The organism is Tabrizicola sp. (assembly GCF_016793705.1).
Taxonomy (GTDB): Bacteria; Pseudomonadota; Alphaproteobacteria; order Rhodobacterales; family Rhodobacteraceae; genus Tabrizicola.
In genome coordinates this window covers 1-96,880 of sequence record NZ_JAEULO010000045.1, presented here as the reverse complement: position 1 = coordinate 96,880, position 96,880 = coordinate 1, and the positions used below count along the sequence as shown (strand labels likewise).

Genomic DNA, 96,880 nt, shown 5'->3' with positions numbered 1-96,880 from the left:
GCCCGATCTCCCGCTGGCTTGTGCCCCGGCGATGCTCGGCAAAGATCACCGCCCGCTCACCCCCATCCAGATGCAGCCCCCGCCTCTTCATCGCAACCCCCCTCCAAACCTCACGTGTTGCGGTTCATTCTAGAGGAGAAGTGGGGTTAACTTTTTGGATCAGCCTTGTTTCGCCGGGCTTTCGGCCTTCTTCTCCCAGCGGCCAGACTCCTCGGACCAGTATTGCGCGGCATGGCCGGCCGAGGTCATCGCCTTCCACTGCGCGCGGGCGGCTTGCAGGCGCGCAGTGTCGTTGCCGTCGAAAAGGACCCAGACCCGCTCCATCGCCGCGATCTCGGCATCCGTCGCCTCGGCGCCGTCGACCAAGGCCAGCACCTTCGCGGCATTGGCGGGCGGGCCGAGGCCAAGCAGGACGGGCTGGTCGGCATCCTGCGGGCCGCCTTCCTGGCCATGCGGCAGGAAACTGTCGTCGCCACCCTTCAGCCAGAGCGCGGCGTCAAGCTGGTCCAAAGCGGCAGGATCGGTGCCGCGCACCATCACGCGCCAGCCCTGCCCCAAGGCGCGCGGAGCATTGACCGCCAGCGTATCGGCGGGGGCCGATTGCATCAGGTGGAAGAACATCACCGTGCCCATTGCGGCCCGCTCATCGCTTGTCTTCGACCGCTCTTCGCATTGCGTCGGCCCGCGAGGAGCGAAGCGGAACGCGAGCGAGGAGCCTCACTTTTCGAACCTGTCGCGGATCAGCCGGTCCAGCGCCATCACGCCCCAGCCAGTCGCGCCCTTGGGGGCCAAAGCGGTGTCGGCCTTCACAAGCGCGGTCCCGGCGATGTCGAGGTGGCACCAGGGCACATCCGGCTTGACGAAGCGTTGCAGGAACTGCGCCGCCGTGATCGCCCCGCCGTCGCGGCCGCCGACGTTCATCATGTCGGCGATGCGGGATTTCAGCTTGGCGTCATAGGCATCGCCCATCGGCATCCGCCAGGCGCCCTCGCCTTCGGCCTTGGCCGCCGAAAGGAAGGCATTGCACAGCGTATCGTTGTTGGAAAAGACCCCGGTGTTTTCATGTCCGAGGGCGATGATGATCGCGCCGGTCAGGGTCGCAAGGTCGATCATGCCGGTCGGCTTGAACCGCTCCTGCGCATACCAGAGCACGTCGGCCAGCACGAGGCGGCCCTCGGCGTCGGTGTTGATCACCTCGATGGTGTCGCCCTTCATCGACTTCACCACGTCGCCGGGACGCTGCGCGCGGCCATCGGGCATGTTTTCGACAAGGCCAACAAGGCCGACGACATTGGCCTTGGCCTTGCGCAGCGCCAGCGTCCGCATCACCCCGGCGACGACGCCCGCGCCGCCCATGTCCATCGTCATGTCTTCCATGCCTGCGGCGGGCTTGATCGAGATGCCGCCGGTGTCGAAGACCACGCCCTTGCCGATCAGCGCGAAGGGGGCGTCGCCCTTGCTGCCGCCGTGCCATTGCATGACCACGACCTTGGACGGGCTTTCCGACCCCTGCCCCACGCCCAGGAGCGCGCCCATGCCAAGCCTGGTCAGATCCTCCTCCTCAAGGATTTCCACGTCGAGGCCAAGCTCCTGCATCGCGGCAAGGCGGGCGGCGAAATCATGGGTGGTCAGCACGTTGGCGGGTTCGTTCACCAGATCGCGGGTGAAGAAGACCCCTTCGGCCACGGCGGCCATCGGGGCGGCGGCTTTCGCCACGGCCTCGGGGTTCGCTGCCATCAGGGTGACGGGGCCGGGAGCGGTCTTTTCGCCGGATTTGTGGGTGTCGAAGTCATAGGCGCGCATGGCCAGACCGAAGGCGATGTCGGCGGCGCGGGCATGGCCCTCGGCCAGCACCAGCGAGCCGCCTGCCCCGTGCGTCTTGCCGACGGCCGCCCCCGCCTTGCGGGCCTGGGTCTGGTCGGCCTTCTTCGGCAGGCGGATCAGCTGGACGGCATCGGCGGCAAGGCCCGGCGGGAAGGCCAGATCCATCGCCTCGCCGGGCTTCAGCTTGCCGAAGGCCTCGGACCCTGCCGCGCGGGCGAGCGCGCCCTTCGTCAGCCGATCGAGCCGCCGGAAGCCAGCGCTTCCCGGCTGACCTGCGTCGGCGAGGACGGCGATGCGGCCCTTCACCTTGGCAAGGGCTTCAAGGTCGGTGGCCTGAAACTGGATCGGCAGGGGCTTGGGCATCGCTTGTCTCTCTGGTCGGATTTTCGCGCCCGCCCCGCGGCAGGGTTGGGGCGGCTTGGCCCGGACGCTACAACCGGGCCCGCCGATTGGCCAGATAGCAGTTTTCGGCGCCGGTGAATTCCGCTAGGGTCCGCCCCAGATGTTGTAGGGGCCGGGTCGGGCGTGTCTAGATTCGACAGATATCTCTTGTCGCAGCTGCTCGCGCTGTTCGGCTTCTTCGCGCTGGTGCTGGTGGCGGTCTACTGGGTGAACCGGGCGGTGGGCCTGTTCGACCAGTTGATCGGCGACGGGCAATCGGCGCTGGTTTTCCTGGAGTTTTCCATCCTGACCCTGCCGAACGCCATCCGGCTGGTCCTGCCCATCGCAGCCTTCGCGGCGACGGCCTATGTCACCAACCGCCTGATGCAGGAAAGCGAGCTGGTCGTCATGCAGGCGACCGGCTTTTCCATGTTCCGGCTGGCGCGACCGGTGGTCTATTTCGGATTCTGCGTGCTGGTGATGCACGCCGTCCTGTCGAATGTGCTGGTCCCCGCCAGCCAGCGCATCCTGAGCGAGCGGTCGGCGGAGATTTCCGAGAACGTGACCGCACGGTTCCTGAACGCGGGGCAGTTCATGCATCCCGCGAAGGGGATCACGCTCTACATCCGCGAGATCACGCCGACGGGCGAGCTTCTGGACCTGTTCCTGTCGGATGAGCGCGCGTCGGGCAGCCGGGCGATCCATTCGGCGCGCAAGGCCTTTCTGGTCCGGGGCGAGGTGGCGCCGAAGCTTGTCATGGTCGACGGATCGACCCAGACGCTGGATCGGGCCGACGGGCGGATGGCGGTGACACGGTTTTCCGACTTCACGCTGGACCTTGCGGGTCTGGTGCAGGGGAGCGAGACCGGGCAGGTCGCGCTGAACGCCCTGCCGACGCGGGTGCTTCTGGAGGCCGCGCCCGAGGCGCTGGCGGCAACCGGGGCGACGCTGGCAGAGTTCCGCGAGGAGGGGCACAGTCGGCTGGCGGGGCCCTTGATGTCGGTGGCGGCGCCGCTGATCGGCTTTGCGGCGCTGATGCTGGGAAGTTTCTCGCGCTTCGGGCTCTGGCGGCAGATGGCGCTGGCGGTGGGGTTGCTGATCGGGATCCAGACAGCCTGGACCTGGGGCGGCAGCGCGGCGCTGGAGCGGGCTTCGGCCTGGCCTGCGGTCTATCTCGGGCCGGTGCTGGGGGTGCTGGTCGCGCTGGGTCTGCTCTGGGAGGCGCAGCGGCCCCGGCGGCGGAGAGCGGCGGCATGACGCTGAGCCTCTACATCGCGCGGCGATTCCTGGGCAGCGTGGGGAAGGTGTTCCTGGCCTTCCTCGCCATCCTGTTCCTGATCGACATGATCGAGCAGCTGCGCCGGTTTTCCGACGCCGATATCGGGCTGGCGGGGGCGGCGCATCTGGCGCTCTTGTCGGTGCCCGAGACGATGTACCGCATCCTGCCCCTGATCATCGTGATGGGGGCGATCGCCAATTTCCTGGGGCTGGCGCGGTCGTCGGAACTGGTTGTGGTCCGCGCGGCGGGACGGTCGGGGCTGCGGTTCCTGGTGACTCCCTTGCTGGTCTCGGTGGCGCTGGGGCTGCTGGCGGTGGCGCTTTTCAACCCCTTGGTCGCTGCGACGTCGAAGGCCTATGACGACAGGCGGTCCGAGCTGACGCAGGGCGGTCGGTCGGTGCTGTCGGTCGCCGATACCGGGCTCTGGCTGCGGCAGGGGTCGGGCGAGGGGCAGACGGTGATCCAGGCGGCGCGGTCGAACCTGGACGGGACCGAGCTGTTCGGCGTCACCTTCCTGGGTTTCGACCAGGACGGCCAGCCGACGCGGCGGATCGAGGCGGAGGCGGCGAAGCTGGTTGCAGGCGCCTGGCAGCTGACCGGGACCAAGACCTGGGACCTGACGGCGGCGAACCCGGAGCAGACGGCGGTGAAGGCCGAGGGGCCGGTGGCGCTGGCCTCGGACCTGACGCCGGAGCGCATCCGCGACAGTTTCGGCACGCCCTCGGCCATCGCCTTCTGGAACCTGCCGGGATACATCGCCGATCTGGAGCGCGCGGGCTTCTCGGCGCAGGCCTACAGGCTGTGGTATCAGATGGAACTGGCCCTGCCGATGCTGATGGCGGCGATGGTGCTGGTGGCGGCGGGGTTCACCATGCGGCATGTCCGCTTCGGCGGCACGGGGAAGATGGTGCTTTACGCGCTCTTGGCGGGGTTCGGCTTCTTCTTCCTGCGGAATTTCGCGCAGGCTTTGGGCGACAGCGGGCAGATCCCGGTCCTTCTCGCCGCCTGGAGCCCGCCGGTCGCCGCGGTGATGCTGTCGCTTGGCCTGCTTCTGCACCTGGAGGACGGCTGAGATGGTGGCCCGCCTCCTGACGTTGCTCGTGGTCCTCGTGACCCTCGCCCTGCCCGCCCTTGCACAGGAGCAGGCGACGCTGGTCTCGGACAGCCTGGAGATCACCGGCGACACGCGGCTGATCGCCGACGGGCATGTCGAGGTCTTCTTCAAGGGCCGCCGGTTGACCGCCAGCCGCATCGTCTTCGACCAGGCCACCAACCGGCTGGAGATCACCGGACCCATCGTGCTGACCGATGACGCGGGCGAGACGCTGATCCTGGCAAGCCAGGCCGACCTTGCCGCCGATATGTCGGAAGGCATCCTGACCAGCGCGCGGCTGGTCTTGAACCAGCAGCTGCAACTGGCTGCGGCCGAGATGCGCAGGGTATCCGGGCGCTATACGGAGCTGCAGTCGGTCGCCGCCTCGTCCTGCAAGGTCTGCGCGGGCGACCCGACGCCCCTTTGGGAGATCCGCGCCCGCCGGGTAGTGCATGACGAGGTTGCGCGGCAGATCTACTTCGACCGGGCCCAGTTCCGGCTGGCGGGGGTGCCGCTCCTTTACATCCCGCGGCTTCGGATGCCCGACCCGACGCTGAAGCGCAGCTCGGGTTTCCTCATGCCGACGATCCGCACCACCTCGGACCTCGGGACCGGGATCAAGCTGCCCTATTTCATCGTTCTGGGACGGTCCGCCGATCTGACCCTGACGCCCTATCTGACCACCAAGCAGTCCCGCACGGTGGAACTGCGCTATCGCCAGGCCTTTGCGACCGGCGACATCGAGCTGACCGGCTCGGTCAGCCGCGACGATCTGATCCCCGGCAAGACCCGCGGCTACCTGCGGCTGAAGGGTGGCTTCACCCTGCCCGCGCGCTACAAGCTGAGCTTCGACGGCCAGACGGTGACCGACCCGGCCTATATGCTGGACTACGGCATCGACAACACGGACCGGCTGGACAGCCGTATCGAGATCACCCGCACAAGGCGCAACGAATTCATCTCGGCCCGGATCATCAGCTTCCAGACCCTGCGCGACGACGAGGACAACACGACCATTCCCAGCGTGGTCGCGGACCTGACCTTCCACCGCCGGTTTTCGCTCGGACCCCTGGGTGGCGAGGGCGGGCTTCGGTTGCAGACGCACAACCATTATCGCAGCTCGACCAGCCCCATCGACGGGCCGGACAGCGACGCCATCGCCGATGGCCGCGACCTCGGGCGCATCTCGGCGCGGATCGACTGGCGGAGAAGCTTCATCCTGCCTTTGGGGATCGAGGGCACGGTCCTGGGCGAGATGACGGCGGATGGCTACCGGATCAGCGAGGACCTGGCCTTTGCCGGGTCCACGACGCGCACCCACGGCAGCGCGGGCATCGAGCTGCGCTGGCCCTGGGTCAAGGCCGAGGCCGGGGGCGGAAGCCAGGTGATCGAGCCGGTGGTGCAGCTTCTGTATTCGTCGTCCGATGTGGAAACCCTGCCGAACGAGGATTCGGCGCTGGTCGAATTCGACGAGGGCAACCTCTTCGCGCTGGACCGATTTCCGGGGTCCGACGCGGTGGAACGCGGCCCGCGCGCCAATGTCGGCATCAGCTGGACCCGCTTTGATCCGCAAGGCTGGTCGATGGGTGTGACGCTGGGCCGCGTCTTCCGCGAGGCGGACCTCGGCCAGTTCGGCCCGGGCTCGGGGCTGGCGGGGGTGCAGTCCGACTGGCTGGCGGCGGCGAATTTCACACTGGCCGACGGGCTGGCGATCACCGGGCGGCTGGTGATGGACGACGGTCTCAGCCTCACCAAGGGCGAGGCGCGGGTGACGCTGAACGGTCCGAAGACCTCGGTCGCGACCTCGATGATCTGGGCGGTGGCAGATCCGCTGGAGAACCGGCCCGATCCGACGCGGGAGCTGTCGGTCGATGCGCGGCGCAAGCTGAACCCCAACTGGGCCGCCACCTTCTCGGGCCGCTATGATTTCGTCACCGATCAGGGCACGCTGGCGGGTCTGGGTCTGGAGTTCCTGAACGAATGCGTGCGGTTTGATGTTTACCTCTCGCGTCGGTTCACGTCATCCACTAGTGTGAGCCCGACGACGGATTTCGGCCTGTCGCTGGATCTGGTGGGTTTCGGCAGCGGCGGGGCGGCGGGTCCGGCACGGGCCTGTCGGCAATAGGGCTGGCGACGGAAACGGCGGGCAAAGACCCGCGGGTTGAGGAAGAGCGGCGGAAACGATGCGATTTTCGGTTCTGAAACGGCAGGCGGCGGCGGTTCTGGTCAGCTTGGCGCTTGCGGCGCCGGTTCTGGCGCAGGATATGTTCGCGCCCCGGATCTATGTGAACGACAGGGCGATCACCAACTACGAGATCGCACAGCGGGCGCTGTTCCTGCGCGTGCTGCGTGCACCCGGCAACCCCGAGGAAGAGGCGCTGAAGGCCCTGACCGAGGATCGGCTCCGCCAGACCGAGGCCGAGCGCCTGGGTATCAAGCTTGCCGAGGCGGACCTGAACGCCGGCATGAGCGAATTCGCCAGCCGGGCGAACCTGACGGTCGATGAATTCGCGGCCGAGCTGGGCAAAGCCGGGATCGCACCGGAAACCTTCCGCGATTTCGTCGCGGCGGGGGTGTTGTGGCGGCAGGTGGTGCGCGCGCGCTTCCTGGGCCAGGTGCCGATCAGCGAGGCCGATATCGACGAGGCGCTGGAGGCGGCGACGCGGCCGAGGGCCTTGCAGGTGCTGGTCAGCGAGCTGGTGATCCCTGCGCCCGAGGGCAAGGAAGAGGCGGCATTGGCGCAGGCGCAGGAACTGTCTGATACGCTGTCCGGCGAGGGCGCCTTCGCGGCGGCGGCGCGGCGCTATTCGGCCTCGGCGACGGCGGGGGCGGGCGGGCGGCTGGACTGGCTGCCGCTCGCGAACCTGCCCGCTGCCATCGGCCAGCAAATCCTGGCGCTGGACGCAGGCGAGGTTTCGGACCCGGTCTCGGTGCCGGGCGCCGTGGTGCTGTTCCTTTTGCGCGACGTGGCGGTGGACAAGACCGCCGAGCCGATCTCGGTCTCGATCGACTGGGTGGAATTCCTGGTGCCGGACGATGCGGCGGAAATCGCCCGGCTGCGCGCCAAGGCCGATAATTGCGACATGCTGATGGGCGAGGCCAAGGGCCTGCCGGAAGACCGGATGACCCGCCAGACCACCGGGACGGGCGAGATACCGGGCGACGTGGGGCTGGAGCTGGCCAAGCTCGATCCGGGCGAGACCTCGGTCGCGCTGACCCGGGGCGGCTACCGCCGGATGCTGATGCTGTGCGGGCGCACGCCGGTGCTGGAGCCGATGCCGACCCGCGACCAGGTGCGCGAGCAGGTGATCAACCAGAAGCTCGAAGGCATGGCCGAGGGCTACATGGAAGAGCTGCGCGCCGCCGCGATCATCCGCGAGCCGTGAGCGCGCCGGTCCTTCTGACCTGTGGCGACCCGGCAGGGATCGGTCCCGAGATCGCGGCGAAGGCCTGGGCAGCAGGCGAGCGTTTTGTCTGGATCGGCGATCCCCGGCATCTGCCTGCGGGCACGGATTGGCGCGAGGTGGCCGAGGGTGAGGCTCCGGGCGACGGAGCGCTGGCCGTCCTGCGGCAGGCGTTCGCGGCCCCTGCCCCGCCGGGCCAGCCGGTCGCGGCCAATGCGGCGGGCGTGGTGGCGGCGATCATCCGCGCGGTCAGGCTGGTGCAGGCGGGTCTCGGCGGGGCGGTCTGCACGGCGCCGATCAACAAGAAGGCGCTGAAGGACGGGGCGGGGTTCGCCTTTCCGGGGCATACCGAGTTCCTGGCGCATCTGGCGGGGGTAGACCGCGTGGTGATGATGCTGGCCTGCCCCGGCCTGCGGGTGGTCCCCGCGACGATCCATATCCCGCTCTCCGAGGTGCCGGGGGCGCTGACCGAGGCGCTGCTGGAAGAGACGATCCGCATCACGCGCGCCGGGCTGGTGCGGGATTTCGGCATCGCCGCCCCCCGGATCGCGGTCGCCGGGCTGAACCCCCATGCGGGCGAAGGCGGGGCGATGGGATGGGAGGAAGAGCGGATGATCAGGCCGCTCATCGCCCGGCTGAAGGCCGAGGGGCTGGCCGTGACCGGGCCTTGGCCTGCGGATACGATGTTCCATGCCCGGGCGCGGGCGGGCTATGACGCGGCGGTCTGCGCCTATCACGACCAGGCGCTGATCCCGATCAAGACCATCGACTTCGCGGGCGGGGTGAACGTGACGCTGGGCCTCCCGTTCGTGCGCAGCTCGCCCGACCACGGCACCGCCTATGACATTGCGGGCCGGGGCGTGGCGGACCCGTCGAGCCTGATCGCGGCGCTGCGGATGGCGCGGGAGATGGCGGCGGCGCGCGGGGTTTGAGGTCGGAGCCTCCGGCGGGGATATTTTTGCCAGTATGAAAGCTGGAGGGTGTTCTTGGGAACGATAGACGGACTGCCGCCGCTGCGCGAGGTGATCCGGGCGCATGAGCTGGTGGCGAGGAAGCAGCTGGGGCAGAACTTCCTCCTGGACCTGAACCTGACCGCCAAGATCGCGCGGGCGGCGGGCGACCTTTCGGCCTGCGACGTGCTGGAGGTGGGCCCGGGTCCGGGGGGGCTGACGCGGGGGCTTCTGGCCGAGGGCGCGCGGCGGGTGGTGGCGGTGGAGAAGGATGCGCGCGCCCTGCCCGCTTTGGCCGAGATCGCGGCGGCCTGTCCGGGGCGGCTTGAGGTGCTGCACGGCGACGCGCTGGAATTGGACCTTGCCGCGCATCTGACCCCGCCGGTGAAGATCGTGGCCAACCTGCCCTACAACGTGGGCACCGAACTTCTGATCCGCTGGCTCACGCCCGAGGTCTGGCCGCCGCTCTGGTCATCCTTGACGCTGATGTTCCAGAAGGAAGTGGCCGAGCGGATTGTTGCGAAACCGCGAACAGAGCATTACGGGCGCCTCGCCCTTCTGGCGCAATACCGCTGCGAGGCGCGGATCGTGATGACCCTGCCGCCCGAGGCCTTCACCCCGGCACCGAAGGTGCATTCGGCGGTAGTGCAGCTGACCGCCCTGCCCGCCCCGCGATATCCCTGCGACTTCAAGCTGTTGCAGCGCATAACCGCGATGGCCTTCAACCAGCGCCGCAAGATGCTGCGGGCGAGCCTGAAGGGCCTGCGCCCGGATATCGAGGCGGTGCTGGAGGGCGTCGGCATCCCGCCCACCGCGCGGGCCGAGGAGATCGGGCTGGAACGCTTCTGCGCGCTGGCGCGGGCGGTTGCGGGCTGAGGCCCGGCGGGCGCGCCCTGCCCTGCATCCCGCCTGAAACTCGTCAGGCCGGGAGCGGGCGGTCCAGGCATTGCCAGAGCGCCTGCCCCAGCATCTCCATCCGGATCGGCTTGGCGACGATCGCGGTGAAGCCGCCGTCGAGATAGTCGTCGACCTGATGGGTCATCACGTTGGCGGTGACCGCCACCGCACGCGGCGGCGGCAGCCCGAGCGAGGCCGCCAGCCGGATCAAAGCGTCGAGGGTCTGCAACCCGTCCATTCCCGGCATGGCGATGTCGAGCAGCACGGCATCGAACCGCTCGGCGCGGTAGCGGCGCAGCGCCGTCTCGCCATCCGAGACGATCTCCGGCTCCACGCCGAGCGCCTGGAGCATGCTGTGCAGGATGATGCGGTTGGTCGCATTGTCCTCGGCGGCCAGAATCCGCATCGCGGGCAACCGCGCCATGACGGCCCCGCTTTCCGCATCGGACCGGCGCGCGAGGACGGGGACCATCAGCTCGGCCCGCGCGGTGACGCCCTGCCCCTGCACCGAGGTCAGCGTGACATCGCCCCGCATCAGCCGCGCCAGCCGCCGCACGATCGGCAGGCCAAGCCCGGTGCCGACATGGCTGCGCCGCGACCCGCCGGTGCCCTGGGTGAATTCGTCGAAGGCCAGCGCGATCTCGGCCTCGGACATGCCGATGCCGGTATCGCGCACGGTGATGACGATCCGGTCCGGCGCCGAGCAGTCGATCTCGACGGTGACGCTGCCTTCGTCGGTGAACTTCAGCGAATTGCCGACCAGGTTGTGCAGGATCTGGATCAGCCGCGTCTTGTCGCCATGGCGCAACTCGTTCGGGGCGGCGCCGAGGCAGCGGGTGACCAGTTGCACACCCCTGTCGCTGGCGGCAACCTGGTGCAGCGAGGCGACGCGGGCCAGAATCTCCGGCAGGCGGATCGGGCCCGGCGTCAGGACCATGTGCCCCGCCTCGATCTTGGCGAGGTCGAGGATGTCGTTGATCAGGCCGAGGAGATGTTCGCCCGAATCGCGGATGACGCGGACCATCGCCTGTTCCTTCGGATCGGACAGGCGCCCGGCCAGCACGGTGGCCATGCCGAGCACACCGTTCAGCGGCGTGCGTATTTCATGGCTCATCGCGGCGAGGAAGTCCGACTTCGCCCGGTTGGCGGTCTCGGCTGCGGTCATGGCGGCGCGCAGGCGCGCTTCGTTCTGCACCTCGTCGGTGATGTCGGTGAACGTGCAGACCACGGCAAGGTCGATGCCGGGGGCGGTCAGGCGGGCCGAGGTGACGGCGACGGCGCGGCGTTCGCCGCCAGGCCAGTAGATCTCGTGTCGCAGGGCGTGCATCCCCGGTTCGCCCGCCAGCGCGCGCGCCACCGGCAGGGCCTCGGGCGCGACGCGGTTTCCGGCAAGGTCGATGACCTCGGCGGCGCCGAAGAGCTTCAGCAGCCGATCGCCCGCCGAAACCTTGCGGCCCAGCACCCGCTCGGCGGCGGCATTGGCGAAGACCACGCCGCCGCGCTCGTCCACGACGACGATGCCGGAAACCGAGCTTTCCATCACCCGCGCCAGCGTATCGCGTTCGCGGGCAAGCGCGGATTCCAGCGCCTTCGCGGTGGAGATGTCGAGGTTGATGCCGCTGGTCTTCACCGGACGGCCCGTTTCGTCCCATTCGGCCACCTGGGCCCGCGTCAGCACCCAGACCCAGTGCCCGTCGCGGTGGCGCAGTCGGACCTCGTGCTCGACCTGCCACTGGCCGGAGCCGAAAGCCTCGCGCTCATGGGCGATGAGCGCGAGGGCGTCGTCGGGGTGCAGCATCCCGAGCCAGCCATCGAGCGGCATCGGATTCAGCTCTACCGCCCGGTAGCCGAGAATCTCGGCCCAGCGGTCGCTGACGATGGTAACGCCGCTTTGCATATCATGTTCCCAGGTGCCGACCTGTGTGCCGTCGATCACCCGGCGCAGCCGCTCTTCCGCCTCGGCCTGGACCGAGACATCGAGCGTGATCCCGGAAATCCGGCGCGGGCTGCCGTCGGCCCAGCGGAGCGCGACATGGCCTCGGGTCATCAGCCAGACCCATTTGCCCGAACCGTGGCGCATCCGGCAGCGCAGGCCGAACTCCTCGCCGCCGTGCAGGAAGAGCTTCCACTGCGCTTCCAGCACGGCCATGCGGTCCTCGGGGTGGACGAGATCGATCAACCCGTCCAGCGCGGGAGAGCCGCCGAAGCCGAGCATGGTTTCCCAGCAATCGTTGATCGTCGAGAATCCATGTTCGGAATCCCAGTCCCAGACAGCGATGCCGCCACCCTCGACCACCTGTTGCAAACGGCGGTCGGCGAGGCGGCGGGCAGTGACATCCTCGTAAAGCCCCACCGTCTCACGCGAAGGGGTGGCGCGTTCGCGGACCCAGATCAGCCGACCGTCGGCCAGCTTGTCCTCGTTGTCCCAGACCTCGGTCAGCGGGCGGTCGAGACGACGCTGGAGGTTGGCGTCGTCGCGGTCGCCGTCAGAGCCGAAGACACCCTGGGCGATGGCGGCGCGCAAAAGATCGTCATAAAGCGCGCCTTCCCGGATCTGATCGGCGATCCGAGAGAAGACGCGGACATAGGGCGCGTTCCACAGCACAAGCCGGTCTTCGGCGTCGAAGACGGCAAAGCCGTCGTCCAGCGCCTCGATGGCGGCGAGGAACCGCGCCCGGGTCGCCTCCAGCCGGTCGCTTTCGACCTTGAGCGCGGCCTCCTTGGCCCGGATGGCGGTGATGTTCTCGATCAGCGACCAGACGAGGCGCCGTCCGTTCGGATCGGTGCTGACGAAGCAGCGCACGACAGCGGGAAAATCGGTGCCGTCCTTGGCTCGGAACTGCGCCTCGACCGGCCCGTAGCTTTGAGACCGCTTCAGTGCCGCGATCGCGGCTTCCAGCATCCAGGGGCTGTCGGTGGGCAGGATCTGGCGGATCCGGATCGACACATCGACCTGGGGGTCGATCCCGAAGAGATGCTTGAAGGCACGGTTGACGTCGACGATCTCGCCGGTGGTGAAATCGTTGACCAGGATCGGATGCGGGCACATCTCGAAGAAGGCGGTGAACTGGCCCTCGCGAAACGAGGTCATCTCGCTGGAGCGGTCCGAGGCGGCGATGTCGCGGATCACGGCGATCAGGTTGGCGTTCCCACCCTCTCGTCCCGGTGCAAGCCGGGCGACCGAGACCTCGTAGCGGTGCGGCGCGACCAGGGTCGGCAGCCCGACCCGCCGGGTCAGCGCCGCATGGCCCGAGGGCGGCGCGGCCACCATCTCGTCCAGAACGCTCGCCAGCGGTTCCGGCAGGATTTCCGCTGCCGGGCGACCGAGCCCTCCGCGCACAAGGCCCGCCAGCCAGGGCAGCTTGTCGGAATGGCAGGCGATGATCCGCCCCTCGGGCGAAAGTTCGATCACCAGGTCCGGCAGCGCGTCGAGCGTGGCTTGCAGATGGCGGCGCGAGGCGGCCTCGGCCCGGGCGGCCTCGACGCGCAAAAGCACCGACGAGACCGCCCGCCCGATCGAAGTCAGCAGGAACACCGCGTCCTGCGCCCACTGCCGATCATGGCGGCCGCAGTCGAAACCGATCACGCCGAACAGGCGGTCGCCGTCGCAGAGCGGCACCATCAGCGTGGAATGGACACCGATCTCGGTCAGGAAGCGCCGCTCGGGCGAGCCGGGCGGCAGCGCCTCGCGGTCATGCACCGCGACGATGCGGCCCGTCAGGAAGGCCTGGTGCCAGTCGGGACGGACCACCGGCGCTTCGGCCTGCATCGCCGGTTTCAGCGGTGCCACGCCCGGCGCCACCCATTCATGCGTGTTGCGGTAGCCCGACTGCGGCGCATAGCGGAAAAGGAAGGTGCGGTCGAAGCCATAGGTCTGGCCCACTGTCTCCAGCACGGCCTCGATCTCGCTGTCGATGGTGCCCGGGGTGACGTCGAGCAGCCGGTTCATCAGCTCGACCACGCGGAACTCGGCCCGCACAGACTGAGCGGTCACAGTATCGGGCTGACCTGCGTGTCCCATCGTTCCTCGATTTATTGGCGCAAGTATCGGTCAGAAGCCGATATCCCGCAAGCGGGCTTGTCTCGTCCGTCCAGGCGGGGCCACAGTCGGAAAGCCCGGCAAAGCGGGCGAGGCGGGGCTGGCGGGCCCCTGCCGTCAGAATCCGGTCAGGAGGGCGACCAGGGCCAGTGCCGCCGGCAGGGCCTGGACATAGAGGATGCGCCGCGCCGCCGTCGCCGCGCCGTAAAGCCCGGCGACGATCACGCAGGCGAGGATGAACTGCGCCAGCTCTGCCCCCGGCCCGGGCAGGCCGCGGACGAGCGCCAGGATCAGCCCCGCGGCAAGGAAGCCGTTGTAGAGCCCCTGGTTGGCGGCCAGCACCCGGGTATTGGCCGCGAACTCGGGCGTGACCCCGAAGATGCGGCGGACCTGCGGGGTTTCCCACAGGACCATCTCCATGATCAGGATCGCCAGATGGATCAGCGCCACCAGCCCGACGAGCGCCGCGCCGATCATGCGGCGGGCATCCGGGTTTCCGCCATCTCGGCATACCAGCTGGAGCCGAAGGGGATTGCCGCATCGTCGAAGTTGTAGGCCGGATGGTGCACCATCGCGGTATCGCCGTTGCCCATGAAGATATAGGCGCCGGGGCGTTCGTTCAGCATGAAGCTGAAATCCTCGGCCCCCATCAGGGGCGGGGTGTCGGTGTCGACATGGCCCGAAACCTTGCGCGCCACCTCTGCGGCGAAATCGGTGTTCTCCGGCGTGTTGATGGTGACAGGATAGCCGCGCTGGTAGTGGACCTCGGCCCGCGCGCCGAGCGCCAGCGCAGTGCCCTCGACGATCTGGCCGATGCGAGCCTCGACGAAATCCTGCACCTTGGGGTCCATGGTGCGCACGGTGCCCTTCATCTTCACCACCTGGGGAATGACATTGTGCGCCGTGGAATCGGTCTCGACCGTGCAGACGCTGACGACAACCTGCTTCAGCGGGTCGACATTGCGGCTGGCGATGGTCTGCAAGGCCACGATGATATGGGCGCTGACCACGGTGGTATCGACGCAGTCATGCGGCTTGGCGGCATGGCCGCCCTTCCCCGTCACCACGATCTCGAACTGGTCGGCGGCGGCCATCATCGCGCCGGGGCGGATGGCGAAATGGCCGACCGGGATGCCGGGCATGTTGTGCATCCCGTAGACCTCCTGCACGCCCCAGCGCGACAGCATCCCGTCCTTCACCATCTCGCGGCCCCCGCCGCCGCCCTCTTCGGCGGGCTGGAAGATGCAGACGACGGTGCCGTCGAAATTGCGCGTCTCGGCCAGGTACTTCGCCGCGCCCAGAAGCATCGCGGTATGGCCGTCATGGCCGCAGGCATGCATCTTGCCGGGCGTTTGCGAGGCATAGGGCACGCCGGTCTGTTCGATGATCGGCAGCGCGTCCATGTCGGCGCGGAGGCCGATGACCCGGCCCTTGTTGTCGCTGCGCCCCTTGATCACCGCGACGACCCCGGTGCGACCGATGCCCTCCACCACCTCGTCGCAGCCGAAGCTCCGGCAGAGGTCGGCGACCTTTCCGGCCGTGCGGTGGACGTCGAACAGCAGTTCGGGGTGCTGGTGGAAATCGCGGCGCCAGGCGGTGATCTCGGGCAGAAGCTCGGCGAAACGGTTCTTGACGGGCATGGGTTGTCTCCTTTGGCAGGCAGGGTGAACCTGTTGCCGGGAAACGGCAAGCCCCCGGCTCAGGCCCTGGAGGGGGTCAGGAAAACCGGAATGTGATCAAAGACCTGTTGCCGATGTCGCACGTTTTCGCCATATCGTCGCAAAATCGTCATGAACCCGGCTTGTTGCGGCCAGAGAGCCGCGCAAGATGGGAAAAAGAGCCAGCGAACGGAGCAGTCAGATGGCCAGCAAACCCGGCAAACCGCAGCAAGGCGGCAGCTCGACCCCGAGCCCGCAGCAGCAGGGCCAGCAGGCGGGCGGACCCACCCCGCAGCAGGGCCAGCCGATCTTCAAGGACTGGGCCTCGATCTAGGGCTTTTTCCCGGCCTTCACCACTTCGGCCAGGTCGCGTGCGATGTTGAACGCGCCCTTGATCCGGTCGGCCTCGGTCTTCATCTCGCCGGTCAGCACGATCCTGTTGCCATGCACCCGCGCCGCGGGGCCCTGCGCCTTCAGGAAATCCACCAGACCTGCGGGATTGGCGAACTTGTCGTTGTGGAACTGGATCGTGGCGCCTTTCGGCCCGGCGTCCAGCCGCGAGATCCCCGCCCGCTTCGCCATCGCCTTGATCCGGACGATCAGCATCAGCGTGTTCACTTCCTTCGGCAGCGGCCCGAACCTGTCGATCAGCTCGGCGGCGAAACCCTCCAGCTCCACCTTCGTCGTCAGGCTGGAGAGCCGCCGGTAGAGTCCCAGCCGGATGTCCAGGTCGGGAATGTAGCTTTCCGGGATCATCACCGGCACGCCGAGGTTCAGCTGCGGCGACCAGTCATCGTCGATGGCCGAAAGCCCCTGCAACTCGCCGGATTTGATCTTGGCGATCGTCTCCTCCAGCATGTGCTGGTACAGTTCGTAGCCGACTTCGTTGATGTGCCCCGACTGCTCCTCGCCCAGCAGGTTCCCCGCCCCCCGCAGGTCGAGGTCGTGGCTGGCGAGATTGAACCCCGCGCCAAGGCTGTCGAGGCTGCCGAGAAGCCGCAGCCGCTTGGTCGCCTGCGGCGTCAGCGGCGCCCGGGGCTTGGTCGTCAGGTAGCAATAGGCCCGCGTCTTCGACCGGCCCACCCGGCCCCGGATCTGATACAGCTGGCTGAGGCCGAACATATCCGCCCGGTGGACAATCATGGTGTTGGCCGTGGGAATATCCAGCCCGCTTTCAACAATGGTCGTGGCCAGCAGCACGTCATACTTGCCGTCGTAGAACTGGTTCATCCGGTCATCCAGGTCGCCCGCCGCCAGCTGGCCATGCGCGATGACGTAGCTGGCTTCGGGCACATGGGTCTTCAGGAAATCCTCGATATCGGGCAGGTCGGCGATGCGGGGCACGACATAGAAGCTTTGCCCGCCTCGATAGCGTTCGCGCAGGATCGCCTCGCGGATCGTGATCGTGTCGAATTCGGAAACATAGGTGCGGATCGCCAGCCGGTCGACCGGGGGGGTGGCGATGATCGACAGGTCGCGCACGCCGGTGAGGGAGAGTTGCAGCGTCCGGGGGATCGGCGTCGCGGTCAGGGTCAGAACATGCACTTCCGAGCGCATTTCCTTCAGCCGCTCCTTGTGGGAAACGCCGAAATGCTGTTCCTCGTCGATGATGAGGAGGCCGAGTTTCTTGAACGTCACCCCTTTGGCCAGCAGGGCATGGGTCCCGACCACGATGTCCACCGACCCGTCCGCCATCGCCGCCCGCGTGGCATTGGCATCCTTGGTGGAAACAAAACGCGACAGGGGGCGGACGGAAATCGGGAAGCCCCGGAAGCGCTCGGTGAAGCTGCGGTAGTGCTGCCGGGCCAGCAGCGTGGTCGGGCAGATCACCGCCACTTGCATCCCCGACAGCGCCGCGACGAAAGCTGCCCGCATCGCCACCTCGGTCTTGCCGAAGCCGACGTCGCCGACCACCAGCCGGTCCATCGGACTGCCCTTTTCCAGATCCGCCACCACATCGGCAATCGCCGCCAGCTGGTCGTCGGTCTCCTGATAAGGGAAGCGCGCCGCGAAAGCCTCCCAGATCGAATGCGGCGCTTCCAGGATCGGCGCGTGGCGCAGCGCGCGTTCGGCCGCGACCCGCATCAGCCGGTCGGCGATCTCCTTGATCCGCTCCTTGAGCCTGGCCTTCTTCGCCTGCCAAGCCCCGCCGCCAAGGCGGTCCAAGAGCCCCTCCTCATGCCCGTAACGGCTGAGGAGTTCAATGTTCTCCACCGGCAGGTAAAGCTTTGCATTCTCGGCATATTCCAGCATCACGCAGGCATGGGGCGCGCCGAGTGCGGTGATCGTCTCGATCCCCAGATAGCGCCCGACGCCATGCTCGACATGCACCACCAGATCGCCCGGTGACAGTGTGTCGACCTCGCGCAGGAAGTTGTCGGCCTTGCGCTTGCGGCGAGGTTTCGCCGTCAGCCGCTCGCCCAGAACGTCCTGCTCGGAGATGACCGCCAGCCCCGGCGCCACGAACCCCGCCTCCAAGGGCCAGACGACAAGGAATAGCCCGCCCTTCCCCTCGGGCAGGTCGCGGAAATCGGCGATCTCGCGCGCGCCGGTCAGGCCGTTGTCGGCGAGCAGCCCCTTCAACCGTTCGCGCGCGCCTTCGGACCAGCTGGCGATGACCACCTGCCCCGCGTTCGCCAGCACTTGAACATGCTCCGCCAAGGCACCGAAAAGATTGATCTTCTCCTGCTGACGTTCCGGCGCGAAGTTGCGGCCCGCCCGCGCGCCCGCGTCCAGTACCCCCGGCCCCGGGCTTTGCGGCAGGGGAGAGAGCTGCACCACGCGATGCCCCGCCAGCGCTGTCTCCCAGGCGGTATCGTCCAGATACAGCTCCCCGGCCGGGACCGGCTTGTAGACCGTGTCGATCCGCCCCTTGGCCCCCATCGCCTCATGGCGGGCGTCGTAGCTGTCTTCTATGCCCTCCCACCGCGCCAGCCGCGCCGGGGTCACCTGATCGTCCAGCACGACCGAGGCATCGGGCAGATAGTCGAACAGGGTCTCCAGCCGTTCATGGAAGAAGGGCAGCCAATGCTCCATCCCCTGGTGCTTGCGCCCCGCGCTGACGGCTTCGTACAGGGGATCGTCCGTTCCCGCCGCGCCGAAGGCAATACGATAGTTCTGCCGGAACCGCGCGATCGCGGCCTCATCAAGGATCACCTCGGAAACCGCGGAAAAGTCGACGCTTTTCAACTTCTCGACGGTCCTTTGGGTTTCCGCATCGAAGCGCCGCGCCCCGTCCAGCACGTCGCCGAAGAAATCCAGCCGGATCGGCCCGCCCGGCCCCGGCGGGAAGATGTCGACAATCCCGCCGCGCAGGGCATAATCCCCCGGCTCGGCCACGGTGGAGACGGGGGTGAAGCCCATCCTCGCGAGGAAGCCCTTCAGCCGCGCCTCATCCACCCGCTCGCCCACAATGGCACGGAACGAGGCCGCCCGCACGACGTCGCGCGTCGGAACCTTCTGCGTCGCCGCGTTCAGCGTCGTCAGCAGGACGAAAGGTCCCGGCAGCCCGTCGGCCAGCAGCGCCAGCGTCGCCATCCGCCGCGCGGAGATCTCGGGGTTTGGACTGACGCGGTCGTAGGGCAGGCAGTCCCAGGCCGGGAAATCCAGCACCGCGACTTCGGGCGCCATCACCGCCAACGCCGCGCGCATCGCCTCGGCCCGCTTGTCGTCGCGCGCGATATGGACGACCGCCCGACCTTGACCGACCTCGCGGACGAGGATCCGGGCGTCGAAGCCTTCGGGCGCACCGCCCATCAAGATGCGTTCGGCTGTCATGTTCCCCGCGCGACCCGGTCAGTTCAGGATCGAGACGTTGATGTTCTGCCAGGTTCCGTAGAAGGCGGTGACGGTGATCGACAACATGCCGATCACCTGCACGATCCGGCGATGCACGGTCAGGCGACGGAAGAGTGCCTCGCCACTGTCGCCCTCGGCGACGATCCGGCGGCTGGCGCGGACGCTGAACCAGACGACCAGCATCATCGGCGCAAGAAGGAGGAAGACCGCCTGGGCGAATTCGATGTCATACCAGAAGCCCAGGAGGATCAGCGAGGTCAGCCAGAAGGCCGCGAGGCCGACCAGAATCCAGGCGCCGCTGTCGATGACGTGAAGGAGCCGGTTGATGTTGATCCGCACCAGGTCTTCGACATCGGTCTGCACCTGGCCGCCCTCGCGTCGGGCGCGCTGGATCATGTCATGCGGCACGCCCAGCACCCAATGGCTGACCGAGGACCAGAGTGTCGCCAGCGCGATCCAGTACCAAAGGTTGGAAAACGACCTCAGGTCGATCACTTCCAGCGCCGTATCGAGGACATCCACCTTGCGCCGTCTCCTACAGGGGCTGCTGCGGCCCGAGATGACTTGAGGCCGTGCTCTTTCCATGGCAGGCAGAAGCCGAAGCCGCAAGTCCCTGCTTTTGCGGCAAGGAAGGAGCCAGCCCATGCATCCCGTCCAAGCCCCCCATCCTGCGACGCGCTTCCGCCGTCTGCGCCGCACCGGCGCCCTGCGCGCGCTGGTGCAGGAGAATACGCTGACCACGGGCGACCTGATCTGGCCGGTCTTCCTGTGCGACGGGGTGAACCAGCGCCAGCCGGTCGCCTCGATGCCGGGGGTGGAGCGGCTTTCGCTTGACCTCATCGCCGGGGCGGCGGCCGAGGCGCGCGATCTCGGCATTCCCGCGATCTGTCTGTTTCCCTACACCGATCCGTCCCTGAAGACCGCCGACTGCCGCGAGGCCTGGAACCCGGAGAACCTGACCAACCGGGCGATCCGGGCGATCAAGACCAAGGTGCCCGACATAGCGGTGATGACCGACGTCGCGCTCGACCCCTACAATGCGCATGGCCATGACGGGCTGGTGGTGGACGGGGTGATCCTGAACGACGAGACGGTAGAAGCGCTGGTCAGGATGGCGCTGGCCCAGGCCGAGGCGGGTGCGGATATCCTCGGGCCGTCGGACATGATGGACGGCAGGATCGGCGCGATGCGGGCGGCGCTGGAAGCCGCAGGCCACAGGGATGTGGCGATCCTCAGCTATGCCGCGAAATACGCCAGCGCCTTCTACGGCCCGTTCCGCGATGCGGTGGGGGCGACGGGGGCGCTGAAGGGCGACAAGAAGACCTACCAGATGAATCCGGCGAACAGCGACGAGGCGATCCGGCTGGTGGCGCGCGATCTGGCCGAGGGCGCCGACATGGTCATGGTCAAACCGGGGATGCCCTATCTCGACATCTGCCATCGGGTGAAACAGGCGTTCGGTGCGCCCACCTTCGCCTACCAGGTCTCGGGAGAATACGCGATGATCCAGGCGGCGGCTCGGAACGGCTGGATCGACGGCGAGAAGGCGATGGTCGAAAGCCTGATGGCCTTCAAGCGCGCCGGCTGCGACGGAATCCTCACTTATTTCGCGCCGGCGGTGGCGAAGCTTTTGCGGGGATAGCACGCAACGGTTCCAGCCTGGGGCCAATTTCCTTCGAAGGAATTTGCCAAAACTTTTCGAAAAGTTTTACGCTCCCCTGTCCGCAGGTTTCAACTCAACAGACCCTGCACCGTACTGGTCAGGTCGTTCAGCGAGAAGGGTTTCGGCAGGAAGACCGAATTCGGCACCCGCGCCTGATCCTCGGCGAGGCCGTCCTCGGCATAGCCCGACATGAAGACCACCTTGACCCCCGGCCGTTCCAGATGCGCGCGGCGCACCCAGGCCGGGCCGTCCATCCCCGGCATGACCACATCGGTGACGAACAGATCGACGTGGAGCGAGCGGTCCTCCAGCTTCGCCAGCGCTTCCTCGGCGGTCGCGGCTTCAAGCACGGTATAGCCGCGCAGGGACAGCGCCCGGCTGGCGAAGGCGCGGACCGAGGCCTCGTCCTCGACCAGCAGGATCACACCCTCGCCCTGCTTCGCCGCGACCCGTTTCGGTTCCGCAACCGGCGCCTGGTCCAAACCCTCGAAGACCGGGAAGTAGAGCGAGAAGGTCGTCCCCTGCCCCACCATCGAATCGACGAAGATGAAGCCCCCAGACTGCTTGACGATGCCATAGGCCATCGACAGGCCCAGTCCGGTGCCCTCGCCCACCCGCTTGGTGGTGAAGAAAGGCTCGAAGATCTGCCGCAGCTGGTGGTCCGGGATGCCGATGCCGTGGTCCACCACCCGGATCACCGTATAGTCGCCCGCTGGCACCGTCGCCCGGTCCCGTTTCAGGTCCTCCGCCAGGGTGACCGGCTCGGTCTCGATCCTGATGTCGCCGCCTTCGGGCATCGCGTCGCGCGCGTTGACGACCAGGTTGATCAGCACCTGCTCGACCTGCCGCTTGTCGGCGCGGATATGACCCAGCCTCCGCCCGGCCTCGCGCCCCAGATGGGCAAGCACCAGGTCCACCTTGTCGACCATCAGCCGATTCAGAAGATGGGTCAGGTCGGCCAGCACATCCTCCGGGTCCAGCACCTCGGGGTTCAGTGTCTGCTTGCGCGAGAAGGCGAGGAGCTGGCCCACCAGCGAGGCCGCCCGGTTCGCGTTCTGCCGGATCTGCTCCAGATCGGCGAAATCGCTGTCCTCGCGGCCGTGGCGCAGCAGGAGAAGGTCGCAATGGCCCGAGATCGCGGTCAGGAGATTGTTGAAATCATGTGCGATCCCGCCCGCCAGCTGGCCGATCGCCTGCATCTTCTGGCTTTGCGCGAACTGCGCCTCCATCGTCTTCAGCCGCGTCGCGTCGTTCAGGATCGCCAGCGCCCCCGGACGCCCGCTCTCGACATGGCGGCGCAGCGTGATCTGGAGGAAACGCTCCTCCTCGCCGCGCACCCGCAGCACCTCGGAGCCGCCGGGATGGCGGCCCGCCACCACATCGGCCAGCCATTCCGAGACGGGACGGCCCAGCCCCTCGAACAGATCGTGGAACATCGCCGCGCGGATGTCACCGCGCCACATCAGCTCGCGCGCGGCATGGTTGGCGATCCGCATCACCCCGTCCGGGCCGAAGGTCATGATCGCGACCGGCACCTCCTCGAGGTCGGAGCCGACGGCGACCGCTGGCGGGCGGTCGACCCGGTCGGCAATGACGGGACCGTCCTTCGGCAGTGCGATCTCGTCCGCGCGCCAGAAATAGTTGTCGCGTCCGGCACGATGGACGGTCAGCCGCAGGACCTGGCCATGGCCCGGAACATCCTCGCAGGCGGCGCCTGCGGCATCGGCGGCGCCTTGCAACCGCAAGAGCAGTTCGGCCGGATGCAGCACATGGCCGCCAAGCGCGTCATGGAGCGAGCGGATCCCGGTCCCGAAACGCGATTCAGCGGCGAGATTGCGCAGGATCACATGGCCCGCCGCATCGGTCATGAAACAGGCCGCCGGGTCGTCGGCCATCAGCAGGAAGGCCTGGAGTCCCGCCCGTTCCTCGCGTTGCCGGGCAAAATGCGCGCGCGCCGCCAGCGCCAGAGCCAGCATCACCAGCACGAGCCCGACGAAGGCCAGGAGCGGCCCGCCATCGCGCCAGACCAGCGCCCAGGCTGCAATCAGGCCAAGACCGGCGACCAACAGGGTCAGAATCCCCTCCCGCCCGCCGCGATGCAGCTCCATCCGACCCGTCAAGAGCGCGTCTCCCTTCCATCTGCGACCCCGGTCGACCATGGCCGCAAGCGGTTAATCATAGATTAACGGATCAACGGGTTTGGCGGCGGGTCAAGGTTGATCGACAGAAGTCAGACTCTCCGCAGGATTGCAAGATAGAAGCCATCGCCGCCCTGGAGCGGCGTCAGGCGCAACTCGGAGCCGAGGGTCCAGCCCGGATGGCGGGCCAGGAAGGCGCGGGTCTGGTCGCCGTTTTCGCGCCTCAGAAGCGAGCAGGTGGCATAGGCCAGGACGCCGCCCTTCCCCAGCATCGGGGCGGTGCGATCCAGGATAGCGGCCTGGGTTTTCTCAATGTCGGCAAGGGTTTCCGGCGTGAGCCGCCATTTGCCGCCGGGGTCGCGGCGCCAGCTTCCCGAACCCGAACAGGGCGCGTCGACCAGCACCAGATCATAGGGCTGAGCGGCCTCGGGGGCCTCGGTCAGCGTGACCTTCACCCCCGCCCGTTTCGCCCGCGCGGGCAGGTCGGCCATCCGCCGGAGCGCCGCATCATGGGCAATAAGCCGCAGCTTCGCCCGCGCCGCCATCGCCAGCGTCTTGCCGCCCCCGCCCGCGCAATGGTCGAGCACCCGCATCCCGTCGGCCAGCGGCAGCGCCTCGACCACCGCCTGCGAGGACGCGTCCTGCATCTCGACCAGCCCCGACAGATAGGCGGCCGAGGTCTGCACCCGCCGCGCGTTCTCCACCACTTCCAGCGCGGTCGCCGCCAGCGGATGCGGCTGCACCTTGATCCCGTCCGCCGCCAGCGCCGCCACCGCATCGGCCACGCCGCCCTGGCGCAGGTTCACCCGCAGGAAGACCGGCGCCCGCAGCCGGAGCGCGGCGGCCACCGGCTCAAGATCGGCGCCCAGGCTTTCGCGCAGTTCCGGCAACAGCCAGTCTGGCAGATCCAGCCGCTCTTCCGCCAAAGGCTCGCGCCCTGCCTCATCCGGTCCCGGCGGCACGGGGGCATGGCCCTCGCCCGAAAACAGCGCCTCCTGCCCCGCCGCACGGCAGAGGCCCAGCACCAGCCCGCGACCCGTCGGGCCGCCCCCCAGCACCGCCGCCGAATGCCGCTGGCGCAGCGCGTCGAACACGATGTCGCGCACCGCCGCCCGATCGCCCGACCCGGCAAAGCGGTTGGCCCGGCCCCAGTTGGTCAATGCCTTCTCCGCCGGCTCGCCCGCCAGAATCCGGTCGAGAACCGTAATCGCCGCCGCACATCTTGCCGAAGGTGTCATCGCGTCCTCGCGCGGAAGCCGCGGTCAGCCGACGCGGTAATTCGGACTTTCCCGGGTGATCTGCACGTCATGGACATGGCTTTCCTTCAAGCCCGCCCCGGTGATCCGCACGAACTGGCAGCGCGTCCGCATCTCGGCCACCGTCGCGCAGCCGGTATAGCCCATTGCTGCCCGCAGGCCGCCGACCATCTGGTGAATGACCGCCGCCGCCGATCCCTTGTAGGGCACCTGCCCCTCGATCCCCTCCGGCACCAGCTTGTCGGACGCCGCGTCCTTCTGGAAATAGCGGTCCGCCGACCCCCGCGCCATCGCGCCGAGCGACCCCATTCCGCGATAGGCCTTGAACGACCGTCCCTGCCACAGGATCACCTCGCCCGGAGACTCGTCCGTCCCGGCAATGGCGCTGCCCACCATTGCGCAGGAGGCCCCCGCTGCGATCGCCTTGGCGAAGTCGCCCGAATACTTGATGCCCCCGTCCGCAATCACCGGCACATCCCCTGCCGCCCGCGCGGCGTCCATGATCGCCGTCAGCTGCGGCACGCCCACGCCCGCGACGATCCGCGTCGTGCAGATGCTGCCCGGCCCGATCCCCACCTTCACCGCATCCGCGCCCGCCCCGATCAGCGCCCGCGTCGCCTCGGCCGTGGCGACGTTCCCCGCCACCACCTGCACCCGGTTCGAGAGCTTCTTGATCCGCTCCACCGCCTTGGCCACACCCTCGGAATGGCCATGCGCGGTGTCGATCACCACCAGATCCACGCCCGCGTCGATCAGCGCCTGACTGCGGTCGAAGCCCGCATCCCCCACGGTCGAGGCCGCCGCCACCCGCAAGCGCCCCATCTCGTCCTTGCAGGCCTGCGGGTTCAGCACCGACTTCTCGGTGTCCTTCAGCGTCAGGAGCCCGGTCAGCTTGCCCGATCCGTCCGTCACCAGAAGCTTCTCGATCCGCCGCGCCTTCATAAGGGAAATCGCTTCGGCCCGGTCCACCGGCTCCTTCAGCACCGCCAGGTTCTCGGACGTCATCATCACCCGGACCGGCGTCTTGTCGTCGCTGGCAAAGCGCATGTCGCGGTTGGTCACGATCCCCAGCACCCGGCCGCCCGCGTCCACCACCGGGAAGCCGGTGATGGCATAGCGCTCCATCAGCGCCTTGGCATCGGCCAGCGTCTGCTCCGGCGTCAGGGTGATCGGCTGGTAGACCACGCCCGATTCAAACCGCTTCACCCGGCTGACTTCCCGCGCCTGCGCTTCCGGGTCGAGGTTGCGGTGGATCACCCCGATCCCGCCCGCCTGCGCCATGGCAATCGCCATCCGCCCTTCCGTCACCGTGTCCATCGCGCTGGAGAGCAGCGGGATGTTCATCCGGATCGCCTTCGTCACGAAGGTCGAGGTATCGGCATCCGACGGCAGCACGCTCGATGCCGCAGGCACCAGAAGCACGTCGTCAAAGGTGAGAGCCTCACGAATCTCCATGGGTTTTCCCTCCGGGAGCAAGCATCGTTTGGCGGTTCCCCATTTCACGCCCCGCGCGCGGGCGCAAGGGCAAATGAACCCCTTGCAGCGGCATCCCACGCATGCAGATTACCCCGAAAGCAGAGAGGCCCCATGCGCGTCGCCATCGTCGAGAACACCCGCATCACCCATCATGGCCAGGTCGGCGTCGCCCTGCACGAAGCTGCGGCGCTGATCGACGTCTACAAGCCCTGGTCGGGCCAGCCTCTGCCCGCCACGGTCGATGCGGATGCGCTGGTGGTGTTCGGCGGGGAACAGGCGGCGGTCGACGACCATACCCACCCCTACCTGCCCGATCTCGCCCGCCTGATGGCCGATTTCACCGCATTGGACCGGCCGGTCCTCGGCATCTGCCTCGGCTCGCAACTCCTCGCCCGCGCCTATGGCGGCGAGAACCATCTCGGCATCGCACCGGAATTCGGCTGGGTCGATGTCAGCCTGACCGACGCGGGTCGCGCCGATCCGGTCCTTTCGCAGGTGCCCGAGACCTTCCCGATCTTCCAGTGGCATTCCGACACTTTCACCCTGCCCGAAGGCGCCGTGCATCTGGCGCACAGCCCCATGGCCCGGCACCAGGCCTTCCGCCTTGGTCGCGCCACCTATGGCACCCAATTCCATTTCGAGGCCAGCCGGAGCGTCGTGCGCGACTGGTCGAATACATTCCCGGAAACCATCCAGCGCATGCTGCCCGACTGGCCAGAGCGCCATGCCGAGCTCGCCGCAACGCGGGGCGCAGCGGCCGATGCACACGGCCTCGCCCTCGCCCGCGCCTGGGTCGGGCTGATCTGAACCCACGTTCGTTCAAATATCCCACGGGGGTGCCGGGGGTGTGCCCCCCGCCGACGGCATCCGCTGCGTTGCGCCCGGTCAGGCTCACGCCTCAGCGGCGTTCGTCACCGCCGCCAGTTTGCCCCCCGGCCAGCGTTTCAGCACCCACCACAGGATCGCCGGGTTGACCGCCAGCGCGACCACCGTCAGCAGCACTCCCGGCCAGAGCCAGACCCCGCCCGTCAGCAGCAGCGCCGTCGCCAATGCCGCCAGCGGAAAGGTGAAGGCCCCCCACATCGCCGTCACACCGGCCTCCAGCAGCCAGCGGCCCGAAGCGACCAGCAGGATCGCATAGACGAGCCCCAGCCCCGCGAAGATTGCACCCGGTTCCGGCATCGCCAGCAGCCCCGCCACCGTGCCGAACAGCGCCGCCGGGGCCAGATGGATCGCGAGCAGGGGTCGCAGCGGTGCCGGGGGCACGGCGAGGGCGAACTGCCGCAGGCTCAGGGCCCAGATCGCCAGCGCCACCGGCAGGCAGGCCCAGAAGAGCGCAGCCGCCAGCCACCCCCATCCCAGCGCCAACGCCGGGGCGGCAGCCACGATGAAGCCCACGAAACTCAGGTGCAGCGTCGGGTTCACCGCCCGCGCCTCGCGTGGCAGGCCAAGAAGAAGTTGCACCAGAAGCACCACCAGTAGCGCATGCGCCGCCAGCGCCAGAATCAGCAGCACCGCCGCCGCCTGTGCGCTATAGGCGCCGGCCAACCCCGCCGCCGCCATGCCTCCCATGGTCAGCGCCGCCAGCCCCGACCGCCCCGGCAGAACCCGCAGGTCTTCCCGAACGACGCCCGGCCTCCGCGCCACCTTCACCGCATAGGCCACTGCCGCGAAGACCCAGAGCGCCACGGCAACTCCGGCCAGCAGGTCCCCCGGTCCGGCATCGAGGCCCAGCCGCCCCAACGCCAGCCGCACCGCCCCGGCAAGGCCCAGCAGGCCCAGGATCGGCGGAAAGACCGCCGGGGGCACCCTCGCGAAAAGCTTCGACCGCCGCGGCGGAAACTCCGGTGGAGGATAGCGCTTCGGTCGGGGCTCAAGGGTCATGCAGGTCTCCTGGCAGGCGTGAACAGGGGTAAGCCATGGCGAACGCCGGGACCCAAGTCCATGATCTTCCTCAAACCGCCAACCTGCCCGCGCGCGTGCGCCTCACTCTCGCAGCACCGGGAACCAGTCCTCTCTAAGCCGCTCGCCCGCCTGCATCCCATGCCCCGGAAACGGCGGCGAGGTCGGTCCCGGTCGTTCCACATAGCGCGCATCCTCGCCCACCAGCCGCAAGGAGAACGCCCGCCGCCGGGTCGTCGCGTTGTTGCCCCGCGCCCCGTGCAGGGTGCGGAAGTTGAACGCCACCGCATCGCCGGGTTCCATCTGCCATTCCCGGATGTCCATCCCCTCGGCCTCGGGGTCCGGGACCGCCATGTAGTCGTCCTCGCCCGGATAGAAGTTGGTCTCCGACATCCACCGCGTCGGCAGCACGTCCTTGGCCCAGAGATGCGACCCCGCCACGCAGCGCAGCGCCGCCTCCTTCACCGGGTCGAGCGGCGACCAGAAGCTCACCGTCTGCCGTCCCGCGACGAAGTAATACGGCCCGTCGGTATGCCAGGGGGTCGGCTTCGTCGTCCCCGGCTCCTTCACCAGCACATGATCGTGGAACATCTGCACCCGGTCCGACCGCATCAGCTTTGCGGCCACCTCCGCCACCGGGGACTGCCGGATCACTGCCGCGAATTCCGGCACTTTCTGCCAGTTGCAGTAGTCGTCGAAGAAATACCCCGGCTCCCCCGGTTTCAGCGTCGCCATCTGGTGCGTCGGGTTGGCCATGTTCCGTGCCACGCCCGCCCGCAGCATCTCCACCCAGTCGGCCCAGAGCCCCTTGACCAGCACCACCCCGTCGCGCTGGTAGGCCTCGACCATCTCTTCCGTCACCGTGACCATGGCATCCTCCCCTTTCCCGCCACCCTGACCCGGCGCGGGGCTCAGGGCAAGACCAGGCAGGTCGCCCCCAACCGCCTCAGCGTCGCCCCGGTCCCGAGCTTGAACCGCGCCAGCCCCGGTGCCCTGTCGCTGTCCAGCGAACCGAGGTCCAGCCAGTGCACGCCCTCGGTCCACAGGTCCTCCGCCGCCCGCACCAGCATCGGCTGATGCACCCCCGCCGCCCGCGCCACGTCCGAGCCCCAGCCCAGGTGATAGCTCGCCGATCCCCCATGCACGACGAAACACATCGCCGCCTGCATCACACCCGCCTGCCGCCACTCCCAGAGCCGCAGCGCGCCGGACGGCAGCGCCCGCGTGAACCCCCCTGGCAGCGCCCGGTAGCGCCGCTCCGCCCGCTGCACCGCCTCGGCCCGGATCAGCGCCTCCAGCGTCTCCGCATCGCCGCACCGGACGCGCAGCCCCGCCCGATCCGCCTGCCGCAAATGCCCCCGCCAGTTGCGCGCCATCCCCGCCCTCAGGTCCGGGCCCAGTTCCCAGACCGCATGGTGCATCGGCGTGACCAGCGGCACGAGGCCGAACCCGGCCACCTCATCCTCCGGCGTCACCAGCGTCACCCCCGGCCAAAGCGCCAGCCGCCGCAGCCCCGCGCGGTCCAGCCCCGCGATGCGCGAGATCAGCCGCAAACGCCCCCGTTCCACCGCCAGCACGCCTGCCTCCAGCCAGCGCACCCGTGCGCCGCAGGCTGCCACCGCCGCCGCATAGGGCGCGCTTTGCTGCAAGGGCAGGAAGGCCGCGGGTTCTCCGACATCGAACATGGCGGCGATTAACGCCCGCGAAAGCTTTCCATGTCCTTAATCCCGTCCATGAAACCCGTCTCGCTCAACAACTCCCCGGCCCCCAAGCCGCGCCTTACCCTCTGGGTCCCTGCCGCCCTCGCCATGGCGCTTTGCCTTCTCTGGCTCGGCCTTCTCGCCCTCCTCCCTGCGTAAGGCTTTGACGCCCTCCCGACCCCGGTCTATGGTCCCACGGTCCAAACCGCATTGAGCGCTGCCTGCCCATGAACCTCAAGGAACTCGCCCAGAAGCTTGCCCTGTCGCCGACCACGGTGTCGCGGGCGCTGAACGGCTACCCCGAGGTGAACGAGGCCACCCGCAGCCGGGTGATGGCGGCGGCCAAGGAACACAACTACCATCCGAACACCCGCGCCATCCGGCTGGCCACGGGCCGGGCGATGGCGGTGGGCCATGTCATCCCCATCGCGACAAGGCATGAGATCGTGAACCCGGTCTTCGCCGATTTCATCGCCGGCGCGGGCGAGACCTACAGCCGCAACGATTATGACATGCTCCTCTCCGTCGTGCCCGACGAGGAGGAGGAACAGACCTACCGCGCGATGAAGGTGAAAGGGAATGTCGACGGCGTCATCGTCCATTCCCCGCGCGAGAACGACCCCCGCATCCCTCTGTTGCGCGAAATCGGGCTGCCCTTCGTCGTCCATGGCCGCGCGACCGGGACCACGCTCCCCTATTCCTGGCTCGACGTGAACAACCGCCGCGCCTTCCTGCGCGCGACCGAATTCCTTCTGGACCTCGGCCACCGCCGCATCGCGCTGGTCAATGGCCTGGAATTCATGGATTTCGCCATCCGCCGCCGCCGGGGCTATGCCGAGGCGCTCGCGGCGCGCGGGCTGACCGCCGACCCCGCGCTCATGTCCTCCGACGAGATGAGCGAGGTCGCAGGCTTCCGCGCCGCCGAACGGATGCTGCGCCTGCCACGGCCCCCGACCGCCTTCCTCGCCGCCTCGATGATCTCCGGCATGGGCATCCGCCGCGCCGTCGAGGGCGCCGGGCTGGTGCTCGGCCGCGATGTCTCGCTCATCGTTTTCGACGACGATCTCAGCTACATGAAGAACGGCGAGGACAAGCCCATCTTTACCGCCATGCGTTCTTCGGTGCGCGAGGCCGGGCGGCTGGTGGCCGAACTTCTGCTCGACCGCATCGCCAATCCCGACCAGCAGCCTGCCGAACAGCTGCTCGAAGCCGAGCTGGTCGAGGGCGCCTCCACCGGCCCCGCCCCCGGGGGCTGACCCGAAGCGCTTTGATCCCTCTGGTGCGGGACGGCGTTTCCCCGTATCACCAACCGACCCCGAAGCGACGGAACCGGCCCATGACCCTTGCGATCCTTGCCGACATCGGCGGCACCAACACCCGCGTCGCCCTGGCCGAGGGCCGCCATGTCCGCATCGACTCGATCCGCCGCTTCCCGAACGCCGACTATCAGGCGCGCGGGCAGGACATCGCCCAGGTGCTGCGCGACTATCTGGACCAGACCGGGGCCTCGGTCTCGGGCGTCTGCGTCGCGGCGGCCGGGCCGGTGCAGGACGGTGTGGCGGAAATGACCAACCTCGCCTGGGTGATCGACGGCGAGAAGCTGATCCGGGCCACCGGCGCCGCGCGGGTGGCAATCCTGAACGACCTCCAGGCCCAGGGTCAGGCGCTTGGCCATATCCCGGCGGAGAATCTGCGGACGGTGCTGCCGGGGCCCGTGAAGCCCGGGGCAGCGATGCTGGTGGTCGGGCTTGGCACCGGGGTGAATGCCGCCCCCGTCCACCCGCTGCCGCAGGGACGGATCGTGCCGCCCTCGGAATGCGGCCATGTCAACATGCCGGTGCGGACCGAGGAGGATTTCCAGCTGGCCCGTTTCATCGAGGCCCGGCTGAAGGCCGAGGGCGAGGTTCCGCATGCCGGGGTCGAGGAAGTGCTGGCGGGTCGTGGACTGGCCAACCTGCACGCCTTCGCCGCCTATGCCGCAGGCCATCCGGCCAGCCTGACCTCGGCCGAGGTGCTTGCGGCGCTGGACGCGGGCGACGCGACCGCCGCCCATGCCGCGCGGCTTTATGTCCATATCCTCGGCCAGATGCTCTCCGACCTGGCGCTGATCCACCTGCCCTATGGCGGCATCTACCTGATCGGCGGCATGTCCCGGGCGATGACCCCGCATTTCGCTCGTTTCGGGCTGGAAGCTGCGTTTCGCGAGGACCGGCGCGTCGACCTCTTGCGCAAGGATTTCGCCGTCACCGTGGTCGAGGACGATTACGCCGCGCTGACCGGCTGCGCGGTCTATCTGAACAACGCCGCGTAAAGCCTTGATCAGATGGCAAGACGTCCCTTGATGAACTGAAGCGCCACGCCCAGGCCGTCGGGCGCGATGCCGTGGCCGGTGCCCTTCATCACATGGCCGAAGACCTGGAACCCCGCCGCCACCAGCGCATCGCCCGCGCTTGCCAGCTCGGCGAAGGGCACGACCGGGTCCTGGTCGCCATGCATGATCAGGATCGGCGGCTTGACCCGTGCTTCTGCGGCCAGCATCTCGGGTTGCAGAAGCCGGCCGGAGATCGCCACCACCCCGGCCACCGCAATGTCCCGACGCGGGGCGATGTGCAGGCTCATCATCGCGCCCTGGCTGAAACCGACCAGTACCAGCCGGTCGGGCGTCAGCCCCTCCTCTGCCAGTCGGGCATCCAGGAACGCGTTCAGATCCACTGTCGAAGCCTCGATCCCCGCCGCCGCCATCGCCTCGGTCGATCCGTCGAACAGCGGGATCGGGAACCATTGCCAGCCAAAGCCGCCCCCGGCGCAACGCTCCGGCGCATCCGGGGCAACGAAAGCCCCACCCGGCAGATGCGGGCCCAGCACGTCCGCAAGGCCCAGAAGATCGGCCCCGTCCGCGCCGTAGCCATGCAGGAAAACGACAAGCGCCGTGGCCTCGCCCTGCGCCGCACCCTTCCGGCCGAACTGCAACTCGCGCATCACATCACCCCTTCGCGTGCCTTCGCGACCCGGTAGTAGGCCCAAAGGATGCGCGCCGCAACCGACCGCCAGGGCGACCAGGCCTCCGCCATCTGGCGCAGCGCCTTGTCCGAGGGCCGCGCCTCCAGCCCGAAGAGCATCCGCGCCGCCTCCTGCAAGGCGAGATCCCCCGGCGCGAAGACATCCGCGCGCCCCAGTGCGAACATGGCGTAAATCTCCGCCGTCCAGACCCCGATCCCCGGAACCGCGACCAGCGCCTTCACCACATCCGCATCAGAAACACCGCGCAAGGCGTTGAAATCAATGCCAACCTGCGCCAGCGCCCGCCCGTAGCGCGCCTTCTGCCGCGACAGGCCCGCCGCACGCAGATCATCGTCCGTAGCCGCCGCCATCGTCGCGGCTTCGGTCAGCCCAGCCCCTTCCAGCCGCCCCCAGATCGCCCGCGCCGAGGCGACCGAAACCTGCTGCCCCACGATTGCGCGCAGAAGCGCCGCAAACCCGTCCTCCTCGCGCCTGAGAGGCAGGTCGCCCACCAGCGGCAAGGCCCGTGCAAAGGCAGGCTCCCGCCCGGCGAGCCAGTTCGCGCCCTCGGCCACGCAATCCAGCGATGTGATGATCCGCCCCACCATATTTTCTGTCTACAAATATCCCCGCCGGAGGCAACCGCCCTTTCCGCTTGCCGATCCCGATGGGTAGTTCTACCCATGCCGCATGACCAGCGACTCCACCGCCCGCCGCAACGTCCTCGTCCTCGTCGCCGCCCAGGCGATCCTCGGTGCGCAGCTGCCGATGATCTTCACCATCGCGGGACTTGCGGGCTCCAGCCTCGCCCCGAACATCTGCTGGGCCACACTGCCGGTGACGATGATGGTGGTCGGCTCGATGCTGACCGCCACGCCGATTTCGGCCCTCATGCAGCGCTATGGACGGCGGGCCGGATTCTTCTTCGGCGCGGCTGGCGGGGCGATAGGCGCGGTGATCGGCGCCTGGGGCCTTGCGACCAGCAGCTTCCTTCTGTTCTGCGTGGGTGCGCTTCTCTCCGGGGTCTATATGTCGGCCAACGGGTTCTACCGCTTCGCTGCCGTCGACACCGCCTCGGAAGCCTTCCGGCCCAAGGCGATCAGCTGGGTCATGGCAGGGGGGTTGCTCTCCGCCGTCGTCGGGCCCCAACTGGTGAAAGTCACCGCCGACGCCATGGCCGTGACCTTCCTCGGTTCCTACCTGACCGTCATCGTCCTGAACATTCTCGGCTCCTTCCTCTTTCTCGCCCTCGACATTCCGAAACCCAAGCCCGCCGCCGTGGGCAGCCCGCTCGGTCGCAGCCGGGGCGAGTTGATCCGCACCCCGGTGATCCTGGTCGCGATGATCTGCGCCACCGTCTCCTACGCGTTGATGAACCTCGTGATGACCTCCTCGCCGCTGGCCGTCGTCGGCTGCGGTTTCGACAAGGGCAATGCCGCCGACATCGTGACGGCGCATGTCCTGGCAATGTACGCGCCGTCGTTCTTCACCGGCCACCTGATCGCGCGCTTCGGCACCGAGCGGATCATCGCCCTCGGCCTGACCATTCTCGCCGCCGCCGGGGCGGTCGCCATGGCCGGGGTGCAGCTGGAGAATTTCTTCATCGCGCTGATGCTCCTCGGCCTCGGCTGGAACTTCGGCTTCATCGGCGCGACGACGATGCTGACCTCCGCCCAACGCCCCGAGGAACGCGGGCGGTTGCAGGGCCTGAACGACCTCGTGGTCTTCGGCGGCGTCACGCTGGCGAGCTTTTCCTCCGGCGGGCTGATGAACTGCTCCGGCGGCTCGGTTCAGGCCGGGTGGCAGATGGTGAACCTCGCCATGCTGCCCTTCCTGGTGCTGGCCGGCGGCGCGCTGATCTGGCTCTGGCTGCGGCCCGAGGCGCGCCGCGTCTGACGGGCCGCTCTTCGTCGCATTTCCGGCGCTCATCGCTGGCGACGAGAAGACGAAGTCGAACGAGGAGCCGCCGCTACCAGCGCCCCGTGACGGCCTGCCACATTAAGCCCCAGCGCTTCCGCGCCTCGGACAATTCGGGTGAGGATCGCCCGGCAACCACCTGACGCAAAAGCGCTTCCGTCTGCCACCCAGCCAGAAGCGCCGGGGCGACGTCCTTCGGCACGGACTTCCGTCCGGCCCGCGCTTCGGCCAGCTTATCCAGCCCGCGTGTCGCAAGGTCCTGTGCCGAGATGCTCGCTGGCAAAGGCTGCCGCCCTCGCGCCGCCAACTCCGGCACCGCGCGTATATACATAGCCGCCGAGCTGGCCCAGCCATAGGCGCGCACCGCAGCTTCCGCAGCATCCGGTGCGCCCAAAGCCCGGGCCGCCAACCACATCAGCCCGGCGCCGGTGTCTTCCAGATAGTCCGCCAGACCCTCCGCTCCCTCATGCGGGTCGCGGGCAATATCCCAGCGCCGGGCGGCGATCAACCGGTCCAGCACCTCCACCGGCAGGCCGAAATCCCGGATCAGCTCGTGCAGCGGCCCGGCCACTTCATGCGCCCTTGCCGCCCCCGACGCGGCGTTCTCCACCACCTCGCGCCACCATTGCAGCCGCATCTCGGCGATCAGCGGCTCCTGCGTCACCCAGGGGGCGCGGGCGACCTCCAGGTTGAAGGCATAAAGCGGGAAAAGCTGCGCCCGCGCCTCGACCGGGGCGGCCATCACCGCGCGGAACCGGTCTGGGTCGCCCCGTTCCACCAGCGCCGCGCAGGCGGCAACGCTCACTTCGGCGCTCCGATGTCGCGGATCAGCTTCCACTGGATCGCATCGAGCAGCGCCTCGAAGCTTGCGTCGACGATGTTCGCGCTGACCCCCACCGTCGACCAGCGGCGGCCCTGGCCGTCCTCGCTGTCGATGATGACCCGCGTCACCGCCTCGGTCCCGCCATTGGTGATGCGGACCTTGAAGTCCACCAGCTTCATGTCGTCGATGCAGGCCTGATAGGGCCCAAGGTCCTTGGCCAGCGCCTTCGACAATGCGTTCACCGGGCCGCGGTCGCTGCCTGCCTCGTCCATGCTGTCCGAGACAGACATCATCTTCTGCTCGCCGATCTTCACCACCACCACCGCTTCGGAAAGCGAGATCATCCGATCGTACTTGTTCTTCCGCCGCTCCACCGTGACGCGGTAGCGCTTGACCTCGAAGAATTCCGGGCAGAGGCCCAGCTCGCGCCGCGCGACCAGCTCGAACGACGCCTGCGCGCCGTCATAGGCATAGCCCTGATCCTCGCGTTCCTTGATCACCTCGATGATCCGGCCGAGGCGGGCGTCCTTCGGATCGACCGCGATCCCCGCCGCCTCGAGCCGCGCGCGCAGGTTCGACTGTCCCGCCTGGTTCGACATCGGGATGACCCGCTCGTTGCCGACGAGGGCCGGGGCGATATGCTCGTAGGTCGTCGGGTCCTTCAGGATCGCGCTGGCATGGAGCCCCGCCTTGTGGGCGAAGGCTGAGGCCCCGACATAAGGCGCGCTGCGCAGGGGGACGCGGTTCAGGATGTCGTCGAGCATCCGGCTGGTCTTCAAAAGCCCCGCCAGAGCCTCGCGGGTGACGCCGGTGTCGAAGCGGCTGGCGTAGGGCTCCTTGAGGAGGAGCGTCGGGATCAGCGTCGTCAGGTTGGCATTGCCGCAGCGCTCGCCGAGGCCGTTGAGCGTGCCCTGGATCTGCCGGGCGCCTGCCTCGACCGCCGCCAGCGAGTTCGCCACCGCATTGCCGGTGTCGTCGTGGCAGTGGATGCCAAGCCGGTCGCCGGGGATGCCGGAAGCGATCACCTCTGCGGTGACGCGGCCGACCTCGGCGGGCAGTGTGCCGCCGTTGGTGTCGCAGAGGACGACCCAGCGGGCACCGGCGTCGAGGGCGGCCTTCAGGCAGGAGAGGGCGTAGCCGGGGTTGGCGCGGTAGCCGTCGAAGAAATGCTCGGCATCGAACAGGGCTTCGCGTCCCCTCGCGACGAGGTGGCGGATGGAACTGGCGATGGCCTCGCGGTTCTCGTCGAGGGCGACGTTCAGGGCGGTGGTGACGTGGAATTCGTGGGTCTTGCCGACCAGACAGACGGCGGAGGTGCCTGCGTTCAGGACGGCGGCGAGGACGTCGTCATTCTCGGCGGATCTTCCCACCCGGCGGGTCATGCCGAAGGCGGTGAGGGTGGCTTTCGTCTCCGGGGGGGCGGCGAAGAAGTCGCTGTCGGTCGGGTTCGCGCCGGGCCAGCCGCCCTCGATGTAGTCCACGCCCAGCCGGTCGAGGGCGCGGGCGATCTGGGCCTTCTCGGCGGTGGAGAACTGGACGCCCTGGGTCTGCTGGCCGTCGCGCAGCGTGGTGTCGAAGAGGAAGAGGCGGTCGCGGGTCATGGGCGTGTCCACGGTGGACAGAAATTTCGGGTGAGCGATTTCAAGGGGTTGGTCGCGCGCGTTAGGGTGGGCTTAACCACGGTCGAAGCAAAGTCGCAAAATCCTTCGAAGGATTTTGGCAAATTTCTTCGAAGAAATTTGCGGCGCGTGAGAGGCGTCATTGCAGCGCCTCCAGCCGGGCCAGAGCCGCTACTCTCTCCTCCCTCTCGGCCAACGAGATCATATCTGGGTTTTCGTAACGGACTTCCCAATGCTGCGCTGTCTTTTGGGTCACGCGAACGCCCAAACCCAGCAGAGCATCGCGAATTTGGTCTGCGCGCTGCCAGTCTTTCTGATCACGATAATTTGCCCACGCTTGTGCGAGTCGCTTGATCAATGCCCGTACTTCTTCGCTGAAGTCGTCTTGCGTTGGCCAGTCTCCCAGTTTGTTTGTAAGTAATCCAAGCAGATGCGCAGAAGCCGCCAACGAGGGAGCATCCCCACTCTTCGCCAACTCATGCAACACGGCTATCGCGCCTGCCGTGTTGAGATCGTCTGACAGGGCCGCGATCACACGATGATCTGCTTCGCTAGGCTTCACGCCGGTGACGAACTTGCGCCACTTCATCAAAGTTTTTTGTGCTTCAGCTGCCTTCTCGGCCGTCCAGTCCATCGGGCTGCGGTAGTGCGTCATCAGCAGGACAAACCGGATCACCTCACCCGGGATGCCCTGGTCCAGCAGATCGCGCACGGTGAAGAAGTTGCCCAGGCTCTTGGACATCTTCTTCCCCTCGACCTGCAACATCTCGTTGTGCAGCCAGTAGTGCGCGAAATCGCCGTGGGGGTGGGCGCAGGCGCTCTGGGCGATCTCGTTCTCATGGTGCGGGAATTGCAGGTCCAAGCCCCCGCCATGGATGTCGAAGCTCTCGCCCAGCAACTCTTGCGCCATCGCCGAGCATTCGATGTGCCAGCCGGGGCGACCCCTGCCCCAGGGGCTGTCCCAGCCCGGCTCCTCACCCGAGGACGGCTTCCACAGCACGAAATCCATCGGGTCTTCCTTGAAGGGCGCGACCTCGACCCGCGCGCCCGCGATCATGTCGTCGACCGAGCGACCCGACAACTTGCCGTAGTCCTTGTAGGACCGGACGCGGAAGAGCACATGGCCTTCAACGGCATAGGCGTGGCCGGAGGCGATCAGCCCTTCGGTCATCGCGATCATCTGGGCGATGAATTCCGTCGCGCGCGGCTCGACAGTGGGCCGCAGCGCCCCAAGGGCGTCCATGTCGGCGTGATACCAGGCGATCGTCTCCTCGGTGCGCTCATGGATCAGCTCTTCCAGCGTCCCCGGAGCCCCGGCCTTCTGCCGCCGCAGCGCCTCGGCGTTGATCTTGTCGTCGACGTCGGTGAAGTTCCTGACATAGGTCACATGCCCCTCGCCGTAGACATGGCGCAGCAGCCGGAAGAGCATGTCGAACACCACCACCGGCCGGGCGTTGCCGAGGTGCGCGCGGTCATAGACGGTGGGGCCGCAGACATACATCCGCACGTTTTCCGGGTCGATGGGGACGAAGTCCTCCTTCTTCCGGGTCTTCGAATTGGTCAGGCGGATCGTCACCATGTCAGTCGTCCCAAGCGTGCGCTATCACCCCGCGCGGGACCGGCTTTTCATCCAAGGGGAATGACGAAGCGCCCGCGCGACCGAAGTCAGCGGGTAATGCAGCAGATGCGGAGGTTGCGCAATGTCGTCATGGGTGTAGGACATACATCAGCCCCCGACCTCCGCCAAGGGAATTCCGCCATGCAGGACCGCGCCTTCGTCAACGCCTTCTGCGGCAGCTTTCCGGGCGCCGCAGTCAGCCAGCCTTTCGGGCCGGAGCATGATTGCTGGAAGGTCGGCAGCAAGATGTTCGCGATCATCGGCCAGATGGGCGACGGGGTGTCGGTCAAGACCGACCATGTCGAGACCGCTCGGCTGTTGATCGAGACCGGCCGCGCGATCCGCGCGCCCTATCTTCATGCCTCCTGGGCAAGGATTCCCTTCGGGCGGGTGACGGATGACGAGCTGCGCGAACGCATCGCCACCTCTTATGCGCTGATCCGGGCGGGCCTGCCGAAGAAGGTGCAGGCCGCGCTGGGATGAGCCGCGCCCCGCCCTTCCCTGCCCAGGCCTTCAGTCGCCCTGGCGGGTGAAGCTGCCCCGGTTGTCCGGCCCGAGCCCCAGCCAGCCGGCCACGGTCGCCGCGACATGGTTGGTGATCATCGACTTCTGGGTGATGCCCTTGCGGCGGGCTTCCTTCATCCGGGCGCCCGACCAGGCCGGGGTTTCTGCGCGGATCGCGGTGGCGGGTAGAAGCACCTCGCCCGTGCGGGCATCCAGCACCTGCGCGGTGAAGTCGACGTTGTGGACGCCCCAGTCGCTGTTCGACAGTTCCGCCTCGAAGGTCAGGGCGTGGAAACGGGTCACGGTGATCGAAATGATCACCGGACGCGAGCCGCGCAAGCCCTGGGCGCCGCGCAGGACGGCGGCCTGGATGATCTTGCCGACCTGGGCATGGCGGTCGCCAAGCGGGTCCTCGCGCCAGACGATGTCGGCGCGGGGCAAGAGCGTCTTCGCCTCGGACACCACCAGCGTCTTCGGCACCGAAACCCGCACCTCGGCCAGGCGCCAGGATTTCGCCAGGTCGGCGGGGACCGGCGTGTAGTCGGTCTCGAACTTGCCGCCCCCCCCGACGCAGGCGGACAAGAGCAGGACCGAGAGGCCCAGAAGAGCGGAACGGCGGTGCAGTGTCATGGGACCTCTCACAGGATCGGACTTGGGTTTTGTCCAGCATAGCCTTAACGAGATCCGATGGCGGGAAAAAGGAACTTGCGTGGCGGCAAGAGGGTGGAACCTTGCCAGAGTGCACAGGACTGAAGTAATTAACACGTTAACAAAACAGGGGTGAAGGATGGACCACGAAGGCTTGCGGCACTGGTCGAAACGGGCGGCGGACTGGGCGGCGGAGTACCACGCAACCTTGCGCAACCGTCCGGTCAGGGCGCCGCTGGTGCCAGGCGCGGTGGCCCGGCAGCTGCCCCCTGCCCCGCCCGAGGCCGCCGAAGCCATGGAGGCGATCTGGGCCGATTTCGAGCGGATCGTGCCGGATGGCATGACCCATTGGCAGCACCCCCGCTTCTTCGCCTATTTCCCCGCGAATGCCGCCCCGGCCTCGATGCTGGCGGAGCAGCTGGTCAATGCGATGGCCTGCAATGCCTTGATCTGGCAGACCTCGCCCGCCGCGACCGAGGTGGAGCAGGTGATGGTCGACTGGCTGCGCCAGGCCTTGGGCCTGCCGGAAGGGTTTGTCGGCACGATCCACGATTCGGCGACCAACGCGACACTGTCCGCCGTGCTGACCATGCGCGAGCAGGCCCTGGCGTGGAAGGGACTGGACGAGGGGCTGTCTGGCATGCCGGTTCTGCGCTTCTACGCCAGTGCCGAGACGCATTCCTCGGTCGACAAGGCGATAAGGGTGGCAGGCGTAGGGCAGCAGAACCTGGTCAAGGTGGCGACGGATGCCGACAGGGCGATGACCGGCGCGGCGCTTGCGGCGGCGATCGAGGCGGACCGCTCTGCGGGGTTGCGGCCCGCGGGAGTGATCCTCTGCGCTGGTGGGACCAGCGTGGGCGCCTTCGACCGGATCGGCGAGTGCATCGCCGCGGCGAAGGCCGCGGGCCTGCCGGTCCATGTCGACGCGGCCTGGGCGGGCAGCGCGATGATCTGCCCGGAGTTCCGCGATCTGTGGGCGGGCGTCGAGGGGGCGGAGTCCATCGTCTTCAACCCACACAAATGGCTGGGCGCGCAGTTCGACTGTTCCATCCAGTTCCTGAAGGACCCGGGCGCCCAGGTGCGCACGCTGGGCCTGCGGCCGACCTACCTGGAGACGGCGGGGCGCGAGGAGATCGTCAATTTCAACGAATGGACGGTGCCGCTCGGCCGCCGGTTCCGGGCGTTGAAGCTGTGGTTCGTCCTGCGGGCCTACGGGCTGGAGGGCCTGCGGGAGCGGATTCGGAATCACGTCGCCTGGGCGCTGACCGCGCGCGACCAGCTGGCGGCACTGCCGGGGGTGCGAATCGTGACCGAGCCGCGCCTCTCGCTCTTCAGCTTCGCTTTGGAAACAGATGCGGCCACGGAACGGCTTTTGCAGCGGATCAACGACGATGGCCGGATCTACCTGACGCAGACCCGGGTGGACGGGCGCTTTGCGATAAGGGTGCAGGTCGGATCATTTGACTGTTGCGAGGAAGATGTCATGCTGATCGCAAAGACAGTTAAAGAAATGCTTGCATCATGTTCCTCAGAGTATTTGCCGTCGCGCTGACGCTTGCCGCGCCCGCGTTTTCCGAAGATCTTCCCGCCCCGCTCAGCGACACGCTGTCCGATTTCGCCGATGTGCTGGACGCCACCGAGGAGGGTCGGATCACCCGCCTTCTGACCGACACGCGCGCGGCGACCGGGGTGCAGATGGTGGTCGTCACCGTTCCCGGCCTTGCGGCAGAGGGCGGCGCGGGCATGACCATCGAGAGCTATGGCAAGGCGCTGTTCAACGCCTGGGGCGTTGGCGGGGCCGAGCGCAACGATGGTATCCTTCTCCTCCTCGACACGCAGGCGCGAGAGGCCCGGATCGCGCTGGGGTCCGGCTATGACCCCGTCTATGACGGGCGCGCGGCGCGGGTCTTGTCCACTGCCGTCCTGCTCCCCCTGCGCGACGGGCGGTTCGCCGCCGGGATCGAGGCCGGGGTCGCCTCGGCCCGCGACCGGCTGATCACGCCGTTCCTTGCCGGCCAGCCGGTGACGTTGACCGACGGCTTCGAGTCAGAAGCTGAGGACAACGGGTCGGGGGCCGGCACGGCGCTTCTGGGCTTCGGCGCCATCGCCGGACTGGCAGGTTTCGGCATCTGGCGCGGCCGTCGCGCGAACCGGACCTGCCCGAACTGCGGCGCCCAGACGCTCGAGCGCTCGCGCGAGGTGATCCAGCAGCCAACTCGGCAGGAGACCGGCCTCGGGATGCAGCACCTGACCTGCTCGGCCTGCGGGTTTTCCGACCACAAGTCCTATCCGATCAGCTTCAACAGCCGCGATGCCCGCCGGGACAAGAATTTCGGCAGCCAGAATCGCGACCGCGGCAGCCGGGGCGGCGGCTTCGGCGGGGGCCGGTCCTCGGGCGGGGGCGCGACAGGAAAGTGGTAGGAAAATCAGCTTTCCGGGCGGCAATCTTCACGGCCTGCGCGGCCACCTCCGCCGGGGCAGAAAGCCCGCAAGACCAGATGTTCCCCGGCCCCGGCAGCTGCTATGCACGCAGCTATAGCGAGGACCATCTCGCAAAACACCCGGCCCAACGGGTCACGCGCATCGCGATCAGCCCGGATTTCTCCATCGCCGACCCGTTGCTGGGCGTCCATCTGACACTTCGCCTGCGCGGTGTACCTGGCGGCGCATTCGAAGCCTTTGGCTATTGCGAGAATGAGGGCGGAGACACGCTTTATTGCGGGATGGAAGGCGATGCCGGGGGATTCGCGATCACCCCTGCGAAGAATGGCGCGATCCTGATCAAGGTCTCGAGCCTTGGCATGTCGTTCGAGAACGAAACCGGATTCGCCACGCTCGAGCGCAATTCCGGCGATGACCGCAGCTTCCTGTTGCAGCCGGTCGCCTGCCGGTAGGGATGCGGCGCGGGGGGAGCCGCGCCGCAAAAGCCCTGATCAGAACCGAAGTCCGACCTTGGCCTTGATCGTGGTCGCGTCGAAATCAACGCCCGAGGCATCGAAGTCGTCGAAGTTGTGCTGCAGAACCTCGCCGCCCACGGTCCAGCGATCATTCACGGCGTAGTCGAAGCCCAGGCCGTAGACCAGACCGTTGTCCGAAAGATCCGCCCCGCCGACGCTGGCCTTTGCCTGGGCAGCGCCGAGCGTACCGTAGACCAGGCTGTTGCCGATCTCGCGGCCGGCCATCAGTTTCAGCGCGGCAACGCTGTCAAGCTCGTCGCCAGCTGCGGCACCGAGGTCGATCTTGGCCTTGTCCCAGGACAATTCGCCGCCGGCAACCCAGTTGCCCAGATCCCAGCGGTAGCCTGCATGGACACCACCGAGCCAGCCGTTGCCATCAAGGCCCGCACCGTTCGAATCGACGTCGCCATAGCCGAGCTGGGCACCAACATAGGCACCGGTCCAGTCGAGGCCCGGAGCGACATAGGGTTCAGCGGCGGGAACGATGACCGGCTCCTCGGCGACGGCAACAGGGCCGCCCGCGAAGGCGGGGGCGGTCAGGGTGGCGGTAGCGATCAATGCTGCGATAGTTTTCATTTCTGTCTCCTTGTTCTGGCCGACGAAAACCTTCGATCAACCGGAACGGTTCCAGTCGGCTCGGCTAGGGAATGGGGAGTGTTGCGCCCCTGCACAATGGCTCCTCACGCGCGCTTGATGACCCGTGTCCGGTGCGCGCGAGGATGCGCCGAGGAACCCGGGCGCTTTGGGCAAGGCCCCGCTTGTTCCCGCCGCTCAGGCGCGGTCGGCCAAATCCAGCCATTCGGATTCGGCGGCGTCGAGCGCAGTTTGCCGCTCGGCCAGCGCCTCGGTCGCCTTGCGGAATTTCACCGGCTCGCGAGTGAAGAGGCCGGGGTCGGCAAGAAGCGCGGTCAGCTTGCCGATCTCGGCTTCCAGCCGGGCGATCAGCTCGGGCAGGTCGTCGAGGCGCTTCTTCTCGGTGAAGGAAAGACCGCCGGGTTTCGCGGCCGGTTCCGGTTTTGCGGCTGTCACCACCGGGGCCTTCGGCGCGGATTTCGCCGGGGGTTCCACCGGCGCGGGGCGTTGCGCGGCATAGTCCGACCAGCCGCCAGGATAGACCTGCGCCCTGCCCCCGCCCTCCATCGCCACCGTCGCGGTGGCGATCCGGTCGATGAAATCGCGGTCGTGGCTGACGACCAGCACCGTGCCGTCATAGTCGCCCAGAATGTCCTGCAACAGGTCCAGCGTCTCGACATCGAGGTCGTTGGTCGGTTCGTCGAGAATCAGAAGGTTCGAGGGTTGCGCCATCAGCTTGGCCAGCAAGAGCCGCGCACGTTCGCCGCCGGAAAGGCTGCGCACCGGGGCGCGGGCCTGTCTTTCGTCGAAGAGGAAATCCTTGAGATAGGCCACCACATGCTTCGGCGTGCCGCGTACCATGACCTGATCCGAACTGCCCGAGACGCGCATCAGCGGATCGACGGTCAGGTTGTCCCAGAGGCTCGCGTCGAGGTCGAGCCTCGTGCGGGTCTGGTCGAAGACCGCGATCTCCAGGTTGGTCCCCAGTGTGACGGCCCCGGAATCCGGTTGAACTTCGCCGGTCAACATCTTGAGAAGCGTGGTTTTCCCCACGCCGTTCGGCCCGACGAAGGCCACCCGGTCGCCGCGCAATACGCGCAGGTCGAAGCCCTTGACGATCTGCTTGTCGCCATAGGCCTTGGTCAGGCCCTGCGCCTCGATGACCTTCTTGCCCGAGGTCGGCCCTGCGTCCAGCGCAAAGGCCGCCGTGCCCTGCCGCCGGATCTGCGCGCTGCGCTCGGCCCGCAGCGCCTGAAGCGCGCGGACGCGGCCCATGTTGCGCTTCCTGCGCGCGCTGATGCCTTCCACCGCCCATTTCGCCTCGGCCTTGATCTTGCGGTCAAGCTTGTGGCGGGCCTCGTCCTCCTCGGCCCAGACCGTCTCGCGCCAGTCCTCGAACCCCTCGAAGCCCGCTTCCCGGCGGCGCACCTCGCCGCGGTCGATCCAGAGCGTCGCCTTCGATAAGGCCCGCAGGAAGGCGCGGTCGTGTGAGATGAGGACGAAGGCGGCGCGGGTTTCCAGCAGCTCGCGCTCCAGCCATTCGATCGCCTGGATGTCGAGATGGTTGGTCGGCTCGTCCAAGAGCATCAGCTCCGGCGCCTCGGCCAGAAGCTTGGCCAGTGCGGCGCGGCGGCGTTCCCCTCCGCTGGCGGTGGCGACGGGGGTTGTGGGGTCGAACTTCAGCCCCTCGGCCACCACGGCGAGGCGGTAGTCCTGCCCCTCCGGCAGGTTCGAGGCCGCGAAATCGCCGAGCGTGGCGAAGCGCGTCAGGTCCGGCTCCTGCTCCATATAGCCCACGGTCACGCCGGGGGGGACGGTGCGGGTCCCGTGGTCGGGCTCCACCAACCCCGCCATCACCTTCATCAGCGTCGACTTGCCCGACCCGTTGCGCCCCACCAGCGCTATGCGGTCGCCGGGCTGGACGGTGAGCGACAGGTCGTCGAAAACCGGATTGCCGCCGAAGGTCAGGGAAATGCCGGAAAGCTGGAGAAGGGGTGCGCGTGCCATGGCGGCGAGGTAGAGGGGGATTTGACCGGCGTCAACGTTCCGTCATGAAGCGCATGGCAGAAGCGGGCAAACGGAGAAGATCATGGCACCCTTGGACGGCATCCTCATCCTGGACCTCACGCACGTGCTGGCGGGACCCTTCTGCACGCAGAGCCTGCAGGAGCTGGGCGCGCGGGTGATCAAGGTTGAACGGCCGGGAACGGGCGACGACACACGCGCGTTTCCGCCCTTCGTCGCTGGGGAAAGCGCCTATTTCGCCACGTTGAACGCGGGCAAGCAGTCCATCGCGCTGGACCTGAAGGCGCCAGCCGACCGGGCGATCTTCGAGCGGCTGGTCGCGCGGGCGGATGTGCTGGTGGAGAACTACCGCCCCGGCGTGATGGCGCGGCTGGGCTACGGCTGGGAGGTGCTTCACGCGCGACACCCGCGGCTGGTCTATGCTGCGGTCTCGGGCTTCGGGCAGACCGGGCCGGATGCCCAGAAGCCCGCCTATGACATGGTGGTGCAGGCGCGCGGCGGGGTGATGTCGATCACCGGGGAGTCCGCCGGGCCGCCGGTGCGGGTGGGGGCGTCGATCGGCGACATCGTGGCGGGGATGTATCTGGCGCAGGGCGTGCTGGCGGCGCTGTACCAGCGCGAAAGGACCGGCGAGGGCGCCTTCATCGACGTGGCGATGCTGGATTCGCAGCTGGCGATTCAGGAGCACGCGCTGGCCATCGCCTCGGCGACCGGCATTGCCCCCGGCCCGACCGGCGCGCGGCATCCGACGATCACCCCCTTCGCCACCTTCCGCGCGGCGGACGGGTTCGTGGTGATCGCCGCCGGGAATGACGCGATGTTCGGCAGGTTGTGCGCCGTGCTGGGCCTGGAGATCGCTGCCGATCCGCGTTTTGCGACCAACGCCGCGCGCTGCGAGAACCATGCGCTCTTGAAGCGGATGATCGAGACGGTGACGCTGGGCCATCCCGTCGCGCATTGGCTGGCGGTGCTGGATGCTGCGGGCCTTCCGACCGCACGGGTGCAGGACATGGTCGAGGTTCTGGCCGACCCGCAGCTTCACGCCCGCAACATGGTGCTGCCGGTCGCGCCGCAGCCCGGTGGCCCCGCCTTCACCGCGCCGGGCAACCCGATCAAGATGTCCACCCTGCCCGAAAAGGCCGCCCTGCCCCCGGCCCCGCGCCTCGACGGCGACCGGGCGGCGATCCTCGACTGGCTGGACCGGAGCTGAAGCCCGGCGATTTTCCGCAGACACCGCCGCGACAGGCCTGCTATGCAGAGACCATGCCCTATCGCACCCTCGACCCCGACATGATCCTCGCCACCGCCGAGCGGCTGGAGCACCGGATCGCCGACCGCTTCCCCGGACGCGGCCTGTCGCGGGTCGCCGCCGAGATCACCGCGCTCTGCCGCAGCGTGCGGGCCGAAGTGGCGGCCCTCGCCCCGCCGATCCTGTGGCTGCGGGTGGTTCTGGTGCTGGTCATCCTTGGCGGCGGCGCCATCTTCCTCTGGGTCGGCTCCATCGTGCCCTTGAACCAGGTCGGCCGCCAGGCCTTCGCCTCGGTCGAGGGGGTGGAGGCGGCGATCAACACGGCCCTCCTCGCCACGCTGGGCCTGATGGCGCTGGTCCGGCTTGAGGCGCGGGTCAAGCGGCAGCGGGTGGCGCGGGGCCTGCACCAGCTCCGCTCGGTCATCCATGTCATCGACATGTACCAGCTGACCAAGGACCCCGCCGGTCTGGCCCCCGATCTTCCGCCCGGCGAGCCCGCGCCCCGCCGCGAGATGGATGAAGCCGAGATGTCGCGCTATCTCGACTATTGCACCGAGCTTCTCGCGATCACCGGCAAGCTGGCGGCGCTTTATTCCCAGGCGGTGCCGGACGAAGGCGTCGCCAGCGCGGTCAACGACATCGAGCTGCTGGGCGCCAGCCTGTCGCGCAAGATCTGGCAGAAGATCACGCTGATCGACCCGCAGCCCGCCCGAAGAAAGAAGCCGGTGCCGGAATAGGTGCCGCATCTGCCGCTTCCGGTCCTTGCAACCGGCCCGGCGCGGTTTACAACCGCCGAACGCAGGACGACCAGGCCCGGATCCCACCATGACCGATGATGCACTCGTGATCTTCACCCCCTCGGGCAAGCGGGGGCGTTTCGCGCTCGGGACGCCCGTCCTGACCGCCGCGCGGCAGCTGGGTGTAGACCTCGATTCGGTCTGCGGCGGGCGCGGCATCTGTTCCAAATGCCAGATCACGCCGGGCTATGGCGAATTCCCCAAGCATGGCGTCACGGTCGACGAAGACGCGCTGACCGAATGGAACGCGGTCGAGGACCGCTACAAGCGCATCCGCGGCCTGCCGCCCGGACGCCGCCTTGGCTGCCAGGCCCGGGTGATGGGTGACGTGGTCATCGACGTGCCGCCGGAGAGCCAGGTCCACAAGCAGGTCATCCGCAAGTCGGCGACCGAGCGGGTCATGGTGATGGACCCGGCCACCCGCGCCGTCTATGTCGAGGTCGAGGAACCCGACATGCACGAGCCGACTGGCGATTTCGAGCGGCTGGCCCGTGCGCTGGCGGCGCAATGGCAGGTCGAGGAGATCGCAGCCGACCTGTCGGTGCTGCGCCGCTTGCAGCCGGTCCTGCGCAAGGGCGAATGGAAGGTGACCGTGGTCCTGCACAAGGGCAACCACGACACGGTGACGCGGGTGCTGGACATCTTTCCCGGCTTCCACGAAGGCCCGCTTCTGGGCCTCGCGGTCGACCTCGGATCGACCACCATCGCGGCCCATCTCTGCGACCTGACCGATGGCAAGGTGCTGGCCTCGTCCGGCCTGATGAACCCGCAGATCCGCTTCGGCGAAGACCTGATGTCCCGCGTCAGCTATGCGATGATGAACCCCGGCGGCGATGTGGAGATGACCGGCGCGGTGCGCGAGGCGATCAATTCGCTGGCCAGTCAGATCGCCAAGGACGCCAAGGTCGACCCCGCGCTGATCTACGAGATGGTCATCGTCTGCAACCCGGTGATGCACCACCTGTTCCTTGGCGTCGATCCGGTGGAACTGGGTCAGGCGCCCTTCGCGCTGGCGACCTCGGGTTCCCTGTCGCTGGACGCGCGCGACCTGGACCTGACCAACCTCAATCGTTCCGCCCGCGTCTATGTGCTACCCTGCATCGCGGGCCATGTCGGGGCCGATTGCGCGGCGGTGGCGCTGTCGGAAGAGCCGAACAAATCCAAGGACATGGTGCTGATCGTTGATGTGGGCACCAATGCCGAGATCCTGCTTGGCAACGAAAAGCGGGTGCTGGCCTGTTCCTCGCCCACCGGCCCGGCCTTCGAGGGCGCGCAGATCTCCTCCGGCCAGCGCGCGGCGCCGGGCGCCATCGAGAGGGTGGAGATCGACCCGGTGACGAAGGAGCCGCGCTTCCGGGTGATCGGATCGGATCTCTGGTCGGACGATCCGGGCTTTGCCAAGGCGACCAAGTCCAGCGGGATCACCGGTATCTGCGGTTCCGGCATCATCGAGGCGGTGGCCGAGATGCGGCTGGCCGGGCTGGTCGATCCCGGCGGGCTGATCGGCGGGCCGGAGCAGACCGGGTCGCTGCGGTGTGAGCCGCATGGCCGGACCTTCGGCTATCTCCTCCACGATGGCAGCGCCGAGGGCGGGCCGCGCATCGCCGTGCTGCAAGGCGACATCCGGGCGATCCAGCTGGCGAAATCGGCGCTCTACGCCGGGGCGCGGCTCTTGATGGACGAGATGGGGGTCGAGACCGTGGACCGCGTGACGCTGGCCGGGGCCTTCGGCGCGCATATCAGCCCCAAACACGCGATGGTGCTGGGAATGATCCCCGATGTGCCCCTGGAGAAGGTCACAAGCGCCGGGAACGCCGCGGGGACGGGTGCGCGGATCGCGCTCTGCAACGTGGCGGCGCGGAACCAGATCGAGGCCACGGTGCACGACATCCACAAGGTCGAGACCGCGATCGAGCCGCGCTTCCAGGAGCATTTCGTCAACGCCAACGCGATCCCGCATGCGGTCGATCCGTTTCCGAACCTGCGACAGATCGTTCAGCTTCCCGAGGTCAGCTTCAACCCGAAGGCCTCGGGCGAAGAGGGCGGACGCAGGCGCCGTCGGGGCTGACCAAAGCCAACCTTGACGCGCAAGCGCTTGCACTTGCGTCGAAAATCCGTAACGTCTGGCGCATGGATGATCCTGTCGCCGATCTGATCGCGAAATGCGCGGCCCAAGACCGGGCGGCCTTCCGTGCGCTCTACCGCGACAGCTCGGCGAAACTCATGGGCGTGCTGTTGCGTATGCTCAAGGAACGCGCCGAGGCGGAGGATGCCTTGCAGGAGGTCTTTACACGGGTATGGCTGCGCGCCGGTCGCTATGATCCGGCGAAGGGCCGGGGCATGACCTGGCTGATCGCCATCGCCCGCAACCTTGCCATCGACCGGCTGCGCGCCCGGCCGGAAGCCGCTTCGGACGACGGGCTGGATACGGTGCAGGACAACGCCCCCCGTGCCGAAACCCGGCTCGTCGCGCAGGGCGAGGCGCGGCGGATGGCCGACTGCTTCGACCGGCTCGAACCTGACCGGGCCGAGGCGGTGCGGGGCGCCTATCTGAACGGGCTGTCCTATCTCGACCTCGCCGCGCGCCACGCGGTGCCCTTGAACACGATGCGGACCTGGCTGCGCAGGAGCCTCCTGAAGCTGAAGGAGTGTCTGGAGACATGACCGACGCTCCGCTCACCCCGCATGAGGCCGAAGACGCGCTCGCCGCCGAATATGTGCTGGGCGTGCTGGACCTTGCCGAACGGGCCGAGGCCGAAGCGCGGATGAAGCGCGACCCTGCCTTTGCCGCGCAGGTCGCGGAATGGGAGGTCAGGCTTGGCGGGCTGAACGAAGGTTTTGCCGAGGCTCCTGCCCCCGACCTTCTGCCGCAGATCGAGGCGCGGCTCTTTCCAAAGGTGCAACGGCGCCGGCGTGGCGGGGTCCTGGGCTGGCTTGCGGGGGCCGGTGTCGCGGCGGTGCTGGCGCTGGCCTCGATCGCCACCCTGGCCCCGCCGCGGCCCGAGCTGGTCGCGACGCTGACCACCGCCGACCACCGCCTTGCCTATGCCGTCACCCATTTCGGCGAAACCCTGCAGGTGACGCGGGTCGCCGGGGTTCCGGCCGTCGCGGGCCAGGTGCACGAGCTTTGGATCATCGCGCCCGACACCAATCCGGTCTCGCTCGGGCTTCTGGAAGACAAGCCACTGGTCGTCACCTATCCGACCCCGCCTGACGGCTTCGTCTTCGCCGTCACCGTCGAGCCCGCAGGCGGTGCCCCCGGCGGTGTCGCGACCGGCCCGATCATCCTGACCGCCACGGTCGGCGACGCCACCTGATCACAGAAGCGTGATCCCGGCCTTCGGCTGAAACTTCGCCGGAATCCCTCTCGTTCCTTCGGATGTGAGGCGGGAATGACCCCGCCCTTAACCCGAAGGGAGAATCCGATGAAAACCTTGAAACTTGCCACCGCGATCCTGGCGCTCACCACCGGCATGGCGCTGGCCGAAAACCCGATGGTCGGCGGCGCCGCGATGTATGAGGACAAGAACATCGTCGAGAACGCGGTCAACTCGGCCGATCACACCACGCTTGTCGCCGCCGTGCAGGCCGCGGGCCTGGTCGAGACGCTGCAGGGCGACGGCCCCTTCACCGTCTTCGCGCCGACGAACGAGGCCTTCGCCAAGCTGCCCGCCGGCACGGTCGAGACGCTGCTGAAGCCCGAGAACAAGGACCAGCTGGTGAAGATCCTGACCTGCCACGTCGTCGCGGCCAATGCGATGGCGGCGGATGTGAGCAAGATGGTGATGGATGACGGCGGTGCCCACACCGTCAAGACCGTCGGCGGCTGCGAGTTCACCGCGATGGAAAAGGACGGCAAGATCATGATCAAGGACGGCCAGGGCAACGTGGCCAACGTCACCATCGCCGACGTCAAGCAGAAGAACGGCGTGATCCATGTGATCGACACGGTGCTTCTGCCCGCGATGTGATCCGCCGCAGCCACTATCGGGCCTCGGGGTGGTCCCTCATCCCCTGACCCGGACCTGTTGCCGTGGGTGGTGCAAGGTCCCCTTCTTCCAGCCTTCGGCACGGGTAGGGTCTTCGGGCATGTCCCGAAGACCTTTTCCGTTGCGAAGGTTGACCGTGCGGGAGGGACTGCCCTAGGCTCGCCCGATAGTTGTTGCCTTGGAGAGCCCCGACATGCGTATTTTCAAGACGTTCTTTGCCGCCCTGCTGGCCCAGGGCCTTCTGGCTGCGCCGCTTCTGGCCGAGGGCAAGTCGATCATCGTCCTCGATGCATCGGGCTCGATGTGGGGCCAGATCGACGGCCGCCCCAAGCTGGAAATCGCGCGCGAGGCGCTGGGGTCGGTGCTATCGGGCCTCGACCCCGCGACCGAGATCGGCCTGATGGCCTATGGCCACCGCGAGAAGGGCAGCTGCGAGGATATCGAACTGGTCGTCCCGCCCGCCGCCGGCACCGCTCAGGCGATCACCGATGCCGCCAATGCGATGAAATTCCTCGGCAAGACGCCGCTGACCGAAGCCGTCCGCCGCGCCGCCGCCGAGCTGAAATCGACCGAGGAGAAGGCCACCGTCATCCTGATCACCGACGGGATCGAGACCTGCGAGGCCGACCCCTGCGCGCTCGGGGCCGAGCTGGAGGCCTCGGGCGTCGACTTCACCGCGCATGTCGTGGGCTTCGGCCTGACCGCCGAGGAAGGCGCGACGGTCGCCTGCCTGGCCGAGAACACCGGCGGGAAATACATTCAGGCCAAGGATGCGGGCAGCCTGGTCGAGGCGCTCAAGACCACGGTCGCCGTGGTGGAACCGGAACCTGTGCCGGAACCCGAACCGACCCCGATGGTGTTGGAAAAGAACTTCGATCCGGTCATCGTCCTGGCCGAGGGGCAACCCGAACCCGCCGACGAGATCGTCGACGACGCCTATGTCACCCTGCGCCTTGTCCTGCCCGACGGTGCGCTGTCCGACGAGACGATCTCCGTCTACGGCCGCCAGACCGAACTTGTCCCGCCCGGGACCTACCGCATGTTCACCGAGTTGAACGACGCCAAGGCCGAGCAGGAGGTGACGATCACCGCCGATGCACTGGCCCAGCCGGTCGCGAACCTGAACGCCGGGGTGCTGAACCTGAAGCTCTACGCCTATCAGGGCGGCGAGATCGCCTCTGAAGCCTTCTGGGAAGTGCGGGGTCCGAACGATGTCTCCGAATCCGGCTACGGCCAGGCGCTGCATGTCTTCCCGGCGGGTGAGTACAGCTTTCTCGCCAGCCTTGGTGCGGCCAAAGTCGAAGAAACGCTCACCTTCGAGGCGGGCAAGCAGATCGACAAGGACGTGATCATCGGTACCGGCCTCGCCGTGGTGGATGCCACCTATGCCGAGGGGGTGAAGGTCGAAGGCGGCGACCATTTCGTCGAAATCTTCGGGGCGGCGAAGGACATCGACGGCAACCGCAAGTCGGTGGGCTACACCTATGGCGCGGGCGCGAAGTTCGACCTTCCGGCGGGCGATTATGTTGCCGTCGTCACTCTGGGCGCGGCCAAGGTCGAGGTGCCGTTCACCGTCAAGGTGGGTGAGCGGACCGAGATCACAGCCCCTCTCAATGCCGGGGTTGCGGCCTTCACCACGCCCACCGACGAGTTCATCGAGGTGCTGGCGGCAAAGCCCGACATCAACGGCGACCGCGCGTCCTTTGGCTACAGCTACGGCCCCTCGTGGCAGACCACGCTCCCGGCGGGGGACTATGTGGTCAGGGCCAGCAAGGATGACAAGCAGTCCGAGACACCGCTGAGCGTGAAGGCAGGCGAACGCACCGAACTGGCGCTTACCCTGCCCTGACCCCGCATGAAAAAGGCCGCCCGATGGGGCGGCCCGTTTCCTGATTATTCCGCCGATTTCTTCGGCGGCTCGCCGTCCGGTTTGCCTTCGCCCTTGGGCTTTCTCGGCCCGCGCGGACGCCGGGGCGCGCGCTCTTCCTTCGGTGCGGCTTCTTCGGTTGCCACTGCCGGTTCGGGCTCGGGCCGGGCGCGAGGCGCGGATTCCGGCGTCTCGATCAGGCCGGTGTCGTCGCCCGCATCCAGTTCGATGACGTCGCTCGCCATCGGCTGCTCCTCGGCGGGGAAGCTGCGCTCCTCGCGATAGTCGCGGTTGAAGTCCTGCCGCCGCTCGCCCCGCTCCTGCCGGTCGTTCCGGTTGTCGCGACTGTCACGATTGTCGCGGTCGCGCCGCTCCTGGCCCTCGGGACGGTCGCCGCGCGGCTGGCCCTGTTGCCCACCGTTCTGGCCGCCGTTCTGGCCACCCTGGCCCTGCTGCCCGCCGTTCTGCTGGTATTGCTGCTGCCGCGCCTCCTGCTCGGCGGCCATCTCGCGCGTCGCCTCGGCCAGCATTCTTGTATAGTGCTCGGCGTGCTGGAGGAAGTTCTCGGCCGCCACGCGGTCGTTCGAGAGCTGTGCATCGCGGGCGAGCATCTGGTACTTCTCGATGATCTGCTGCGGCGTGCCGCGCACCTTGCCCTCGGGGCCCGAGGAATCGAAGACGCGGTTGATGATGTTGCCGAGGGTGCGCGGGCGGTTCTGGTTGGAACGCGAGCGTTTCTTGGAGGAGCGCATCTGGTCCTTATGATGGCTTTGGCCTGCGACCGCCGCCCCTCATGGGCAGCAAAATCAAGGTCAGCAGGGCCGGGGCAATGCGTCAGGGGCAGGTGGGAACCCGCGCCCGACAGGGGCCACTAATCACAGGCGGACCCATGTGACAAGGGAAAACTGCGGAATTCCGGGGAAATCGGCGGGGTCAGGCACAACCGCAACGATCACCGCCGGGCTTGCGCGCCACCACCACCCGGTCGCGCCCGTCCATGTCGGGCAGGATACGGATGTCCTCGAGCCCCGCCGCCCGGAACAGAGCGCCGACCGCGTCGCCCTGGCTCGGCCCGATCTCGACCAGAAGCCGCCCGCCCGGCATCAGCCGCGCCGGGGTGCCCCGCGCGATGACCCGGTAGGCCTCCAGCCCGTCGCCGCCGGGGGTGAGCGCCAGATGCGGCTCCCAGTCTCGGACCTCGGGGGCGAGGCCTGCCATTTCGTCCGCCGCGATATAGGGCGGGTTCGAGACGATCAGGTCGAAGGCGCCCGAGACGCTTGCGAACCAGTCCGACCGCAGGAACTTCGCCCGACCCTCCAGCCCCAGGTCGGATGCATTTCCGCCGGCAACCGCAAGCGCCGCCTCGGAAATATCGACGCCCACCCCCCGCGCCATCGGCATGCCCATCAGGCAGGACAGCAGGATGCACCCCGTCCCCGTGCCAAGATCCAGCAGCTTGAGGAACGGTTCCGCCAGCGCCTCGGCCACCAGCGCCTCGGTATCGGGCCGCGGGTCCAAAGTGTCGCGGGTGACGCGGAAGCTGAGGCCCCAGAACAGCCGCCGCCCGGTGATCTGCGCCACCGGCTGCCGGGCCGCGCGCGCCGCGAGTGCCGCCTCGAAGGCTTGATCCTGCACCTCGGTCATTTCCTCGGGCAGGTGCAGCGTCAGTCTTTCGGGCAGGACCCCGAGCGCATGGGCGAGCAGCACCCTTGCATCGCGCGCCGCGCCCTCCACCCCCGCCGCGTCCAGCCGGGGGATGGCCAGCCGCAGCGCGTCGGACGCCTTCACCCGTCCATCTCCGCCAGCCGTTCCGCCTGGTCATGCGCCACCAGCGCGTCGATGACCTCGCCCAGGTCGCCGGCCATGACCTGCGGCAGCGCGTAAAGCGTCAGGTTGATCCGGTGATCGGTCATCCGGCCTTGCGGGAAGTTGTAGGTGCGGATGCGCTCGCTGCGGTCCCCGCTGCCAACCTGCGACTTCCGGTCTGCCGCGCGTTCGGAATGCAGCCGCTCCCGCTCCGCCTCGTAAAGCCGCGAGCGCAGCACCTGCATCGCGATCTCGCGGTTGCGGTGTTGCGATTTCTCCGACGACGTGACCACGATCCCGCTCGGCAGATGGGTGATCCGCACGGCGGAATCCGTGGTGTTCACATGCTGCCCCCCTGCCCCCGAGGACCGCATGGTGTCGATCCGGATGTCCGAGGCCGGGATGTCGATGTCGACCTCCTCCGCCTCGGGCAGCACCGCCACCGTCGCGGCGCTGGTATGGATACGCCCCTGCGCCTCGGTCTCGGGCACCCGCTGGACGCGATGCACGCCGGATTCGTATTTCATCCGGGCATAGACCCCCTCGCCCTGGATATGGGCCGAGAATTCCTTCAAGCCCCCGACCTCGCCCGCCTGCTCGCTGATCACCTCGAAGGTCCAGCCCATGCGCTCGGCATAACGCTGGTACATCCGCGCCAGATCGCCCGCGAAAAGCGCCGCCTCGTCGCCCCCGGTGCCGGGCCGGATCTCGATGATCGCCGGGCGCGTATCGGCGGCATCCTTCGGCAGAAGCGCCAGCCGCAACGCCTGCTCCATCTCCGGGATGCGGGCCTTGAGCCGCGGCAGCTCCTCCTCGGCCAGCGCCTTCATCTCGGGATCGGCCAGCATCGCCTCGGCCTCGGCGAGGTCGTCCAGCGCCTGCCGGTAGGCGTGGATTTCCTCCACCACCGGCTTCAGCTCGGTATACTCCCGGCTGATCCGTGCGATCTCCGAGGGCGCCGCCCCCGCGTTCAGCTGCGCCTCGAGGAACTCGAAGCGTTCGGTGATCTGGGCAAGCTTGTCCAACGGAACCATGTGGCGGGTTTCGCCCGGATACCCGCAAGGGTCAAGGGGCCGCCCCCGCCCCCATATTTCACATTGGCCGAAATATCCCCGCCGGAGGCATCCCCGATCCGCAGGGCGCTACCGCTGCGTCCGCGCCCAGTGGTAAAGGCAGATCAGCTCATAGGCGACATGCGCCCCGGCAATCGCCGTCGCTCCGGTGGTGTCATAGGGCGGCGAGACCTCCACGATGTCGCCCCCCACCATGTTGATCCCGGCGAGGTCTCGCAAACAGGCCGCCGCCTGCCACGAATGCAACCCGCCCCAGACCGGCGTCCCCGTCCCCGGCGCGGCGGAAGGGTCAAGGCAGTCGATGTCGAAGGTCACATACGTGGCCCCGTCGCCCACGATGTCCTTCGCCTTCGCCACCGCTGCCGCCACCCCCTTCTCATGCACCTCGCGCGCGTCGATGACATGGACGCCCAGGTAATCCTCGGTCGTCGTCCGGATGCCGATCTGGACCGAGCGCTTCGGGTCCACCAGCCCGGTCTTCACCGCCTTGTACAGCATCGTCCCGTGGTCGATCCGCGCCAGGTCATCATCGGGCCAGAGGTCGGAATGCGCGTCGAAATGGATCACACTCAGGGGTCCGAACTTTTCCGCATAGGCCTTCAGGATCGGATAGGTGATGTAATGGTCGCCCCCCAGCGTCACCGTCCCCGCCCCTGCCGCCAGGATGGTGCGGATATGCGCCGTCAGCGTGTCGGGGAAATCCGCGACCTTCGCGTAATCGAAGGCGAGGTCGCCGTAGTCGATGATCGCCATCTCCTCCAGCGGGTTCGTCGGCCAGCCATGGGGCGGGTCGTAGGGCTGAAGCGAGGACGCCTCGCGGATCGCGCGCGGGCCGAAGCGCGTGCCCGTCCGATGCGTCACCGCCTGGTCGAAGGGCACGCCCGTAATTGCGAGGTCCACCCCGGTCAGGTCCTTCGTATAGGTCCGCCGCAGAAAGCTCGTCGCCCCGCCGAAGGCGTTTTCAAAGGCATAACCCCGGTTGCCTTTCCGGGTGAAGGCCGTATCGACCTCCGTCTTCGCGTCTTCAAGGGCCATGATGATCTCGGGTCTTCTCGGCGCAGTCGTTCAGCGGAGACGCGCGGATCCGGTGCAGGCAGGAAACCCCTGCCCCGCCCGCATGTCAAGCTTTGATCAAATCACCCGATCCGGTGGCCTTCCCGCACCAGTTCGTCCGTCACGCCGCGGATCGCACGCTCCAGCGTCTCGACCACGAAATCCACTTCGCCCTTCGTGATCGTCAACGGCGGCGACATCACGTTCAGATGCCCGATGGGCCGCACCATCAGCCCCATCGCCTCGGCGGCATCGCTGATCCGCTTCGATTCATTCACCCCGTCCGGCAGCGGGTCCTTGGTCGCTTTCGAGGCCACATTCTCCACGCAGACCATCAGCCGCCGCCCGCGCACCTGCCCCACCAGCGGCAGCGCCTCCAGCCGCTTCAGCCGATCAAGGAAATAGTCCCCCACGACCGCCGCGTTTTCCAGCAAGCCCTCGTTCTCGGTGATCTCGATCGATTTCAGCGCCGCTGCACAAGACACCGGATGGCCGGAATAGGTAAACCCGCTGGTGAACCACCGCTCCCCCTTCGCCGCCATCGCCTCCCAGATCCGGTCGCTGAAGATCAGCGCCCCCAGCGGCAGGTAGCCCGAGGTCAGCCCCTTGGCGCAGGTGATCATGTCCGGCACCACGCCGAACTCCGCCTCGCTGGCGAACCAGTGGCCGAGGCGACCGAAGGCCGTCACCACCTCGTCGGCGATGAACAGGATGTCGTGGCGCCGACAGACCTCTCCCATCCGGCGCAGATAGCCCTCAGGCGGCACGATCACCCCGCCCGAGGCCTGGATCGGCTCGGCGATGAACCCGCCGATCCGGTCGGCCCCCACCCGCCCGATCAGCGCCTCGAACTCGGCCACCAACCAGTCGCAGAACTCTGCCTCGCTCATCCCTTCCGGGCGGCGATAGGGGTTCGGCGGGGTGAGGTGGTGGATACCGTCCTCCTTGTAGCGGAACTCGGCCACCCGGTCGCCGGGCCGCTTGCCCACCGATTGCGAGAGGTAGGTGGAGCCGTGATAGGAATGGTCCCGCGCCACGATGTCGGTCTTCTCGGGCCTGCCCATGCAAGTCTGGTAGTACCAGACCATCCGCACCGCAGTATCCACCGCCGTCGACCCGCCCGTGGTCAGATGCACCCGGTTCAGATCGCCCGGCGCCAGCGCCGCGAGCTTCGCCGAAAGCCGCGCCGCAGGCTCGTTCGTCACGTCGACGAAGCTGTTGGCAAAGGCTAGCCGTTCCGCCTGATCGGCAATTGCGCGCGCCATGTCCTTGCGGCCCAAGCCGACGTTGGTGCACCACATGCCGCCGACCGCGTCCAGATAGCGCCGCCCCTCCGCGTCCCACAGATAGCACCCCTCGCCCCGCGCGATGACCAGGCTGCCCTCCTTCTCGAACGGCCCGAAATTCGTCCAGGGATGCAAGGAATGCGCCCGGTCCATCTCCCACAGATCGGCGGGGGAACGGCTGTTCGGCAGGTCGAGGGTCATGGTTTTCTCCGGTCACTGACTGCGCAGTCAATGTAGCAGTTTGATCAAAACTCGGCCAGCCCCCTGTTTGTTCCAAAGTTAGCGGTGGGGCAAGATGTAGTGTCCAAAGGTTGATGAAGCCCCATCAGGACCCCGGCTCAACCACCGACATCCGCCAAACCCGATTCGGCAGTTTCATGCTGGCCCAAATATCCCCGCCGGAGGCATCCGACACCGGCCACCGGGTGCCGCAGGTCAGAACAGCTTCTGCTTCGCCTTCGCCACGCTGAACCCGCGCCCTTCCGCATTGGTGCAGGTCATCCCCGTCTTGGACGAGACGCAGGAGATGCCACCCAGCGACACCGCCTCGCCATAGGGCAGCACCGGATTCCCTGGGTCACGCACCGTGTCGCCGACGCAGAGGAGCTCGCCCTTCCCCGCCGCGCCGACACCGAACGCCATGCCCCAGTCCTGCTCGCAGCCGGCCGGGCGCTTTGTGTATGTTGGCGTGTAGGACCGCAGGTCGCAACGCGCCTCGGTACGGCCGTCGAAGGTATACATCGCGCAGTGGATGTTCCCCGTCGGCGACTGGAACCCGAAATAATCGTCGGCAAGGGCCGGGGTTGACGCCAGCAGCGGCAGCATCGCAACTAGAAGGGCTTTCACACCGGACTCCTCTTTCTCGCAAGGATCAATGACAGCACCTTAGCTGCGAGCACTGTTTCCGCCTAGCTCCGGATTGCCTCACCCCCATGTCGCGCCTCCTGCCCGCCGCCCTCGCCTATGTGCTTCCGGTCTTTGCCGCGGCCTTCGTCCTCGGGGCGCTGCGCGTGACGGTCCTCGCGCCGAAGGTGGGCCCGCTTGCCGCGGTGGCGATCGAGGTGCCACTGGTCCTCGCGCTGTCCTGGGTTGTTGCGGCCCGCGTGCTCCACCGCTGGCCGCAGCCGTCGCCGCTGCTCTGCGTCGGACTTGGCGCCCTGGCCTTCGGTATCCTGATGCTTCTGGAACTCGCCACCGCGCTGGCCTTCGGCCAGGGCGTGACGCAATTCCTGGCCGCCATGACCACCCCGCCCGGCGCGCTCGGCCTGGCGGGTCAGATCGGCTTCGGGCTGATCCCGCTGGTCCGTCAGGCCAGCGGCTGAGCCCGTTCCACCAGCCGGGCGAAGAAACTCGCGCCGACTGGCGCCGCCTCGTCGTTGAAGTCGAAGGCCGGATGGTGCAGCCCCGCCCCCGGGCCCGTGCCAAGGAAGAGGTAAGCCCCCGGCCGCGCCTCCAGCATGTAGCTGAAATCCTCCGACCCCATCTCGCGGCCCGCCCGCGCATCCACCGCCTCGGCGCCCGAGACCTCGCGCGCCACTTCAGCGGCGAAATCCGCCTCTTCCTCGTGGTTGATCGTCGCCGGATAGCCCCAGTCATAGTCGATCTTCGCCGTCACCCCATAGGCCGCCGCATGACCCTCGACGATCTCGAAGAACCGCTTCTTCAACAACGCCCGCACATCCGGCTTGAAGCAGCGGATCGTCGCGGAAAATGTCCCGTCCTCGGGGATTATGTTGGACGCCGACCCGGTATGGATCATCGTGACCGAGATGACCGCCTCGTCCAGCGCATAGACGTTCCTCGGGATGATCGTCTGCAGCGCCTGCACCATGCCGACGATCGCCACCACCGGATCGACGCATTCATGCGGCGTCGCCCCGTGCCCCCCGCGCCCCGTGACCCTGACCACCGCCGTGTCGACCGAAGCCATCAGCGGCCCCGGCGTCGTCTGGAAATGCCCGAAGGGCACGTTCGGCGCGTTGTGGATGCCGTAGACCTGGCCGATCCCGAAGCGGTCCATCATCCCCTCCTGCACCATGACCTGGCCCCCGCCGCCATCCTCCTCCGCCGGCTGGAAGATCAGCGCCACGGTGCCCGCGAAATTCCGCGTCTCCGCCAGATACTTCGCCGCACCCAGAAGCATCGTCACATGCCCGTCATGGCCGCAGGCATGCATCTTGCCGGGTACGGTGCTGGCATGGGCCGCCCCGGTCAGCTCCTCGATCGGCAGCGCATCCATGTCGGCGCGCAGCCCGATCACCGGCCCCTCACCCCGCCCCCGGATCAGCGCCACGATCCCGGTCTTCGCGATTCCCCCGTGGATCTCGTCCACCCCGATCTCGCGCAGCCGATCCGCGATCCAGGCCGCCGTGTCGTGGCAGTCGAACGCCAGTTCCGGGTGCTGGTGCAGATACCGCCGCCACCCCTTCATTTCCTCGGCGTAAGAGGCGATACGGTTCAGAACGGGCATGTCAGACTCCTCCGGACGTTGCCTTTGATCAAATCGCAAAACCCCGGTGGCCGCAATGACCCAATCCCGCCTTGACCGCGATGCCAGCGACCGACTCATCCACAACGGCGCAGGCATCGAACGGCTCCTGGAAATCATGGCCCGCCTGCGCGACCCGGAAACCGGCTGCCCCTGGGATATCGAACAAAGCTTCGCCACCATCGCCCCCTATACCCTGGAAGAAGCCTTCGAGGTCGCCGACGCCATCGACCGCCAGGCCTGGCCGGACCTGAAGGGAGAGCTGGGCGACCTCCTGTTCCAGACCGTCTATCACGCCCGGATGGCGTCGGAGGCCGGGCATTTCACCTTCGCCGAGGTGGTCGAAACCATCTCCGACAAGATGGTCGCCCGCCACCCCCATGTCTTCGGCGATCAAAGCCGCGACAAGACCGCCGAACAGCAGACGCAGGACTGGGAGGCGCAGAAGGCCGCCGAACGCGGCGCCTCCCGCACCCTCGACGGCATCGCGCAAAGCCTGCCCGCCCTCACCCGCGCGCTGAAACTCCAGAACCGCGCCGCCCGCGTCGGCTTCGACTGGCCCTCGACCGGCGAAGTCCTCGACAAGCTCACCGAAGAAGCGCGCGAGGTGGTCGAGGCCCGCGACACGCTTTCCCACGACCATCTCACCGAGGAAATCGGCGATCTCCTCTTCGTCATGGCCAATCTCGCCCGCCACCTGAAGGTCGACCCCGAGGCCGCGCTGCGCACCGCCAACGCCAAGTTCACCCGCCGCTTCGCCCGGATCGAGGACTGGCTCGCCGAAGCAGGCCGCAAACCCGCCGACAGCGACCTCGCCGAGATGGACGCTCTCTGGAACCGCGCCAAGGCCGAAGACAAGGCGTCGCGCTGACCGCCCGCGGGGCGTCGCTCACAATTCCGACAACTTCACTCAGGCACTTGACCCATCGGCCCCGCTCCGTTTAAGCGGGGAGCGAAACCCGACAAAAGGAGTCAGTCATGTTGCGTCTTTCCACCCTCGCCCTTCTTGCCTGCTCCACTCCGGTTCTCGCCCAGGAAATCAACGTCTATTCCCACCGCCAGCCCGAGCTGATCCAGCCCCTCGTCGACGCCTTCACCGCCGAGACCGGGATCAAGGTCAACGTGGCCTTCGTCGACAAGGGCATGGCCGAGCGGCTTCAGGCCGAGGGCGACCGCTCGCCCGCCGATCTCGTTCTCACCGTCGACATCGCCCGCCTGATGCAGATCGTCGATGCGGACGTCACGCAAGCCGTGCAGTCCGACGTGCTGGAGGCCAACATCCCCGCCGAACTGCGCGACCCGAACGACCACTGGTTCGGCCTGACCTCGCGCGCCCGCGTCGTCTACGCCTCGAAGGACCGCGTCGGCCCCGGCGAGGTCACCACCTATGAAGACCTCGCCTCGGACAAGTGGAAGGGACGGCTCTGCACCCGTTCGGGCCTGCATGACTACAACGTCGCCCTCCTCGGCGCGATGATCGTGCACCATGACGAGGAAGCCGCGACCAGATGGGCCGAGGGGCTGAAGGCCAACCTCGCCAAGAAGCCCGACGGCGGCGACCGCGACCAGGTCAAGGCGATTGCGGCGGGCGAATGCGACATCGCGCTCGGCAACACCTACTACATGGGCCAGATGCTCGCCGACCCCGAGCAGAAAGCCTGGGCCGAAACCGTGAACATCGTCTTCCCGACCTTCGAGGGCGGCGGCACGCACCTGAACATCTCGGGCGTCGCCATGACCAAATCCGCCCCGAACAAGGAAAACGCGCTGAAGTTCATGGAATGGCTCTCGGGCGACCATGCCCAGAAGATCTATGCCGAGACCAACTACGAATTCCCGGTCAAACCGGGCGTCGAGCGGTCCGATCTGGTGAAAAGCTGGGGCGAGTTCACCCCCGACGCGACGCCGCTGGCCGAGATCGCGGCGGCCCGTGCCGCGGCGCTGAAGATCATGGAAACGGTCGACTTCGACGGCTGATCCCACCCGTAGGTCGGGGCGTGCCCCGACTCCCTTGCAAGAGCGCGCCCCGGCGCGCTCTTTTCAGTTGCAGGTGATCAGCCGCGTGAAGGCCTGTGCCTGTTCGGCCAGCACCTCCGGCGCCATCCCCGGCCCTGCCCCACCGATCACCGGATCGACCCCGTTCTGCGCCAGGAACAGCTTGGCGATCTCGCCGCGTATCGCGAAGTTCACGTTCTGCGGAATGTCATCGTAGGCCTTGAGCGCATAGGCGATATCCAGCTTGGCCACCACCACCCCGACAACCTGACCCGCCGCATTGATCACCGGCCCGCCCGAATTGCCCGGCTGGACCGGGGCCGAGATCTGCATGTTGATGCCGTCGCCGCCCATCCCCTTCAGGCTGGTGACCGACCCGCGGGTCACGTTTAGACCGCCGAGCAGGTCGGGCAGCGGATAGCCCGCCACCGTGACGTCCGAATTCAGCCGCGCGGGATCGGCGGCAAAGCTGGCCGGCTTGGCGTGCGACAGGGCAGGCACCCGCAACAGGGCCAAGTCGAAGACCGCATCTTCCGCCACCACGCTGGCCGGTTCGCCATCCACCGACAGGCTGGCGCAGCCCGAGACGACATGCTGGTTCGTCAGCAGATACCCGTCCTCGGACACGATGAACCCGGTCCCGAACCCCACCGCATGGGGGCCGGAGGCCGCCACCGTTTCCCCTCCCGTGTCTGGAACCCGTGCGGAAGGTGCCGGGTCCGGCGTCTCGCGCTCGTCCATGATCCGGGCCAACGTCTCGATCCCGGTGGCCAGTCGCCCGGAAGAAACTCCGATGGCCGGAGCATAGCCCGGCGCGATGCTTCCGGTGATGGCGGCAAAGGCCCCGGCATCGCTGTCGGCTGCGGCGATCATCAGTGTCGACCAGCTGCCGCCCCGGTAATCCGATCTGGTGTACAGGCTGATCCCGCCCGAGGTCCGCGCCGAGGTGATCCACAACAGCGGGCGGCGCACTGTGTAGACCTCTCCGATGGCCCTGCCTGCCGTGTATTCGTGATACCCTTGTGCGGCGCGGCCATTGTCGATGGTCATCGAATAGCCAATCGACCGGCCCCGCACGTTCAAGTTGACGAAGACATCTGACGGCGCGCCGTCGATCAGGGCGGCGGTCGGAACCAGGAACGACATGTCCAGCGCCGAGTTGTACTGCCGCTCCCAGCCTTCCGCATCAAGCGCCTCATAGGCGTCGAGCGCAGCGAACAGCGCATCCGCGTTGGTCACGATTGATGTGCCGCCATTGGCCAGCGTGTAGCGCTCCAGCGCCCGCTGGCTGGCCTGGCCCCAGGCCCCGTCGATCATGCCGTTGTAAAAGCTGGCAAAGGCCAGCCCGACCTGAAGGAAGCGCTTCTCCTGCTCGGTCAACTGGCGGGCGTCGAATTCCTGGCCCAGTTCCTCGGCAGTATAGGCCGACAGCGGCCCGATGGGCAGGACCAGAAGCAGGACAAGGATCAGCGCACGCATGTCGTTTCTCCCGGTGGCAGAGCCAGTGGCATGTCCCCGACCAGATCAGGCCAAATGGGCACGATTGTGGAAGGCTTCGGGTTTTTCCCGGCCTGCCGGGTCGGCTCACCCCCCGAACACCCCCGTCCAGACCATCCCCAGCCCGACCAGCGACCCGGCCCAGCCCAGGGTCAGAAGCCAGCCGCCAAACCGCGACACCACTGGCACGTCTTCCGCTGTCGCCTGGGTCTCCACGCCCACCCAGCGCAGCCCGTGCCGCAACCAGCCCAACCGCACCCCGGCCCGGGCCTGCGTCGCGCCAATCCCGGCCCCGATCACGAGGTTGAGCAAGACACGGGTCAACTCTGCAATCCCGCTCGCCTGCACCAGCGCCCCGCCGCCGACCATCAGCCCGACCCCGCCGAACCCCACCCAGAGCCGCCGCGCCTCGCCCAGCCAGGCCCCGACCAGCCATTCGCTGCCGAACACGGCGCCGACGAGAAGGGCAATCGACAAAAGCGCGTGCATGAAGGTCCCCTTGCAAACCTGTTTGCGCGGGACCCTAGCCCATCGACGACACGGAAACAGGTCTGAAATCCCTGCCCCAAACCTTTCCAGTTCCTTAACGTCCGCAAACAACCCTTTGATTCCAAACGCTGCGATTTTCTGTCCACCGTGGACAGCTACCCCATGAACTCCACTGACAAGACTGTCGGCAGATGCTTGGCGACCTCCTGCCACGTCTCCCCCTCATCCCGGCTGAGGTAAACCGACCCCGAGTTCGTCCCGAAGGCCACCCCGCCCTCCGTCGAGGCCATCCCCTGCCGCAGCACCGTGAAGAAGCAGTCCCGCTCCGGCAATCCCTCGCCCTTCCCCGCCCAGCTCTCGCCCCCGTCCTCGGTCTTCCAGACCATTGCCCTCGCATCCACCGGATACCGCCCCGAGGAATCCCCGTTCAGCGGGAACACCCAGAACACCCCCGGCTTCGTCGGATGCGCCGCCACCGGGAAGCCGAAGGTCGAGGGCAGCCCCTCCGTCACCTCCTCCCAGACCGCCCCACCGTCGCGCGACCGGTAGACCCCCTGGTGGTTCTGCATGTAGATCAGCCCCTCCGCCGCCCCGAACGCGAGGTTGTGGACGCAACTGAAGATCTCGTCCTCCTTCCGGAACTCCTCGCCATCCCAGTGCCGCTCCAGCGCCCCCGCCGGGCCTGCCCGGTTCCCCCGCCGGTTCCGCTGCACCCAGCTCATCCCGCCATCCCGGCTCTCGAACACCCCCGCCGCCGAGATGCCGACCCAGAGCCCCCCCTTCTGATCCGCCAGGATCGTGTGCAGCACCAGCCCCGCCGCCCCCGGCATCCACTGGTCCGCCCCCGGCTGGTCGGTCAGCGCCTCCAGCCGCCGCCAGCTTTCGCCCCCATCCAGGCTCTCGTACAGATAGGCCGGCTTCGACCCCGCCAGAACCCGGTCCCGGTCATGGCACAGCGACCAGAGCTGCTCCGCCCCCTCGAACGGCCCCTTCGACACCGACCACTCCCCCCCGCGCCGCCGCCAGACCCCGGCCCCATGCCAGCCGCTGCCCCCCGCCGCGAAAATCTCCCCGTCGCGCCCAATCGCATGGTTGATCGGCCAGCCCTCGCAGAACGGCCCCGTCACCTTCCGCCCGCCCTCCAGCACGAAGAGTCCCTTCGTCGTCCCGACCAGAATGTCCATCATGAGCCTCCCGCACCTGACCGGGAAAGCCTACACCGCCAACCCGGCCTTGCACGCAGGATTTTCCTGACCGTCTGGACAAATTTCCTGCCATACCGCTTACTCGCCGCGGCAGAAGGAGCCCGACATGCCCCGCAAGATCATCATCGACACCGACCCCGGCCAGGACGACGCCGTCGCCATCCTCCTCGCCCTCGCCTCGCCGGAACTGGAGGTCCTCGCCCTCACCACCGTCGCCGGGAACGTGCCCCTCCCCCTCACCACCCGCAACGCCCGCCAGATCGTTGAACTCTCCGGCCACCAGATCCCCGTCTACGCCGGCTGCGACGCGCCCTTGAGGCGCAAGCTCGTCACCGCCGAATACGTCCACGGCAAGACCGGCCTCGACGGCATCCCGCTGCCCGAGCCCTCACTCCCCCTCCAACCCCAACACGCCGTCGACCACATCATCGACACCCTCCGCGCCCACCCGGCAGGCACCATCACCCTCTGCCCCCTCGGCCCCCTGACAAACATCGCCACCGCCTTCCTCCGCGCCCCCGACATCATCCCCCGCGTGGCCGAGATCGTCCTGATGGGCGGCGCCTATTTCGAGGTCGGCAACGTCACCCCCGCGGCCGAGTTCAACATCTACGTCGACCCCGAAGCCGCTGACATCGTGTTCAAATCCGGCGTTCCCCTTGTGGTCATGCCCTTGGACGTCACCCACAAGGCCCTGACCTCCCGCGCCTGGGTGGAGGAGATGCGCGCCCTCGGCACCCCCGTGGGCCAGGCCGTCGCCTCCTGGACCGATTTCTTCGAACGCTTCGACACCGCCAAATACGGCTCCGAAGGCGCCCCCCTGCACGACCCCTGCGTGATCGCCTACCTGATCGAGCCCGCCCTCTTCCACGGCCGCCACATCAACGTGGAGATCGAGACGGGATCGGAGCTCACCCTCGGCATGACCGTCGCCGACTGGTGGCGCGTGACGGGGCGAGAGCCCAACGCAATGTTCATGGGCTCCGTGGACCGGGAGGGGTTCTACCGGCTGTTGACGGAGCGGTTGGGGAGGTTGTGAGGTGAGGATACAGAGGGCATACACCACCGTAGTGATGTCTTGAAGTCCGTCACTTCAGCAGTTTGTCATATCGCGATGTGTCAAAGATCTTCTCCGACTTCAGCCGACGAAGAGCTTCAAGACGCTCTCTCTCGTCAAGGGCATCGGAAAAGGCAACCACCTTACGGCCAAACACACCTGCGTCTGCCCTCGGCGAGCTCCCCTCGCCGAACGGGAGCGCATACTGTCGATCCGAATCGCGGCGGCTCATACTCCACCAACAGAGTTGTCAAGGTCCAAAAGCGAAACCATGATGAGATCCTCGTACCGTGCAGGACCATCTAATGCGATTCTAAGCCTTGGCAAAGCATTTTTTACGTCTCCCTTGAGATACGTGCCGCCTTCGGCCTTTCGGTCACGCTCAGATCTAAAGAACTTAAGATAATTTCTTGGCGCGATACCATCGAACTGTTGAAAGAACACTTTACTTTCAGAATCTGCGGGATCTTCCGTAATTGCATCATAGTGAAGCTTTGTCGCATGACTCTTTAAATACGGCTCAATGTAAACAACCTTTACGATCCCTGACGCAACAATATGTCGTGCGCAGTTATGGCACGGATATGTGTTGGTATACAGTGTCGATCCAACAAGAGAGTGCTTACCTTCCCTGGCAACTGAGAGAATTGCCTCCATCTCTGCATGAATCGAACGAGAAAACTCCGTAAGCGCATCAACAGGCGTATCAGACAGATGCGCCACAACATCAGCCAGCTTTGTCCCCTTCTTTACGAAGTCTGCGTTGAGCAGCAAAGAAGAGATAGCTCTTGTAATGCCATTGCGGGTTACTTCATTGTGACAGCAGTTGCCACCCCAATTGTAACACCGATTGTCAATCGCGGATTCAGTTTTTGTATCTTCGTCATAAAGCCCTCCGCCGAACTTTGGTACATCGTTCCAGCCCATCCCGATGAACTCACCGCGGGACGAAACTATCGTTGCTCCAACTTGGCGAGACAGACAGGCTGAGTTACCAGCAACAGCGTTTGCCTTGTACATCGCCGCCTCAGCTTTCGTAGGAGTCTGCACGCCAATATCAAATACCAGCCCCAAAAACCTACGAATCTTTCTCTTCAACTCGTCCAGAGTACTATCATTACAGACAAACCAATCCGACTGCGTGAAGACTTTCCGGGTTGCTTGTCCAAATGACCACTTTTCCCCTTTGTCTCTCTGAAACAATTGATCAACGACTTTCTGATAAACTTCTTGAAAATTTAAGCGAGCACTCCTCTGAGCATCAGGAGCAAACACGCCAACAAGGACCAAGGTTTCCTTGTAAATCTTTCGTAGGAGCCTCAGCTCATCCAGATTCTTAATCGAGTCGATAACATATGCAATTCGTTTTGGAATTATAGCGCCTTCATCGAATGCACCGAATGACTTTCTGGACCGATGAATCGACTCAACAATCCGCTTTGAGAGGTAATCCTCACCAAATCTCTTGCGAAGCGCATTCCCTGCGTCCTGCATTGAAGCAACGTACTTCTCCAAGTTGGACTTTTCGCAGCTCTCAACACCCACCAAGTGCATTGATCGCCTGATAATGGCGGAAACGGAGATGATTTCAGGAACCATGTACTTGTAGGTGTTCTCAAGCTCTTTCTTAAGCTCTGAAGCAGTGGTAGAGCAGCCTGAACCTACTGGACCGACAAGAGCAAAAACCAACTCCTGAGATAGACGATCATCAATTGTCTTTGCTAGTTTCTTGCTTTCGGCATCAGCGATCTCGGTCGATGAATGCAAGTTAACAACAGGGTTACCCATGACTGTGTCGAATCTCTCTTACTCTGCTTTCAGTTGCGATATTGCCAAACATTCTTGTTCGAACCAACATCATTCGTCACGCTTAAAGGTTCCCGCTTTTTCCAGTTAGTCAGCCTTAAGTCTACCGCATGACCAACGTCTGTTGACAAGGTCGAAATCTACACACTCGACCTTAACCCTCCCTTAACCACCCCCTTAACAAACCCCTAACGCCCACGCGCAACCCATTGCCTCCAAAGCATAATCCGAAAATGTCCACCGTGGACAGACGGAGTCCCTTGGCTAGCCCCCACCTCACCCCAGCGGCAGGATGACCGAGAACCGGCTCCCCTCGCCCACCACGCTCTCCACCCGGAGCCACCCCCGGTGCCGGCTCACGATGTGCTTCACGATGGCCAGCCCCAGCCCCGTCCCCCCCATCTCGCGGGACCGATGCGAGTCGACCCGGTAGAACCGCTCCGTCAGCCGCGGCAGGTGGACCGGATCGATCCCCTCCCCCTCGTCCGCCACCTCCACCCGCACCGCCGGACCGCGAGCCGTCTCCTCCGGGGAAAGCGTGACCCGCACCACCTGCCCCGCGCCGCCGTATTTCAGCGCGTTTTCGATCAGGTTGGTGAAGACCTGGGTCAGCTGGTCCGCATCCCCCGGCACCACCACTGGATCGCCCGACAGCTCCATCCGGTCCCCCGTCTTCGCCGCCACGCCCGCCAGCGAGGAGATCACCCCCTCCAGCAGCGCCCGCAGGTCCACCGGGTCGCGCGGGCGGACCCTCTCCTCCGCCTCGACCCGGCTGAGCTGCAACAGATCGCGGACCAGACGGTTCATCCGGCCCGCCTCGGTCGCCATGATCTCCAGGAACGCCTCGCGCGCCTTGGGGTCGTCCTTCGCGGCATGCTTCAGGGTCTCGATGAAGCCCATCAGCGCGGTGAGCGGCGTGCGCAGTTCATGGCTGACATTGGCGACGAAATCGCGCCTCATCTCGCCCGCCCGCTCCGCCTCCGTCACGTCGCGGAAGATGCAGAGCACGACGTCACCTTGGTCCGAAACCGTGACCTGGAACACCGCCTCCTGCCCCTCGCGGCGGAGCACCATCCGCGCCTCCTGCACACCGCCCTCGCGGGCGACCGCCCCGATCGCCTCCAGCACCGCGGGCGCGCGGACGGCCATCGCGGGATGGCGGCCCGCGATCCCCTCGCCCAGGAGCGCGCGGCCCGGGGCGTTCACCGCAAGAACCCGGTCGTCCTGCCGGACCAGCATCGCGGGCAGCGGCAGGCCGGAGAGCAGGCCTTGAAGCTCGACTTCGGTCATTCGGCAGACTTCTCCTCATGATTGTGGAAGCGACCCTTGTCTTGCGCGGGAATACCAGTAAATTCCCGGTTGTACATGTAACGCGGTGCGGATCCGGTTGTTGTCCGGAACAATGGTCGGCCCCGGCGTGAGTCCTTAAGACAGACGATTTGGCGGCGCCTCACTTGATGAGAGGTGGAGAGATGTCGCAAAAACTGAGGTGCCTGGTCATCGGAATTCCCGAGGCGAAAGCGGCCGAGGGCAGCCTTCGGCCCGAGGAATTCGCCTCGATCGACCTGACCGACCTTGACGGCTACCTGCCCCTGCCCGCTACGCTGGAGTTGGTGGTTGCGCCATTGTTCTGCATGACCTTTGACGCGTTGGAGATCATCGAGCGGCTGGGGGCGCAGGACTTTCGAAAGACGTTGCGGGTGGTGGCGCCGAAACTGCCGAACCGGCAGATCGTGCTGCGGGAGTTGCGCAGTCATGCGGCGCGTCAGGGCATCACCATCGAACTGATCGAGGAAGGCCCGGCCGAGTCTGGCGGGGCATAGTCAGGCCGGGCCAAGGCCGGTTTTGAAGCGCCGGGCATTGGCCTGGTAGCCGGCGGCGGAGGCGATGAGTTTCGCCCGCGTGGTCTCGTCCAGTTGCCGCACGACCTTGCCGGGCGCGCCCATGACCAGCGAGCCGTCCGGGATCTCCTTGCCTTCCGTGATCAGCGCGCAGGCCCCGATCAGGCAGCCCCTGCCGATCTTCGCGCCGTTCAGCACCGTGGCCCCCATGCCGATCAGCGTGCCATCGCCGATGGTGCAGCCGTGCAGCATGGCCTTGTGGCCGATGGTGCAGTTGGCGCCAATGGTGAGCGGATAGCCCATGTCGGTGTGCAGGACGCTGTTCTCCTGCACATTGGTTCCGGCGCCGACCCGGATCTCCTCGTTGTCGCCGCGGATCACCGCGCCGAACCAGATCGAGGCCTCGGCCTCGATCACGACCTTGCCGATCAGGGTGGCTTCCACTGCGACCCAGGCGGAGGGGGCGATGGTCGGAGCGATACCGTCGAGGGCATAGATCATCGGGCTTCGAACTCCTCGTTTAGCTCACGGACGAAGGCGGAAAGCTGCGGCTGGCGTTCCCGTTTCAGGCGCTCGGCGGTCAGGATGGTCTTGAGGCCTTGGAAGGTCTTCTCAAGATTATCGTTCACCAGCACATAGTCGTACTCGGCCCAGTGGCTGATCTCGTCACGGCTTTTCGCCATCCGACCGGCAATGATCTCATCGCTGTCCTGCGCGCGGGAACGCAGACGACGGTCAAGCTCGGCGATGGAGGGCGGCAGGATGAAGATCGACACCACATCGCCGCGCATCGCCTGTTTCACCTGCTGGCCGCCCTGCCAGTCGATGTCGAAGACAGTGTCGGTCCCGGCCAGCATCGCGGCTTCGACGGGCGCGCGGGGGGAGCCGTAGAAATTGCCGAAAACCTCGGCATGTTCCAGCATCTCGCCTTGCTCAACCATCGCCCTGAACGCCTCGCGGCTGCGGAAATAATACTCGCGACCGTCCTCTTCCCCAGGCCGGGGTTTCCGCGTGGTGGCCGAGATCGAGAAACGCATCGTCGGGTCCCAGTCCATCAACATCCGCGAGAGCGTCGACTTGCCCGCGCCCGAAGGAGAGGAAAGGATGAGAAGAAGCCCGCGCCGGGTCATGCGTCATTCCACATTCTGAACCTGCTCGCGCATCTGGTCTATCACGGTTTTCAGGTCAAGGCCGATCCGGGTCAGCGCCAGTGACTGCGCCTTGGAACACAGCGTGTTCGCCTCGCGCATGAATTCCTGCATTAGGAAGTCGAGCTTGCGGCCCACCGGAGCGGGGTCGGCGACATGGGCGCGGGCCGCAGCCACATGGGCGATCAGGCGGTCCAGCTCCTCGGTCACGTCGGTCTTCACTGCAAGCAGCGCAAGCTCCTGCGCCAGGCGGGACGGGTCGACGGCATCCGTCGCGGCGAGGACGCGCGCCAGCCCCTCGCGCAGGGTGTCGGCCTGGGTCGCGGCGCGGGTGGCGGTCTCACGCTGCGCTTCGGCGGTCAGCGCGGCGATCCGGTCCAGCTGGCCGGTCAGCACCGCGGCCAGCGCCTGCCCTTCCGCGCCGCGCATGGCGTGGAAATCGGCCAGCAGCCCCGGCAGGTCCGCCAGGAGGGCCGCGCGCAACGGGGCGGTATCCGTCTCCTGCACCGCGGCGTCGATCACCCCGCGCAGGGTCAGCACATCCGCCGCCGTCGGCTGGCGCAGGGTCACGCCGGCGTCCATCGCCGCCGCCTCGACCCGGCCAAGCGCCGCCAGCGCCGCCGCGAGCGCCGTCTCGTTCAGCCGGAAGGCGGTGTCGTCCCGCCCCTCGTCCTGCACGAGTTTCAGCGTCAGGCTGACATTGCCGCGGGTGACGGCTTTCTGCACCTCTGCCCGCAGCGCCGCTTCCAGCCCGTCGATCCAGTCGGGCACCCGAAGCCGCAGGTCCAGCCCCTTGCCGTTGACCCCTCGCAGGTCCCAGACCCAGGCATGGCCCGACCCCGCCCCGCGCCGGGCCGCGAAACCTGTCATCGAGATCATGGGCCCCTCATCCAACCGCCGCGTGCGATATTTACCATTTGATTAGATTTCCAACCGAATCCAGACCATCCGGGGTATTTTCCCTTCATGGCGCGAGGGGCGGCCCGCCCGCAAGGGCCGGATGCGGGTGGAGGAGACAAAGATGACCCTGAGCTTTTTCGACAGACTTCGCCCGCGCCGCGAGCCACCGCCGCTTCCGGTTTTCGAAGGCCTCGCCCAGGTGCGCGGCTATTGGGAGGGGCTCCGCGAGGCCGGAGCGCTGCCGCAGCGCGCCGCTCTCGATCCGCGCGGCCTGAGTGGGGTGCTGGACCGGGTCTTCCTGGCCGAACGGGTTGGGCGCGGGCTGGTCCAGCTGTGCGTCGCCGGGTCGGGGCTTGCCGATTTCGCGGGAATGGACGTGCGCGGCCTGCCTCTCTCTTGCCTCTTCACCCCGGAGTCGCGCCCGCTGCTGGCGCAAAGCGTCGAGGCGGTCTTCGACAGGCCCGCCGTGGCCGAGATCGACCTCGGGTCCGAACGGGGCGAGGCGCTGGCGGCCCGCCTGCTTCTCTTGCCGCTGGCGGAGCTGTCGGGCAAGAAGCTGCTGCTGGGCGCGGTCAGCGTCGCGCCGGGGGCAGCGCGCGGCAAGTTCCGGGTCCGGGCGCGGCGGGAGGAGGCCCTGCCGCCCGGCACGGAGGCGCCGGTCGAGCCGCCCGAACCCCAGCCGATCCGCCGCTTCGGCCATCTGGCGCTGGTTCACAGCACCGAATGAAAAAGCGGCGGGCGCCCCGCCGCTCTCCCGTTTCGACAGTTCAGACCCTTACAGCGCGACGCGCCGGGCGGCTTCGCGCTGCGAAGACAGTTCCTCGGCCACCAGGAAGGCCAGCTCCAGCGACTGCGAGGCGTTGAGGCGCGGGTCGCAGGCGGTGTGGTAGCGGTCGGCAAGATTTTCATCCGACACGGCGCGCAGGCCGCCGGTGCATTCGGTCACGTCCTGGCCCGTCATCTCGAAATGCACGCCGCCGGGGACGGTGCCCTCGGCCTTGTGGATCGCGAAGAATTCGCGGACTTCGCGCAGCACGGAATCGAAGGGCCGGGTCTTGTAGCCCGAGGCGGCCTTGATCGTGTTGCCGTGCATCGGGTCGCAGGACCAGACCACGTTGGCGCCCTCGGACTGCACCGTCTTGATCAGGCGCGGCAGGTGTTCACCCACCTTGCCCGCGCCAAAGCGGGCGATCAGGGTCAGGCGGCCCGGCTCGTTCTCCGGGTTCAGCTTCGCCATCAGGACCTTCAGGTCCTCCGCCGTGGTCGACGGCCCGCATTTCAGCCCGATCGGGTTCAGCACCCCGCGCGCGAATTCGACATGCGCGCCGTCGGGCTGCCGCGTGCGGTCGCCGATCCAGATCATGTGGCCGGACCCGGCAACGTTCTGGCCGGTGATCGAGTCGACCCGGCAGAGCGCCTCTTCGTATTCCAAGAGCAGCGCCTCGTGGCTGGTGTAGAAGTCCACGCGCGAAAGTTCGTTCGCGGTGTCGCTGTTCACCCCGGCGGCGTTCATGAAGTCGAGCGCGTCCGAGATGCGGTTCGCCATCTCGCGGTAGCGTTCGGCCTTGTCATGCTCGGCGAAGCCCAGCGTCCAGGAATGCACCCGGTGGATGTCGGCGAAGCCGCCGGTCGAGAAGGCGCGCAAGAGGTTCAGCGAAGCGGCCGCCTGGGTATAGGCCTGCAACATCCGGTTCGGGTCGGGCATCCGCGCCGCGGGCGTCGGGTCGAAGCCGTTGATGATGTCGCCCTTGTAGGACGGCAGTTCCACGCCCCCCACCATCTCGGTCGGGGCCGAGCGCGGCTTGGCGAACTGGCCGGCCATGCGGCCGACCTTGATCACCGGCACCTTGGCGGCATAGGTCAGCACCACCGCCATCTGCAGCATGACCCGGAAAGTGTCGCGGATGTTGTCGGCGGAGAATTCCGCGAAGCTTTCGGCGCAGTCGCCGCCTTGCAGCAGGAACGCCTTGCCTTCCGCCGCCAGCGCCAGCTGCTTCTTCAGCCGCCGCGCCTCACCGGCGAAGACCAGCGGAGGGTATTTGGAAAGCTGCGCCTCGACCCCGTTCAGCGCCGCCTGGTCGGGATAATCCGGCATCTGGATCCGCGGTTTCGCGCGCCATGCCGCCTTCGTCCATCCCTTGGTCATCATGCCTCTCCGGTCCGTCGATCAATCGGGCTGGGATATACGCCCCCGTTTCCGCCTTTGCAAAGGGCGATTGGGCGAAAACCGGCGCTTTCGGCCCTTGCGGACGGTTGGAATTTGCTTTTCTCTAGCCCGCGAACGACATCATCAGGTCGCAGACATGACTCTCGCCCCCCGCAAGGCCACCCAGACACAGAAGGCCACGGCCTCGCGGCGGTTCGTTTTCGTGCTGCTGGACAAGTTCACCATGATTTCTTTCGCCGGGGCCATCGAACCCTTGCGTATTGCCAACCGCGTCTCGGGTGAAACGCTTTACACGTGGCGTCTGTGCGGCGAGGGCACGGAAAAATCCTGTTCGAACGGTGCGACTTTCCGGCTGGACATGGGGCTTGAGGAAATGGACCGCGAGGACACGATCCTGGTCTGCGGCGGCCTCGACGTGCAGCGAACCACCACGAAGGGCGTCCTCAGTTGGCTTCGGCGCGAGGCGCGGCGCGGCGTGACCATCGCCGGCATCTGCACCGGCGGGCATGCGCTGGCCAAGGCGGGGCTGCTGGACGGCAAAAAGGCCACGATCCACTGGGAAAACCAGGACGGCTTCTCGGAGGAATTCGAGGATGTGAAGCTGACGAAATCGGTCTATGTGATGGACGGCAACCGCTGGACCACCGCCGGGGGGATCTCCTCGCTGGACCTGATGCTGAAGATCATCGCCGCCGATCATGGCGAGGATCTGGCGAACACGGTCGCCGACCAGCTGATCTATTCCACCATCCGCACCGACCAGGACACCCAGCGCCTGTCGATCCCGACGCGGATCGGCGTGCGGCACCCGAAGCTGTCCCAGGTCATCCAGATGATGGAGGGCAACATCGAGGACCCGATGTCCCCCGCCGACCTGGCCGAGGAGGTGGGCATGTCGACCCGCCAGCTGGAGCGGCTGTTCCGCCGCTACCTGAACCGCTCGCCGAAGCGGTACTACATGGAGTTGCGCTTGCAGAAGGCGCGGAACCTCTTGATGCAGACCGACATGAGCGTGATCAACGTGGCGCTGGCCTGCGGCTTTGCCTCCCCCTCGCATTTCTCGAAATGCTACCGCAGCCATTACAGCACCACGCCTTACCGCGAGCGCGGCACACAAGGGATGCCGGGCGCCGTGCCGGTGCGGCTGTCGATCTAGGTTCGCTGCCCAGGCGACGAATGTTCCGCTGATCCACTCAGAAGCCAAGGGTTTGTCGACGCGATTAGGCGGGGTCGATAAAGTGTTCCCAAATCCCCGGAACAGCGGTCAATACCAGCCCCAAGGCACCGAGAATTCCTTTTGGATGGCGCGAGAAAAACCCGAGTACATAATGGAGTAGGCGAAATAGGAGCAAGACCGCGACGAAGTAAACGGGTGCTGCGAGGACAAGCAAGACCATCAGGCGCAACGGATCTGTCGGCCCGTCGCTGCTCAGCGCGGCCTTGGCAGCAGGGTCCGAATTGAGATAGAGCCGGAAAGCTCCGCCACCAAGAAGATAAAGTCCCAGCATGCGTTTCCAAGGAAAGCGACGTGCCACACGGCCCATCCAATCCGCCGCGCGCCGAAGTCGCGCCTCGACCGCATCGGTTTTGTCGAATAGGTCGATCGACGCAAGAAGGTAGCCGAGGGCTTCCAAGAACATCACGATACCAAGAGCCAGATCAACGCTGGCAGGCTATTTACTGAAGTGTTGATGTCAACGAGTATCCCAGTGGCCTCGGTCTTCCCAGAATTTATCCTCCTGTCGGCGCCATCCGGTAGACCGCCCCCTCCGTGACCGAAAGGAACCAGATCGACCCGTCCGGCGCCTCGACGACATCCCGGACGCGGCCGGTTTCCGGCGCGGTGATCCGCTCCTCGGCGAAGCCGGTCCCTGCCGAAGTGTCCGGGTCGAGCCGCCCCAGGAAGTCGCTGTTCAGGGACCCGAAGAAGAAATCTCCTTTCCATTCCGGCACGAGCTTGCCCGAATAGACCAGCAGTCCCGACGGCGCGATCGATGGGTCCCAGTAGTGCAAGGGTTGTTCCATTCCCTCCTTCGCCTGCCCCTCGCCGATCGGGTCGCCCGAGTAGTCGATCCCGTAGGTGATGACCGGCCAGCCATAGTTCCGCCCCGCCTCGGGTGCGTTCAACTCGTCCCCGCCCTGCGCCCCGTGCTCGACGGTGAGGAGGCGGCCAGACAGATCCAGCGCCGCCCCCTGCACATTCCGATGCCCGCGCGACAGGGCACCCGGCAACCACCCCTCCTGTGCGATCGCAGGCGAGCCATCGCGATTCACGAGGACCACCTTGCCCAGCGAGGAGCCCGTGTCCTGCGCCTGCATCCCCGCCGGTCCGGTGCCCCTGTCGCCTGTCGTCAGCGCGACGGTTCCGTCCGGCATCTCGACCAGTCGTGCCCCGAAATGCCGCCCGCCGGGAGCGCTGTCGCCGGTGAAGACGGTGCGGAAGCCTTCCAGCCGTGCGCCGTCCTCCGACAACCGTCCCACTCCCGCCGCTGTAGCACCGCCCGCCCCGACCGGAGCGGCAAAGCTGAGCCAGACCTCTCGGCTGGTGGCGAAATCGGCCGGTATCATCACATCGAGCAGCCCCCCCTGCCCCTCGACGAAGACCTCCGGCACCCCTTCGACCCGGTGCAACTCCTCCCCTCGCGCCAGCCAGAGCCCTCCGGCACGTTCCGTCACGAGGTAGTCGCCATCCGGCAGGAAGGCGAGGCCCCAGGGTTCGTCGAGACCCCGGGCCACCAAAGTGATTTCCATCGGTCCGGCCCCGGTCTCGACCGTCGCCGACGAGGCCGCCATCGGCAGGGCAAGCAGAGGCACCAGAAGACAGAGCGCTGATTTCATTTCCTTCCTCCGATCATCGCAGACTGCATTGGCTTGGCTTGGGCGCACAACCTTGAAATGTAGAGCGGCGGGGCGCCATGTCGACTCCCGGCTCATTTTATCGTCGACATTATGTCGACAAAATGGGGCTTCCCTTTTTTTCTGCGCCACACTACGGTCAGCTTAGGATTTCGATCCAAACAGGGAGATACAATAAATGAAGAAACTCATGCTGGCCGCTTCGGCCTGCGCGCTGATGGCCGGTGCGGCGTCCGCCGAGGATGTGAAGATCGGCATCCTGATCGGCTTTACCGGGCCCATCGAATCGCTGACCGGACACATGGCGAACGCAGCGGAGGCCGCGATGGCCGAAGTGAACGCCTCGGGCAAGGCCAAGAACACCTACACCTCGGTGCGGGGTGACGACACCTGTACCGACGCCGCCGCCGCAACCGCGGCTGCCGAGCGGGCGATCACTGCGGAAGGCGTCAAGGGCATCATCGGCGGCGACTGCTCGGGTGTGACCCGCGCGATGCTGACCAACGTCGCCATGCCGAACGGCATCGTGATGGTCTCGCCCTCGGCCACCTCGCCCGCGCTGACCAATGACCCGGACAACGGGCTCTTCTTCCGCACCGCACCGTCGGATGCGCGCGAAGGCGAAGTGATGGGGCAGATCCTGGCCGAAAAGGGCGTGAAGTCGATCGCGCTGACCTATTCGAACTCGGACTACGGCAAGGGCCTGGCCGAAGCGATCGCGGCGGGCTTCACCGCCCAGGGCGGCACCGTGACGATCAACGCCGCGCATGACGACGGCAAGGCCGACTATTCGGCGGAAGTCGCGGCGCTGGCGGCGGCGGGCGGCGACATTCTGGTGGTGGCAGGCTACCTGGACCAGGGCGGCAAGGGCATCATCCAGGCCTCGCTCGACTCCGGCGCCTTCACCACCTTCGGTCTGCCCGGCGGCATGGTGGGCGACAGCCTGCCCGCAGCCATCGGTCCGGCACTCGATGGCTCTTACGGCCAAGTGGCCCAGTCGGACAGCCCCGGCGCGGCGGTCCTGGCGGAGATGGGCAAGGCCAACGATCCGGCCTATGACGCCACCTCGCCCTACACGATGGAAAGCTACGATGCCGCCGCGCTGATCATGCTGGCGATGGAGGCCTCGGGCTCGACCGACTCGAACGTCTACAAGGAAAAGATCATGGAGATCGCCAATGGGCCGGCCGACGGTTCGGGCGTCAAGATCCTTCCGGGCGAGCTGGGCAAGGCGCTGGAGCTGATCGCGGCAGGCACCGCTATCGACTATGACGGCGCTTCGGGCGTGACGCTGATCGGACCGGGTGAATCCGCCGGGCGTTACAAGCAGTTCGAGGTCAAGGGCGGGAAGTACGAGACCGTCCAGTTCCGTTGATCCTTCAACGGAACCGATGAAACAGCACGGCCCGGGCGATGACCCCGGGCCGTGGCACAAACAAAAGGCCCCCCGCCTTGGTGAACCGGGACAGAGGAAGGGCTGCGACAGGGGAAGACATGATCAGGGTCGAGAATCTGCACAAGCATTTCGGCGGGTTTCACGCCGTCGATGGCGCGTCGCTGGAGATCAGGACCGGCTCGATCACCGGGCTGATCGGCCCGAACGGTGCCGGAAAGACCACGCTTTTCAACGTGATCGCCGGTCGCTACGAGGCGACGAGCGGCCATGTGTTCATGGACGGCGAAGAAATCACCGGCCTGCCGCCGCACAAGCTTTTCGACAAGGGTCTCTTGCGCACCTTCCAGATCGCCCATGAGTTCGGCTCGATGACCGTGCGCGAGAACCTGATGATGGTCCCGCCACGCCAGACCGGCGAGAAGCTCTGGAACGCGCTCTTCTCGCGGGGTCAGGTGGCCGAGGAAGAGGAGCGCATCCGCCAGAAGGCCGACGAGGTGCTGGAGTTCCTGACAATCAGCCATATCGCGGACCAGAAGGCCGGGATGATCTCGGGCGGGCAGAAGAAACTGGTGGAGCTTGGCCGCACGATGATGGTCGACGCCAAGATCGTCTTCCTGGACGAGGTCGGCGCCGGGGTGAACCGGACGCTTCTCAACACCATCGGCGACGCCATCGTGCGGCTGAACAAGGAGCGCGGCTATACCTTCTGCGTCATCGAGCATGACATGGATTTCATCGGCCGCATGTGCAACCCGGTGATCTGCATGGCCGAGGGCAAGGTTCTGGCCGAGGGCACTGTGGACGAGGTCAAGAACGACGAGCGGGTGATCGAGGCCTATCTGGGCCGGGGGTTGAAGAACAAGCTGAAGGAGGGCGCGGCGTGAAACCGACCCTTCTCGTGCTGATCGTCAGTCTGGCCGTGCCGGGTTTCGCGCTGGCCCAGTCTGCCGTCGGCAAGGCAGTGGTTGGCGGCAAGACCGTCACCCTCTTCGATGATGGTACGTGGAAATACGCCGACGCCGGAACCTCGGTGCAGACGGCCTGCGGAGATGTGACGCCGACGGTGCAGTTCTGTGGCGGCTCGCTCGGCTGGAGCAAAACGGCGCCCGCCAGCGCCGAGATCAACGCCGCCTACCGGATCGACGCCCGGCACTATGCGCAGTACCTCATCGAAGATCTCGGAAGCGATGACGGATTGACGCCGGACTTCATGCGTCAGGTCGTTCTGGACAACGCACAGATGGCGACCGGCAACACGCCGGAAGTGCTGGATGTGACGCCCGTTACGCTGGGTCGGCTGGCGGGCGACACGGTCGTCTACACGGTGAAGATCAACGGCCTCGACGTTGTCTTCGCCAACTCGGTCTTTGTCGAGCCGAAACGTGTCATGCAGATCATGACCTACGCCATCGGCAAGGAATACTCCTCGCAGCATGTCGGGTATCATGCCGAGTTCCTTGCCAACACGAAGCTTGTCGAATGACCCCGGCAGACTCGCCCGACCTGCAACTGGACTTTTCCGAATGAGCGCACCCTTCCTGATTGGCGAAAACATGACCGGCGGCTACGGCGCGGTCGACATCCTGCATGACTGCACGCTCGCGGTCGAGCCCGGGGAGATCGCGGTGATCGTCGGGCCGAACGGCGCGGGCAAATCCACCGCGATGAAGGCGGTCTTCGGGATGCTGAAGCTGCGGCAGGGGTCGGTGCGGCTGAACGGCGAGGACATCACCGGCCTGACCCCGCAGGCGCGCGTGCGCAAGGGCATGGGCTTCGTGCCGCAGACGCACAACATCTTCACCGGCATGACGGTGGAGGAAAACCTGGAGATGGGCGCCTTCATCCGCGAGGATGACAAGATCCGCGACACGATGGAGCAGATCTACGGGCTGTTCCCGATCCTGCGCGAGAAGCGCTACCAGAAGGCGGGGGAGCTTTCGGGCGGCCAGCGCCAGCAGGTCGCCGTGGGGCGCGCGCTGATGACCCAGCCGAAGGTGCTGATGCTGGACGAGCCGACTGCGGGGGTCAGCCCCATCGTGATGGACGAGTTGTTCGACCGCATCATCGAGATTGCCCGCAGCGGGATTTCCATCCTGATGGTGGAACAGAACGCCCGCCAGGCGCTGGAGATCGCTGACAAGGGCTTTGTCCTGGTCCAGGGCGGCAACCGTTACACCGACACCGGTGCCGCGCTCCTGGCCGACCCGGACGTCCGCAGATCATTCCTTGGAGGCTGACGATGAAACCCGCCACTCTGGCCCTTCTGGCCCTTCTCCCTGCCCCGGCCTTCGCCGGATACGAATGCACCGCCACCCAGCAATGCGGCGGCGGCACCTGCGAGGCCTATGCCGGCGGCCCCTTCCTGATCGAGGAAGCGGGCGATGTCTGGCGGGTCAGCACCGATGGTCAGGCCTGGGAAGGCTATCTGACGACCACGATGGACGCAGGCGGCGAGGTCTCCATCGTCCTGCCGCCGCAGAACGGCATGTCAGGCCTGGTCAGCATATTCCCGTCGGGCGAGTTCCTGTTCACCGCCCACGCCTATGGCCAGGGCGCGGTGGCGATCACCGGCTCGGGCAATTGCGCTGGCGACGGCGGCTGATCCCTTCCCCTATCCTCACTGGACTTTCGTGACCCGATGGACATCCTCAACGCGCTTACTGCCTTTCTGAACTTCATCGTCGTGCCGGGTCTCGCCTATGGCAGCCAGCTGGCGCTGGGGGCGCTTGGCATCACGCTGATCTTCAGCGTCCTGCGCTTTTCCAACTTCGCGCATGGCGACACGATGGCCTTCGGGACCGCCTTCGTGATCCTCTTCACCTGGTGGTTCCAGTCGATGGGGATCACCGCAGGCCCGCTGCCCACAGCGCTTCTGGCGCTGCCGCTCGGCATCCTCGTCACCATCGCCATGGTGCTGGCGACCGACCGGGTGGTCTACCGTTTCTACCGCAGGCAAAGGGCCAAGCCGATCATCGTGGTCATCGTATCGACCGGGGTGATGTTCGTCATGAACGGCCTCGTCCGGATGATCATCGGCACCTCGGAACAGAACTTTACCGATGGCGCGCGGATGATGCTCAACCCGCAGGACTTCAAGGCCTGGACCGGGCTGGCGGAACCGCTGGCGATCAAGACCACGCAGGCGATCTCGGTCGTCGCAGCCGTGGTCTGCTGCGCGCTTCTGTTCTGGTTCCTGCAAAGGACCCGCACCGGCAAGTCGATGCGGGCCTATGCCGACAACGAGGATCTGGCGCTGCTGTCCGGCATCAACCCGGAACGCGTGGTGACGATCACCTGGATCATCGCCGGCGCGCTGGCCTGCATCGCCGGATCGCTTTACGGGCTCGACAAGTCCTATCGCGGGATCGTCTATTTCAGCCTGCTCATGCCGATGTTCGCCGCAGCCGTCGTGGGCGGGCTCGGCTCACCCCTGGGTGCGGTGATCGGCAGCTTCATCGTGGCCTTCTCGGAGCTGATCATCACCAGCGCCTGGAAGAAGATACTGGGCTATCTGGTCCCGGCGGACTGGCTGGGCGACGGGCTCTACCAGGCGCTGTCGACCGACTACAAGGTCGCTGTAAGCTTCACCATCCTGATCATGGTCCTGTTGTTCCGCCCGCAGGGCATCTTTGGAGGCAAGTGACATGGCTCCCTATCGCAACGTGCTTCTCTTCGCGGGCGTGGCCCTCTTGTTCATCCTGACCGGGGTGCTGCAAAGCTGGAACCTGTCGCTGAACATCCTGAACCTGGCGCTCTTGTCCTGCATCATGGCGATCGGGGTGAACATCCAGTGGGGCTATGCGGGTCTCTTCTCCACCGGCATCGTCGGCTCGGTGGCGCTTGGCGGGCTGGCGGTGGTGCTGGTCTCGGCCAAGCCCGTGCCCGAGGGCTGGGCGGCGGGTGGACCGCGCATCCTGGGCGCGCTGCTCTTTGCCGCCGTCGGGATTGCCCTGGCGGTCTGGCTTTACCGCCGTCTCAAACCGGGCGCGAGCCGGGCGCTGGCCCTGGCGCTGTATCTGATCGTGCTCTTCTTCATCTACCGCGCCATCCTCGACCCCGGTGTCGTCGCGGTCGAGGCGAACAACCCCGCCCAGGCCGGGAACATCGGCGGTCTGGGTCTGAATTCGCTGATCGCCTGGCCGGTGGGCGCACTGATGGCCGCCGCCGCCGCCTGGGTGATCGGCAAGATCGCCCTGGGCCTGCGCGAGGATTACCTCGCGATCGCCACGCTTGGCATCGCCGAGATCATCATCACCGTGATGCGCAACGAGGACTGGCTGGCGCGCGGGGTGAAGAACCTGATTGACCTGCCGCGGCCCTGGCCTGTTCCGAAGGAAGTGGACCTGCAATTCAATCCGGCCTTCCTGGAGCCGGTCCGGGCCATGGGCCTCGACCCCGTCACCGCTTCGACGATCTTCGTCAAGCTCCTCTACGCGACGATGTTCGGCCTGGTCCTGGTGCTTCTGGTCTGGGGGTGCGAACGCGCGCTGAACAGCCCCTGGGGCCGCATGGTCCGCGCCATCCGCGACAACGAGATTTCTTCGGCGGCGATGGGCAAGGATGTGAAATTCCGCCATCTGCAGATCTTCATCATCGGCTCGGCGGTCGTGGGCCTGGCGGGCGCGATGATGACCTCGATGGAGGGGCAGCTGACACCCCCGTCCTACCTGCCGCTGCGTTTCACCTTCCTGATCTGGGTGATGGTGATCGTCGGCGGCTCGGGCAACAACTGGGGCTCGATCCTCGGCGGGCTGCTGATCGGCTGGCTCTATCTGGCGGTAGAGTTCCTGGGGCCGCAGATGATGCAGCATATCACCAGTGTCCTGCCTGCGGGCGACCTGAAGGACCACCTTCAGGACACCGCAGCGCATATGCGCCTGCTGACGCTGGGCGTCGTGCTGCTTCTGGTCATGCGCTTCGCCCCGCGCGGGTTGATCCCGGAGAAGTAGACCCGTCGCAGCCAGCGGTCGCTGTCTGGCTGCGACATTCTTTGTCGCAAATCCTCATGCCTTCCCGGCACTGCCCCGCCATGGTGCGTCAAAACCGGACAAGACGGGGAGACTGGCAATGAAGACCCATGCGCGCGTGGTTGTGATCGGCGGCGGCGTCGTCGGCTGCTCGGTGCTTTACCACCTGACGAAGCTCGGCTGGTCCGATGTCATGCTGATCGAACGGTCGGAGCTGACAAGCGGATCGACCTGGCACGCGGCAGGCGGGTTCCACACCATCAACGGCGACACCAACATGGCCGCCCTGCAGGGCTATACGATCCGGCTTTACAAGGAACTGGAAGCGATCACCGGCATGTCCTGCGGGCTGCACCATGTCGGCGGGGTGACGCTGGCCGACAACGAGGCGCGCTTCGAGATGCTGAAGGCCGAACGCGCCAAGCATCGCTACATGGGGCTGGATACTGAAATCCTTTCACCGACCGAGATCAGCAAGCTGACCGACGGCCTCGTCAACGTCGACGGCATCCTCGGCGGACTATATGATCCGCTCGACGGCCACCTCGACCCTTCGGGCACCACCCATGCCTATGCCAAGGCCGCGCGGATGGGGGGCGCGGAGATCGTGCTCCACAACCGCGTGCTGGAGACGAACCCGACGAAGGACGGCTGGGAAGTCGTCACCGAAAAGGGCACCGTCTATTGCGAGCATCTGGTCAACGCGGGCGGCCTTTGGGCGCGGGAAATCGGCGCGATGGCGGGGGTCTACCTGCCGCTTCTGCCGATGGCGCACCAGTATCTGGTGACCGACGACATCCCCGAAATCATGGACATCCTGAAATCAGGCCGCGAGTTCCCGCATGTGATGGACCCCGGCGGCGAAAGCTATCTGCGGCAGGAGGGCCGGGGCCTTTGCATCGGGTTCTATGAGAAACCCTGCGAGCCCTGGTCGGTCGACGGCACGCCCTGGGATTTCGGCCATGAGCTGCTGAACGAACAGTTCGACAAGATCGAGGACTCGGTCAACTTCGCCTACCGCCGCTTCCCGGTGCTGGAACGCTCGGGCGTCAAGCGGGTGATCCACGGCCCCTTCACCTTCGCGCCGGATGGCAATCCGCTGATCGGGCCGGTGCCGGGCTTGAAGAACTACTGGTCGGCCTGCGCGGTCATGGCGGGCTTCTCTCAGGGCGGCGGCATGGGGCTGAGCCTTGCGCAATGGATGATCCATGGCGAGGTCGAACGCGACCCGCGCGGCTTCGACGTGGCACGCTTCGGCACCTGGACCTCGCCCGGTTATACCGTGCCGAAGGTGATCGAGAACTACCAGATGCGCTTCTCGGTCAGCTATCCGAACGAGGAGCGCCCCGCCGCCCGCCCCTTCCGCACCACGCCGATGTATGAGGTCTTCGACGGCATGAACGCGGTCTGGGGCCAGCAATACGGGCTGGAAGTGGTGAACTACCACGCGCTTCCGGGCGAGCCGCGCTATGAAACGCCCACTTTCAAACGCTCGAACGCCTGGGAGGCGACGCGCCAGGAAGTCATGGCGGTGCGCGAGGGCGTCGGCATCAACGAGGTGCAGAATTTCGGCAAGTACCTGGTGAAGGGTGCAGGCGCGCGGACCTGGCTGGACCGGATCATGGCCGGCCGCATCCCGCAACCGGGACGGCTGTCGCTGACGCCGATGCTGGCAGAGTCCGGCAAAATCATCGGCGATTTCACGGTCTCCTGCCTGAGCGAGACCGAATTCCAGCTGACCGCCAGCTACGGCGCCCAAGGCTGGCATCAGCGCTGGTTCGAGCAACATGCAGAACCGGGCGTAACTATCGAGAATGTCTCGGACTCCCGCTCCGGCTTCCAGATCGCCGGACCCAAGGCGCGCGAGCTTCTGGCCCGCGTCACCCGGTCGGATGTCAGCGCCGCCGCGTTCAAGTTCATGGACGTGAAGCGGATGACCGTGGGCATGGCGAACTGCATCGTCCAGCGCGTGAGCTATACCGCCGACCTCGGCTACGAGATCTACACCGATCACATGTCGGTGCGGCATCTGTGGGACGTGCTGTCGGCCGCGGGCAAGGACCTTGGACTTCGCCCCTTCGGGATGCGGGCAATGATGTCGCTTCGGCTCGACAAGTGGTTCGGCTCCTGGGGCCGCGAGTTCTCGCCCGACTACACGCCGGCCGAAACCGGCCTCGACCGCTTCATCGCCTGGAACAAGCCTGCGGACTGGATCGGCAAACCCGCTGCGCTGAAGGAAAAGGCCGAGGGGCCGAAGCGCAGGCTGGTGTCGATTATCGTGGATGCCACAGACGCCGACGTGGTGGCCTGGGAGCCGATCTGGCTGGACGGCGCGGTGGTCGGCTGGTGCACCTCGGGCGGCTACAGCCACTGGACCGGCAAGTCGGTGGCGCAGGGGTTCATCCCCGCCGACCGGGTGCAGGACGGGCTGGTGCTGGAGGTGGAAATCCTTGGCGAACGCCGCCCGGCGCGGGTGCATCTGGCCCCCTTGTGGGACGACGGTGGGCGGATGCGGGCCTGACGGGCCGCTTGACAGGCGGCTCCGGTCAGGCGGACCATAACGTCATGCCTCCGGTCGTGCATATCCTGGTCCTGGCCGCTGGAGCCTCCTCGCGGATGCGGGGGCGCGACAAGCTGGTGCAGCAGGTCCTGGGCCAGCCGATCCTGCGCCGGGTGACGGAGACTGCGCTCGCGACCGGCGCGCCGGTTGTCGTCACCCTGCCCCCGGCGTCCGAAGCACGACGCGCGGCGTTGGAGGGATGCCCGGCGACCCTTGTCGAGGTGCCGGATGCCGCGGTGGGCATGTCGCGCTCGATCGTCCGGGGTCTGGCGGCGGTTTCGGCATGCGATGCCGGACCGCAGGACGGCCTGATGATCCTGCCTGCCGACATGCCGGGATTTACTCCTGCGGCGCTCGCCGACCTGATTTCGCGCTTCCGCGCCGAACCGGAGCTGGTCTGGCGCGGCGCGAGCGCCGACGGCACGCCGGGCCATCCCGCGATCATCCCGCGCGATCTCTGGCCCGATCTGGCGAGGATCGCCGGCGATGAAGGCGGTCGTTCGGTTCTTAAGCGACATGCGGATCGCGTCCGGCTGGTTCCCCTGCCCGATCGGATGGCCGTCCTGGACCTCGACACGCCGGAGGATTGGGCTGCCTTTCTGGACCACCCTGCCCCGTCAGCCTGAGACCAGCACCTTCGCTTCATGCGCCTTGAGCGAGAGGCGCGCAGCCGGGAAGCCGGTGGCATCGGCCGCAAGCTCGGGGAACAGTTCCAGCACCTCGGCCCGCGCGGCTTCGTCCAGCGCGTTCAGCGTGCGTTCGGCCGGCTGGAAGCTTTCGGTCCAGATCCCGTCCGACTGCACGATCTCGTGCCGGTCGAAGAGGATGTGGACATAGGTCACCCCCTCGACCGGCAGAGCCCGGGTGATTTCTGCCAGCCCGGTCAGGTGCTTGGCCGGAACCAGAACCTCGCTTTCGCCGAAATACATCTCGGCCCGCGCCCCCTCGACCAGCACACGGTGCTGCGGCGAGACCAGCATGCTGCGCTCGGGCCCGGCGCCTGCCAGTGCACCCGCGCCGATCCGCACCGGCTGCAACTCGGGCCGCGCCAACAGTTCGTCGTAGGAGAGCTTGCGTGTGCCGACCCAGCGCAGCGGCTGCAACCCGTTGTCGCGCGTCACCACCAGATCGCCCGGCGCCAGCGCCTCGACCGCGATGGCGCCACTGCCGGTCAGGATCTGCGTGCCCGGCGTAAAGCAGACGATGACCAGATTCTCGATGTCGGTGAAGGTCAGCGTGCCGACCTGGACACCGGCCCCGTTGAAGAAGGTGATGGTTCCGTTTTCGCTGTTCAGCGGGTCGTAGACCAGGTCGATCCGGGCCCAGCCCATGCCGGTGATGTCGACCGTCAGCGTGTCGTTGTCCGAACTTGTTCCGGCGCCGCTGCCCCCGTCGACCGACTCGCTCCCCAGGACATCGTTCTGGGTGGAATCGCCCGCGATGGTTTCATTGGTCGGCTTGGTATAGTTGACGAAGATATGGTCGCGATCATCGCCGCCGAAGACGGAGTCCTGGCCCGCCCCGCCGTAAAGCAGGTCGTTGCCGGTCCCGCCGTTCAGGACATCGTTCTCGGTCCCGCCGTAGAGCAGGTCATTCCCGTCCTCGCCGTTCAGGACATCGTTGCCCGCGTCGCCGTAAAGCGTATCGGCATCGCCTCCCGCCCAGATGGTGTCGTGCCCGGCGCCGCCATAGAGCAGGTTCGCCCCGGGCAGGGTGGTCCCGAACACGTCGTCGATGTGGTCGTTGCCGGCCCCGCCATAGACGGTATCATTGCCCGTGCCGAAGCGGATCGTGTCGTCGCCATCGTCGCCGTAAGAGACGTCGTTCCCGTCGCCGGCATCAAGTGTGTCGTTGCCCGCGCCGCCGTAGAGCGTGTCGTTGTCGATGCCGCCGTAAAGCGTGTCGGACCCGTCCTCGCCGTAAAGGACATCCCGGCCCTCGTCGCCGTAGAGCAGGTCCGCGCCCAACCCGGCCTCGATCACGTCATCGCCCAGCCCGCCGGATACGGTATCGGCATCGCTGGTGTCCGGCGTCGCCGGGATCGTGGTGAAATGGACGTCCGAAACGACGATGACCTGGTCGGCGTTGCCGAGATCGGTATACTGGATGACGATCTGCGACACCGGACCCGTGATGCTGATCAGGATCGACCCGTCCGCCTGGCTCTGTGTCGTGCCATTGCCGGTCGCGGTCGCGGTATTGCCGGTGATGGATATCTCGGTCGAGGTCGTGGTGATCGACACCGGCACAAGATTGCCCAACTCGTCATACGCAAGGATCGTGACCGAATCGATGAAACCGCCGGTGTCGATGTCCGAGATGCGGAACAGGACGTTCGACACCTCGTTTGTCATGCCGGAGCCGGACTCGGCTGCGAAGTTCATCGACAGCTCTGTCAGTTCGCCGGCCCCGGGACGCCCAAGTGTCGCCCCGGAGTTGTCGCCGATCACCGTTTCCGGCGAATAGATCGCGCCGGTTTCCACCGAGAATTCGTTTCCGACACCCGGCACATAGTTGACCGTGACGTTCATCGTCCCGGTGTCTTGCGTGAAGTTGCTGTTCAGGGACTGGCCATCGAAATAGAATCCGGTCGTCCAGTCCAGGAACTCGTTCGTCGCAGACGGTGTCACGCCGCTGACCGTATCGGGTCCTGCGTTGATCGTGTCGTTCCCCGCCCCGCCGGAAATCGAATCGCTTCCAAGCAGGCCGGTGATCGAGTCGGCGCCATCGCCGCCATAGATCGCGTTGGCGGCATTGTCGCCGGTCAAGGTGTCGTTGCCCGACGAACCGACGAGGTTTTCGATCCCCGACAGCGAATCCCCTTGGGCATCCCCGCCGCTTTCGGTGAGGCCGTCGTTGATATTGACGTTCACCGCGGCGCCGGAGGCGCTGTAATCCGCCGTATCGATGCCGACGCCACCGATCAGCACGTCCGCCCCGGCACCGCCCACCAGCGTGTCGGCCCCGGACCCGCCATCCAGGCGATCGGCGCCGTTACCACCGAACAGGATGTCGTTGTCGACACCGCCGTTCAGCGTATCGGCGCCTTCGCCACCGATCAAGGTGTCGTTGCCGACCCCGCCATTGATCGTGTCGGCGCCATCCGCACCTTCAAGCCAGTTGGCGACACTGTTACCCGTGATGCTGTCGGCGCCCGAGCCGCCGATGACGCCCTCGATCTCGTAGAGGTCCTGGTTGCCGTCGCCGCCGCTGGCAATGCCGGTGGCAAGGTTAACGGTAACGCCCCCGGTCACACCGGAATAGCTCACATAGTCGAAATCGGCGCCGCCATAGAGGATGTCATCGCCCGGTCCGCCGTCGCCGCCGCCGAACAGGGTGTCCGAGCCGTCATTCCCATAGAGGGCGTCGGCGTTTGCTCCGCCATAGATCTGGTCGTTCCCGGTGCCGCCGTAGAGCGTGTCCCGCCCCGAACCGCCGTAGATTGTGTCGTCACCAGAATCGCCGTAGAGCGTGTCGACCTCGTCGCCACCATCGATGACGTCGTTGCCGGTGCCGCCATAGATCCGGTCGTTTCCCGCGTCGCCGAAGAGCCGGTCTTCCTCCGAGCCGCCATCGATGAGGTCGTTGCCGGTGCCGCCGTAGACGGTGTCGTTGTCCGCCCCGGAATAGATGGTGTCGTTTCCACCGTTGCCGAGGATGGAATCCGCTCCATCGACGTAGCCCGGCGTGCCCGCGATGAACGAGTTGTTGCCGCCGCTGCCCGAAAGTGTCGCCATCGTGTCCTGCCCCTGTTCGCCGCTTCCGGATAGTCAGCCTTCATGTCCGATCCATGACCGAATGCAGAAAGCTTTGCGCCATTATGTTGACGTCACGCCCGGTTACGTCTTTCAGATTATCCTGCGAATTGTCGTCAGGATAACGCTATCGCACAATGCGCAAATAAAGTCGCCCTGAAAATTGGGCTCAGGCAACAGCTTCAGCGGGTTGCATCCCTTCTGCAATCCGCCGGCTTTGCCCATAGGCTGCGCGCCCTGCCTCGGTTTTAAGCTCGGGGAAAATCTCGAATATCTCCAGCCGCTGCGCGTTGCCGATGCCCTTCAGCGAAGTGTCCTCGGGGTGGAAGGTCTCGGTCCAGATGCCGTTCGACAGCACCACCTCGTGTCGGTCGCACATGAAATGCACATAGGTCGTGCCGCTGGACTGGACGGTATGCACCCCCTGCGCCGCCAGATGCTTGGCCGCGACCAGGACCTCGCGATCGGTGTAGCGCACGGTCGCTCGGGTATTGGCGACCAGCACGCGGTGGTTCGGCGAGACCATCATGTCGCGCTCGGGCAGGCCCTTGCCCAGCGAGCCCTGCTGGATGAACACCGGCAGCAGGTGCGGCTCCGACTGGAAATCGTGCAGGAACATCTGGGTCTTGCCCACCCAGCGCACGGTCTGGATGCCGTTGTCGCGGGTGACGACGCGGTCTCCTGCCGAAATCAGCTCGACCGGCAGTTCGCCGCGCTGGGTGGTGATCAGGGTGCCGGGTGTGAAGCAGGGCGTGCAGCGTGGCACGCGGGCGGCGTCGGTCTCGAAGGTTCCGGAAGCAGGATCAAACGGCATCTCTCTATCACTTTCAGTCGTGCCGGTCGGGTCGGCACTTTCGCTATTCCCCATGAATATCCGGGCCGGATATGGGGAGAAAAGTAAAAAAGATGCTTTCAAACAACAACTCACCGGCAGATTTCAGCCCATGCGTGTATGCCCGGGCCGTCAGTTGGCGGCGGATTCCTGCCACATCCGCCTGGCCAATCGGGAACATTGAAAGTTATCCCGCTCCAACAGGCCGTCGTATCAGGCGTTTCAATCTCTGCGTGTAGTGGAACTCATCCCTCGCCCCGACGGGAAACCGGCTTGATGCAACCGGATGGAGAAAGGCGCAGCGCCTGGAATTGCGCAGTCGGCATTGGCGGACAGGGCCCAGTTGTTTCCCGCCCCTAGTCCAATCGGTGGCACGCACTGCAACTGATCCGAAAAACTCCTGTCGCCCGGCGAATCAGGCCGGTCTGGAAAGGCTGCAATCGTCGGAGGTGGTGCCCGAGGCGAGACTCGAACTCGCAAGCCTTGCGGCGGAGGATTTTGAATCCCCTGCGTCTACCATTCCACCACTCGGGCCACCGGAGCCCCGTTTAGAACCTGTCGCGGGCCACGTCAATGCAGGGTGGAAAGGCTCAGAGGTTGTCGGTGTCGAAGGTGTTGCAGTCGGCAATCTGGCCGGATTGCAGCCCGATCATGAACCAACGCGAGCGCTGCTCGGACGTGCCGTGGGTGAAGGTGTGCGGCATCGGGCGCTGGCCCGCGTTCCGTTGCAGGGTGTCGTCGCCGATCTGCTTCGCGGCGTTCACCGCCTCTTCCAGATCGCCGCGCTCGATGGTGCCCAGGGTCTGCGCCGCTTCGCGCGCCCAGATGCCGGAGAGACAGTCGGCCTGCAACTCGATCCTGACCGAGATCGCGTTCGATTCCTCCTGGCTGACCTGCTGGCGGACCTCGTTGGCCTTCGACAGGATGCCGAGCTCGTCCTGCACATGATGGCCGATCTCGTGGGCCACCACATAGGCCGCCGCGAAATCGCCGCTGGCGCCCAGCCGCTGGTGCAACGTCGTGAAGAAGCCGGTGTCGAGATAGACCTTCTTGTCCATCGGGCAGTAGAAGGGGCCGGTCGCCTCGGATGCGCCGCCGCAGGCGGAGCGGGTGGCGTCCTTGAACAGGACCAGCGTCGCGGGGGTGTAGGTCGCGTTCAGCTGTTCCTTGAAGACGCGGGTCCAGATTTCCTCGGTATCGGCGAGGACAACCGAAACGAACTGGCCCTCGGCCTTGTCCTGCTCGGTCAGCTCGACCGGGCTGCCTGTCGAACCGCTGTCGATGCCGCCCGGGCCAAGGAGCTGGCTTGGATCGACGCCGAGGAAAATGGCCAGCAGGAAGACCACGACGGCGCCCGCCCCGCCGATGCCGCCCATGCGGACGCCCCCGCCACCGCCCGTGCGGCGGCGGTCTTCGATGTTTGAACTTTCCCTGCGGCCGCGCCACTGCATGACTTCACCTCTTCCCGGCTGACCGCGTGTCCACAGTGGACAGAACGGCAGAACCTTTCCACATCAACACCTTGTCCGACGGCATTCACGAATCCTTAACCCGCGCGCGCCGGTTTCGAACGAAATCCTATCTGCTGCCTGCCCACATCGGAAGCGTGAAAGCACAACTGCGGGAGCGGACCATCCGTTCCCCTTCCCCTTCCCCGTCGCACGGCCTATGGTCGCGGCGCATTTGCCCAGGACGAGACCATCATGACCCTGCCCCGCCGCACCCTGATCCTTCTGGCCACGCTGGGCTCGGCCGCCCTTCTCGGCGGGGCCTTTGCCTTCCAGTACATCGGCGGGCTCGCGCCCTGCCAGCTCTGCCTCTGGCAGCGCTGGCCGCATGCGGCGGCGATCCTGATCGGGGTGGTGGCGCTGACAACGGGCTGGCGCGGCTTGGCCTGGCTGGGCGTTATCGCGGCGCTGGCGACGGCGGCGATCGGAATCTTCCATGTCGGGGTCGAGCAGAAATGGTGGGAAGGGCTCGCGTCCTGCACGGCGGGCTCGATCGAGGGCATCTCGACCGCCGACCTGCTGGACCCGACGAAAGACGTGGCGGCGGTGGTGCGCTGCGACGCCATCGCCTGGCAAATGCTGGGGATTTCGATGGCCGGGTGGAACGCGATCATCTCGCTGGTCCTGGCCGGGATCTGGGTCAAGGCCGCACGGACGGCTTAGGATCGAGCTTCGTTCAAATGAAGCAAGTCTAAAGATTTTCTGGAAAATTTTTAGACTTACGCGCGACAGGCGCCTTCTGCGCTAAGGGGTTGCCTGAACAGTTTGTCCGAAAAGGCGCTGGTGCTCCTGGATCGCGAAGCGGTCGGTCATCCCTGCGACATAATCGGCGACAACCCGGGCAAGAAGTGTTTCATCCGTCGCGGCAGCCACATCGGCCTGCCATTCTGGGGGCAGAAGATCGGGCTGGCGCAGGAACAGCGGAAAGAGATCGTCGATCATCCGCGTCACCTCGGCCCGGACCGCCATCACGCTGGGTGCACGATACATGCGGTGGAAGAGGAAGCTGCGCACCGCCTTCAGGTCCTGATAGAGCGGCTTGGAGAAGCGGATGATCGTGGTGCCCATGTGGCGGATGTCGTCCACCGACTTCGGCTGCGCACTGGCCAGCCGGTTCTGGGCGACGGCGATCACGTCCTCGACCATGCGGCCGAAGACCCGGCGCAGCGCCTCATGGCGGCGGCGCATCCTGTCGAGGCCCGGGTAAGTGCGGTCCACCTCCTCGAAGGCGGGACCGGTGACGGGCAACTCCATCAGGTCGTCTTCGGTGAAGAGGCCCGAACGCAAACCGTCGTGCAGGTCGTGGTGCGAATAGGCCACGTCATCGGCGATGGCGGCCACCTGCGCCTCGGCGCTGGCATGGGTGTCAAGCTCCAGGTCCCATTGGGCGTTGACCTCGGCCAGGGCATAGGGAAGCGGGCCGTCATGCTTCCTGTCGGCGTTGGGGCCGGTGACGGGTCCGTTGTGTTTCGCAATGCCTTCAAGGGTTTCCCAGGACAGGTTCAACCCGTCGAAATCGGCGTAATGCCGTTCCAGCTTCGTCACGATCCGCAGCGCCTGGGCATTGTGGTCGAAGCCGCCATAGGGCGCCATCAGCCGCTCCATCGCATCCTCGCCGGTATGGCCGAAGGGGGTGTGGCCAAGATCGTGCGCCAGTGCCACCGCCTCGGCGAGGTCGGTGTTGAGGCCGAGCACTCCGGCGATGGTGCGGGCGACCTGCGCGACCTCGATCGTATGGGTCAGGCGGGTGCGGTAATAGTCGCCCTCGTGTTCCACGAAGACCTGCGTCTTGTGTTTCAGCCGGCGGAAGGCCGAGGAATGGATGATCCGGTCGCGGTCGCGCTGGTAGGGTGAGCGGAAGGAGGACAGCCGCTCGGGCCAGAGCCTGCCGCGGCTGGCGTCTGGTTGGCAGGCGAAGGGCGCAAGCATCGGGCTGTCCTTGTCCGGAAGGGTCGGGTCCCATATATTTGCCGGGGACGCCGAAGGATACGGGAACAGTCATGGAACTGACGCTGCCGCCGAAAGTCACCGACCGGGCCTTCGCCCGGCTGGCCGAGATCGCCGAAGCGACCGGCGAGGTGAAACCGCTGCGCGTGGCGGTGGATGGCGGTGGCTGTTCCGGCTTCCAGTATTCGATCACGCTGGACGATCCGGCGGTGGACGACCTGGTGCTGGAAAAGGACGGCCAGCGGGTGCTGGTCGACCAGGTCAGCCTGCCCTTCCTGTCGAATGCGGTGATCGACTTCACCGACGAGCTGATCGGCGCGCGCTTCGTGGTGGAAAATCCGAACGCCAAGACCAGTTGCGGCTGCGGAACGAGTTTCTCGCTCTGATCCCTCTGGCCGTGCTACCGTAGCGCGCTAGCTTTGCGTGCAACGGACGATGAGGGCAATCATGCGCGTGTTGATGCTGGGCTCGGCGCCGATGGCGGCGGAGGCCGCGACATGGCGGAGGGAGCCGTTCGATCTGGTGCTGGCAATCAACAACGCCTGGCGGATAAGGTCCGACTGGGACATCGCGATCCACCCCCATGATTTCCCGGTTGAGCGGCAGGCGAGGCCGGGTCCGGGCCAGCGGATCGTGACTGAGGCCGAGTTCGTGCCGGCGCAGAATTCCTATGGCGGTTTCGTCTATGCCGGGGCGACGATGGCTTTCACCGCCGCCTACTGGGCGCTCTATGCACTGCGACCGAGCGTCCTCGCGGTCTATGGCTGCGACATGCAGTATCCGTCGCAGGGGCCGACGCATTTCTATGGCACCGGGACGCCCGACCCCTTGCGGGCGGACATCACCCTGCGCAGCCTTGAGGCGAAGTCGGCGCGGCTCATGGTGCTGGCGGCGATGCAGGGTTGCGCGGTGGCGAACCTCTCTAGCGGACCGTCGCGGCTGATCTTCCCCCGGACGACGCGGCCCTCGCTCGCCCATGCCGCGCCGGGGGTCTGGTGCCCGGACCTGGCGGCCGAGGCGCAGGCGCTGGAGGCGGAGCTTGGCTATTTCGTGCCTTCGGGTCGCTACTGGGAGGAGGCCGCGCGGTTCGATCCGGCGGCGCTGGACCGGCTGGACGCGCTCTGGCTACAGGCGGCGACGCTGCCCCTGCGGCAGACGGCTTGAGACGGGGAGCGTCGCAGCCTAAGGTGCAGGGCTGGAGGGCCGGATCATGAAGCTTGCGACGTTCAACATCAACGGGATCAAGGCGCGGATCGAGGCCTTGAAAGGCTGGCTGGAGCAAGCCGCGCCGGATGTGGTCTGCCTTCAGGAGATCAAGTCGGTGGACGAGGGCTTCCCGCGGGGGGAGTTCGAGGCGATGGGCTACCGGGTGGAGACCCACGGGCAGAAGGGGTTCAACGGGGTGGCGATCCTGTCGAAGCTGCCGTTGTCGGACGTGCGACGGGGATTGCCGGGGGACGCGGGCGACGAGCAGGCGCGCTGGATCGAGGCGCTGGTGGATGCGGGGCGGCCGGTCCGGGTCTGCGACCTCTATCTGCCGAACGGCAACCCGGCGCCGGGGCCGAAGTATGATTACAAGCTTGCGTGGATGGCGCGGATGGAAGTGCGGGTGCGGGAGTTGCTGGCCGGGGAGGAGCATTTCATCTGCCTGGGGGATTACAACGTGATCCCGCAGGCGCTGGATGCGGCGAAGCCGGAGGCCTGGGTCGGCGATGCCCTCTTCCTGCCGGAGAGCCGGGGGGCGTTCCGGCGGCTGGCGAACCTGGGGCTGACCGACGCGGTCCGGGTGCGGGACCCGGCGCCGGGGGTCTACACCTTCTGGGACTATCAGGCGGGGGCCTGGCAGCGGAACAACGGCATCCGGATCGACCATGTGATGCTGTCACCGCAGGCAGCGGACCGGCTGGAGGAAGCGGGGATCGACAAGGCGGTCCGCGGCGGGGAGAAGGCGAGCGACCACGTGCCGGTCTGGGTCGAGATCGCGGCGTGAGCATGGGGTGCCACGCGTGGCGGGCGCCCAGACCTGTACAAAATCAATGGTTTGCCTGCGGTCGTTTACCGCGGGTTAACTCAAGTTCCAACTGCAACACTTGCGGTCGCCTTTTTGATTTCTTCGGCGAGGGCCTGGGCGGGTGTTTTCCAGCCCAGGGTCTTGCGGGGCCGGTTGTTCATGAGCCTGGCGATGTGGTCCAAGTCGCGTTGGC

87 protein-coding genes and 1 tRNA gene are annotated in these 96,880 nt (G+C 66.7%); 44 read left to right on the top strand and 44 right to left on the bottom strand.

The genetic code is table 11. The features are described 5' to 3' along the window. Nucleotides 1–159: 159 nt before the first annotated feature. Together JNJ68_RS13035 and JNJ68_RS13030 are read right to left on the bottom strand one after the other, a co-directional pair. On the bottom strand, nucleotides 160–633 hold the full coding sequence (locus JNJ68_RS13035) for a DNA polymerase III subunit chi (RefSeq protein ID WP_294982812.1): 474 nt from the start codon (nucleotides 631–633) through the stop codon (nucleotides 160–162). Nucleotides 634–717: 84 nt separating this feature from the next. Next, a complete protein-coding gene (locus tag JNJ68_RS13030) occupies nucleotides 718–2,187 on the bottom strand; it encodes a leucyl aminopeptidase (RefSeq protein WP_294982811.1) in 1,470 nt (489 codons plus the stop codon). A 162-nt stretch (nucleotides 2,188–2,349) separates the two neighbouring features. Between JNJ68_RS13030 and lptF the strand changes: the two genes are divergently transcribed. The 6 genes from lptF to rsmA are packed head-to-tail and all read left to right on the top strand — an operon-like array spanning nucleotide 2,350 to nucleotide 9,807. Next, nucleotides 2,350–3,462, top strand: coding sequence for an LPS export ABC transporter permease LptF (gene lptF / locus JNJ68_RS13025; protein WP_294982810.1), 1,113 nt, complete (start codon nucleotides 2,350–2,352; stop codon nucleotides 3,460–3,462). Further along, nucleotides 3,459–4,556 carry an LPS export ABC transporter permease LptG gene (gene lptG, locus JNJ68_RS13020; protein WP_294982809.1) on the top strand — a complete coding sequence of 366 codons (1,098 nt, stop codon included), beginning with the start codon at nucleotides 3,459–3,461 and terminating at the stop codon, nucleotides 4,554–4,556. The genes lptF and lptG overlap by 4 nt, the downstream gene beginning before the upstream one ends. A 1-nt stretch (nucleotide 4,557) precedes the next feature. Next, nucleotides 4,558–6,702 (top strand): LPS assembly protein LptD, encoded by a 2,145-nt coding sequence (gene lptD, locus JNJ68_RS13015; protein WP_294982808.1) that lies wholly within the window; start codon nucleotides 4,558–4,560, stop codon nucleotides 6,700–6,702. Between the two features lie 58 nt (nucleotides 6,703–6,760). Then, nucleotides 6,761–7,963, top strand: a complete 1,203-nt coding sequence (locus JNJ68_RS13010) for a peptidylprolyl isomerase (protein WP_294982807.1) — start codon at nucleotides 6,761–6,763, stop codon at nucleotides 7,961–7,963. Continuing rightward, nucleotides 7,960–8,913, top strand: a complete 954-nt coding sequence (gene pdxA, locus JNJ68_RS13005; protein ID WP_294982806.1) for a 4-hydroxythreonine-4-phosphate dehydrogenase PdxA — start codon at nucleotides 7,960–7,962, stop codon at nucleotides 8,911–8,913. Before JNJ68_RS13010 ends, pdxA begins: the two co-directional genes overlap by 4 nt. 54 nt (nucleotides 8,914–8,967) lie before the next feature. After that, nucleotides 8,968–9,807, top strand: coding sequence for a 16S rRNA (adenine(1518)-N(6)/adenine(1519)-N(6))-dimethyltransferase RsmA (gene rsmA / locus JNJ68_RS13000; RefSeq protein WP_294982805.1), 840 nt, complete (start codon nucleotides 8,968–8,970; stop codon nucleotides 9,805–9,807). A gap of 43 nt (nucleotides 9,808–9,850) precedes the next feature. Here rsmA and JNJ68_RS12995 read toward each other — a convergent pair whose 3' ends face one another. The 3 genes from JNJ68_RS12995 to JNJ68_RS12985 all read right to left on the bottom strand — a co-directional run bounded on the left by JNJ68_RS12995 (nucleotide 9,851) and on the right by JNJ68_RS12985 (nucleotide 15,507). Further along, nucleotides 9,851–13,849, bottom strand: a complete 3,999-nt coding sequence (locus JNJ68_RS12995) for a PAS domain-containing protein (RefSeq protein WP_294982804.1) — start codon at nucleotides 13,847–13,849, stop codon at nucleotides 9,851–9,853. A 135-nt stretch (nucleotides 13,850–13,984) separates the two neighbouring features. Next, nucleotides 13,985–14,344, bottom strand: a complete 360-nt coding sequence (locus JNJ68_RS12990; RefSeq protein WP_294982803.1) for a DUF1304 domain-containing protein — start codon at nucleotides 14,342–14,344, stop codon at nucleotides 13,985–13,987. Then, nucleotides 14,341–15,507: a M20 aminoacylase family protein gene (locus JNJ68_RS12985; protein ID WP_294982802.1), complete on the bottom strand. Its 1,167-nt coding sequence runs from the start codon at nucleotides 15,505–15,507 to the stop codon at nucleotides 14,341–14,343. Before JNJ68_RS12985 ends, JNJ68_RS12990 begins: the two co-directional genes overlap by 4 nt. Nucleotides 15,508–15,727: 220 nt before the next feature. Here JNJ68_RS12985 and JNJ68_RS12980 point away from each other — a divergent pair, with 220 nt between their 5' ends. Next, nucleotides 15,728–15,859, top strand: coding sequence for a hypothetical protein (locus tag JNJ68_RS12980; protein WP_294982801.1), 132 nt, complete (start codon nucleotides 15,728–15,730; stop codon nucleotides 15,857–15,859). Here JNJ68_RS12980 and mfd read toward each other — a convergent pair. Then, nucleotides 15,856–19,302, bottom strand: a complete 3,447-nt coding sequence (gene mfd, locus JNJ68_RS12975; RefSeq protein ID WP_294982800.1) for a transcription-repair coupling factor — start codon at nucleotides 19,300–19,302, stop codon at nucleotides 15,856–15,858. The genes JNJ68_RS12980 and mfd overlap by 4 nt on opposite strands. A gap of 18 nt (nucleotides 19,303–19,320) precedes the next feature. Beyond that, nucleotides 19,321–19,845, bottom strand: a complete 525-nt coding sequence (locus JNJ68_RS12970; RefSeq protein WP_294982799.1) for a component of SufBCD complex — start codon at nucleotides 19,843–19,845, stop codon at nucleotides 19,321–19,323. Between the two features lie 121 nt (nucleotides 19,846–19,966). Here JNJ68_RS12970 and hemB point away from each other — a divergent pair, with 121 nt between their 5' ends. Further along, complete coding sequence (hemB, locus tag JNJ68_RS12965; RefSeq protein ID WP_294982798.1) at nucleotides 19,967–20,965, top strand: porphobilinogen synthase; 999 nt, start codon at nucleotides 19,967–19,969, stop codon at nucleotides 20,963–20,965. Nucleotides 20,966–21,054: 89 nt separating this feature from the next. Here hemB and JNJ68_RS12960 read toward each other — a convergent pair whose 3' ends face one another. The 3 genes from JNJ68_RS12960 to guaB all read right to left on the bottom strand — a co-directional run bounded on the left by JNJ68_RS12960 (nucleotide 21,055) and on the right by guaB (nucleotide 25,835). Then, nucleotides 21,055–23,094 carry an ATP-binding protein gene (locus tag JNJ68_RS12960; RefSeq protein ID WP_294982797.1) on the bottom strand — a complete coding sequence of 680 codons (2,040 nt, stop codon included), beginning with the start codon at nucleotides 23,092–23,094 and terminating at the stop codon, nucleotides 21,055–21,057. Between the two features lie 122 nt (nucleotides 23,095–23,216). Beyond that, complete coding sequence (locus JNJ68_RS12955; protein WP_294982796.1) at nucleotides 23,217–24,362, bottom strand: RsmB/NOP family class I SAM-dependent RNA methyltransferase; 1,146 nt, start codon at nucleotides 24,360–24,362, stop codon at nucleotides 23,217–23,219. Between the two features lie 24 nt (nucleotides 24,363–24,386). Further along, nucleotides 24,387–25,835 carry an IMP dehydrogenase gene (guaB, locus tag JNJ68_RS12950; RefSeq protein WP_294982795.1) on the bottom strand — a complete coding sequence of 483 codons (1,449 nt, stop codon included), beginning with the start codon at nucleotides 25,833–25,835 and terminating at the stop codon, nucleotides 24,387–24,389. A gap of 132 nt (nucleotides 25,836–25,967) precedes the next feature. Here guaB and JNJ68_RS12945 point away from each other — a divergent pair, with 132 nt between their 5' ends. Beyond that, on the top strand, nucleotides 25,968–26,663 hold the full coding sequence (locus JNJ68_RS12945) for a type 1 glutamine amidotransferase (RefSeq protein ID WP_294982794.1): 696 nt from the start codon (nucleotides 25,968–25,970) through the stop codon (nucleotides 26,661–26,663). A gap of 84 nt (nucleotides 26,664–26,747) precedes the next feature. Here JNJ68_RS12945 and JNJ68_RS12940 read toward each other — a convergent pair whose 3' ends face one another. The 3 genes from JNJ68_RS12940 to JNJ68_RS12930 form a co-directional block, all read right to left on the bottom strand. Next, complete coding sequence (locus JNJ68_RS12940; RefSeq protein ID WP_294982793.1) at nucleotides 26,748–27,740, bottom strand: tellurium resistance protein; 993 nt, start codon at nucleotides 27,738–27,740, stop codon at nucleotides 26,748–26,750. Nucleotides 27,741–27,842: 102 nt separating this feature from the next. Next, a complete protein-coding gene (locus JNJ68_RS12935; protein ID WP_294982792.1) occupies nucleotides 27,843–28,628 on the bottom strand; it encodes a phytanoyl-CoA dioxygenase family protein in 786 nt (261 codons plus the stop codon). Nucleotides 28,629–28,669: 41 nt separating this feature from the next. Continuing rightward, complete coding sequence (locus tag JNJ68_RS12930) at nucleotides 28,670–29,443, bottom strand: GNAT family N-acetyltransferase (RefSeq protein ID WP_294982791.1); 774 nt, start codon at nucleotides 29,441–29,443, stop codon at nucleotides 28,670–28,672. A 48-nt stretch (nucleotides 29,444–29,491) separates the two neighbouring features. On the opposite strand from JNJ68_RS12930, the gene JNJ68_RS12925 reads away from it, so the two are divergent. From JNJ68_RS12925 to JNJ68_RS12915, 3 genes are all read left to right on the top strand, one after another. Further along, a complete protein-coding gene (locus JNJ68_RS12925; RefSeq protein ID WP_294982790.1) occupies nucleotides 29,492–29,617 on the top strand; it encodes a hypothetical protein in 126 nt (41 codons plus the stop codon). A 68-nt stretch (nucleotides 29,618–29,685) separates the two neighbouring features. Continuing rightward, nucleotides 29,686–30,714, top strand: a complete 1,029-nt coding sequence (locus JNJ68_RS12920; protein WP_294982789.1) for a substrate-binding domain-containing protein — start codon at nucleotides 29,686–29,688, stop codon at nucleotides 30,712–30,714. A gap of 80 nt (nucleotides 30,715–30,794) precedes the next feature. Next, entirely contained in the window at nucleotides 30,795–31,769 is a 975-nt protein-coding gene (locus tag JNJ68_RS12915) for an ROK family protein (RefSeq protein WP_294982788.1), read from the top strand. Between the two features lie 8 nt (nucleotides 31,770–31,777). Here JNJ68_RS12915 and JNJ68_RS12910 read toward each other — a convergent pair whose 3' ends face one another. Both JNJ68_RS12910 and JNJ68_RS12905 read right to left on the bottom strand, forming a co-directional pair. Beyond that, nucleotides 31,778–32,440: an alpha/beta fold hydrolase gene (locus tag JNJ68_RS12910; protein ID WP_294982787.1), complete on the bottom strand. Its 663-nt coding sequence runs from the start codon at nucleotides 32,438–32,440 to the stop codon at nucleotides 31,778–31,780. Further along, nucleotides 32,437–33,066 (bottom strand): DNA-3-methyladenine glycosylase 2 family protein, encoded by a 630-nt coding sequence (locus JNJ68_RS12905; RefSeq protein WP_294982786.1) that lies wholly within the window; start codon nucleotides 33,064–33,066, stop codon nucleotides 32,437–32,439. The genes JNJ68_RS12910 and JNJ68_RS12905 overlap by 4 nt, the downstream gene beginning before the upstream one ends. Nucleotides 33,067–33,148: 82 nt before the next feature. On the opposite strand from JNJ68_RS12905, the gene JNJ68_RS12900 reads away from it, so the two are divergent. Continuing rightward, nucleotides 33,149–34,354 carry an MFS transporter gene (locus JNJ68_RS12900; RefSeq protein WP_294982785.1) on the top strand — a complete coding sequence of 402 codons (1,206 nt, stop codon included), beginning with the start codon at nucleotides 33,149–33,151 and terminating at the stop codon, nucleotides 34,352–34,354. A gap of 73 nt (nucleotides 34,355–34,427) precedes the next feature. On the opposite strand, the gene JNJ68_RS12895 is transcribed toward JNJ68_RS12900, so the two are convergent. The 3 genes from JNJ68_RS12895 to cysS all read right to left on the bottom strand — a co-directional run bounded on the left by JNJ68_RS12895 (nucleotide 34,428) and on the right by cysS (nucleotide 38,396). Next, nucleotides 34,428–35,180: a squalene/phytoene synthase family protein gene (locus tag JNJ68_RS12895; protein WP_294982784.1), complete on the bottom strand. Its 753-nt coding sequence runs from the start codon at nucleotides 35,178–35,180 to the stop codon at nucleotides 34,428–34,430. After that, the gene (gene cimA, locus JNJ68_RS12890; protein WP_294982783.1) at nucleotides 35,177–36,799 is read right to left on the bottom strand and encodes a citramalate synthase; all 1,623 of its coding nucleotides are present in this window, start codon (nucleotides 36,797–36,799) and stop codon (nucleotides 35,177–35,179) included. Before cimA ends, JNJ68_RS12895 begins: the two co-directional genes overlap by 4 nt. A gap of 157 nt (nucleotides 36,800–36,956) precedes the next feature. Next, a complete protein-coding gene (cysS, locus tag JNJ68_RS12885) occupies nucleotides 36,957–38,396 on the bottom strand; it encodes a cysteine--tRNA ligase (protein WP_294982782.1) in 1,440 nt (479 codons plus the stop codon). A 180-nt stretch (nucleotides 38,397–38,576) separates the two neighbouring features. Here cysS and JNJ68_RS12880 point away from each other — a divergent pair, with 180 nt between their 5' ends. Further along, nucleotides 38,577–38,918, top strand: a complete 342-nt coding sequence (locus JNJ68_RS12880; RefSeq protein ID WP_294982781.1) for an MmcQ/YjbR family DNA-binding protein — start codon at nucleotides 38,577–38,579, stop codon at nucleotides 38,916–38,918. Nucleotides 38,919–38,948: 30 nt separating this feature from the next. On the opposite strand, the gene JNJ68_RS12875 is transcribed toward JNJ68_RS12880, so the two are convergent. Beyond that, the gene (locus tag JNJ68_RS12875) at nucleotides 38,949–39,569 is read right to left on the bottom strand and encodes a DUF6778 family protein (RefSeq protein ID WP_294982780.1); all 621 of its coding nucleotides are present in this window, start codon (nucleotides 39,567–39,569) and stop codon (nucleotides 38,949–38,951) included. Nucleotides 39,570–39,726: 157 nt separating this feature from the next. On the opposite strand from JNJ68_RS12875, the gene JNJ68_RS12870 reads away from it, so the two are divergent. From JNJ68_RS12870 to JNJ68_RS12860, 3 genes are all read left to right on the top strand, one after another. Next, entirely contained in the window at nucleotides 39,727–41,139 is a 1,413-nt protein-coding gene (locus JNJ68_RS12870) for a pyridoxal-dependent decarboxylase (protein WP_294982779.1), read from the top strand. Beyond that, nucleotides 41,109–42,008 (top strand): TPM domain-containing protein, encoded by a 900-nt coding sequence (locus tag JNJ68_RS12865; protein WP_294982778.1) that lies wholly within the window; start codon nucleotides 41,109–41,111, stop codon nucleotides 42,006–42,008. The genes JNJ68_RS12870 and JNJ68_RS12865 overlap by 31 nt, the downstream gene beginning before the upstream one ends. A 77-nt stretch (nucleotides 42,009–42,085) precedes the next feature. Beyond that, the gene (locus JNJ68_RS12860; protein WP_294982777.1) at nucleotides 42,086–42,481 is read left to right on the top strand and encodes a hypothetical protein; all 396 of its coding nucleotides are present in this window, start codon (nucleotides 42,086–42,088) and stop codon (nucleotides 42,479–42,481) included. A gap of 39 nt (nucleotides 42,482–42,520) precedes the next feature. Here the strand turns inward: JNJ68_RS12860 and JNJ68_RS12855 are convergent, their stop codons facing one another. Continuing rightward, the gene (locus JNJ68_RS12855; RefSeq protein ID WP_294982776.1) at nucleotides 42,521–43,120 is read right to left on the bottom strand and encodes a porin family protein; all 600 of its coding nucleotides are present in this window, start codon (nucleotides 43,118–43,120) and stop codon (nucleotides 42,521–42,523) included. A 195-nt stretch (nucleotides 43,121–43,315) separates the two neighbouring features. Then, nucleotides 43,316–45,124: an ATP-binding cassette domain-containing protein gene (locus tag JNJ68_RS12850; protein WP_294982775.1), complete on the bottom strand. Its 1,809-nt coding sequence runs from the start codon at nucleotides 45,122–45,124 to the stop codon at nucleotides 43,316–43,318. A gap of 79 nt (nucleotides 45,125–45,203) precedes the next feature. Here JNJ68_RS12850 and JNJ68_RS12845 point away from each other — a divergent pair, with 79 nt between their 5' ends. From JNJ68_RS12845 to JNJ68_RS12815, 7 genes are all read left to right on the top strand, one after another. Beyond that, the gene (locus tag JNJ68_RS12845; protein WP_294982815.1) at nucleotides 45,204–46,352 is read left to right on the top strand and encodes a CoA transferase; all 1,149 of its coding nucleotides are present in this window, start codon (nucleotides 45,204–45,206) and stop codon (nucleotides 46,350–46,352) included. A gap of 53 nt (nucleotides 46,353–46,405) precedes the next feature. After that, a complete protein-coding gene (locus JNJ68_RS12840; protein WP_294982774.1) occupies nucleotides 46,406–47,128 on the top strand; it encodes a hypothetical protein in 723 nt (240 codons plus the stop codon). Between the two features lie 88 nt (nucleotides 47,129–47,216). Continuing rightward, nucleotides 47,217–49,256, top strand: coding sequence for an ASKHA domain-containing protein (locus JNJ68_RS12835; RefSeq protein WP_294982773.1), 2,040 nt, complete (start codon nucleotides 47,217–47,219; stop codon nucleotides 49,254–49,256). A gap of 62 nt (nucleotides 49,257–49,318) precedes the next feature. Further along, nucleotides 49,319–49,852, top strand: coding sequence for a sigma-70 family RNA polymerase sigma factor (locus tag JNJ68_RS12830; protein WP_294982772.1), 534 nt, complete (start codon nucleotides 49,319–49,321; stop codon nucleotides 49,850–49,852). After that, on the top strand, nucleotides 49,849–50,505 hold the full coding sequence (locus JNJ68_RS12825; RefSeq protein ID WP_294982771.1) for an anti-sigma factor: 657 nt from the start codon (nucleotides 49,849–49,851) through the stop codon (nucleotides 50,503–50,505). Before JNJ68_RS12830 ends, JNJ68_RS12825 begins: the two co-directional genes overlap by 4 nt. Nucleotides 50,506–50,613: 108 nt before the next feature. Beyond that, on the top strand, nucleotides 50,614–51,159 hold the full coding sequence (locus JNJ68_RS12820) for a fasciclin domain-containing protein (protein WP_294982770.1): 546 nt from the start codon (nucleotides 50,614–50,616) through the stop codon (nucleotides 51,157–51,159). A gap of 211 nt (nucleotides 51,160–51,370) precedes the next feature. Continuing rightward, nucleotides 51,371–53,026, top strand: a complete 1,656-nt coding sequence (locus JNJ68_RS12815) for a VWA domain-containing protein (protein ID WP_294982769.1) — start codon at nucleotides 51,371–51,373, stop codon at nucleotides 53,024–53,026. Between the two features lie 44 nt (nucleotides 53,027–53,070). On the opposite strand, the gene JNJ68_RS12810 is transcribed toward JNJ68_RS12815, so the two are convergent. The 6 genes from JNJ68_RS12810 to JNJ68_RS12785 form a co-directional block, all read right to left on the bottom strand. Then, nucleotides 53,071–53,796 (bottom strand): DUF4167 domain-containing protein, encoded by a 726-nt coding sequence (locus JNJ68_RS12810; protein WP_294982768.1) that lies wholly within the window; start codon nucleotides 53,794–53,796, stop codon nucleotides 53,071–53,073. 181 nt (nucleotides 53,797–53,977) lie between these two features. Next, nucleotides 53,978–54,832 (bottom strand): peptide chain release factor N(5)-glutamine methyltransferase, encoded by an 855-nt coding sequence (prmC, locus tag JNJ68_RS12805; RefSeq protein ID WP_294982767.1) that lies wholly within the window; start codon nucleotides 54,830–54,832, stop codon nucleotides 53,978–53,980. Then, a complete protein-coding gene (gene prfA, locus JNJ68_RS12800) occupies nucleotides 54,829–55,884 on the bottom strand; it encodes a peptide chain release factor 1 (protein ID WP_294982766.1) in 1,056 nt (351 codons plus the stop codon). The genes prmC and prfA overlap by 4 nt, the downstream gene beginning before the upstream one ends. Nucleotides 55,885–55,992: 108 nt before the next feature. Next, nucleotides 55,993–56,958, bottom strand: a complete 966-nt coding sequence (gene speB, locus JNJ68_RS12795; RefSeq protein WP_294982765.1) for an agmatinase — start codon at nucleotides 56,956–56,958, stop codon at nucleotides 55,993–55,995. A gap of 101 nt (nucleotides 56,959–57,059) precedes the next feature. Further along, nucleotides 57,060–58,463, bottom strand: a complete 1,404-nt coding sequence (locus JNJ68_RS12790) for an aminotransferase (RefSeq protein ID WP_294982764.1) — start codon at nucleotides 58,461–58,463, stop codon at nucleotides 57,060–57,062. 234 nt (nucleotides 58,464–58,697) lie between these two features. Beyond that, nucleotides 58,698–59,108, bottom strand: coding sequence for a DUF6636 domain-containing protein (locus JNJ68_RS12785; protein WP_294982763.1), 411 nt, complete (start codon nucleotides 59,106–59,108; stop codon nucleotides 58,698–58,700). Between the two features lie 86 nt (nucleotides 59,109–59,194). Here JNJ68_RS12785 and JNJ68_RS12780 point away from each other — a divergent pair, with 86 nt between their 5' ends. Continuing rightward, on the top strand, nucleotides 59,195–59,584 hold the full coding sequence (locus JNJ68_RS12780) for a hypothetical protein (protein WP_294982762.1): 390 nt from the start codon (nucleotides 59,195–59,197) through the stop codon (nucleotides 59,582–59,584). Here JNJ68_RS12780 and JNJ68_RS12775 read toward each other — a convergent pair. Then, nucleotides 59,569–60,732, bottom strand: coding sequence for a M20 aminoacylase family protein (locus JNJ68_RS12775; RefSeq protein ID WP_294982761.1), 1,164 nt, complete (start codon nucleotides 60,730–60,732; stop codon nucleotides 59,569–59,571). The genes JNJ68_RS12780 and JNJ68_RS12775 overlap by 16 nt on opposite strands. Nucleotides 60,733–60,787: 55 nt before the next feature. Between JNJ68_RS12775 and mazG the strand changes: the two genes are divergently transcribed. After that, complete coding sequence (mazG, locus tag JNJ68_RS12770) at nucleotides 60,788–61,621, top strand: nucleoside triphosphate pyrophosphohydrolase (RefSeq protein WP_294982760.1); 834 nt, start codon at nucleotides 60,788–60,790, stop codon at nucleotides 61,619–61,621. A 107-nt stretch (nucleotides 61,622–61,728) separates the two neighbouring features. Then, nucleotides 61,729–62,727, top strand: a complete 999-nt coding sequence (locus JNJ68_RS12765; protein ID WP_294982759.1) for a Fe(3+) ABC transporter substrate-binding protein — start codon at nucleotides 61,729–61,731, stop codon at nucleotides 62,725–62,727. Nucleotides 62,728–62,790: 63 nt separating this feature from the next. On the opposite strand, the gene JNJ68_RS12760 is transcribed toward JNJ68_RS12765, so the two are convergent. The 3 genes from JNJ68_RS12760 to JNJ68_RS12750 all read right to left on the bottom strand — a co-directional run bounded on the left by JNJ68_RS12760 (nucleotide 62,791) and on the right by JNJ68_RS12750 (nucleotide 65,915). Next, nucleotides 62,791–64,224, bottom strand: a complete 1,434-nt coding sequence (locus JNJ68_RS12760; RefSeq protein WP_294982758.1) for a serine protease — start codon at nucleotides 64,222–64,224, stop codon at nucleotides 62,791–62,793. Between the two features lie 105 nt (nucleotides 64,225–64,329). After that, nucleotides 64,330–64,731, bottom strand: coding sequence for a hypothetical protein (locus tag JNJ68_RS12755; RefSeq protein WP_294982757.1), 402 nt, complete (start codon nucleotides 64,729–64,731; stop codon nucleotides 64,330–64,332). Nucleotides 64,732–64,886: 155 nt separating this feature from the next. Then, nucleotides 64,887–65,915, bottom strand: coding sequence for a sialidase family protein (locus JNJ68_RS12750; RefSeq protein ID WP_294982756.1), 1,029 nt, complete (start codon nucleotides 65,913–65,915; stop codon nucleotides 64,887–64,889). A 127-nt stretch (nucleotides 65,916–66,042) separates the two neighbouring features. On the opposite strand from JNJ68_RS12750, the gene JNJ68_RS12745 reads away from it, so the two are divergent. Continuing rightward, entirely contained in the window at nucleotides 66,043–66,975 is a 933-nt protein-coding gene (locus tag JNJ68_RS12745) for a nucleoside hydrolase (protein ID WP_294982755.1), read from the top strand. Nucleotides 66,976–67,221: 246 nt separating this feature from the next. Here JNJ68_RS12745 and JNJ68_RS12740 read toward each other — a convergent pair whose 3' ends face one another. Then, nucleotides 67,222–68,781: an anti-phage dCTP deaminase gene (locus JNJ68_RS12740; protein WP_294982754.1), complete on the bottom strand. Its 1,560-nt coding sequence runs from the start codon at nucleotides 68,779–68,781 to the stop codon at nucleotides 67,222–67,224. A gap of 294 nt (nucleotides 68,782–69,075) precedes the next feature. Next, nucleotides 69,076–70,089 carry an ATP-binding protein gene (locus JNJ68_RS12735; protein WP_294982753.1) on the bottom strand — a complete coding sequence of 338 codons (1,014 nt, stop codon included), beginning with the start codon at nucleotides 70,087–70,089 and terminating at the stop codon, nucleotides 69,076–69,078. A gap of 182 nt (nucleotides 70,090–70,271) precedes the next feature. Between JNJ68_RS12735 and JNJ68_RS12730 the strand changes: the two genes are divergently transcribed. Further along, nucleotides 70,272–70,622 (top strand): hypothetical protein, encoded by a 351-nt coding sequence (locus JNJ68_RS12730; protein WP_294982752.1) that lies wholly within the window; start codon nucleotides 70,272–70,274, stop codon nucleotides 70,620–70,622. On the opposite strand, the gene JNJ68_RS12725 is transcribed toward JNJ68_RS12730, so the two are convergent. From JNJ68_RS12725 to JNJ68_RS12715, 3 genes are read right to left on the bottom strand one after another with little or no spacing between them, the layout of a single operon-like run. Next, nucleotides 70,623–71,141: a gamma carbonic anhydrase family protein gene (locus tag JNJ68_RS12725; RefSeq protein WP_294982751.1), complete on the bottom strand. Its 519-nt coding sequence runs from the start codon at nucleotides 71,139–71,141 to the stop codon at nucleotides 70,623–70,625. Continuing rightward, nucleotides 71,138–71,770, bottom strand: a complete 633-nt coding sequence (gene gmk, locus JNJ68_RS12720; RefSeq protein WP_294982750.1) for a guanylate kinase — start codon at nucleotides 71,768–71,770, stop codon at nucleotides 71,138–71,140. Before gmk ends, JNJ68_RS12725 begins: the two co-directional genes overlap by 4 nt. A gap of 3 nt (nucleotides 71,771–71,773) precedes the next feature. Next, nucleotides 71,774–72,667: a YicC/YloC family endoribonuclease gene (locus tag JNJ68_RS12715; RefSeq protein WP_294982749.1), complete on the bottom strand. Its 894-nt coding sequence runs from the start codon at nucleotides 72,665–72,667 to the stop codon at nucleotides 71,774–71,776. Between the two features lie 142 nt (nucleotides 72,668–72,809). Here JNJ68_RS12715 and JNJ68_RS12710 point away from each other — a divergent pair, with 142 nt between their 5' ends. After that, complete coding sequence (locus tag JNJ68_RS12710) at nucleotides 72,810–73,415, top strand: PAS domain-containing protein (RefSeq protein WP_294982748.1); 606 nt, start codon at nucleotides 72,810–72,812, stop codon at nucleotides 73,413–73,415. Between the two features lie 48 nt (nucleotides 73,416–73,463). On the opposite strand, the gene JNJ68_RS12705 is transcribed toward JNJ68_RS12710, so the two are convergent. Beyond that, nucleotides 73,464–74,834, bottom strand: a complete 1,371-nt coding sequence (locus tag JNJ68_RS12705) for a class II 3-deoxy-7-phosphoheptulonate synthase (protein ID WP_294982747.1) — start codon at nucleotides 74,832–74,834, stop codon at nucleotides 73,464–73,466. A 157-nt stretch (nucleotides 74,835–74,991) separates the two neighbouring features. Here JNJ68_RS12705 and JNJ68_RS12700 point away from each other — a divergent pair, with 157 nt between their 5' ends. Next, nucleotides 74,992–76,011 (top strand): GlxA family transcriptional regulator, encoded by a 1,020-nt coding sequence (locus JNJ68_RS12700; protein WP_294982746.1) that lies wholly within the window; start codon nucleotides 74,992–74,994, stop codon nucleotides 76,009–76,011. 64 nt (nucleotides 76,012–76,075) lie between these two features. Here the strand turns inward: JNJ68_RS12700 and JNJ68_RS12695 are convergent, their stop codons facing one another. Next, nucleotides 76,076–76,495: a hypothetical protein gene (locus JNJ68_RS12695; protein ID WP_294982745.1), complete on the bottom strand. Its 420-nt coding sequence runs from the start codon at nucleotides 76,493–76,495 to the stop codon at nucleotides 76,076–76,078. A gap of 91 nt (nucleotides 76,496–76,586) precedes the next feature. Further along, nucleotides 76,587–77,693 (bottom strand): PQQ-dependent sugar dehydrogenase, encoded by a 1,107-nt coding sequence (locus tag JNJ68_RS12690; RefSeq protein WP_294982744.1) that lies wholly within the window; start codon nucleotides 77,691–77,693, stop codon nucleotides 76,587–76,589. A gap of 196 nt (nucleotides 77,694–77,889) precedes the next feature. Here JNJ68_RS12690 and JNJ68_RS12685 point away from each other — a divergent pair, with 196 nt between their 5' ends. The 9 genes from JNJ68_RS12685 (at nucleotide 77,890) to JNJ68_RS12645 (ending at nucleotide 87,260) form a co-directional block, all read left to right on the top strand. Next, the gene (locus JNJ68_RS12685; protein WP_294982743.1) at nucleotides 77,890–79,086 is read left to right on the top strand and encodes an ABC transporter substrate-binding protein; all 1,197 of its coding nucleotides are present in this window, start codon (nucleotides 77,890–77,892) and stop codon (nucleotides 79,084–79,086) included. A gap of 119 nt (nucleotides 79,087–79,205) precedes the next feature. Then, on the top strand, nucleotides 79,206–79,991 hold the full coding sequence (locus tag JNJ68_RS12680) for an ABC transporter ATP-binding protein (RefSeq protein WP_294982742.1): 786 nt from the start codon (nucleotides 79,206–79,208) through the stop codon (nucleotides 79,989–79,991). Further along, complete coding sequence (locus JNJ68_RS12675; protein WP_294982741.1) at nucleotides 79,988–80,590, top strand: hypothetical protein; 603 nt, start codon at nucleotides 79,988–79,990, stop codon at nucleotides 80,588–80,590. Before JNJ68_RS12680 ends, JNJ68_RS12675 begins: the two co-directional genes overlap by 4 nt. 40 nt (nucleotides 80,591–80,630) lie before the next feature. After that, complete coding sequence (locus JNJ68_RS12670) at nucleotides 80,631–81,344, top strand: ABC transporter ATP-binding protein (protein WP_294982740.1); 714 nt, start codon at nucleotides 80,631–80,633, stop codon at nucleotides 81,342–81,344. 2 nt (nucleotides 81,345–81,346) lie between these two features. Continuing rightward, nucleotides 81,347–81,709 (top strand): hypothetical protein, encoded by a 363-nt coding sequence (locus JNJ68_RS12665; protein ID WP_294982739.1) that lies wholly within the window; start codon nucleotides 81,347–81,349, stop codon nucleotides 81,707–81,709. Nucleotides 81,710–81,745: 36 nt separating this feature from the next. Beyond that, nucleotides 81,746–82,750 carry a branched-chain amino acid ABC transporter permease gene (locus tag JNJ68_RS12660; RefSeq protein ID WP_294982738.1) on the top strand — a complete coding sequence of 335 codons (1,005 nt, stop codon included), beginning with the start codon at nucleotides 81,746–81,748 and terminating at the stop codon, nucleotides 82,748–82,750. 1 nt (nucleotide 82,751) lies between these two features. After that, on the top strand, nucleotides 82,752–84,056 hold the full coding sequence (locus tag JNJ68_RS12655; RefSeq protein WP_294982737.1) for a branched-chain amino acid ABC transporter permease: 1,305 nt from the start codon (nucleotides 82,752–82,754) through the stop codon (nucleotides 84,054–84,056). A 118-nt stretch (nucleotides 84,057–84,174) separates the two neighbouring features. Beyond that, nucleotides 84,175–86,595 (top strand): FAD-dependent oxidoreductase, encoded by a 2,421-nt coding sequence (locus JNJ68_RS12650; protein WP_294982736.1) that lies wholly within the window; start codon nucleotides 84,175–84,177, stop codon nucleotides 86,593–86,595. A 44-nt stretch (nucleotides 86,596–86,639) separates the two neighbouring features. Next, complete coding sequence (locus JNJ68_RS12645) at nucleotides 86,640–87,260, top strand: nucleotidyltransferase family protein (protein ID WP_294982735.1); 621 nt, start codon at nucleotides 86,640–86,642, stop codon at nucleotides 87,258–87,260. Here the strand turns inward: JNJ68_RS12645 and JNJ68_RS12640 are convergent. The 4 genes from JNJ68_RS12640 to JNJ68_RS12625 form a co-directional block, all read right to left on the bottom strand. Beyond that, nucleotides 87,252–90,371: a Hint domain-containing protein gene (locus tag JNJ68_RS12640; protein ID WP_294982734.1), complete on the bottom strand. Its 3,120-nt coding sequence runs from the start codon at nucleotides 90,369–90,371 to the stop codon at nucleotides 87,252–87,254. The genes JNJ68_RS12645 and JNJ68_RS12640 overlap by 9 nt on opposite strands. A 187-nt stretch (nucleotides 90,372–90,558) precedes the next feature. Further along, a complete protein-coding gene (locus JNJ68_RS12635) occupies nucleotides 90,559–91,203 on the bottom strand; it encodes a Hint domain-containing protein (protein ID WP_363165894.1) in 645 nt (214 codons plus the stop codon). Nucleotides 91,204–91,671: 468 nt separating this feature from the next. Beyond that, nucleotides 91,672–91,755: transfer RNA gene (locus JNJ68_RS12630), tRNA-Leu, on the bottom strand. A gap of 56 nt (nucleotides 91,756–91,811) precedes the next feature. Then, a complete protein-coding gene (locus JNJ68_RS12625) occupies nucleotides 91,812–92,672 on the bottom strand; it encodes a neutral zinc metallopeptidase (RefSeq protein ID WP_294982733.1) in 861 nt (286 codons plus the stop codon). A 258-nt stretch (nucleotides 92,673–92,930) separates the two neighbouring features. Here JNJ68_RS12625 and JNJ68_RS12620 point away from each other — a divergent pair, with 258 nt between their 5' ends. Then, entirely contained in the window at nucleotides 92,931–93,392 is a 462-nt protein-coding gene (locus JNJ68_RS12620) for a disulfide bond formation protein B (RefSeq protein ID WP_294982814.1), read from the top strand. Nucleotides 93,393–93,473: 81 nt separating this feature from the next. Here JNJ68_RS12620 and JNJ68_RS12615 read toward each other — a convergent pair whose 3' ends face one another. Continuing rightward, nucleotides 93,474–94,658, bottom strand: coding sequence for a deoxyguanosinetriphosphate triphosphohydrolase (locus JNJ68_RS12615; RefSeq protein ID WP_294982732.1), 1,185 nt, complete (start codon nucleotides 94,656–94,658; stop codon nucleotides 93,474–93,476). A 77-nt stretch (nucleotides 94,659–94,735) separates the two neighbouring features. Between JNJ68_RS12615 and JNJ68_RS12610 the strand changes: the two genes are divergently transcribed. The 3 genes from JNJ68_RS12610 (at nucleotide 94,736) to xth (ending at nucleotide 96,666) form a co-directional block, all read left to right on the top strand. Beyond that, on the top strand, nucleotides 94,736–95,062 hold the full coding sequence (locus JNJ68_RS12610) for an iron-sulfur cluster assembly accessory protein (protein WP_294982813.1): 327 nt from the start codon (nucleotides 94,736–94,738) through the stop codon (nucleotides 95,060–95,062). A 61-nt stretch (nucleotides 95,063–95,123) separates the two neighbouring features. Continuing rightward, nucleotides 95,124–95,840 (top strand): hypothetical protein, encoded by a 717-nt coding sequence (locus JNJ68_RS12605; RefSeq protein WP_294982731.1) that lies wholly within the window; start codon nucleotides 95,124–95,126, stop codon nucleotides 95,838–95,840. Between the two features lie 46 nt (nucleotides 95,841–95,886). Next, nucleotides 95,887–96,666: an exodeoxyribonuclease III gene (xth, locus tag JNJ68_RS12600; protein WP_294982730.1), complete on the top strand. Its 780-nt coding sequence runs from the start codon at nucleotides 95,887–95,889 to the stop codon at nucleotides 96,664–96,666. Nucleotides 96,667–96,880 lie beyond the last annotated feature (214 nt).

Coding starts and splice junctions, on each gene's coding strand:
- JNJ68_RS12815 (WP_294982769.1), top strand. CDS start 51,371: ATGCGTATTTTCAAGACGTTCTTTGCCGCCCTGCTGGCCCAGGGCCTT.
- hemB (WP_294982798.1), top strand. CDS start 19,967: ATGCATCCCGTCCAAGCCCCCCATCCTGCGACGCGCTTCCGCCGTCTG.
- JNJ68_RS12755 (WP_294982757.1), bottom strand. CDS start 64,731: ATGCACGCGCTTTTGTCGATTGCCCTTCTCGTCGGCGCCGTGTTCGGC.
- JNJ68_RS12615 (WP_294982732.1), bottom strand. CDS start 94,658: ATGCTTGCGCCCTTCGCCTGCCAACCAGACGCCAGCCGCGGCAGGCTC.
- JNJ68_RS12745 (WP_294982755.1), top strand. CDS start 66,043: ATGCCCCGCAAGATCATCATCGACACCGACCCCGGCCAGGACGACGCC.
- JNJ68_RS13035 (WP_294982812.1), bottom strand. CDS start 633: ATGGGCACGGTGATGTTCTTCCACCTGATGCAATCGGCCCCCGCCGAT.
- JNJ68_RS12695 (WP_294982745.1), bottom strand. CDS start 76,495: ATGTTCTTGGAAGCCCTCGGCTACCTTCTTGCGTCGATCGACCTATTC.
- JNJ68_RS12850 (WP_294982775.1), bottom strand. CDS start 45,124: ATGGCACGCGCACCCCTTCTCCAGCTTTCCGGCATTTCCCTGACCTTC.
- JNJ68_RS12930 (WP_294982791.1), bottom strand. CDS start 29,443: ATGTTCGATGTCGGAGAACCCGCGGCCTTCCTGCCCTTGCAGCAAAGC.
- JNJ68_RS12920 (WP_294982789.1), top strand. CDS start 29,686: ATGAACCTCAAGGAACTCGCCCAGAAGCTTGCCCTGTCGCCGACCACG.
- JNJ68_RS12690 (WP_294982744.1), bottom strand. CDS start 77,693: ATGAAATCAGCGCTCTGTCTTCTGGTGCCTCTGCTTGCCCTGCCGATG.
- JNJ68_RS12735 (WP_294982753.1), bottom strand. CDS start 70,089: ATGACCGAAGTCGAGCTTCAAGGCCTGCTCTCCGGCCTGCCGCTGCCC.
- xth (WP_294982730.1), top strand. CDS start 95,887: ATGAAGCTTGCGACGTTCAACATCAACGGGATCAAGGCGCGGATCGAG.
- JNJ68_RS13010 (WP_294982807.1), top strand. CDS start 6,761: ATGCGATTTTCGGTTCTGAAACGGCAGGCGGCGGCGGTTCTGGTCAGC.
- JNJ68_RS12680 (WP_294982742.1), top strand. CDS start 79,206: ATGATCAGGGTCGAGAATCTGCACAAGCATTTCGGCGGGTTTCACGCC.
- mazG (WP_294982760.1), top strand. CDS start 60,788: ATGACCCAATCCCGCCTTGACCGCGATGCCAGCGACCGACTCATCCAC.
- speB (WP_294982765.1), bottom strand. CDS start 56,958: ATGGCCCTTGAAGACGCGAAGACGGAGGTCGATACGGCCTTCACCCGG.
- JNJ68_RS12750 (WP_294982756.1), bottom strand. CDS start 65,915: ATGGACATTCTGGTCGGGACGACGAAGGGACTCTTCGTGCTGGAGGGC.
- JNJ68_RS12725 (WP_294982751.1), bottom strand. CDS start 71,141: ATGATCTATGCCCTCGACGGTATCGCTCCGACCATCGCCCCCTCCGCC.
- JNJ68_RS12940 (WP_294982793.1), bottom strand. CDS start 27,740: ATGACCCTTGAGCCCCGACCGAAGCGCTATCCTCCACCGGAGTTTCCG.
- JNJ68_RS12605 (WP_294982731.1), top strand. CDS start 95,124: ATGCGCGTGTTGATGCTGGGCTCGGCGCCGATGGCGGCGGAGGCCGCG.
- JNJ68_RS12700 (WP_294982746.1), top strand. CDS start 74,992: ATGACTCTCGCCCCCCGCAAGGCCACCCAGACACAGAAGGCCACGGCC.
- guaB (WP_294982795.1), bottom strand. CDS start 25,835: ATGGAGATTCGTGAGGCTCTCACCTTTGACGACGTGCTTCTGGTGCCT.
- JNJ68_RS12995 (WP_294982804.1), bottom strand. CDS start 13,849: ATGGGACACGCAGGTCAGCCCGATACTGTGACCGCTCAGTCTGTGCGG.
- JNJ68_RS12855 (WP_294982776.1), bottom strand. CDS start 43,120: ATGAAAACTATCGCAGCATTGATCGCTACCGCCACCCTGACCGCCCCC.
- JNJ68_RS12990 (WP_294982803.1), bottom strand. CDS start 14,344: ATGATCGGCGCGGCGCTCGTCGGGCTGGTGGCGCTGATCCATCTGGCG.
- cimA (WP_294982783.1), bottom strand. CDS start 36,799: ATGACCCGCGACCGCCTCTTCCTCTTCGACACCACGCTGCGCGACGGC.
- JNJ68_RS12915 (WP_294982788.1), top strand. CDS start 30,795: ATGACCCTTGCGATCCTTGCCGACATCGGCGGCACCAACACCCGCGTC.
- JNJ68_RS12790 (WP_294982764.1), bottom strand. CDS start 58,463: ATGACCCTCGACCTGCCGAACAGCCGTTCCCCCGCCGATCTGTGGGAG.
- JNJ68_RS12960 (WP_294982797.1), bottom strand. CDS start 23,094: ATGGAGCTGCATCGCGGCGGGCGGGAGGGGATTCTGACCCTGTTGGTC.
- JNJ68_RS12900 (WP_294982785.1), top strand. CDS start 33,149: ATGACCAGCGACTCCACCGCCCGCCGCAACGTCCTCGTCCTCGTCGCC.
- JNJ68_RS12625 (WP_294982733.1), bottom strand. CDS start 92,672: ATGCAGTGGCGCGGCCGCAGGGAAAGTTCAAACATCGAAGACCGCCGC.
- JNJ68_RS12740 (WP_294982754.1), bottom strand. CDS start 68,781: ATGGGTAACCCTGTTGTTAACTTGCATTCATCGACCGAGATCGCTGAT.
- JNJ68_RS12955 (WP_294982796.1), bottom strand. CDS start 24,362: ATGACACCTTCGGCAAGATGTGCGGCGGCGATTACGGTTCTCGACCGG.
- JNJ68_RS12820 (WP_294982770.1), top strand. CDS start 50,614: ATGAAAACCTTGAAACTTGCCACCGCGATCCTGGCGCTCACCACCGGC.
- JNJ68_RS12985 (WP_294982802.1), bottom strand. CDS start 15,507: ATGCCCGTCAAGAACCGTTTCGCCGAGCTTCTGCCCGAGATCACCGCC.
- mfd (WP_294982800.1), bottom strand. CDS start 19,302: ATGACAGCCGAACGCATCTTGATGGGCGGTGCGCCCGAAGGCTTCGAC.
- JNJ68_RS12670 (WP_294982740.1), top strand. CDS start 80,631: ATGAGCGCACCCTTCCTGATTGGCGAAAACATGACCGGCGGCTACGGC.
- JNJ68_RS12835 (WP_294982773.1), top strand. CDS start 47,217: ATGACCGATGATGCACTCGTGATCTTCACCCCCTCGGGCAAGCGGGGG.
- JNJ68_RS12710 (WP_294982748.1), top strand. CDS start 72,810: ATGACCCTGAGCTTTTTCGACAGACTTCGCCCGCGCCGCGAGCCACCG.
- JNJ68_RS12705 (WP_294982747.1), bottom strand. CDS start 74,834: ATGACCAAGGGATGGACGAAGGCGGCATGGCGCGCGAAACCGCGGATC.
- JNJ68_RS12825 (WP_294982771.1), top strand. CDS start 49,849: ATGACCGACGCTCCGCTCACCCCGCATGAGGCCGAAGACGCGCTCGCC.
- JNJ68_RS12980 (WP_294982801.1), top strand. CDS start 15,728: ATGGCCAGCAAACCCGGCAAACCGCAGCAAGGCGGCAGCTCGACCCCG.
- JNJ68_RS12840 (WP_294982774.1), top strand. CDS start 46,406: ATGCCCTATCGCACCCTCGACCCCGACATGATCCTCGCCACCGCCGAG.
- lptD (WP_294982808.1), top strand. CDS start 4,558: ATGGTGGCCCGCCTCCTGACGTTGCTCGTGGTCCTCGTGACCCTCGCC.
- JNJ68_RS12780 (WP_294982762.1), top strand. CDS start 59,195: ATGTCGCGCCTCCTGCCCGCCGCCCTCGCCTATGTGCTTCCGGTCTTT.
- JNJ68_RS12935 (WP_294982792.1), bottom strand. CDS start 28,628: ATGGTCACGGTGACGGAAGAGATGGTCGAGGCCTACCAGCGCGACGGG.
- gmk (WP_294982750.1), bottom strand. CDS start 71,770: ATGACCCGGCGCGGGCTTCTTCTCATCCTTTCCTCTCCTTCGGGCGCG.
- JNJ68_RS12765 (WP_294982759.1), top strand. CDS start 61,729: ATGTTGCGTCTTTCCACCCTCGCCCTTCTTGCCTGCTCCACTCCGGTT.
- JNJ68_RS12870 (WP_294982779.1), top strand. CDS start 39,727: ATGGACCACGAAGGCTTGCGGCACTGGTCGAAACGGGCGGCGGACTGG.
- JNJ68_RS12665 (WP_294982739.1), top strand. CDS start 81,347: ATGAAACCCGCCACTCTGGCCCTTCTGGCCCTTCTCCCTGCCCCGGCC.
- JNJ68_RS12730 (WP_294982752.1), top strand. CDS start 70,272: ATGTCGCAAAAACTGAGGTGCCTGGTCATCGGAATTCCCGAGGCGAAA.
- JNJ68_RS12880 (WP_294982781.1), top strand. CDS start 38,577: ATGCAGGACCGCGCCTTCGTCAACGCCTTCTGCGGCAGCTTTCCGGGC.
- JNJ68_RS12715 (WP_294982749.1), bottom strand. CDS start 72,667: ATGATCTCGATGACAGGTTTCGCGGCCCGGCGCGGGGCGGGGTCGGGC.
- JNJ68_RS12640 (WP_294982734.1), bottom strand. CDS start 90,371: ATGGCGACACTTTCGGGCAGCGGCGGCAACAACTCGTTCATCGCGGGC.
- JNJ68_RS12685 (WP_294982743.1), top strand. CDS start 77,890: ATGAAGAAACTCATGCTGGCCGCTTCGGCCTGCGCGCTGATGGCCGGT.
- JNJ68_RS12925 (WP_294982790.1), top strand. CDS start 29,492: ATGAAACCCGTCTCGCTCAACAACTCCCCGGCCCCCAAGCCGCGCCTT.
- JNJ68_RS12655 (WP_294982737.1), top strand. CDS start 82,752: ATGGCTCCCTATCGCAACGTGCTTCTCTTCGCGGGCGTGGCCCTCTTG.
- JNJ68_RS12860 (WP_294982777.1), top strand. CDS start 42,086: ATGTTCCCCGGCCCCGGCAGCTGCTATGCACGCAGCTATAGCGAGGAC.
- JNJ68_RS12660 (WP_294982738.1), top strand. CDS start 81,746: ATGGACATCCTCAACGCGCTTACTGCCTTTCTGAACTTCATCGTCGTG.
- lptG (WP_294982809.1), top strand. CDS start 3,459: ATGACGCTGAGCCTCTACATCGCGCGGCGATTCCTGGGCAGCGTGGGG.
- cysS (WP_294982782.1), bottom strand. CDS start 38,396: ATGGTGACGATCCGCCTGACCAATTCGAAGACCCGGAAGAAGGAGGAC.
- JNJ68_RS12775 (WP_294982761.1), bottom strand. CDS start 60,732: ATGCCCGTTCTGAACCGTATCGCCTCTTACGCCGAGGAAATGAAGGGG.
- JNJ68_RS12945 (WP_294982794.1), top strand. CDS start 25,968: ATGCGCGTCGCCATCGTCGAGAACACCCGCATCACCCATCATGGCCAG.
- JNJ68_RS12830 (WP_294982772.1), top strand. CDS start 49,319: ATGGATGATCCTGTCGCCGATCTGATCGCGAAATGCGCGGCCCAAGAC.
- JNJ68_RS12635 (WP_363165894.1), bottom strand. CDS start 91,203: ATGCCGTTTGATCCTGCTTCCGGAACCTTCGAGACCGACGCCGCCCGC.
- JNJ68_RS12905 (WP_294982786.1), bottom strand. CDS start 33,066: ATGGTGGGGCGGATCATCACATCGCTGGATTGCGTGGCCGAGGGCGCG.
- JNJ68_RS13030 (WP_294982811.1), bottom strand. CDS start 2,187: ATGCCCAAGCCCCTGCCGATCCAGTTTCAGGCCACCGACCTTGAAGCC.
- JNJ68_RS12865 (WP_294982778.1), top strand. CDS start 41,109: ATGTTCCTCAGAGTATTTGCCGTCGCGCTGACGCTTGCCGCGCCCGCG.
- prfA (WP_294982766.1), bottom strand. CDS start 55,884: ATGGTTCCGTTGGACAAGCTTGCCCAGATCACCGAACGCTTCGAGTTC.
- JNJ68_RS12650 (WP_294982736.1), top strand. CDS start 84,175: ATGAAGACCCATGCGCGCGTGGTTGTGATCGGCGGCGGCGTCGTCGGC.
- JNJ68_RS12875 (WP_294982780.1), bottom strand. CDS start 39,569: ATGACACTGCACCGCCGTTCCGCTCTTCTGGGCCTCTCGGTCCTGCTC.
- JNJ68_RS12810 (WP_294982768.1), bottom strand. CDS start 53,796: ATGCGCTCCTCCAAGAAACGCTCGCGTTCCAACCAGAACCGCCCGCGC.
- JNJ68_RS12760 (WP_294982758.1), bottom strand. CDS start 64,224: ATGCGTGCGCTGATCCTTGTCCTGCTTCTGGTCCTGCCCATCGGGCCG.
- JNJ68_RS12645 (WP_294982735.1), top strand. CDS start 86,640: ATGCCTCCGGTCGTGCATATCCTGGTCCTGGCCGCTGGAGCCTCCTCG.